The following is a 115,343-nucleotide window of genomic DNA, read 5'->3' as shown; positions in this document are numbered from 1 at the left end:
GGCGAGCATTGCTGCTAAAGTCCTATCCATTACTCACTCCATTAGCGATAGCTTGTTCAATTAGTTTATCAAAGTAGTTGGCAATATCTGCATTAAATTCTGCCAAGGCATTACGATTTAATACCCAAGCGGCAAAGTGTTCCGCATGCCATTCGGCTGAATTAGTACCGCCATAACGCGTTAAACCTTGTATTTGGGGCGCAGCTCCACCACCCGCCTTGTAATGTACTTGGTGGCCAAGTTCGTGTAACCAGGTCACCAACGCACCGCTGTGGTCTCTACTCTCACCGTAAGTTCTAACGATATGTGACATTGAAAACTCAGGCTTTCCGCGCTTGTAGAATTCATGGGCCAAGGCAACCAGTTGGCGTACTTCATTGATATCCACTTTAGTTAACTTAGTGCTGCTAGCCACTTTTACAACAACATGCTCAAAACGCTTTGAAGTAAATCCTCGGGTCTTTTTATACCCTCTTATGGCATAGAGGTACCTGGTACTGAACTCACTCGGTTTAAGATAACCGAGTACTGCTTGCTCAATATCTTTTGCCCCTTTGTTGTAGAGGCCCATTTCAGCCTGCTTAACAAAAACACTTCTAATATCGTGGCGTTTAAGGAACTCACCTAGTTTAGCGACTTGCGGGGCTGAGCTGGTTTTTGAAATAGCACTGAGCACTTGATTAAGACCATCGACATTGACCCCATTAACCGTGCTAAAGGCTGTCGGTACCAAGCGTTCTGGTGCTTGGTAAACCGGAGACTTTTGTGTAGCGAGTTGTTGTTGCTTAACCTGATTAGTCGAGCGCTTAGGGATGTAATCAAAGCCTGGATCAATACCCTTTGGGATTTGATGTACTTCACCCGTGGCCTTGTCTTCCCAGTCTCTCATTCCATCATTAGGCCGAGACGTAATCGATAGCCCTCTCCTCTCCAACTCTAATTGACCTATTCCATAGATACGGCACTTACAACCCCATCCATTCGAAGCAAAATGCGTTTGCCACCACGGATCACTCTTTGGCAAAATAGTGTCGTGCCACTTAAGATGCAGCTCGCGAGGATAGCGGCTATCACCATGGGCATAGCGCCAATACTCGAACTGCTGCAGCTGTTCATATCGTCCGGCATTATAGCTTTGACGCATGTTGGTATCGAAGATCACCTTCGAACGCCAGCTAGCCTTGCCTGTATGCGCCCAGCCATGTTTGTCGACGATAGTATTAAACTCTTTTTTAAACCAAGTAAGCGACTTTCCATCGGCTATGGCACCATCAACCGCACGCCTAAAGTCATTAAGCAGATCATCCTTCATCGCCCCTGCAACGCTAAAGCCCGAGTTATGACCATGACGCCACAAATCAGTCCAAGACTCTGTAGGCACATTGAGCTTGTTGCGAAAGAAGCTGATTTGCTCATTAAAGGGCAAAGAGCCGTAGCGGACATTTGAAGGCATTAGTTGCCCTCATTCACATCATGTTGGCCCGCTAAATCCGCAGCGACTATTGCTAGCTGGAGCACTTCAGTGGCTTCATCGATACTCAGATTTAACTCGCTCAAACTCTGTTGAAGATCTTCTAAAGAATTTGCACCTTCAACGAGTTGACGCACCTCATCGGTGAAACCTTCGAGAATGGGCGACATGTCCGCCTGTAGCGTTGCAGACATCAAATCAAGGGGATCGACTTCTTGTTGAGATTTAAGCGTCACTATCCGCTTAATGGCCATCCGTTTAAGCTTGGCCTGTTGCGCATCAGGTACTAATTCAGTGCTAACAGGCTTAGCCGTAGCCTGCTTGGCCAGTATCACTTCATTTTTCTGGGCTATTGGGATCTGTAATTTGTCCTGGGCCCACTGTTGAGGAATAGCAAAACCTATCTCCACCAACTTAGGCAGAGACTCCGCATACCCTTTGAGGTCTTCGGCTTCAACCACATTAAACACTAAGCGAGGACTTCGATTAGGCGTGCGATAACTTTTACCGTTAAGCGTGTACATCGGCAGCACTAAGTCACGGGTTAAGGTGTTACCTATCTGCTTAAGATCTGAATCTCGCAATTCTTGGCGCACTTCGTTATGCACATTGCCTAATGCATTGGTTGAACTTTTACCGTCGGCTTGGCTGGTTAATGTACCGCCCAAAATGGCCTTAGAGATGGTTTTTTCCATTAAAGAGATCATGTACTCAAACGGATCTTTATTGCCCTTGGCAGCTTCTTTAAAATCAATTTCCATGCCCTTGGGGATTATCCCCCCTGCATTGTGGCCAATGCTCATGACCGCTCGCAGCAGCGTCGCTTTCTCGCTTTTATCCGCACCAGTCGGGTATTTACCCAGGCGCAGCGGCAAACCGTAGATCTCCAGAAACTCGGCTAAATCACGCACGCCGTAGTTTTTAAACAAGAATGGCCAGGCAAGCACTCGCGCTAATCCGTTACGCCCCACATAACCCGACTTGGTTTTATGCACATGGCTTATCCAACCAAAGCGCTGCAAAGCTGCGCCATTGAGCGTGTTATCACGTAGACGCAATTCGTTACGGTCGACAGCCTCAATATCATTCGCATTAGTTTGACCCGTCATAAACCAACTGGGGTCTTTAAAGTTAAAGGCTTTGGGTAGCCAAAGCTGACTGTGTTGCTGCCAGACTATTTCGCTATTTGAAAAGCCTTTTAAGATAGCGTCACTCATATCAAAAATGAGATCGTCTAAGATCTGCATATCCTCAAGCTGCTCAGCTAACATTTCAGCATCTTTAGTCTCGGCGGCACTGGCATTACGAGGTGGCATTATCTGCCATTCGACATCCAATAAGGCACGGCGGCGCTTTTGTAGCTCAGAGAAGATATGGCCGTCTTTCTCCTCCATATCTTCTGCCAGCTCACACTGCGCAATGAGATCGCCTTGTTCGGCCTGAACTAATATTCGAGCAAGCTTAGCCGGTGTTAACCCTCTGCTCGGGTGCTGGGCATAATGACTATGCAAGTGACCCAACTTGGCATTATCTGTTTGCGGCTTGGCTAACGCCTTTGAGCTGTTTTGTTTTATCGTGAAACGAGTGCCGTTCTTATCGGTATGAGTATCGCTTTTAAGCGTGTTATCTGTATGAGTCGCCATGGTTAATAAGTTCCTCGATCAAAGCTGTAGTCGTCATCGGTGTCATCGTCTTCATCAGCACTGCCTTTGCCTGGAATAGCGGTAAACTCAATGACGCCGCCATCCATCCAACTGGCACGTACTGCCATCGCTAACCCCACCGCAAAGTCACCGTGGCGCTGTTGGCCTGTAGTCGCGCTCTTATCAGAGCCTTTATCAATCTTGGGTGTCCCGTTAGTGACTTTGATTTTGGCCATGTCATCGAGGATGTCTTGATGACGGGGAATACTGAGATTCAGATCTTCAAATTCAGCCTTAAGCTTGGGCATCCACTCGCGGTACCAGGCTTCACTTATCATTACTTGCTCGACCATCTCGGTGCCATAACGGAACATCGCCGCCTCAGCTAAGTAGCCACCGTTACCTGTTGCATCGAAAGACATCCCCTGCAGGCGTGGCAAGTTGTCACAGATATAAAACAAGATCTCCCTTTGAGCGTCGTAGGTCAGCTTTGCCAGCTCTACCACGAATGGGGTGCGTTTACTCAAATCAGGCTTGATTGTTAACGGTACAAATACTGACAAATCACCACGACGGGCAAAATCCTCACCAAAAGAATGATTCCAAAACGGGTTTAGCTTATCCAAGTGAGGCTTAATCTGTTCACACCACTCCTTAACCTGAATATGTCGATGAGCCTCCGACCAGGTCTCAAAGTCTTTAGGTGCGTTTAAGGTGATAATAGGAATAGAGTTATCTTTGACCATCGCCTCTTCGATAAGCACTCGTTTGATGTAGGTACCACCACCCTGCTTAGGCACGCAACCATACTCCTCAAGCGCATCTTCTTCACAAGCCGTGGCTCTAAGCAGTCCAGCTTTCCATTCATCCTCTAACGTCTGACTCCATTCAAGCTTACGGATTTGGCAAATCCGCTGATATAGGCCCTCAGCACAGGCATCGTCGAGGGTAATGCGGTGTACGCTGTAATCTTTTTTACCCGCCCTTGAATCATTAATCAGCTCATTAAACTGGTTATCGGTGCCGTTATGGGTACTGATAAGGCGAACCTTTGCGCCCCACATCGTCAAGGCCAATGCAGCCTTGAGCACTTCACCTAAACGGTCGTGAAATGCAGCTTCATCGATGGTGACGTTACCCTGCATACCACGTAAGTTGCTGGGGTTAGAGCTGAGCGCTTGGATTTTAAAACCGGAATCAAAATAGATAGCAAAAGTGAGAATGTCTTTGTCTTCGTTTTCATCACGAAATATCTCTTCCTTGATTTCTCCTGCAGCCTTGTTGAATGCTTTGGCCCACATGGCAGCGGCATCGATAAATTCTCGGGCCATCTCCTTATTCGAGCCTACATAGAAATGATTGGTACCACCTGCACTGCGAGCAGCTGCAGCAGTTAATACACCATCAGCGGCCTCTGCCCAGGTTAAACCGGTACGACGAGATTTTTCAGCAATCTTCAGTTGTGACTCATCGGCTATCCAACGCTTCTGATAAGCCAGTAACACTTCCGTTGAATCAAACTGTGCCATTTCGGCTTGGATAGTCTGGGCAACTTGTGACACTTTGGGGTGAGTTTCAATCTGCGCAGAGCTCACTAAGCTATCCCCAAGATTTCTTGCTTGAGTAGGCTAACCGCTTCCTTAGTTAATCCCGCTGATTTGGCAACCTTTTCGGCAGTGTTCGCCGCTTCTTCGGCAAAGGCCTTACGGATCTCTTTTTCTCGCTTATGGCTGGCCATAGCAGCAGATTCGAGACGCTGCACCGCGAGCATGGCATCTTTTATCATGCCGACATCTGCCGTTTCACCGTCTTCGTTTAATAGGGCTTTAAACAACTGTGAACGGGCCATTTCTAAAATAAGTTTGGTCACTTCCCCCGTGGGCTTATCGCCAAGTTCGGCTGTCCATACTTTGGTGATTTCACGCATTTCACGTAATGACTTACCTACCGCTTCCATCTTAGTGGCGTAACGATTTAAGCCAGCACGGGAGAGTTGCAGTTCTTCGGATAAACCTGCGGTTTTAATCAGAACGTTAATTTCGTCGAGCAGTTCAGTTTGAGTAATAGAGCCATCGCGCAAGCCACTGTCGAGTTTCTTGCGGATATCATCGGGCAACAAATCAACCTTGGAACGACGCCCACGAGTGGGGAGTTCTGGTTTAGATGCCGCAGGCTTCTTGTCGCTCATGGCTAATCCCCTGCCCGTGGTCGCTTTATGCCAGGCACAACTGCACGGCCAACAGAAACATCCTCACCCCTAGCGGTCAGTACAGCCTTTTGAGTTCCGCCGACTTTACTCAGGGTGAGCATTCCTTGTTCCGCCAACCAGGCCAGCTGAGTTAGCAAACCATCTCGGCTAATATCAAGGCCATAGGCATTGAGTCCATCTTGTAAGATGGACTCATTTAAATCGAAGCCTGGAACCTCACCCAGTAGGCGTAAAATAACCAGACGTTGATGTTCTGACATGATCTCTTTCAGTGCCATTAGTCGTTCCTTAATTCGTTTTCCAGTAGAAGATCGGTTTTACGCTCAAGGCGATTAATGCCTTCTTGAGTGGCATTGATAGTTTCACTCAGGCCACTTAACGTTTTATCCAAACGGTGTACCTCTTCTTTGGTTGGTAGATGCCTAATGTCAGCTTTTACCTGAGTGATTTCTTGATCCATGTGGGTCAGCTTAACGATTAATAATTCATGTTCTTTGCGGGTAGCAAAGCGCTGATTAAACCAAGCAAGTAAGCCTACAAAAGCTAAGTAAGACAAAGCAGATAACCATTTAAAGTTATTGTTGATAAAGTCAATTATTTCAGCCATGACGGTGTCCATATCGAGTGCGCTGGCGATGCTCTTCATCTTGCTCACAACTGATGCAGCGCAGTGAGCTCGAACGCTCAGGCTCTACGGCTTCTAAACAGTCAACACAAATGCCATTGCCTTGCTGTAGTGGTTTGCGGGCATGCTCAATACAGCTTTCTCGTTCGCGCATTTCAAGGTCCCTTGCCCATTCATCCGCTTTCATTTAGCTACCTGCTTTATCACGCTTAAACAGCTTATTTAGCCCACTCGATATCCCCATAAGAGCGCTAGAGCCCTGACGCCACTTACCCATTTCACGCAGACCCATATAGGCCAATAGTGGTGATATCAGCAACATCGACATATCAAACGAGGCTCCATTGCCATAATCAAATGCGGCAGCACCATCGAGGCCAATAACATAGACACCAGTGATATAGCCTGATATCCGCGCCATATACGGGCGAGTGTTGCTGACATAGGCGTTACTGCTGTTGTCACCATTTTGAATGGTCTGTTGAGTTTGCTGATGCAGCGTGGTCTCTTTGTTTGCTGCAATACGTGCAAGCTCAACTTCACACTCAGTGGCCAGTGACTTTAATTGTGCTAAACCTTGTGGTGATAAAGCGGAAAGCGCCTGATTGAGGGCTTGCTCAGGGTTGGGTTTCCCACTGGCGAAACTCACCAGGTTGGCCACTTTATTTGCGGTTTCCTGTTCCTCATCACCAAAAACACTGCCAATCGTTCGAATCAAATCTGGCCCTGTTTTTAAGAAGGTTGAGACAATGGCTGTCAGCGCTAAAGGGTTCATGCTTTATCCTCGATGCCAGAAATATTAAATGATGTTTGATAAGTCATATCGCCACCTTAAACGCCGTATCTAAACCATCCCGAAGACGGTTAAACCAACCTTCAATGAATGTCACCTGACTTGGTTTTTTGATTTGAATACGGTTATAAAGTCTTGCTCTGCGTAGGCAATAGCGCGCACTTAACCACAATGGATTTGCATTAAAAACGGCATGACGAGTCACAGGCCCGACTAGGCCATCGGCTTTAATGCCAACACACTCTTGAAGTAAACGAATCGCAGTAATTTGCCCATGCTGTACCGCCCCATCGAATACCAGTAAGGCAACCGGTGCGGGCCATTCTCGGCAATAAGTTGCTCGCCAGTAATCACGGTGATACAGAAACTGTGCACGCTCTTGGGTTAAGTTGAGAATGTCTTCTTTGGGGTACGCCTTTGAACTAATACCAAAATGGGTTTTACCGCCTAAATCTTTAGCATTTCGGTAATAACCACCCTCTTTGCTAAACACAAAGTTAACCGCACAAAGAAAGGCTTGGCTGTAAGCTGAGTGATAGGGTTGTCGAGTAGAGATGGAGCCCATAAAAAAACCGAGATAAGGAACGTAGGTTCATTATCTCGGTTTAGGATGTTTGGAAGGATTGGAAAGGTTTCGGGATTAAAATTTATAGCTTAAATAATTCACTTCACATACACAAGTTCAAAAAAGTAACATACTCTGCTTAGAAAGATAAATTTAGGAGACCAACGGTTTGCATTACGATTAAGCCTAGAAATATTAATGGTTGTACAGCAGTGGATGATAAGCTTAATTCTTGGGGTTACCTGATTATAAAGTAACTCTTCTAAGAGAAAAATTAATGTCTCCGTATCGAACAATAGCTTCTACTTTCGCTTTCATAGCATCATAAAATAGAACCTGCCCATTCAATACCATGGCTAAGTCATCCCCAGTTATCAATATAATTCTAGGCGCATCTCCTGAGAATTTTTGAATAGCATTTTCATCAAACCCATTAGCAGCCAAAAAAACACCTCTTGTGCTCTGAGCCTTACCTTTGATTTTACCGTCAAATATAGACAAATCCTTTTGTTTTATCGCACCTTTCTCCCACTTGCATTCAACTAAATAGTCAAACTTTTCAAATTTGAAGTGACCATCTATTTGTTCCCCATCTAAAGTTTTGTAAGATGGCGAATAATCAAGCTCATTGAACAGCAATAAATCACAAAACAATTTTTCTAGCTTGTAACCTCTCTCATGTGGCGTGACTTCATTCCCTGTAACTAGAGAGATAAATAACGAATTTAATTCTTCCAGTTTTTTCTTCTTTGACTTAGTTTCATCAATAGACGATTTATAGTTGCTACGCGACTGTTGCCTCTTTCTATTTTCAATTTCATCCTCAATTGGATCACTCCCAATGAGGGCTTTGAACTCAGAAAGTAATTGCTTTGCTTTCTTTTCATCTAGAGCATCGCGATCAACTGCATTTCCCAATTTAAAGAAATTGGAAATAATATTATTAATAACCGCGGTTTGGTTTGTATCTTCTAAATGATCAAGTACATTCCTCATCACATCATACTTATTGAATGATTCTCTGGGATATCTATTCTTTAACTCTTTAGGTACTCCACTACTATCCAAAAAACTATAAAAACTGTTCCAATACCAAAAACAGGCACCAGACAGAGAAACCATAGCCTCTTTGAGTGCAAAATTTATTCTTTTAGCCAATTTAACATCCCTCACCACTAACTATAAAAATGTAAACACCTCATTAATCAGAAAGTTCTACCCATACTATTGTCTGTTTTTGAGAGACTGGTAAATGAATTCCATGACCATACTTGTAGTCTTCAGTCCATGTCCTGAGCTCTACAGAATCACTTTCAAATACTGTAAACTTAACGGAGTCCTTAGCAAAAATGTTGTCTTCCTTATCCTTAACTAATATTTCAGCTACATATTCACCCTCAGTCCATTGAAAGTTGCCATCAAAAAAGCTGCAAAGATTTTGATATACATCGTCATCTATTTCATGCCTTTCACCTATCCCAAGGGGAGTTTCTCTGTGCTTATCAGTAATTGTATCCCTAATATTTGCATAAAGGCCCTTATACTCTTTTTGCTTTGTTCTATCCCATGGCTCGCTAAAACCAATGGTATGTGCCCATGTTTGATTTGGACCAATTTCTAAAGGAGTAAACATTGTGAAGTTATAGTCATGTGGGTTCAATGCATAACCACGCCCCTTAAGTAAAAATGGGGCAGAATTCTTACGGATTATCCTCATATCAATAGAGTGTATTCCTATGCTTGATCCACCAATATTCTTTAAAATAACAAATAGGTTAACATTCGGGCTACCAATAGAATGGCTGATACCTAAAGTCCCATATTTTTCTATGGTAAGACTCCCTTTCTTCAACAATAATTTTAATGGCGGTAGCTGAGATAATATTAACGCGACAAAAGCAGTCGCTGCAGACCAAAACTGCCAATTTAAATACAATGGAACATCTTTCATATACTGCCTATCTTAATGATGGTTTCTTCAATCACAATACAAAAAAGTACCGCGCAGCTAACTTAACCCTGCAAGGTACCACCACTAAGTAATTGTTGTAAATGGTAATTCATTAATGCTGTGATTTTCACCACAAAATATAGTACATAAGCTTTAATATCAAAATTTTGACTTAAGGCTCTTTTAATATGACGAGTCCAATACTGAAGAATTCACAAATATGATAGGAACTTTTTATTCGAACGTTTTCATACTAGAACAATCTTCTCTGCTTCCTCGCCACAAATGCCGCCCTTTGTTCAGCGATTATCTGACTCACGCGGCGTTCTGTCAGGTCGTAGTTCCGTGATAGTTGCTCTAGATTATTCCCTTTGAACTCGCGCCAAATCCGAATATCTCGCAGCGCATCTTTAAGCCGTTCACCATTGGGAATATAGATATCACGGCCACCGAGATACGTGCTCAAGGTTGTGGCTAACGCTTCGCTGATATGCACTGAGTTGCTAACGGCCTGCCTATCGAGGGTAACGCGCATGAGTTCACATAAGCTTTGCAGTGTTGATGGCCAGCGCTTGGTGAAGTCCTCACGCTCATCCGGTTTGAGGTTTTTCAAGGTTTCAAGCGCCTCCTCAAGCTCTCGGTGGCTCGCTTGAATTAATTCCAGTTGGTCATCATTAGTATGATTATTCATCTGTGGCCCCTCCGTAGGCTCCGTTTAAATACAAATCAACCACTTGGTTATAACCAAGCAGCCGATAACTTAACGTTGAAGTGTGAGCGCCGCTTCTTTGCCCTATACGTTCAAGTAATTCACGGCGATGCCAGTTCTTGAGACTCTCTAACACCTTTACTGCTTGTGACTCATTCAACCAACTGACGCTATCAACTTTCTGTGCTCTAGCTGTCATGCGACGGGCATAGTTATCTAACGCGGTTTCACTGTTATCTTGAACAATGTTGTGATTGCCCATGTTTATCCACACCGCACGAATCTTATCAATTTGAGCCACTTTCGCTTGTCCCGACTTAGGGCTTAAACGTTTATCTGAATTCACGGTTTTATTGGCGTTTACTCTTGATTTAGCGTGAGTGGGTTTAAACCCTTTTTGTTTAAACGCTTCTAATGCTTGTTCAAGCTCACTCAAATTCATCGCACGTAACGAGTCTTTAGTTGTGGCAGTTTTGAGCATGAGCCGATAGATATCCTCATCAAGTTGTAGCTGTGATTTGGCGATATTGATTAAGGTCGTTAAACGCTTTTTATGGGCTATGGCATTCGTGTGCATACTCGTATTCCTTATCACGCTTTTAGCGTGTCTATTAGGTCATTAGCTAGGCCTTATACTCTGTTTTAAAACCAAACAGAGTTGGGCCGCTTTAGAGCTAAAGAGAACTGATATCCATTGAGACTTGGATGTATTTGCCCGTGGGCAAACGTTCATACAAACGGAGGTATTCACTCGTTCCTGTGATTTGAATAGCATCAGCAATCGCGTCCATGGCTTGTTGCCACTTAGCATCATCGATATCAAGCTGGCGCAGGCTCAACACTTGATTGACGTTAATACGACCTTGCTGGTCGACTCGAAAGGCATGTTCCACCATGGCCATGAGCCGAGTATCTGCCCCACCCGACCAGGAATGAATACACTCATCAATGAGCGCCTTAGCGGTTTGAATGCGCTCATCAAACACACGGTGTTCACCCACGGCGCGGCGTATTTGGTATTGCCCATCGAAACTTGTCAGCGAAACATTGCCTTTACTGCCGCCAAATTTGACGCCGTATTCACTCGCAGACAAGTCGACAAAATCAATAATCTGTCCCATGGTAGCGAGCTTAAAATCCAACATCGCTTGGCGCAGGGCTTTGGCTTTGATGACAATATCGATAACGACATCATCACGGATTTTATCAATCGGCTTTATCTGCACGTCAGGGACTAAATGCCCTAAAGCATTTTTTCTAAAACCCGCGGGAATAGTATCTATGTCTGAATTAGTCATCTATTTGTCCTCGTTCCAGCGTACCGTGACGCCATGAAATTGCACCGCACTACAGCGACGGCGAATACCTTTAATGTTTTCGATAATGTCCACTGCCATCCGCTTAAAGTCAGCGGTGGGTTGGTCGATTTGGATCACTTTTTGATGCTGGCTTATCACCTTCATGCCACGCAGCCTTAAAGCACTAATCGCATCAAACTTGGGGTTAGGATGTTTCATCTGATTCACTCCTTGGGTACTGTGAAGTTTCAAGTAAACGGTTGTAGCGATGCCCTAAAGCAATCAACTCTTGTCTAAGCAATTCACACAATTGTTTATAACCGCCGTTATCGGACACCGATTGACGCTCAAGTCGGCTATACGTCCCCTCTGCACGATATTGTTTGATAGCAGTATCGAGCTGGGTCACTTGGATACGCTTAAACTGTGTTTTAACCTTTAGTGAAGAGTGTTCGCAGCCACTTCGGCAAGCACGATATAGACGCAAACGCACAGGGTTACTCGTTGATTTATTACTTTGATGTCTATCACATAGATGCATAGGAATAAGCCCAACAATGGGGCATTCAACCATGCGATGCATATATGCCCCTTCGACCAATCTTTTCATGCGTTCAAGATCGCCAAGATACTTTTGATTTATCAGTAAACTCACGACGGCTTTACTGATCCCTAGCTTTTTTGCGACACCTTCTTGCCCATGGGCTGAGGCTTGCTCTGCTAAAATAGCGACCCAATTACTCATGGCCTTTCTCCTTAAATTTGTAGAAGGTATTAGTGTTTTGATCCCACATACCATCCTTGCGCTCTGTGGGGTGTAACCGTCCTGAATCTCGCACTAAAAGATAATTGAGGCTTGTCCCTCTTGGGCTACCTTTGATGCTATTTAAAGGTCGGATATAACCAGCCTTTGAAAGGCAGCCTAAATATCGCGTCACCAGTGAGGGGGCTACGGTGCTCGTTGCTAATATCAATCCTTTATTAAAACGACGATTAATACGTATTGAGTTCCAGATTTGTTGCACTAGGGTGTTACGTTTAATTTGCTGCGGAGCCCTCATGGTTTGAGGTTTTCCTGTCCCTAAAATGACGTCATCTAGATTAATGAGCACTCGATACAAATTGCCTTTATTTCCCACTTGTATTTTTATCAATTCAATCGCGGCTTGCTTTTGTAGACGCTTTGTCAGCTCGGTGATTAAATTGGTTTTAACACCAAGCGCTAACGCAATTTCACGACGCGTAAACTGCTGTTTATCGCACATCAATTGCCACGCTTGGTTCGTGATAACATTTTGCTTAGACTGTTCACTCATAATGCCCCCCCGTGATGATTTATTAGCGCACGGCTGGCTTAACTATCGACGGCTATGATTTAGAAATAGTTGGCCATCTCCCCATAATGTTTTGTCGACAAAATCAAGTTCATTTGAGATAGCAAACCGTTCTATTTTTTCTAAAGCAATAAGGATCCGGCGCACTTCCCCACCGCTACGAACACGGATAAAATCCAACAGATCTTCTCCTACACTAATATCTCGTTCGAGCAACTCAGTGGCGAACATGGATACGTCTTCGTTATCAGCTGGCATAAACTCAACCCACTCACTAATGCGATTAAAAAGCTGCTTACGATGGCTAATTCGACGCGCGATCTCCTCCATGCCAATCAGCACGACGGGTAACTCAGTGGCATCGTATAAGTCACGAATAGTTTCCATTGTTTTCGCTTGCCCAATGATGTGATCAGCTTCATCGACAAAAAGCGCTATCTGTTGTTCGTTCATTGCGTTAGTAATAAAATCAACAGATTTACACAGTGGGTACATAGGCTCACTTCCAAGCTCTTTAATGATCCGCGCTAAAAATGAGCTTGGAGTGTCAGTGGCGTAACAGCGGATATAAACGGGTAAATTTCCCATGCTAGTGAGCTGATTAAACATGTAAGCAACGGTGGTCGTTTTACCGAATCCGCTAGCACCATGAATAAGCCCAATACCTGGCGTTATTTCACTGCGGCTTTGCAGATTGGCGAACATATCTTGAGTGCGGAGTACATTTTTTACTTCTACTGTCTTATGTTTCATAATGACCTTCCTTTGGTTATCTGATTTAGCTTTTAGTTAAACCAGATTAGCTATTGCTTAAATCTCTTTTAAGGTGGATTTAAGCGGTTGGGTTGCGAGCAGAGTCACTTGACTTGGCGGTTGTTTGACTCTGCTTGTTGTAAAATTTTGTCTAATCTATTTCGTTGCAATACATTGTTTAAACGATACCTTTTAAGCCACTCTTGTTCGTTGTCAGTTAAATCCCGAGTAACACTATCCGTGGTTAACATCACTGCTTTTTCATGATCGCTGCGCACTATGCGACTCTCTTGCTGAGCTAATCGCTCACGACGTTCAGCTATCGCTTCACGTTGTCTCTCTATGGCAGCGAGTTCGACTGAACTTAATGATCTCTGCTTGTCTGTTGCTGCTGAACTCAGCCCATCAATAGCACTGTTGTTATGGCTTGTAGTTCGCTCCAAGTGGGCAATATTGGCCCGTTGTAACTTCTTCTGTGCCAGCTCATCTGCATATAAGGCATCGATGCCAAATTCTTCTTGTAAACGGCGGGCATGTTTTCTAAATACTGCGAGTTCTTTTTGGGTTTCTTTACGACGTTCACGGTAGGCAACTGGAGAGATACCGCGATAAATGAGATCCATGTTGACCGCATCGACATAGGTGTCCCATCGTTCGATTGGGTAAAGGGTGGCGCGGCCAATATCGGCAGGATCAACAAATACCCTCACCTTCTGTCGCTGCCATGACACTTCCATCAATTCAGGGGCGGTATATTGCACACTGCCAGCTTTAACTGTTCCGCGCGTGACCGTAGCAGTACCAATGAAATTCAATAGCGTGTCGAGTACATGTGGATTATCAATCGAGCGCTTCTGGTAATCAGATCGCGCATAACGTTCAAACGGGGTAATGCCATCTCGGCTATGAGGGACATGGTTGTAATCAAATTCGAGGTAGTCATTGAGCACTTGCTGCAGTTGCTCTGGCGTCAACGCAATACTGAGTCGCTCCGCTTCAGCTTTTTTCTTTCCTTCCCCAATACGCTTGGCAAAGTTGTACATGGCTTCGATTTGCTGCCTATCACTGACACTGTGGCCAATATACCCAGGCATTTTCTCCATTAGAACGCGGCTCATGGTGCCAAAGAAACGCTCGATAAATGGTTTTTCCCAACCTGAGAAAGCATTTGCCTTAGAGATCGTTAAATCGAGTAGATTGAAGATGGTTGTTGTTCGATTAGATACGTAGTCGCTACCATTATCGGTGCGCATAATCGCGCCCTCTTCAGGCAATCCCCATTCGATTAAGGTTTTACGTAACAATAAGCAGATAGCTTCACTGTTTGAGGTTGGTGATACCACCAGCTGAACACGGCGAGTAAAGGCATCAATCACAGCAACAACACTGTGACGTTTAAGCTTACCGTTAACGTTTAATTCAATATCAGTTGGTGTTGAGTCAAACTCCCACACTTGATTTGGGCCATCGATATTAGGGTACGTATGGGCAAATAATGGGCGGTATTTATCGGTGTATTTCGTAGGGTTAGTCGTGTAAGCATGCTGCACTTCATGCTTGATGACATATTGGGTTAACCAGCGCTTGAATGAGCTAACAGAGGGAAGTTTCCAACCATATTCAGCAGCACGCACCTTAGCTAAACTATGCACTTTGGCCGCTTGCCCTAATAAGTGTGGCTTTTTGGTAACTAGAGCCATCAGGAATTCGTCAAGTCGCGGACAGCCATCTATTTTAGAGGTTGCCACACTCTTATATTGATCAACTAATCCAATAATACCTTGTTCGTGATATGCTTTTTGCCAGCGGTAAAGGGTTCTTTCACCAATCTGCCTGATACAACTATGTACATCGGTTTCACCTTGTAGCCTACCTGAGTTGAAACCGACTATAAAAGCATGTGTTCCGCCACTCTTATTGCCTGCATCTTTATATGGCTTAATAAATCGCTCATAGGAAACAATTACTTCTTCACGAGCTTTTGCTTTAGCTTGCTTAACTTCGCTTATACACATGAATTGCTTGAGTCCATCGGACTTGTTCATGATTTTTAGTGCTCTATCTTTGGCATCACAAACCGCATCTTGATTTAATGCTGACCTCGCCGATACAGCCAAAGTATCAGCACTTTTCTCAATAATGTTTAAATATAAAAAAGCTTTGGTTTCGATAGGTAAACAATCTATGTGGTATTCAAATCCTTTACCTTGAGCACACTTCCTTTTTAACCACCCTTCTCGATTAGCCAACTTACGGCAGCCTTGTACAGTCGTATGCATACCAGGCACTTTTATCAATTCCTGAAGCGTGAAGTATTCCCTCTTCATTTTTTATCACCCATCAAATCGAAATTAATTTCATTAGATAGATCACGCAGTATCTGCTTAGATATTTTCCCCCACATAGGCTTTAGACCCGTATCTGGCGCAAATAGTTGAATGCACTTTTGTACAGTACGTGGGTTATAACCATGGCTTAGTGCCCATGCTCTGCAGCTGAGCCCTCTACACATTAGTGCAGCATGGATCTGATTAGCATTCTCTATCTCCATGATTCCTCCCCATTTCGTATATTTGTGATAATATTTAATGTGTTCGCACTACGTACTGTGACTAGTGACCTCATTTACACTCATACGTACTGCGTATAAATATGAGGATACGATCACATTTATACGCGAGTCAAGCAGATTTGTGATGTTTCTTTTCTGCTTTCGGACAGCCTGCCAGCAGGTGACTACAAAGCTATATAAATTCAATAACATAATAAAAAAGAAACAAATCATGAATAATGGAAACAGTGTTTCCTTTTCTAAGGAAAGAAAAGAAACGTTCTCGGATAGATTAGAAGTGGTCATTGGAAGCACAAGTGTACGCAACTTTGCTAATTCAATTAACATATCGGAAGGTGCTTTAAGGAAGTACTTAAAGGGTGTGTCTTTGCCTCAGATAGATAAAGCTCTGCTAATTGCTAAGCAAGGCAATGTATCTTTGGGCTGGTTGATCTCAGGTGAGGGCTCTATGTCACCATGTGAAAATCAGGTTTCACCACCAGAAGTTACTTTTGATGCAGGTACTTTTTCTGAGGATTTCTCTATTATCCCTGGTTATCATATATCTGTGAGTACTGGTCATGGTGATCTCAATCAGAGCGAACAAGTCACCCGGCATCTAGCTTTTAGAACAAAATGGTTAAGGTATCGAGGGTTTGAAGCATCTAACCTTGCAGTTGTCTTTGCTCATGGTGATTCAATGGAGCCTACCATTCAAAACCACAATTCACTCTTAGTGAATATCGCTGATACTAAGCTTACTGACGGTTCTATTTTCGTATTGCGCTTTGGTGAGGAGCTCTACGCCAAACGCCTACAGAAGCGCTTTAATGGCGATATAGAGTTAATTAGTGATAATAAAGAATACAAAGACCAAGTAGTCCACATTGATGAAATCAATAAGCTACATATTATTGGTAAGGTTGTTTGGATAGGTAGGGATACCTATTAAGCTTACTGTAAACGGCTGTTAAACCGTAGTTTACAGCCAGTTTAATATTGCCAAACGAGCCGAACGATAAATCTGCTTTAACCTATTTTTGCCAAACCTCCTGATTGAGGCAACGAGAATATCAATAAAAGGTCAAATAGCTAGAACCCACTGCCTATCTCATATTCTCAGCAAATCTTATCTAATCCCGTCAGATCTCGATTGACAGCCCACTTGCCATACTTGGTGATGAGTTACAAAATTATGACAAATTTAGAGAATAACTAACAGTTTTGAAGATGTATTCTTGATCAGAAAAACGCATTGATTTTTTCACCTGATTATCAATTACAGATCTATCGAATTCGATATTCATAAATTTGTGTTCAGGATAAAGTTCCACGCATGCATTTCTAAGATTTTTAAAAGCTTCAATCAAACCTTTTTCTGTTATATATATATTACTTTTTAGAGCTGAGGCCGATGTAAAAGCGCCCTGAAAAATTCCTGCACTCAGTTTTTCTTTAATTTCTTCCAGTGTAGCCTTACGATCTAGCAAACCCTTTTCTAACATTTCAGGTTGTAACCTATTTAAGAAAAAATCACTTCTTACATTAAAAGACTCAACTGTTTTGTAAAATCCAACTTGTTCATTATCTAGCTGTTGAAGTATCGGCAACGAATCTGTCAAAATTAACGTTAACTCATCAATATCAATCGAAACGTTACTATCGAAGTTTTTTTCCACACTCATGTTAAAGGCTAAATCTATCTCTCTATCAAATTGATTAATTCTGATTTTCATGTTTCCAATAGAATTGATTTCCCTGCTCAAATTAAACAGAGATTTGTTCAATATTGCTACATCTTTTCCGATTCGTACAATTAGCTGTTTTGCAGATTTTTGGTCTTCTATCCTATTATTAAAAGAGAAAGCAAAATATGCACCAGTACCGGCACTGACCAGTGTGATTACGGCCCTCATGAAAAAGTCATATTGAATAGGTAAGGTTTGCTCCTCAACTGCTACTCCAGATAAATACCACAAGTTCAGAAGAGCCAGACCGATCAAAGTCCCTAATATTTCGGGTTGATAGTTTTTCAATTTGTACATCCAAGTAGTTATTCGCTTGCATATTTAGCTAAAAATACGCTTGTTGCAGTTCAGATTCATTATAACTATTTGTTTTTATTTAATTCAATTAGAAAAAGGGGAAATGTAGCTTCAACCAACATCACACGCAATCGATAGTAAAGTCAGTATTAATACGGTTTTATACTGCTATCAGTAACTAAATTGGCACTATAAAACTGAAAAACACTGAAATAAACTGCGATCCTTTCAGATCTCCGATCTTTGCAAAGCCCTTGTAGCGGCGCGGGCTGGAGATATGAACTGTAGTAAAAGAAAACTGAAAAAAAATGGCAACAAAAAGCCCGCAGGAGGGTGAGGAAGAGTGCGGATTCCGTGGCGTAAGTTCTCAGTAGTGCCAGATTCCGTGACAAAAACTGACTGTACTGCAGTCGTTAACGCGATGAGAGATAGCTTACTGCTGGCAATAAAAAGCCCCGCAGATTTGCAGGGCTGTTCGTGTGGGCCAGTTACTTAGTGATAGGGTCAAGTCTCCCCTTCTGACTGCTCGCTTGTGATGCTTGGCTGCTAAAATCACCGGCTTGAACTGGTGCTTCTGTTTTACCTAATCCCGATTTGATACCAGAGTGAGTATGGCTAGCGCAGGTGGTGGCTAATGCTTTGACGGTGGCCATGAGCTCAGATAAGAGTTTGAGCACGTTCTCACCTTCGCTGCCTAACCAGGTCTTAGGACTGCGATGGTCTTGCTCTGCACTAGCTGTCACCGTTCTCGTCTCACACTCCAGCTTTGCCAGTTTGCCAATGATCTCCTGCATGGATTCATCAGTCTTGTTCTCGAAGTTACCTTTGTCATCAATATGCTGATACACACCATCGCGCACTTGATTGCGGGTTTCGCCCTGCTTGATGGCTGGTAAGTCCCAGCCGAACGGCAGCACACAACGTATAAACGGTTTATCCGGTCGGCCATACGCAAAGCCAATTTCAACTATTGAACCGACTGCTGGCGGCTCTAATCTGCCCGCCCTATTTCCAGCACCTGGCAAGGGTAATGGAACAGCCTCTAATATACTTGATGTGGTTTCATTGCCATTTTCATCGAGCAGTTGCACGTCAACTGCATAGCGTGGGTAAAACGGATCGCTATGTCTTTCACCATCAAGTGTTGGTAGTTCTGGCAATGCCACCACTTTGGCCCAATGGGGGAGATGATAGCCGCCTGACAGCTCTGGGAATATATTAGTGATTTTACGTTTTTCGGTGCGTTCATCAGCTAGGCTCGCCGTCCAAGTTAATGTCATGGTATCGGATTCAAGTTCTACTTGTTTAACACGATGACCATTTACAATGGCACCAGGTCGCATGGCTGGCATGGCCATTAACTGCCAACTATTGCCATATCGGTTCTGGCTTAAACCTTGGTCGATATCCACAGGCTTGCTTGTCCAACGGCAATCTTGAAAACTGCCTACAAAAATTTGACCATCGGGTTGCTGGTACCAAACACAGTCGGCTATTCCAAATATGCCACCAAGGCTGGCTAATAACTGATAGCCTGTCCCTTGGCTGGTAAAGTTTGCCACTTTAACATCAAGATAATCTGCGCAGTCAGGGATAACAAAACTTAAACCGCTATCTTCGGCTAACTGAGTGATCACTTGCCTAAATGTGGCGTGACGAATATTTATTGGCAAGTTTTCCGCTAACACACTGGCTAATTCACGCACCACAATACGATTAATGCCTTTGTTGCTTGGGGTCACTTTTGTAATGTAGCCACTGAAATAACGCGTCAATTTGTTCTTGTAGCCAATATCTAACACCACTATTTGACCACGCTTAACCTCTCCTTTCACTTCAAAGAAACCACGGCCAGCGGATGACAATTCCAGCACTAGACGATAATCAGATAGTTCTAGCGCTTGTATGCCAACAGTTAAGCGTTTCGTTAGCTTCATGTTGGCTCACCAATAGCATTGTCGATGCCAGTTAATATCTTCTCCATTGATGATACTTCCACCGCTGGCGGTGCATCGGTTATCGCCGCCGTGGGGATCACACTGGCAGTCTGCTCGCTGCTTTGTTTTGTGTCGGCATCAGCTTGGGGTTGTCGCTGCTCTGCCACTTCTGGAATACTCAAATACTCACGGAGTTGAAAACTCACATTCCACGCCATCAGCGTGGGGTGCTCCGGTGCCGTAATTTGGCCGCAAAACTTTACTTGCCGAATCTTAACCGCCCGGGCCAAACCTGAGCCAATACGCCTCACAATACGATCACCCGCTTCATCTTTAGCAATCGCCAACTCAAACAGGCGTGATAGCTGGCCTTCATCAGTAAACGGAATTAAGCCGGTGACTTTCAGCTCTTTGGCCTTTTCGCCCTGCTCACAACTTGCCGTACTTGATGTTTGCCCCGACATATCTTGTTCAGCGAGTTGCATGCTCAACGCAAGCTTGCAGGATTTGAGGCGGATTAATTCACCATCTAGGGCAATTTGGCTCATGACAATTCCTCAGTAATGTAAATACTCCCCTTTCTAAAAGTAGAGCTTTATTTAGTTCGTTATTTACTCAGGCTTTACTGGCCAGACAATCTCATCCGGATTATCTGTTGATGCAGGCAAGTCACGCAACGCTTGGCGATATGTGGAAAACTCTTGAATCTTTTCCTCATTTAATGGGCTGTCCCGCACCTGTGTATAATCAGTGCCTACGATTAATTTGTCTCGTAGGCTTCTAACCGAAAACCATTTCATTTTTATCAACTCTTCTGCTGGTATTTCCATGATGATCCCTACTAATAGTTATTTAAAGTTTCGTTTGGAGATATCGTCAACTCGATACTGTCTTTATCAGGTAATCCACCAGTGATATGCATCGCATCAATATACAGCCCTGTGAAGTATAGATTTAAAGACTTGATTCTTAGGTAAACATCACCATTTGGCGCTCTGTAAACTACAGGTTCTAAATTACCGTCAGTATTAATGTTATGAATGGTGTTACTTGGTTCATAACTATACCCAACTAGCGTTTCGTCAATAATTGTCGATTGACCATAGGCGTAACCCCCAATTCGATAGTGAAACATACTGACATCGACTGCAGTGTTTAAACCCGTCTTGAAATGCAAGTACAGAGGGCCATTTGTTGGTACCCAGTTATCAGGCTTTTCACTCTCAGGGACATGATCCTTACCTTCATAGATCATTGTTCGAAAAACATTTAACCTTCGCGATCCAGCTGAACCATCACCAATCACTTCACTGTCGGCTATGTATCCATCAAGTTCTAGTTTGGCTTCTGCCACTTTGGCATCTATCGCCCCCATCTTACCCGCGACTTCCTGAGCAAGTGCTTGTGACGCTGTCGTTTGCTCTGTTGATGCACTCACCGCACTGGTGACTTCACCCAGCAGCTCATCGATTGCTTGTGTCATATTAACGTTCCTCTAATTGGCGAAGTTGTTCGCTTAATCTCATGTTCCAATGTGCGTTTTTCACACCACAGGTATTGGCCCCAATGACGCTGACTGCCGTGGTTACTGAGCTCATTTTTAACAGTGAAACTTCATCTGAATAGTCATACATCCAACTTTGTGCTGAGACCTGAACAGGCATAGCATTCGCAATGCCTAAGTGCTCAATAACAAAGTTACGGCTGATGGTATTGCCTTCAATACTGCCGAGTTGTTTAATTTTTTGAGTACTGGGCACGTAAGCAAAAGCAACCAGCTGGTTATTACCCACTAGGCCTATCCAGTTGAAATTAAAATCACCGATATCAGTATCGAGCATCTGACTAAACGTAACGCGATTGTCGTCAACAACACCGTGCCTAAACAATGACGAACGATGCACGATCTGCCCATCTGTTGGTATTGATTCATCGCCAGGCTCAGGACTTCTAAAATCCAGCCCTGGAATAAACGCAAATACGAACTCATCAATAATAAAGTCTTCGACATTGCCCACAGCAAGCGCAACGTATTGACTGCCAAAATCAGTTAATCTAGCCATGTAAGCCTCTTACTCTTAAATGTTGATAATCGTTGTCACACTCTGTTGCTAATGTCGCTGCAGTACTGCGGTACTGTTCATCACTATTTGATAACGTCTTAATTGTTAATGTTTGAATGTCCTGACTTGCCTCGCTTACGACCACATTGCACCCTATGAGTCTTGATGACAGGTGATCATATCGACGGCAGGTTCTGCCATAACTTTGAATAAGCTCAGCTAATAGGGCTTGATTTGGGGCTACTTCAGTATCATCGATTTCAATTGATACCCTGTCCCAATCAAGCCCGGCTTGGCGCTCTTTAATACTGACAACATTGAGCCCTAAGCGGCGCATGATGTGGATAAAACCCTGCGTACTTCCAGCATCTTTGGCATTAACAAAGGCATAGGCCACACGCTTACGATAGAGCCATAAAGGCTCATCTTTAAAGCGAGTGATATTACGCTCCCATGCCAATAAATTGAGCATGCTCAACGAGCAGGTCAGCGGGTCTTTTTGCGCTAACACCCAAATAAACCAGCTGCGCACACGCTGCCAGAATGATTGCATCCCGCTACTCAACATGGCCGGCTCTTGTGGCTCAGACGTTGTGTTCAGCGTTTCGCCATCCATCCACCACGGTAACGACAACTTGGGCAGCTTTGGGCTGCGGTTTGTCTTTGCATCATCAGGCATTAGCTCACCCCACGATTAGTGATAATTAGGCTATTTATACGCGGGAGTTCAAGGCCATTAACTAAGTCATCATTCCCCCAACGCACGCTATTAAGTTGTGGCAACATGGCGTGCAATTCACTGCTTAGGATTGAAAACACAAACACACTTTGTGGCTTAGTGCGGGTTAAGCTTGGATGTAGATCCGAACCTCGAAATGCCGCCCGTATGCGCGATTCAATATCACTCATCAAGGTAGCAATCTCATCGACTTCGAGGTTGGCAATATGCCAAATATCAAGGGTCAGATCTGTGGGCTTTGAGGCGATGACTTGAGCAAGGAGATCGTCGCCATGGCCATGGTTGCCTTGAACATTGATGTATTGATTAATGTCATCAATCAATACTTGAGGTGTTTCCCCCACCTCCATCATTACATGGCAATTTGCAGTACCAGGACCCCGTGGCGCTTCATGCTCAAAATAGAGTAAATCACTGCTAATTCCCGCAAACGTTGATATTGCTGCACGGTACACAGCATCAATGTGGTAATTCCCCACACTTGCAAATTGATCACGTATACGTAATGCCAAATCATCATCCGTTTCTTTGTCTGCACCTGCTTGGGTTATCCAATCCCCTATGTTACTGACGGATTCAATGCCTTCTACGGTTTCGGGTAGTTGATAGTAATAACCCGCGCCTAGGTTATGCCCCGCCCCTGCCATGTCAGCCTCACATAATATGGTTTTGGTCAAAGTGCCGGCTGGGATCACCGTATCGGTTAACACCAAAAGAGTATAAATAGCCCCTAATCGATTGTCGGTTTGTACGCGCGTTCCCGCTTTTATCAAGATGTCGGCATTAATGTCTATTTTATTAACGCTGATATACCCGCGTGTCTTAACGGCTAGCTTTCGTTCAAGCCCCACGTCCCACGCTTTCAACTCCAAATAGAACTCGCTCGCGGTAGCGGCAAACATGCCTGGCAATACGTGATTGGCTAATAATGTTTTTATCAACCACAAAACAGGCGTAACAACACAAGCCGAGAAGAGTTTCCAAAACGGACTCATTGCACTGTTATTGGAGATAATTGAATTAGCCGCAATAACATCAGCTTCTAGCAGGGCCGTGACACCTTCGGCTGTCAATGGTACGCCTTCCGACGCTAATACCTTTTCAAAATCAACCTGTGGCCGAGACATAATTAACCTCTGTTTTGATATTGCCAAACTCATAAGTTGTGGCCGTTATCGCGATAAGTTCAGCTGATTGAATGTCGACATCAATCGAACCAGGTACTAAGCGCATGTCGGTTTCAATGAGCAGCTCCATCTCTGTGTAAACATCATTTCGCATTGTTGGGCTACGCTGTGCGAGCAATTTAGTCACAAGGCCCGATGCCATCAGCATGTGCTTAACATCTTGGGCAATACTGGCACGGGTGTGTGTTAACTCTGGCTGCGCTCCCACATCGAGAGATAAACTCCCATCAACAATTAACAAATCACTGTAACGACTTAATTCGGCTATCATCCGGTCATTAACTCCTGTTGATCAGCAAGTTCAGCGAAACTGAAATTTTTAGGCGGATGCTTAATAATCACATCACCAAAGCTCAGAGTCTTACTGTTGGTTTGGCTTGCGGCTCTATTCGCCTGTGCACTCATTGCCGCCTGCTGATTCATACGAGGGGTAATAGCATTGCTGATTGACTCGTTCACCATGGGCTTAACATCAAGTTGTTGAGTCAATGCTTCAGGTTGATAAGGTGTAGGTAGATTGCGCTGCACATCGATTGACTGTTTAAGCCCATCAGGCACAAATGATTCAGGTTTGATTAACTGTAAATGCTGTTGCTGTGTCACTGACTCAGGCTGATAAGGCGCAGGTAGATTACGCTGCACATCGATTGACTGTTTAAGTCCATCAGGTACAAATGATGCAGGTTTGACTAGCTGCAAATGCTGTTGCTGTGTCACTGACTCAGGTTGAATAACGGTAGGCGTATTCATCCAAGGCCCGCTCATAGGTGCAGGGTTTGCGACTTGATTTGCGGCGGTTTGCTGCATCCACATAGGCACAGTTTGTTGATTGTAGCTCTGCATAAATTCGGGGATCTGATGCTGTTTATCCAAACCATCCATAACAGGTGTTACGTCGATATCGATACCTGGCAGCATGTTTAACTTGTCGACAATCCAACCCCATGTTTCTGCAAACGAGCCTTTAATACCATCCCACATAGCAGAAAAGTATTGGCCTATATTAGCCACTTTGCCGAATAAGTATTGCAGCCAAGCATCATTGGTAAACCAACTGACTAACTCATTCCAACCAGCACTTACAATGTCGAATGCCCAAGTAAAACCATCTGAAATGGCGGTTACTACCCAAGTAATACTATTAACAAGCCCACCTAATATATAGGCAACAGTACCAAACACCGCCGCCCATACACCGCCCATGATTTTGAGATTAAAAACCACCACATCAAGCAAGAAACTGGCGAACGGCTTTAGTACATTAAAAACAGTGCCTAGAATATTAAACCAAGTTCCAAATACACTAACCGCCACCCCACCGAGGATTTTAAGTAGATTAGCAATAGCATCAACAGCGAACAAAATGGGTTCGCCCCAAGCAGTACCAGCCATCATGGCGCGAAGATCATCAAAGTAATAAACCGCTAACCCCACCACACCAATCAATGCAGCTATACCAGCGACCACAAGCCCAACAGGATTGGCATACATGGCAAGATTTACCGCAAGCATCATGGTGCGAAGTGATGCCATACCAGATGTAAGCACAGTATTGATTCCTGCCCACGCCATTGCAGCGAGTCCATAAGTGGTCATCACCATCTTACTTACGCCCATCATTACCGTGAATGCGCCGCCTGCGGCAACGAGTCCCAAAATAGCAATCGCCCCATAGCCTAATACACGGGTTAAGTTGGGGAAGGTTTGCGTAAACCAAAGCACCTCTTTGCCCATGTCAGCTATCCAACCTACAAACTGATTAAAAGCAGGGAGTACAGCAGAGCCAAAAGCGGCACGGATGACATACCACGACTGACTTAGTCGCTCACTTTGGTCTGTCATGGCTGCAGCCATGAGCTCCGCCTGTCCCATGCCTTTAACTTGTCCGAGCTTATTAATGGAATTACTGAGTCCATCAACATCTTTTAACAATAATTGAATTAACGCGGTAGCCTCACCAGAGCCAAACGCACTCGTTACTTTGTCGATATCAGCCTGAACCGACAGTTCACCGAACTCACCTTGCAATTTCTTCAAGATACCAATCATCGGTATCATCTTCCCTTGGCTGTCGACAAAATCCATACCTAATGCTTTTTGTGCTTTACCTGCACCAGCTAGAAATGATTTATATTTAGTCGCAGATTCACCACCGGCCATGGTCGATTGCAAAGTGCCCATGATTGCCATTTGTTCTTGCAAAGGCGCAAGACCACCTGATGCTCCCAATGCCCCAAAGGCATCAGACATCTTTTTACCATCAGTTTTAAAAGCCTGCACAGCAGTAGCGGTCATGCCTGTCACTTGTTTGACCCAATCACTTTTCCCCATGGCATTAGCATCATTTTTAAAAATGCCGAACATGGTGCCCATATAATTGGTAATGGTTGCGGCATCGGCTTTGGTGGCGGTAGCAAGTACGTTTGATGCAAGCGTGAACTGTGACAAATCCGAGTCATTCAAACCCGCAATGGCCGACTGAATGTCATAACTCGAACTAACAAACTCAGTGGCTGATTTGCCATATTTCATGGCATATTCATAGGATGTATTGGCTAGTGTATCGAGTGCAGACTGACGAACGCCCAGTGATTTAACTTCACCAAGAACACGATCCATTTCAATGGCAGGCATTAGCGCACTTTGCAGTGCCAACCCCGCAGCAGCTATACCACCAATCCCCATTCCCATCTGCATGGTTCCGGCTTGGTAGTTAGATGCCAGTCCATTGAACTGCTGAGTAATTTTAGCGATTGGTTTGGTGATCTGATCAACTAAACCAACGGTAAACATCAAAGGTTTTGGTAGACTCATCGCGATCACTTCCCCCGTTATTGCAGTTAACTCGATTTACCTGAAAACGCTCGATTCACGCCATTGGCGGTAACGATTTCAAGACTCTCTAAATTGTTCTTATGCAGCCAGAGCGCACGGGCTATTGACTGCTCACTGTCATCTTCATGCGGCAACTGATGCCGCCTAATGGCCAACATCTGCTCAAACTGGTTGTGTTCAATTGCTTCAACCAGCGCCGTTATTTTTTTACTGCGATTTCCAGTGCGGGTGCGAACTCACCTTTTAACGCGCCTGCCACTTGCACCTCAGCACCAGGAGAGTTTTCAAGTAATTTTTTCAACTCCTCTTTTTGCGCCTTATCAATTGAGCGCATCGCAAAATTGTGTGATGCGCTGCAGATACTGCCGCCACGAGACACGCTATCGACAAAATCAGAGTGATCATTCACGGTCAGGTTAAAGTTAAATTCTGTGCTACCTATGGTCAGCGTAATGGTCTTTTTCATGCTGTATTCCTGTTGTTGATTAATTCTTTAATGTCAGTAATGCCGTCTTTTAGTTGGCGTTCCATACGATCACCGAGCTCTTTTACGTCGTTCTTCGTCGCATAGGTCTCGGCAACATGAGTTTGGTGGCTACTTAACTCTTTGGCTGTGACTTTGTGGGCGTTATACAGAGTGATAATCACCGGCACGAGCACGCCTAAAATCAAACTCATGAAGGCAATCACCACCATGACCCAATCTGCCATTTGATTCACTTGGCCACTCCCTTAATTTTTTCAACCGTGCGTAGACCTGCAAGGCCAAGCATCGCGAGCGTGAGTTCCATCATTACATCAAGGGGCAATTCTGGAGTGCCCACCTCGGGCCACAACCATTGCAATATCGGGTTGATCACAAATGCAAACAGAAAACCAAAGCCGCACACCCACATTAAAAAAGGTCTCGCACCCGCCACAAATACGCTGCGATGCTGCGCGGCCATGGTATTAGCCAGAGCTTGCATGAGCATGGGCTTTTGCTTAATTTCAGTCAGTTCATTATCGAGCTGTTGACGCTCTTCATCTGATGTAAATAGTGCATCGCCCGCCTTTCCAATTGCTTCGATGGGGTTAGTGCCTAAAATTGTTGAAAACCATCCCATGATCACAACTCCACTATTCGAGTGATCCAGCCAAACTGATATTTTTCTTGGCTTTCATCGTTAACAGCAATATTGATACAAAACGCAATCCGAAGACCACGAACTGATTCAGTCAGCACCTGTAAACCTTTGCGCTTTCGGTGAGCTAAAAACTGATCCAACGCCGTTAAAGTACGGCGACCAAATATCCCGTCAGCGTTGAGGTCTGCAAATAAGGTTTGGCGGTTATTCATCACGTTTAATGTGGTTTGCAATGCCTTTGCAGCACGGGTAACACCTGAGTTAATACCAAAGTCGAAAAGTTGCTCGGTGAGTGTTTCACTGTGTTGGCTCACTTCATCGAGCTTTAATGGCGCCCAATACATGGATTGATAAATATGAAAAGCCATCTCATAGGGCAACAACGCCATTTCACCTTGGTACCCGTGAGCACGAGCCGTTTTCAACGTAATGCCATACATGGTTTCACCACCACGATCGGTTGGGTCATTGACGTAACCGCCCTCGCGTTCAATTAACTCTTCAATGAGTCGGTTTTTTAATGCATTCATCGTTTCGCCCTTCTCTCTTCAAACGCCTTACACTCAGCACATAATTCAACACCAGCAACCGCATCTCGTCTTGCTTGAGAAATAACCTCATCGCACTCGACACAATTTGTCGCACTGGGCTTTGCAGGTTTAGCTAACATGCGTCGCGACCTTTCTCTAGCTTCTGCCCGTTCTTCATGTTTTACCGCTAAATCTGCATCATCCATTTTCGGTCCTTACTGAACGATGTCTTTAATCTCATCGGGGCGCAGATACGGCACACCATCGATATGAACAAAGTCAGGGCTAGTGACATCAAACGGAACTTTAAACACACTCGCACTGCCACCTTTACTATCAATATCGAGCAGATCACTCAATTTGATACGGCACCCAAAACACTCAACTTTGATTTCGTCTTGTGAGGTTTTGGCGTAGAACTGAATATCAAAGTTATCCATTGCCCGCCATGCTCCGGCTGATTTGGCCTGCTGACTGATTAAGGCAAAGTTAGATGCGTTAACGGTGAGTTCACCGTTTGCAGCCACATCACCATCAACAGCGCCATCAGGCACACCACCTGTTTGTGATACACCGCTGTTATCGGTGATCGTCACCGAAGCACTATCGATCTGCACTTGGGTATCACCCATGTGTGTTCTAAAATTCATTCCGGATAAACGCATGTCATTTGCTCCTCAGATACGTTTTGATAACAGCGTTTAAAGAACGCTAAGATCCAACATGATGTTAACGGTGATTGACTTAGGGCTGTTGTAGGGGCGCACGACCATCGCGATCGTCACTTTGGTTTTACTCATCCATACAATGGCAATATCCCCCTCACGTGGTGGCTCTATGTCACCAGGAAAAGGCACACCATTGACCTTAATCGTTTTACTCATTGCCCTTAATGGCTTCATAAAGTAAGCCTTGTTAAGCTCGATACTGGCAGGGGTTGAGTTAAGAATACGGTTAGCCACACGCAAGATGGCGCGCACGCGCACTTCACGACTGGCCTTGTGCACCACACGTAGGTTTTCAATCACCTGATAATCACCGCCCTCCACTTCGAGGGTTGAACCATCACCCCAATACACACCCGCAACATCGGGGTACCACTGAGGCACACTCAATCGCTTCTTGGCTAAGGTATTCAAGCTAGCCATTGATAGCGGTACTTCAGCTAAGTCAGTTGGCATAACACCCAATCCAGCAACTGAGCCGGTGGCCACTCGCATTGGTGAATCCGCAATGCTGACGCTGCGGTTACATAAACGGCCAGCGAGTACACCCACGTTATTACCGTTTAGCTGTGGTACTGGCACGACTAACGGCAGAGCTAAGCCAGCCACAAGCGCCACCATTTTGGCTTCATAAGCGGTCCACGTTTCGGTGGTGTTATCAATGCCTGGTAGTGCAACGATAGCTGAGCACCAGCGACCATGAGAGCCCTGCAAACCTAAAACCATATCTGAAATAGCACTGATATCTGCCGCTGAAGTTTGTACATCGCTGAACACGACAGACTCAAAACTTTGCACCTCATTTGCATGATCCACAGCGGTAGATAAGGTTTCATCTGCAGCCAGTGGGTACGCAGCTGCGGTCCAGTTCTGACCCGCATTAAGTTGTGCGGCAATCAATTGTTTGCGTAGATCACTGTTGGAAAACATGGCCTCAAGATCACTTTGAGCATTGAGCGAGAACAGCTGACTTTCTTCCTCTTCTCTCCCTGCTAAACCAACAAACAGGAAATGGTGCTCTATCGCTTGCACCTCACCCTGTCCTTGGTTTTGATTGTTTACGGTTACTTCACCTAATGGCATGGGGTTATCCTCTTAATTGGTTTAACAATGTGACTATTTCGGCCTGAACATTGGCAGGGGTATCACCTAGAAATGGACGTGGTGACACTTGAATATTCCAGCTTGGTTTATCTTTAATGTCTCTCATGAGCCTTAGTACTTTCCCTGCTTGGCCAAGTGTCATCCTTTCCATTATTTCGGTAATACTTGCGCGTCTATATCGCTTCCCTTTCCCTTTACGGACTTTGTACCCCTCTCTCGCTAAAGCCTTGGCTTGCCTTCTTGTGCATGGAGATTGATAGTCTGGCGTTCCGTTTAACTTTTTTGCTTTGTCAGCTGTAAATTTCTCGGTCCCACCCTCTTGCTGAAATCCAGCAACCCGCCCAGCTTGGCTAGACTGATGCTTAAGCTCTAATCGATTAGTACTTTTCACATAGGGTTCTAATCTACGAGTGACACGTTTAAGCATTTTGTTATTTTTGCCATGTGCTCTTGGCGTGAATTTCTGACCCGTGATGGTTTTCTGTTCACGTATACGTTGACGAGCTTTGGCGCGCTGACTGCGGCCTAACTTCTTCAGCAGTGCCACACGTTTGTTAGCAGGCAATGCCAACATGGCAAGTTGCTGCTTTACCGTGAGAGCATTTTTTGAATTTGGGGTAATGGCTAAACTCATGCATCACCGCCTATATTCACCAATGTATCGATGGTATCGGCCACATTAACCGGTGCGATATCTAAGCTGTATTTCTGACCATTGAACACAATGCCGCCATTCACATCAGGAATGATCTCAAGGTCATCGAGCAGCTCTAGCTCAATCAACACCGTGGTGTGGTCATCACTTTCAGCGTCGATATCAATATCAGGATCTGCTAAGTCGTAGGTGTCTCTATCCCAGCCACTGTCGATTAGATACGCCGCAATTAACGCAAGCAGGTTGTATGGGTTCATTTTTAGGTGAGGAAAATTCTGTATATGGATAACCGCCGTGTGCTTCCATTTACCGATACAGTAGCCTTCAAGCCCTAAATCTTGATTGCAGATCACGATGGTGCCGTGTTCCTGCCAAGCATCAATGCTATTGGCTTGAATATGTGGCTTTAAGCTGGCCAGTAAAAACTCAGTGATTAACTGCAGTTGTGTTTTGCGGCTCATAAGCTGTGTACTCCAGCGCGGCCACGACCAAGCAACAAGCGAACGCTACGGTTGCTTTGGGCTAAAATCGCTTCTTGCTGTTCGGGCTCACTGGCTTTATTGGCTCCCGATTCCTTCTGATCTACAGCAGAAAAATAGCCCAGCAGGTCAGCATGAGAACGCGCATAAACGGCTCCTCGATAAATGCTTTTCTGCTTCTGCGTAAAGTCAGGGCTTGTGCTCTGGCCAGAGGAAACATTCAGGGTAAAAGGAGCGTCCGCGCCCAGTTCATGACTGGAGACAATTGTTATTAGCACTTGCTGAATTTCGGCACTGCTGCGATTGAGTGAGTCGGCGATCACTGCTTCTTCGAAAAACTCAGGGATACGGCGATGCTGACGAAACTCGCCAGTCGACAGCTCTGGCCAACCACTATCGTTGTCGATAGCAATGCTTGCCTGTTCACCTGAATTAAAGCCAAATCCGCTCATATTGCTCTCATTAACAGCAGTCCAATACTGTACTAAATTACTAAAAGGGTTCAGTGCGGTTAGCGTCGACGTGGTTATTAACAGTCACCTGTTAAACACTCGGCTAGCGCACTGGAGGGTTGGGAGTCGGTCCCTGTTTACGTTTTCTCTTGACCAGTCTCTTGTGAGCCATAAGCCTCAAGGGCACGTAAACGCATATCAATCTGGTTTCTAACGGTCTTTACTCCGACGTTCTTATGCAGACTTGCTGCCTTTTCAAGAAAGCCGTCTGCCTGTTGAAGTAGCTCCACATCGCCGACAGTGCTGGGTTTAACATCACCTGTTGTGCTGCGCAGTAAGCTGAGCCCCTTGAACTTATAAAACTTAGCGGTAATGGGCTCCGCCAACTTCCAATGGTGTACAACCTGGTTAAACACTTGGGTAAAGTAAGGCTCAACACTGCGGCCATGCTCACCCTGAGTTTCGCTCCAATCGAATACCGTATCGGAGATAAAACTCGGCCACTCGCGGCGAATACCTGGCGCCATAGGTTGGCCCAGTTCGATGGCTTTGAACCCCCACTCAAGTGCTCGGCCAAGGTCATCAATGTCGAACAGCCAAATAATGCAGCGAGCAAATAAAGGGTTGTCATAAGGTTTACCTCCACTGTCCACCTGCGCTAAATATTCATCGACTATGGGTTGCCACTTAGGCAGTAACACGTCGCGCTTATGGATTATCTTGTCTTGTCGTCTGGCGAAGCTCTTGAGCTTTTTCAGATCGGCATCGAGTTCAATCAACTGCAAATGCAAACTAGGGGCATATGAGGCACACCCGGTTTGCGCTACTTTTTCGAGCTTCCTTTTGGCGTCTTTCTTTTCTTTGAAGGCGAGGATTGATGCCCCGCCGACGGCTTTTTTAGTTCTGCCGTCGCTTGCTTAAGCTCCGCTGTTGCACCGGCAATATCATCAGCGTTAGAGGCTAATTCACTTGACGCTGTTTCAACTGAATCAGCGGCTTGATTCACGCTGCTGGCACTGTCTTCTAAGTCAGTTTTGATATCAGTGATATTGCCGTTATCGTCTGTGGTTACTTCTGCGATAACTGTTTTGTCATTGCCTGCAGCAGGATCGATACGGATATCCATTTCAACAAATCGCGCCCTTCGCTCTACTAGCTCAGTCGCGTTGGCAATCGCGTCTTGTTCATCACACCCCAAAAGCGCAGCCAATAGTGCTAGTGCTTCATTGTCAGGTTTAGGGTTATCTTCCAGCTTCTGGCTTTCAGATTTTTTGGCCTTAACGGCATCACGACGCTTTTTAAAATTGGAGATTGCACTCATAGCGATATCCTTGGTTTACCTATTTTTATTCGGCAGTGGTTGAAGCAATAAGGCACTCAAGGAGTGCCTTATTTTTGCTTAGCTTGGTTCCATCGCAGGAGCTGCACCAATGTTCATATTGGCTTCATCGATAGATGCATAACCTTCAAACTCTTCGATGGCGTAGCCTTCTTGGCGCCAATACTTATCTTCATGCTGCTTACGATCTTCAACGTTTTCAGACTTGCGGTGACGGGTGCCTCTTTGGGTATAGATGTGCAGATTAGAAAGCAACGTAACCGTGATACGCTTACCAGGGAAAAAGGGCGGCGTGTAAGCAGGTAAACCACCGATGTTCTGATCCATCTTTTGCGCGGCGACCCTTTCAGTGGGTTTATCTGCAAGATTCATCATTTTGGTTTGAGCCGTTGCAGTGAGATCACTCCCAACTAACACAACCAAACGGGGGTCATTGCGAAGGGATGTATGAATGAGTGAATTTTTAAGCTCAGTAACAATGGCATCAAGCGTCTTATATTCACCCTCCTTCAACACACCTTCGGCATCTGGATTGAAGTAAATCTCATCAGTTACAATTTGGTCGGGGGCTTTTTCCTTAACAATTTGATGCCAGCCCTTGTTAACATCCTCTCCCATAGGGTTAGCAACAGGATCTGAATCAATCGCAATCGAGGTACCGTTGAAGCCGATACGTAATAAGTCGAGTGCAAAACGCACGGTCGCGTTATTGCTCATCAACTGCATAAACTGATTCGCGGTACCAGAGTTTGCCCACACCGCTAAAGTTGCCCAGGTCACCACGGCACATGAGTCTGTTTCAACTAGCTCATAGCTATGACCATCAACGCCTTGATCACTAAAAAAGCGGCCATTTTTCTTTCGACCGGTAGCGATGCCGTAGTTACCGACCTTCACAACCTCCCCTTTTATCTGGTCCACATCCATCGTGGTGATCAAAGCCAAAAATCGCACTGACTCTAACAGGGCTGCTTTTAACTGACGTTCCATCGGTTCGGTTACGCTAAATTGCTGGCTTACATCGTCAACGCCGTAACTCTTGGCCATGTTGGCGCAATACGCGATTAACTGTGTCTTGGCTAATGGGGTTAAATTCATGGTGCTCTCTCTTTGTTAGAATGACGACAAGGCTCAATGCAGCGCTTAGACCACGATGAAACTTTCACCTTGGCCCGCAGGATCTGGCTCTTGCTCAGGTGTTTCTTGTTTCAACGCGGCAAAGTCGTTAGTTAACTTGTCTGTCTTGTCTGCAATGCCTGATACTTTTTCCAGTAGTGTTGCGAACTGCTCACCTGTGATACCTGTTGCTTCTTCTGGCTCAGGTTTACCTTCTGGTTTTACTTCGGCAGGCTTTGTGCTAAATGTCTCCACCTTGCCTTCGAGGTCGGTAACCTTATTCCCTAGGCCATCAAGCTTGTCTGAAATTTGCTTAAACTGTTCTGCGTTCATTGGGTCTTCCTCTAAGGGGGCGGATGCCAGTTCTGGCGAGTTAGATTTAAAGAAGTTTTTCAAAATACGGTAGAGGTGCTTTTCTTGCTTGGGCTCCTCTTCACTTTCAATAGTGGGGTAACTGATGACCAGCTGTTCAGGCGCACCATATTGATGAGTATCAAAGCGTTCTTTGGTTGAGAACTTAAGGCGCTCGGTACCTAAACTGGCTGGTTCATCAGTGACGCCCAAACCGGTGAGGTAAGCTTTACCCGATTGGGCAAAATTGGGGTCTACTTCGATAGAGGTAAATACTTTTTGGTCTTGCTCGTTAGCAAAGATAAGTTGGGTATTGGGTTTCAATTTGGCGAATAGACGCAGCTTACCGTCTTGCTCTTCGGTTTTAACGCCAAGAACATCGCCCCACGCACCATACCAACGACGATGATCCGGCCAGATACGCGCACCGTATGTTTCAACTTCATAGGTTTCAGCAATGTCGACTAACCATTGACGCTCAATAGGGACATTTCTAAATGTCTGCCCTTCGGTGGCGATACGCACCCAATCTGTTGTCAATTGATTCATATTTGGCTCAACTACACTGGTTAATCGATGGTTTAATCTGATTTAGGTGGCCAGCATAGCCAGATGAAATGCCCTTAGCACTGGGTTTAGTTCGGCTCAATTCGGATAAAGGCCATTATCCGAATTGACCCGAAAATTAGTCCGTTATAGTCGATATGTAAGTGAATACACTGAGGCCAGTTTTCATTTATATGGGCACACATCCCTGCAATATGGCCTACTCTCCCGAAATTCGTGAAGCCGCAAAAAGGTTATATCTGCGTCGCTGGACGCCCGATGAGATCCGCGACGAACTCGGCTTGCCCAATAACCGCATCATCTATTACTGGGCTGATAAAAGTGGCTGGCGAGATATGTTGCGGGAGGAGGAAGTCGACGAGGCGATAGCTCGTCGTATTGTGCTGCTCACTGACATTGCCGACAAAACCGGCATGCAGATAAAAGAGCTGGATATGCTGATTAATCAGCATGTGAAGTTGAAGAAGCAACGGGTAACATTCGAACGCGCCGCCGCTGGTGAACAAGATAGCCAACACAGCACAGATAAAGGCTCAAACGAGAAAACGCAGTCAAAAGGGCAGCGCAAAGCCCGTAAACGTAAAAATGATGTGAGTCATCTCAGCGCCGATGATTTTGCCCCATGGTTCTCCACCCTGTTCGAATACCAAAAAACCATGCATGAGAATTTGCATCAGCGTATTCGTAATATTCTTAAATCGCGTCAAATCGGTGCGACTTATTACTTTGCAGGTGAAGCCTTCGAGCAGGCAGTATTAACCGGCGACCCGCAAATATTCCTGTCGGCGTCCCGTGCTCAGGCTGAAGTCTTCCGCACCTATATTGTCGCCATCGCCCATGAATTCTTTGAGATTGAGTTAACCGGCAACCCGATTGTATTGCATACCGCCTTTGGTGATGCAGAGCTGCGATTCTTAAGTACCAACAGCAAAACGGCGCAGAGTTACCACGGCCATGTGTATGTCGACGAATACTTCTGGATCGGCAGGTTTGACGAACTCAATAAACTGGCCTCGGCCATGGCCACACACAAGAACTGGCGCAAAACCTACTTTTCCACCCCATCGACCAAGGCACACCCCGCTTACACTTTTTGGACGGGGGATCACTGGCGCAGAGGTAAGGCCGATCGTGAGTATGTGGAATTCCCTACCTTCGATGAATTTCGCGACAATGGCCGCTTGTGCCCAGATAAGCAGTGGCGCTATGTGGTCACCATCGAAGATGCGCTGCGCGGCGGTTGTCAGCTATTTGATATCGAGGAGCTGCGCGACGAATACAACGACGATGATTTTAGCAATCTGTTCATGTGTATCTTTGTTGATGATGCCGACTCGGTATTTAAGTTTAGCGACTTAGATAAATGCACCACCGATGCCGATCACTGGAGCGACTTTAAACCCAAGAACCCAAGGCCATTTGCTAGCCGAGAGGTGTGGCTTGGCTACGATCCGTCACGAACCCGAGACAATGCCACCCTAGTGGTGATAGCGCCGCCCATTAAAGAGGGGGAAAAATTTCGGGTGCTTGAAAAACATGCCTGGCGCGGGCTGAACTTTCAGTATCACGTGGCCGAGATACAAAAAATTTATGCTAGGTACCACGTGACCTATATCGGAGTCGATACCACCGGCATTGGCGCGGGTGTATTCGACCTAATACAAACTCTATATCCACGTGAATCCATGGCGATTCATTACAGCGTCAGCAGTAAAACCCGCTTGGTACTCAAGATGATTGATGTGGTGCAGGCGCGGCGGATCAGCTGGGATGCCGAACACAAAGACATAGCCATGTCTTTTTTAGCCATACGTAAAACCAACACCGCCAGCGGTGACAACATGACATTTAAAGCAGGCCGAGATCAAACCACTGGCCACGCAGACGTATTTTTTGCAATTGCCCACGCGGTAATTAATGAACCCCTTAACCACGCACAAAAAGGTAAATCCACATGGTCCCTGTCGAGATAGCTGCCAATGATGCAGCCAATAATGCAGAAGGTAATGAGTCTACTGAGCAGACTCATGCCCCTGTGGTTTTCAGCCTGCCCGAAACCGTCATGCCTAACATGTGGCTCACTGATTATGATTCACTGTATTACAACCAAATGGATGATTACTGGGAACCACCAGTTGATCGGCATCTACTCGCCAACCTTACTCGCCGCAATGCCCAACATGGCGGCATAGTGCAAAGCCGCGCCAACATGGCCGCGAGCCGTTTTACCTCTGGTGGTATGTCAGCACAGGAAGTTGAAGCTACCTTTTTAAACCTGGTGCAATTTGGTGATGTGGCCTTGCTTAAAGTCCGCAACGGCTTTCGCCAGGTGCTGCGTTTATTCCCGTTACCCAGCTATCGCACCCGTGTAGGCAAAGACGGTGGCGCCGTCGTGCTCGAGCGCAATCAGCAGGTCAAACGCTATAAAGCCAAAGATATTATTTGGGTACGCCAGTATGACCCAGTGCAGCAAATTTACGGTTGCCCCGATTACCTTGGCGGGTTGCAAGCGGCATTACTTAACGAAGATGCCACCCTGTTCAGACGCAAATACTACATCAACGGCGCGCATATGGGTTTCATCATGTATGCCACTGATCCGAACCTGGACCCCGAAGTTGAAGAGGACATTAAAAACAAGATTCAAGATAGCAAAGGCGTGGGGAATTTTAAGAGTCTGTTCGTGAATATTCCCAACGGTAAAGAGAAAGGACTACAGATCATCCCCGTGGGTAATTTTGAAAGCAAAGATGAGTTTATGAACGTGAAAAACGTCAGCGCCCAAGACGTACTCAACGCCCACCGCTTTCCACCAGGGTTAGCCGGTATCATTCCGGCCAACACAGCAGGCCTTGGCGACCCAGCTAAATATGATGAGGTTTACTTTAAGAATGAGACTAAGCCGCTCATTCGAAAGATGGTGAATGCGGTAGAACAAGATCTAGAAGTCGGCGGCAAGTTGAGGCTGGAGTTTGACTTATAAGTATGAGAGTTAGAGGGTTTAAAGCGAGAGAGTTGAGCCAAACGCCACTAAAATAAGTGGCGTTATCTTTTAAGCCACAAGGAAGTATTACGAAACTAAGATTAACGCCGCAATAAGCGGACTAAAGCAGTGGGTTATAATGTGGAACGAAGCGAAACGTAACCCACTGTTTCAGTTCAGTTTAAATGCCTTGCCATATGCTTTCTACGGTTGATGATTTTGAAGACTTATTTCTAAATAATTTATGAATTTATCTACTTCATCAATTGCATTTTTTAAATCAAATGGATTTAAATTAACTCGCACACCTTCATTGTTTTTACCATTACGATGTACTAAATCATGTCTGACTGTTGTAATTTCGATCAAATACTTCAAATCATATGTATAGCTAAAGCCTAAGGTTGCTTTATATATTTTCATGACTTTTGACACATCGTGATATAGATATTTTCCAAGTTGTTCTAAAACAATTTTTTCAACGTCACCTTCATATGAAAGTATTTCACTTAATTTAAAGTTCTTTTTAGAAAGTTCTTCAAGGTTTCTTGCTGCATTTGCAATATATATTTTATTACCAATAACTGCGGACTTGAGGGAATCGCCTAAATAAGTTTCCATAGCAGTTACTGCATGAATATGTATCATTTTATAGATAGTATTCATAACTGTCTGATCGATAGTAGAGCTTAGTATTCTTCTAATTTCATCAATCGTACGATTGAATTCTATGATGAAATTTGAATGGTCTTGGCTACTATGCCATTCATATTCAGCTTCGAGATAATCAGAGTAGTTATTTGCTTCTTCGTCATACCTTTCTGACAAATCGAACCATCCTTCTGTGTTCTCATCAGCTTCTGGGTCATTCAATGCATTTTGAATCCAGTCACTTTTTGCTTCATTATAATTTTCTTCTGCAACTTCTACAGCCCAGTTAGAACCAGTACCCATAAATACCTCTCAGTTTACAAATTAGCCATACAGTAACACTGGCATATAACGTCTTATTATACGGCCCTTGCAAGCTATCTTACCTTGCAAGGTTAAGCCTATGATAGTCAATAAAATATCACATAATATTGATCCATATAGGATTTATAAAATAATAAATAATTTGTATAAAAATCATTACGCCTCCCGGCTCATAACACTGTTCAAAAACACAGTACTATCGAGTAAACTAAGCAGATTGAAACAATTGGGAGATTGTGATGCGAATTCATTGTACTGCTTGTGGTAAAAAGGCGATTATCGGCAAGACTAATCGCTTAAGTTTGGCTTACGCCGATCTGTATTGCTCATGCACTGATCCTAAATGCGGTCATACGTTTGTAGCGAACCTAAGTTTTAGCCACACCTTAAGCCCCAGTGCTAAATCGACAACAGCTATTGTTTCTGAGCTGTTTCGTGCCCTATCCCCTGTTCAACGTCAGCAGATTCAACAAGAGTTGAACCTTCTTTAACATTATGAAAGTCCGACTCCCTATACATGGCTAGCACATCGGCCAGAATAGCATTGCATACATCCTTTTTTGCTTCAGTATCTAGCTCTATAAATAGTCCATTCAGCAAGTCTACTTTAAGAAACAGCATTGATTTTTCTCTCATAGCTCAATTTTCCATAATTGACACACCAACAGCAGTGCCTCACCAATTACTCATACATTTCAAAACGCGCAACCCCTTCGCAAAACTTAAGGTAAACCAGTAAAAAGCAGCGAGTATGTTTTCACAAACTCAGATTGGCAATGTAAAAGACTGCGAAACACACAATAAACAGAGTAATAAAAAGCAATTAAACGCTGTGATATTAGGCCACCTTTTCGACTTGAACAGGCTGACAGTAATTAGACATAACTAAGGCCTTGGCTAATAAAGGCGGTACCGAGTTACCACACCTGGCCACCTGTTTAGCTTTTGAATACTTCTTACCAGTGTGATCAACCTCGATGATGTAATCACTTGGGAATGACTGTGCGGCGAACAGCTCATGGGGCTCAAGCATACGCATGCCGATATCGACTATCTGGTAGGCTTCACCTTTCACCATGATTAAACCAAAACAGTCACCCGTTCTAATGGTGTGCAGAGGTTCGCTAAGGGTTTGGCCTATCCCTGTTCCGTAATACTTCATTAAAAAAGCGCGGACTTCACCAATATGGTTACCACCGGCAGTAATGGTATGCACTGGCTCATCGGTAGGGAAACCGATATTCGTACCGCGCATTTTTACCATACTACTCGTCACTAACTGGGACTTACCGCCACCACCCGCAGTGATGGTACCCAACGGCGCATCGATAGAGTGACCAACACTGTTACCGAATTGACGGCAGATAATGGGTGAAACTAAAGCAAAATGGCCACCTTTCACCTGGGCACAAATAGTTCTTAACGGTTGATCAACTGGCATGTTTCGTTGGCTGCTGGCGTTAGCGAACTCTGTAATGAAAGGAACGATTCTGGCCTCAGAAGGTGCAATAAAAGGCTCATTAGCATCGATAACAAACTTCTGGATCCCTTTAGCAATACGCTGCATGGTTTTGTCAGCCAATGGTCTATCACGATTGAATATCGATTTGCAGGCTATCGACCAGTCGATAATCTCCGAGGCAGTTTTCCATGGTTTGAGCTTTCTGCCGTTAACCGGCTGCTTTTTAGGATTGCCATATGTTGGTAATGGAAAATTGATTGACTGGCCGTCACACCGAGCAACAAGAAAGAAACGTTTACGAATGGTTGGGCATCCATGGTCGCTAGCCACTAATGAACGCCACTCAACTTTATAACCATGCTTGCATAGCTGATGAACAAAACTATTAAATGTCTGCCCTTTTCTTTTTTGGCATGGCCTACCATCCGCAATTGGTCCCCAAGTGACAAACTCTTCAACATTTTCGAGCATGATAATTCGTGGGCAAACCGTAGCAGCCCATCGCAATGCCACCCAAGCAAGACCACGGATTTTCTTTTCAACTGGTTTACCCCCTGCAGCTTTTGAAAAATGTTTACAGTCCGGGCTAAACCAGGCCAAACCAACATGACGACCTTCACACACTTTGACAGGATCAACATCCCACACTGATTCACAGAAATGTTTCGTCAAGGGATGATTGGTTTTATGCATCGCAATGGCATCAGGATCATGATTAATGGCAATATCAACCGGTCTACCAAGCGCAAGCTCAATACCCGTTGAGGCACCACCACCGCCCGCAAAGTTGTCGATAACGAGTTCGTGGTCTTCAATATTGAATGAAAATTGATTATCACCTCTAAACATAACTTGCTCCTCACTTGCATTAAATTATTGTCTTCTACTCACATGTGCTTTTTAGAAATAATCAAACTCACTCACTTCTTCATCAAACAGTCGCTCAAACTGCAACTGGCCATTACTTACCCACCAAATTCGGCCAGCATCAGTAAAGATCCTTAAGCCACTGCGGAGCTGATCAAGCGTATATTTATCGACAACACCGTGAGAGGCGAGATATCGCAATACCTCTTCAGAGAATTCAGCTTTATTGCATCCGAAATGGTCTCCCAAAACGGCATCTGTACAGTTATTCCCACAAGTCCGAGTATCGCCGCTGTCGCGACTCTTCAAGCCAGAGCCAAGCGATTGCTTCCACTTGGGTATGGGTTTCTTATCTTCTTTGTTCTCGATAGCGTCATTTTCACTAAAGATAAGCGCACGCTCGGCTTTGAGCTTTTTATAGTTAACTTTCTCATCGTCATTCATGGCTCTAATGGTCCACTTCTCACCACGAGTGATTAACGATCTGAGCTTGGTTTCACCATCCGCTTTCGTGGCCATGGCACACAACCCAAGTACACGCTTGGTCATTTCACCGAACTCGTTACCGCATTCAGTCTCTTCATATTCCAGCTTGATTGGGTTAACAGCTAAAGCCTGCTCAAAGGCTTTCCAGTTTGAGCAATCTGCCGCCGCTCTGGCCTGTTCGATACCTACGGGCTGCGGGCACTCTTTCAGCCTTCTGAGTTCGCGCCATACCTGCACAGAAGAAGACCCAAAGAATTGAAACTGACGCAGGCGGTGACGGCTGGCCCAGGCTGCGGCATTATCTGCAGCATCGTTAGCAGCTAAGCCAGATTCAAAATCTAACTCACCTTGCATGTGTTCACCTTTAATGTTTTTCGACAGGTACTTGATGATGTACCCCACGGCTGAGCCCTTGGTTTTATCAGCATCTTTAATATCGAGTCGATGTTCCTCTGCCCCCTCTTCGTCGCCGTCGATCTCGAATGCGTACTTTTCCAATAAGGCTTTCAGCACATCGACTTTATCTGGGTGAACGAAGATCAGCATATGCCAATGAGGCGTCCCGTCTTTGTGAGGTTCACTAACTCTCAGCCCCTGAATTTTGATTTTGCGATATGACAATGCAGAGCGGATTTTTCGCCATTGACCAGACAGATAGGCCTGAGTAAAACGAGGACTTTCACAGTTCCATTTATTTGAGTTGAAGTGGTATTTACTTGGAGCGGTAAGAGTAACCATCAACCCAATCTGACCTTGCTCCTCGGCAACTTCTTCAAGGCCGCGAGCTCTGACGATCAGTTCAACAAAACGATTTGATGGGTTGGCGTTGCCAGCCATCGCCGCATCAATCAGCGGTATGATCACCCCCGATTCTGATTCAATCATGGTGCTCTCTAACCACTCACGACCACTCTTTTGCTGTTCACACCACTCGTTGAAACTGTCTCGGCTCAGAAAGGGGCTGTTTTCCCCCACTAAACCTGCAGCAATATTAAGATGTTCACAGCACTGGTCGCGCAATGTTCGCAATTGGTTGAGCCACCACTTAGGGCTTGTCATACGCAAAATGGCGCACTCTGCCGCTTCGATAAGATAATCTCTTTTAACCGCTGAATAGTAAGGTGGGGAAACTTGCCACTGCCGACACACTGCAGCTGCTGCGTCATAGGCTTTTAAAAAAGCGATATCGCCATGGTTCTGGCTAGCCGCGTCTTTCACTTCATCAAGAACGGTTAAGGCCAAACGGTTCGCCACATCTTTGAGCCGTTTACTTTTACGATATTTGATTAACTCGAACCCACCGTAGTGAGTGGTTCGCTTGTCGTTACTTTCGTTAATGTGCTTTGAGGTTAATTTATCGAAACTGCCAATATTGTGAAACGGGTATTTGAGCCAAACTTTATTGATAAAATCGGTGGTCTTTCTCAGATAGATATTGGCACTACGAATGTTGGACGAGCCGTCTTTTCTAGTGAGTCGGCGCTGATACTCTTCGCTAATCTTGATACTGATTTTATTAGGCAGATGGCTCAGACGGGCAATGGCAAAACTGCGGTTGCTGTTAAGTACCGCGTGGTTGGGTGAAACATCATCGAGTAATTCATTAACTTCTTTGAGTGCCTGGCGCGCATTCGCTCCCTTTGGCAGTTCAGTTGATTTATAACCATCAAGAAAGTATCGCTCTTGGTACTGCTCCGCTGATAACAGCTGTATTTTTTGAGTATGCTGATAGTCAGCAACAAACACACACTTGCGCCCTTTAGGCGGTACTTTTACAAATCCAGAAAAAAGAGCCGAGGGCAAAGCCTCGGACTGAGGTGATAATGTAGGGGAAGGCATTACACCCCCTCAAAGCCGTGATGAGTTTTGGCTTTCTCTAAAGTGCGACGGATCCCTTTGGCAAAGTTGGTCAGATCATTGCCCAAAGCTTGCCAATACAAACAATCAAGCGCACCGGAGTACTTGGCAATCTTCATCATATTGGTACTATCTCTCAGGCTCCCGTTATCAATAAAGACTTGTATCTCTGCGGCAAGAGATTGCTTGTTGGTACGAAAATGCCTAAGTAAATGTTCGAAAGCAGCTGATTTCATTTATTCTGCTCCGCTTCGTTTTCCTGCACCTCTTTAATACATTTAGGGCAAGCAGTAGAACAAACCTCCCCCTCAGTTTCGTAGCCATACCAACCCGCTTTAGCGGCTTCATCAACGGCATCCCCAACAGTGCTGACTCTCGAAACATAATGCGTATCGGCACACATAAAACAGTTGATAGCAAAAACGGTCAGAGCTTCAACTTCAATGGGCTCAACATTGAGTAACTTCATCTAAATCACCACTTGGTTAACGTGTATGTTATTGCGGATAGCAATCAATCGAACGTGAAGCGTTTTTGCTATTGATAGCTCAAGCGCTTCGGCAACGGTCTGCAATGACTCGATCACCGATTCGGCAACGATGGGTTCTATCGGGTAGGAGGAATGATTTAAAGCGTTAATAACCCTATTCGCTTCATTGCGAATGACGATATCCGTTGTTAAACTCAGTGTTGTCGGTTTCATAATGTATATCCTTGAAGATCTATTGATTGATGCGACACGGCCACATCCGCTGTAACGGAAGTGGCTTTTTTATGCATGAGATTTACGAGTGGGTTTTACATTGAATTCATCGCGGCTTAGCAAGCTCTCACCAAACGACTTACCTAGATTTCTTAGGGCGATAATGGATAAACGGATCTGATTCCGTTCTTTGAAATTCATCGCTTCTAGGGGGATATTGATGTGAGTACTCGGCCTGAGTCGGGCACCATATAACACTATCGCTTTTTGCTGTTCAGTGAGTTTGCTGTATTGACTCGCCGCAGCACTTCTACCGATCATGGTTCTAATATTGCTGAATCTATCTTTCGTGGTCAGTGTGTAGAGATCGTTCGCGGCATCGGCTGTTGCCGTTTTCGGTGTTGTTAGCGCTTGTTCTGTTTCACCCTCTATTTTTAAAGTATTCATATTGATCCTTTTAAAATTGATTGTTCTACATTAAACCCGGCATAGGCATGGCTTGCAGTGCATCGCTCGCGACGGTTAATACCGGAATAGCTTGAAACTTTTGCTCAACGTCATGGACGAAAATAGCCAGTTCAGCCATCACATATGTGGCGCGCCTTACCGTTTCGTGACGCATCCGCTCTGTAACTCGCTTTGTTGCTTTTACATCAAGTGCGAGTGCACCCAGTTGCGCTGCATTGGCGGTAATATCTAGCGCTCGGTCTGTCAGTGCTACTCGGTCTGCATGGTCTAAATCTTCCAGACAAACAGAAGCAACGCAGTTAAGGTCCATCAGCACCCCATCGACAATGCAACGGTTGCCGCTTACCTTGGTGATCTTGATTAACTCATGTACCGTGAGCTGATGTGGCTGGTCAAGTAACAGCTTATTGCGCAGCATCTGGCTGCGGATTTTCGCCGATTCGGCAACCTCTTTTAATACTTCCATTTCAGCAAACTGACGTAACGCCCCCGCAATATTCGGTTGGTCGCTTGCTTTGTGTGTACGGTCAGATTGGTTATACATAGACGCAAAACTCCTTTTTGCTAATCTTCAATTGAGAACAAAAACATTCAGATGACAACTTTAAGAATTTAAGGCTTTAACTGACTAAGCACAGCTCAGAGGCTTCTTTCATCAGAGCCAACATGTTGATATACGGGCGCTCTTGCGGCTTAAACTTAGGTCGAATGGGTAGGCGTCCTTCACGGACTAGGTATCGAACATTGTCAACGGTAGTGCCCGTACGGCGGGCATACTCTTCAAATGACAAGAATGGTGCATCAATGTGTAGTGATAGATTATTCATTTGATGATATCCTCAAATTTATATGTCTTTCTGTAATGTGGCGTTACAGAACGTTAAAATCATTTCGAACCGGATTATTGATCACAATGACAGGATATAGCAAGGTAAAAAACACAAAGTTTGTCACGCCGATTGGAACACCTACTCAAGTTGACGGAGGCAGAGTACTAATCGAAAGACTGATTCATCTGTTTAAATTGCGTAATCGTATTGAATTAGCAGATTTAATTGGTGTTACGGCAGGAACCCTTTCAACTTGGACCACAAGACAGACCGTTCCGCATGAGCTACTGATCAGGTTGCACTTGGCTACAGGTGTTTCGATGGAATTTTTATGTTTTGGTGAGGGTGATCAGAATCAAGATGTATTTGCTAAAAGCTATGGCAGCACCGTACCTGTTTATAAAGATGGTGAAGCTTATATACCAGCAGAAGTCGCTGAGAAAGAGGCAATGTTTAAATTACCAGAGCTCGAAGCGTTTTCAATAGAGAATGGCCAATTGGTGGCAGAAGCTAAATATGTAATTAGTGACAACTTAGCCGCTGTAATTGGTATCGACGTTATCGCGGCTGATAAAGCTATCCATGATGATAGCAACATAGTTTTTATCAATTCGAAAGAAACTACTCCAACATATGGACGATACCTTTTCAGCATTGCTGATATCTACCAGCTTGGCGAGCTCCGCATGCTACCCGATGGACATGTGTACTTATTTCATGACGGCGAAAAATACCCCATCAACCCAGCCACCACCAAGATCCACGGCAAGGTAGTATCAGTTTTAGAAAGTATGTAGTTATTCAAATAACAAGGATGTTGTTATGAGTGAGTTTCCTATCACCTTTAATTCACAAATAAACAGGTAAAACGGATGTCCATTCGCAATCTAAAAGACGCTAGTGACAAACCTTGGATTTGCGAGTGTTACCCCAATGGTCGCGAAGGTAAACGAATTCGTAAAAAGTTTGCCACTCGTGGTGAAGCGACTGCGTTTGAATTGTTCACCATGAAAAAGGTGGATGATAAGCCTTGGCTTGGGGAAAAGGTCGACAATCGTCGCTTATCAGAGTTAATAAAACGCTGGCATGATCTACATGGCCAGCAACTGACTAAGCCAGAGTTACGTTTACGAAAACTCGATTTGATATGCAGTGGCATGGGGGATCCAATTGCCAGCAAGATCACTGTTAATGATTTTGCCAACTATCGTCAGATGCGCCTCGATGGTGAGATTGAAGACGCGCAAGGTAAGATGAACAAGGTTAAGCCTAACACCATTAACCATGAGCATGCCTATCTCAATGCCGTGTTCTCTGAGTTAAAGAAGCTAGGTGAATGGACTTTACCGAATCCACTGGAGGGTATATCTCAATTTAAAATTGAAGACACCGAACTGGCGTTCCTCTATGTAGAAGAAATCCCCATAGTTTTAACCGAATGCGGTAACGCCGAATATGAACACCTCACCACTATCGTGCTGATCTGTTTGGCCACCGGTTGCCGCTGGTCAGAGGCCGAAGGTTTGCGCGGCAGTCAAATAGCCCACAATCGCATCACCTTTGTTAAAACCAAGGGAAAGAAGAACCGAACCGTTCCAATAGCTCAAGAATTAGCAGATAAGATACCGCGTGCTAGAGGTCCACTATTCAGGCCATGCCGCAGGTCATTTGAACGTGCCATCAAGCGCACCAAGCTGACTTTCCCAGACAGGCAGATGACCCATATTTTACGCCATACCTTCGCCAGCCACTTTATGATGAACGGCGGGAATATCCTGGTACTAAAACAGATACTCGGCCACTCAGATATCAAGGACACCATGCGTTATGCCCACTTCGCACCCGATCACCTGGACGACGCAATCACCAAAAACCCAATAGCAGAGCTATTGCGTAAAAGTGAGATTGCTAATTAGGACTTGTATTTAGCATGAATAGTAAGTAATGCAACAGCTAATGAATCCAGAAAAAATCATCAAACGACACGCGCCAAATCTAGTTCACTGTCTTCATTTTTTTCTATAAAGGTAATTTCTATATTTTTATTTGGAACAAAAACTTGCCTAGAAACATATTCAGTAACATCATCTAACGAAGTAAACTCTATTTCATTAGATATATTAAGAGCAGGTTTCCCAAAAGTATCGTCAAATTCAATTCCATTCGAATACACATCAACATTATAAATACGAAATATACTAGGTATACTGTCATCAATTATAACCGTTGCGTTTCTAAGTGAAATAAGATCAAACAAGAACTTAATCCTAGATAAGCATTCTACCGCCAGATTTATGTTTCTCTGAACGTCGGAGTCAGAAAACAGCTCCTCACCATGCATTAAAACATTCCTAAATTGTTGTAAAGTAGATATTTTATCAAATAGTTCATCTGATAATAAATTTTTCTTTTTCATATCTTTAAACATAATAAAGAATGGTACTTTACCTTGTCTAATACCATGCGCGCCTGACACTTGCCTTACATTAAGATAATATAACCCAGCCAAGCTATTTATTTGAGAATCAAGCTTTTTCCACAATATAATAAAATCACCATATAGCTGATTAATATTAGACATAACACTTTCTGCAACAGTTTCTTTATCGTCTATTGGTACAGATATCAGATCAATATTCTTAATTGCCTTTTCAAGATAGTTCTCTATCTCTCCAACTAACTTAACAATCTCGTCATGATCATGCTTCACTACAATTGAGTTATGTGCCACTTTACACCTCAACTCATATAACTGACTCCATCGCTTAGATAAAAATGTGTCATCACAATCAACAATATCAGAAAAATATTTTAACCAATTAGATTTAGGTATATATTCCTTAATCAAGAGTAAATCTAATTCCTCCAAGTTTTTTGCTTTTTCAATAATTCCATAAAGTTCCTTAACATCTTTTACAGAGTATGGTTTGAATAAAAAATCTGCTAAGTGGATAAAATCAACTTGATATATTGTATTAACTTGAGCCGAATCTTTTCTCTTGCTTTTATCTACAGCATTTTTAAAATCATCAGGAGAGGATTCTTTTAACCAGCTTTTACCGATCTTTCTTAGCATGAAGTTCGTGATTAATTTCCTCATTAAATTTTCTATTCGATGTATCATTGGGTATGATAAATTTGAATAGTAAGTAGAAATATCATCCCTCAACACTTCTGGTCTTCCACCAAAATTACTAACGATTCTTTTAATATCTTTTAGCAACAAAACAAAAGTATCCAAATCATTCGACTTTGATTTTAATGATACTTGAAAAAAACGTTGAGATTTATTTCCAACATCTCCAGCACTTAATAAATACTCAACTTCAAATGTATTCTTATATTTTAACTTATTACTATTTATTTTCACATCTGAATTAACTTGCATAAGGTTATTAAATGTTTTTTTATTATCACAAAATGCATTTTCAGCATCCATTAATATTAAATATTCAACTACAAACTCATTCACTTACTCAACCCTTTAATTATTATAGGGAGTGATATTCTCCCATACTAAGCTTATAAATAATCCTACCTTAAAAGATAAAAATTTACCATGTAAAAAGAGAAAGACCCACACCTAAAAAGCACTATAAAGCAATACCTTAAATAGATAACAACTACATTCACCTACCAAAACTACGAATACTAGCTGATAATATGGCCTCGTAACATAGAATCGATATAATGAGTTCGTTTAGGTTTTTATAGCACATATATTAATAGTGAAAGTAACGAGCTTCATCAGCCACGTTATGATGAACGGCGGCAATATCCTTCCTTTCTTCAAAGAGAAGAAACAGGTACTCGGGCACTCCGATGTATTTCAAGATAGTTGACACCATGCGCTACCCCCACTTCGCACCCGATCACCTGGACGACGCAATCACCAAAAACCCAATAGCCGAACTATTGGGTAAAAATGAGATGACTAACGCCTCAAATTGTTGGCTAAAATTAGTGATGAGGGAGCAAAAGCCAACTGTTTTTTGTCCTTTTAAACGGTTAGTTAAGTTTTTATTATTAGACTACTTAGCTGGTTGAACCCCCAAATTTCATCCCAAACTTCGGAGTTTGACCTCCGACTTAATCTTGAAGGATGAGGTGCTTTGATAAATTTATTGTTTTCTATCGAAGACGGTAACAGCACACTTGAAACCTCCTTACCACATAAAATTATTCGCTGAGATTTTAAAAGAATTGGATCGTTAATTTCATGTGCATCATCCAAGCAGTTCTTATGTTTAATTTTTGACAACTTCTCTTTTTTCAAATAATGATAAGAACAATTTAGAAATACTATTCCTTGAGAAAGTAAATGATAAGCATAATCTTTAGGCGATTTATATTTTTCATGACTTGGCAACCCACCAAAAATAGAATTAAAAATATGAAAACCTGAAGAGTTTCCATCCATTTCACTCCAAGTACCTTTCATGAAAGGGATCCTTATAGGATCTGTAGGATATGGGTCTTTCCCTAGTACAACAAGATTAACAGACTCTAATTCATTAATTTTTAGTAGATATTCACTACTGATAGATACTTTGTCATACATTATATTTTTAAACTCTAATACTGAAAATCAACTCAAAAACTCAACACTTGCATAACATCTTTACTGCTTTTCTGATTAAGCCTAGTTTTACCACTTAATACGGTAAACCCAAAGAAACCTAGAATGCCTAATGTAGCAAATCGTGTTGATACATTTGTTAGCTACAGTCCATTACACAAATTTTATATAGTAAAATACTTATGAGCATAAATTGAATTTGCAAACCATAAAACATCAGTGTAGCATGCTGTCTATTATATCAAGTAAATTTTAATGATTTATAAATCGCATGGCAATCCTAGAACTATATTTGGTGACGAACATATGGAACAATTAAAACTACTTATTATAATTTTAATACCATTTGTTCCTTTTTTATTATGGGTACTTAAAACACTAAGTAACAATTCTGAAAAACAAACAAATAAAAAAAAGGTTATTCTAAAATCACTTTCACTTAACCCTAATACTGGTTTACACGAACAACCCTTATTCTGGTTTTCACTAGTCATTCCGTTTGTAGGGTTCTTATCAACAGGATTTTTTGCATGGCACGATTATACCCTTTCTGTTAACTCTGATGGATTCAATATATTTTTGAATATAAGTAAACTCCCTTTGGCGGTTTGGGGGCTCTGCCTTCCACTTGCTGTTTTAATTGCTAGGTTACACGGAACAATACAGACAGCAGCGCAAATTGAAATTTCAACAGAAACAGCAAAAAGAGACAAATTAAAACTGAATCAAGAGCAGTTTAAGAACGCAAAAGCCTTGTTCGTTGAACTGATGACTAAGCACTGGGAGAAAACAATAGCTACAATGGCTCCTGAATTTAGAGAACTAAAATTTAATCCTGACAGTTACTTTCATTCCGTGTTCAGTACTTCAAGTGCAAATAAAGGGCTAAAACCATGCTCTGAAATTTTTAACAAAAACCTAGAAGAGATTGCAGAGCAATTCATCTCCTTCATGAATGAGTCAGGTTGGGAAAAGAACGCTGGTTTCGTAAAGCTACATCTCGCTCGTTTAGACATATATGTTGGCGATAAACTTAAAGATGATGACTTAACTACTAAAGATAAAATGTTCCACAACTATATAGCTATCTATACAAAAGCAATCCCAAATATAGTAGAACGAGTAGAAAGTGAGTTTGTCGAGAGCAGCTAACCAGCCTGTAGAATTTCTCTTTTAGAAAAAACAGCCTCAAAAATCATTAAAAATTAACCCTCAAAACGCGTTGCTACGTGAAATCTGAGACCATATCCGACGAAACAATTGCTTTTACGGGCTCTCGAAACATAGATATCATCCGTAATTTTCCACTTTGGAGAAATTATACAGCCTCAACGCCGCATTAAGCGAACTAAAACAGTGGATTAAAATGTGTAGAAACACAAAGGTAACTAACTGTTTAAAAAGGTTTAATTACCTTTTGACATTTATGATATAGTCACTATATGCAACTAGAAATTTACTCGTGAAATTCTTACAATCAAAATAAATCCGGAATAGTAGATATGGCATTAGTTACTTTAAGTATGCGTTACAAGAAACAGGCAAATAATGGTTCAGGGTTCAAAAAAGACCTTGATGAGTCTTTGAAAACTTTAAAAGCCTATGGATACATACTAAGCCCACAACAACAAACTCATATCATAACCCATGCTACATGCCGTGTAGCAATTAGCGATCCTGTAAAAAAACGCCGCGCAACTGGAGTGATATCTAACATAATACCCACAAAAAAAACTAAAAGAGGACTACAACGATACACGATAGAATTTTCTAGTTTAATGGAAGTAACCTTCTCTATTGAAGACTTTTCTAAACATCGAAAAGGCGTCAAGGTACACAATAATAGTGGCAATGAAATCAAGTAAATATAACGCCGCAAATAATGGCGCATAAGTTGGTACTTTTGGAGTTTTGCCAAAAAACGTGACAACTGTTTAGCGTCCATTGGTTTGCCTTGTAGAGATGATTAATCTTTAAGCCATTTATATAAGCCATACGCTGCTGCACCAACTGCAAGAGGGGCCGCGGCTGTAATAACTAACCCTGTAGCCATACCACCTCCCACAACGGTTCCAATTGCAGCAAGACCAGAAGTTATTCCTGTTGCTCCCAAACCAGCCACTGTTCCAGAGGCTGCTACCGCACCAATCGATCCTGCAGTTCCTGCTGCTGCACCTGCAGCACCTGCAATTGCAGCTTCTTTATCTGAAGTACTCATTTTATTTCTCCTTTCCCCATGATGAATAAAAGATAGTCCAGAGGATACAAACCTCTAACGTCTTAGTTTTTATACGTTACGATGTATGACACAAACCGCTTGTTGGACTTGGCATATACCTAGTCCAGATTAATTGGTATGTTTTATTTTATAGGGATTTCACTTTTTCATGCTGGCTCTTGGCTGTAGAGCAGTCTTGAATAAATATTTAAATCCCTTTGCCATCGTTGTGTTCCTTCACATTTTTCTAAGTCTAACGGCTTAATTCAACTGTTTTTTATATAGCCCTTAAAAAGTAAGGGCTACTATATACAAGCACACAATTAACATCAACATAGGTTGCCTAACTCATTATTTTAAATAAAAAAACAACATTTCCATCTTTAAATCTACGTTGCTAAAGCATCTCATGCTACACAATGGTTAAAGCAACTTTAATTTAAGTCTGCAGCAGACTGTGACCATCCGTAAATAATGGCGGCAGAATGGCGGCAACCAATTAGAAAGGCTAGCACCCTCTTACGCATGTGCAAACTTAACTACTTGAAAGTAAGTACATTAGCTACCGCTAAGGGTGCTTAGGTAGGATGTAGGCTTTTGGGACGCGGGCTTAAGCCCCATATCAACTCTCCACCAATTCTAAGAAAGCCCTGATACGAAAGTATCGGGGCTTTTTTTATGTCTACACTCGACTGAAACAACCCGCCTGATACAAATAAACAACAACTGCATCAGTTGCTTATACATAAATTAATTGTCATTAATGTGATTGACTCGCTTGCTTTACATGCACTAACTTGGTAGTCGCCCAAGCAACTTCTGTAGCACAGTACTCGATGGCCCTTTCGCCTAACTGTTGATTTCCATGACTATCCATTTAGTCATCAATTTAGCCATCAGTAACGACATAGAAGTGTAGATCTCACGACAGATCTATACCTAACCTTCGCAGTTTAAGGAATCACATGAATGAGAAATTTAGCACTTTTCAGCACAGCCTCTGTTGATCATCTACTTTGGTCAACCAACAGTGAGATAACTCAACTTAACTCTCCAGCCTTATCGATATTCACTGATTTCGATCACTCCCAACCTATGGTGGTAGATTCGAATACAGGTGCAGTTAACACCTTAGAGATAATGGAGAAGACTCATTCGTTTATGCGATTAGTTGTCGACAAGAATAATAAATTTCTAGGTGTGATCACTAAACATCAATTGTCTGATAGTAAAATGCTTAAAATGACCAACAAGTTTGATAGTAACTTAGATGAGCTACTGGTCACTGATATGATGATTCCAAGAGAGGAGTTAATGTCATTGGACTATGAGCAGCTTACGTCTGCTAGTGTGAGTGATGTGGTTCGTTCACTACAAGAAAATGGTTTGCATCATATTTTGGTTATTGATCATCAGCAGCATCATATCAGAGGCTTAATCGCGGCCAATGATGTTGCACGTAAACTGAAAGTGCCAATTAATATCGAGCAGCCCCCTTCATTCATGCATATCTTCAAGACCAACTTAGCTAAGAACGCACGTTTATTTTAAATTGAGCAAACAAAAAAACCACTTAACAGTGGTTTTTGTTTTAGCGTCACAACCTTAAATGTTTACCCTTTTCTGTCTAACTCCATTCTTGCGTGTCCTGCTAACACAAGTAACCCGGCTAAGATGCCCAGATTTTTCACAAAGTTTTGCATCTCGTGAGCCCCTTCAACTCCTGTGTAGTTCCAGAAATCATGCAAGTTAACATTAATAGTGAGTACTAACACTGCAAGTAACAATGAAACGACATAGGTATATCGATTTAAAATAAGAGCAATAGCGGCACCTATCTGAAATACACCCGCAGTGGCAAGTAAAACAGGGACCATCAACATTTGATGCTTTTCCATTAAGGTATACCCAAACCACTTCAAGATACAGGATTCAGCATGTCGAGAAGTGACAGAGTTCAAGGCATGAAATAGTTGGACTAGTTATTCTAATTCACTTTTTCATAACGCAGAAACATGTTGCTTCTCGCCTTGCCCTTCGGGAGTTCCCGTAGAATATCTGCACTGTGTTAGTGATATCAATAAGGAAGTAACCATTAACCTCAATCACAGCCTTGTTCAGCTATCCTACGGGAGCTCTGAAACGATCATCTTGAAGTAGCTTGGGTATATATGCATATCCCAACTAACAAACTTCATGATACCTGGCAGGAGGAAATAGAGTGCCAGTAACACTCTTCCACTCGTCAACAATACGGTATTCATGGTTATTTCATTTCGCATTTAACCATCCCTACTTATGAGTTTAAATGGCTTGGCCATTCACGGTTAATGCAACATCGATATTATTTCTAACAGCGTTAGAATACGGACAAACCTGGTGGGCCAGTATCACCAAGTTGACAGCTTCCTCTTGTGGTAAATCCAGTGAGACTGATAGCGCAGCTGTTAACGCAAAACCGCCCTCTTCTCTTACCCCAATAGCAACACTTGCGGTTACTGGTGCTTCTTTTAATGTCAATTTAGCTTCACGAGCCACATGCAATATCGCATTGGAGAAACACGCACTGTAACCAGCAGCAAATAACTGTTCAGGATTTGTTGCCTCACCCGTTCCGCCCATCTCTTTTGGGTAACTCAATGAGAGTGAGAGTAGACCATCATCACTTGATACCTTGCCATTTCGTCCAGCACTCGCTGTTGCACTTGTTTTATATAATTGCTTCATCGTTTATCTCCGGCGTTTACTAAATAGGGTAATCGCACACATTAATTGCGCGCAATTTAATTTACCAACAGAGTACACGGGAATTACATTGCGCGCAATGTAATTTACGTAAAACATGAATAACACATGGATGCGAGTGTGATCATGGCTTGCTTTCAATCGATAGCTAAGCCTCTTGGGTACAAAACGACACATTAATCTGCTTGTTACTCTGTGAGTCTTTTAGATAAGCTAATTCAAACAAGGCATTTATATTTGAACTCAGGAGGTTATCTTTGAAACATAAGCTTGTCTTAGGATACCTTTTGGGAGTGTGTTCGCTGCTATTTTCATCCTTGGCCAACTCAGGACAATGGCACTTACAGCAGGATAATGACATTATTTTTGGAGACGATGGCAATTACACCAATGGCATGATATTGAGCTGGGAAAGCACACCAAGCCGCTCCGCCATAGAACTTCCCCCGCCGTTAAAGTGGCAAAGTAATTTTACTTTTCATCAGGACGATGCCGAACTTGCTTGGGGACTAAAGCTGATTCAACAGATGTGGACGCCTGGGGAGATTGAAATTGAAACACCTCAGAGCACCGACCGCCCCTACGCTGGATACTTAGCCCTTGAGAGCCACACAGCTCATTACGGTAGCCAATGGGCACAAAAAAACTGGTTTTCACTGGGTGTCGTTGGGCCCGCCTCTGGTGCTCAGCAAGTACAAGAATTTGTTCATAAAATAACGGGTTCCTCACCGCCTTTAGGCTGGCATCAACAGGTTGAGAATCAAGTGACTCTTCAACTCGCCTATGAGGTAGATGGCCTGTTAATCAGAGGAGATCTCGTTAATCCTGTGACTTCTGGGGATAGTCAGTGGGAACTAAGTGGCTTTAGTCATAGCCAAGTTGGGAATTTTCGAACTGAAACGAATTTGGGACTCACTTTTCGCTGGGGTAATGATTTAGAAAACTCTTTTGGGCGGTTAAGTCATCATAGCGGGCACATGGGAAATGTTGCTTCAATTTCTCAAGCAAGTAGCATTATTTTTTATAGCAGAGCTTCGATAGGGTATCGGTTAAATGATTTAACCTTAGATGGCTCTCTGCCCTATGACTCTCAACCTCAATTGGAAAACATGCAGGCAGGACTAGTAACCGGTATTCTATGGTCTCATCCAACTTGGTCTGTCGGCTGGAGCTTTAATACTTATAGTCGTGAATACCGGACTGATGAAGCTAAGTGGCATGGCTATGGCTCGCTTTTGTTTAGTTGGCACTTATAAAAGCTTATTGTCTTCACTCATGCGAAGTAGTGACTGATTACTTGCCTTTAACGTCTGACTCAAGATCTTTGTTGGCCTTTACGATACAATTTCTGCCTTTCTCTTTTGCTGAATAAACCGCTGCATCAGCTCTTGCAAGAAGATGCTCAAATCCTTCATTTTCTGATTCAAGTTCAGCAATACCAAAGCTCGCGGTAACATGGATCTTACCTGGATTAAGCTGTTCGATTTTCGACCGTAGCTGTTCCGCTTTGTCTTGCGTATCGTCCAGTGAACAATGATCGAGTAAGATGACAAACTCTTCGCCTCCAAATCTGGCGACCACATCCTCTTTACGATTACAGTCAGCTAGCACATCGGCTACTGCCTGCAGGACGATATCGCCATTTTGATGCCCAAACTGATCGTTAACCAACTTAAAATGGTCAATATCAATCATCATAATTGACAGTTTTCCGCCATGCCTAGATAAGCGAGATATCTTATTTGTTGCAGCTTCAATAAGAAAGTGACGGTTAAATAAACTGGTCAACTGATCATGTAGAGCCATGCTTCTAAGGGCGTCACTTTGTTGTTTCAAGATAACTTGTGTACCGACTCTCGCCGTTACGATCGCAGGACGTATGGGTTTAGTAATGTAATCAACTGCCCCTAGCTGTAAACCATACTCCTCATCTTCATCGCTATCTTTGCCTGTGACAAAAATAACTGGGATATCTTTAGTCACGGAGCTCTCTTTTAACTTTCTACATACTTCATACCCGTCCATATCAGGCATGACCACATCGAGTAATATCAAATCTGGGATCGGTGTTTTCTCTGCGAGCTCCAAACATCGGATACCTGTCATGGCGACTTTTAACTGATAGTTATGCTGAAGACATGCCGCCAATATCTCAATATTGCTACGAGTATCGTCTACTAAAAGAATTGTCGCTTTACCTGTCATAATCAAGAGGCCCCTGCAGTACTGGAAACGGAATTACGGTATCTTTCCATCACGATATTTAGCGTTGCTGTCGCCTCAAGGTAATCAAAATCATTGAGCTGAGTAAGAAGCTGATCGAAAGTGTTCTGCACATTTTTATCATCCGATGCTCTATTCAAAGCACTAAACTCTTCCATATTGATGTAACTCCCATCGGCAAGCAGTTTAGATAGCTGGCTCAAATTTTTTTCCACATCCTTGCGCGACATAAATGTTTCTGTATTTCGATCTATTTTTGGCAATTTTTGATGTTCAACGATCTTAGTGCTCAACTCTTCATAAGCGGTACACAGTGCTGACAGATGACTTTGTGCCTTAACAACATCTTCCTCTTTGGCGGCAAGCTCGATTAACGCTGCTTGCTCTCGGAGTAGCTCACCACTAACGTTAGCTGCAACCCCTTTAATGGTATGTGAGACTTCTATGATTTCTTTGATGTTAGATTCGCTTAATGCCAGCTTAAGTTCTTTCAATTTCGATGGCATATCTTCTAAAAACAAGTGAATAATAGAGTTAAACAGTGCCTCTTTACCCATAGCACGCTTCATCAAACTCACTTTATCCCACAACATTTTATCATCCATCATGTTATTACCAATTATAGAAGCTGGTTGAATATTAGGAATAAAACTCGAATCTTGCTGTTTCGAGGTCTCTAACGTATTCACTTCGTTTGTCACTAATTGGAGTGGTGCATTCCCCTTTACTTGCAGATTGACCTCTTCAACAACTAACCATTGATTCAATTTTAGATGCAGCTTGTTGGGATCGATAGGCTTAGCCAGGTAATCATCCATACCAGCATCGAAACACTTCTCTTTATCGCCCATCATGGCATTCGCTGTCATAGCAATAATAGGGATCCGTTTACACTCCTCACCTGCTACTCCCGCGCGAATTTGACGAGTCGCTTCATACCCGTCCATCTCAGGCATTTGACAATCCATTAAGATTAGAGAATAAGAAGTTTCAGTCTCCTCCTGTAACATCTTAAGTGCCTGTAGCCCATTATCAGCCACATTTACGCTGACATTAAGATCCTCCAAAATACCTGTGGCGACCAGTTGATTAACGTAGTTATCTTCCACCAGTAAAATAGTTACAGACTCAGGTAATTGTGATGTTTGATGATCGTTGATGTGAGCTAATGTCTGTAGATAATGGTGAGTCACTAAGGGTTGAGCCCCTTGCATAGCTTTACCGTCATCGAAGATGATAGAGAGCGCATCAAAAAGATCGCTTGTTGTCGTCGGTTTAGGGAAATAGCCGCTAAAGCCTAAATCAGCAAAAAATTTAGCATCACCAATTTGAGACATTGAGGTCATCATGACCAGTTTAATCGCTTCAAACCTTATGTCGCTTTTTAATCGTCGACCTAATTCGGCACCATCGATGTCAGCCATTTGCATGTCTAAAAAAGCGACATCAAACTGAGGTACTGACGGATCCTGTTCTCTTGCAGCACAAAGCTCGAGTGCTTCAACAGCACTTTGTGCTCCAACAACACTCGCCCCCCAAAGCGCCAGCTGCTCAATAATCACCTCTCTATTTGTATGATTATCATCGACAACCAGCAAGGTTAATTGTTCAATGTTAACCGTAGGTACCACCAGTTGAGAATGATCACTCCTCACCAAATCAATCTCAAATTCGAAACAGCTCCCCTTACCAACCTCACTCTTAACCGAAATATCTCCTCCCATAAGGCAGCATATCTTCTTCACTATGGCCAGTCCGAGCCCTGTCCCGCCAAATTTTCGTGTTGTCGAGCTATCGACTTGACTAAAAAAGTCAAAGAGACTGACCAGTTTTTCCTTGGGAATGCCAATGCCAGTATCAGTCACTGAACAGGTGAATCGCCATAAGCCATCATCTTGCGACGGGAGTAATTTAGCTCGAATAGTGATTTCACCTTCATGCGTAAACTTAATCGCATTACTCACTAAGTTAGTCAAAGCCTGACGAAGACGACTAGGATCTCCCCTGACATAAGCTTGTTCTATGCCTTTAAGATCTAAGATTAGTTCGATGTTTTTATGCTGCGCTTGATGCGCCATCCCTTCGGCAAACTCACCTAACAAACCTCTTAAATTAAATTCCAGTTCTTCTAGATCTAACTTACCCGCGTCAATTTTTGAGTAATCCAAAATGTCATTGATAAGCGTTAACAAAGATTGCGCACTTGATTGAGCAATACCCACTCTTCGTTGCTGGAAGTCTGTTAATTTCGAATTGTAAAGTAGTCCTAGCATCCCCAAGACACCGTTCATTGGTGTTCTGATCTCATGACTCATGCTGGCCAGAAATTCGCTCTTCGCTTTTACTGCAGATTCAGCTGCTTCTTTTGCTATTTGAAGTTCATGCTGAGTTTTCATTCTTTGGCTGATGTCATGGAAACTCCACACTCGTCCCAAAAACTCCTTACCGCTATTCATCGGTAATGAGACTTGCTCAAACACCCTGCCATCTTTAAAGAAAAGGGTATCGAAACCTTCCTGTTCAGGTTCTTGATAAAGGCGTTCGATAGAGCCTACAAAACTATCTCCATCGAGAAGTTGTAATTTATCCATATAGGCAAATTCGCCATGTTCTAGATTTTTTAGAGTCTCTGGTGTTATTGCCCAAATATCACAAAAACGGTGATTAAACTGCAACACTTCACCATCAGGATCGGTCACTAAAATACCGTTATCAGTTGACTCCATCACCGACAACATTAAAGATAAGCCTTTCTTAACGAGCAGGTCTGACTCTTTTCTCTCAGTTATATCGGCACGAATCGCAATATAACTTTCAAGCTCACCAGCGGGGTTATTAAAAGGAACAACGGTTGTATCAACCCAATAATAACTGCCGTCTTTAGCACGGTTACAAATCTCAGCATTCCACACCTCTCCTTTAGATATCACGCTGTACATCTGCGCAAAAAATGCCTTAGGGTGATGGCCTGAATTCAATAAGCGATGATTTTTCCCTATCAGTTCCTGTTCACTATAACCACTGATTTCAGTAAAAAGTCGGTTCACATAGGTAATCGTCCCATTCACATCTGTAATAACAACAATGGCATGCTGATCCAAAGCGAACTTTTGATTCTCTAAACGATTAAGAGCCTCAACAGCCTGTAAATTAGCGACTCTAAGTGAATCTTCATATGTACTTCTTGTCACTAACAGCTCATTGAAAGCATCTGCTAACAAAGATATCTCATTGTTACTGTTAATTTGTACCAGCTCGACTTTCTCTCCCTTGGCAACATCGAGATTGGCTTTGACTAGCTTCTGTACTGGTCGAGTTATCTTTCTTGCGACAAATATGGATGTGAGTATGACCACGAATATGGTTATCACAACTAATATTAAGGTCATTCTCGCAAGCCAATTAATCTCTCCCATCGCCTCATCACGATCAACTTCACTGATCAACAACCAATCGACACCTGCCAATGACACGGATTGATGTAACCCAATGACATTTTTACCGTTTGGTCCCATATACTCCAATGTTGTCGAATCTATTCCTGTAATCTTAACTACTTCAACACTCTCTACTCGATCGCTTTTAGCCCGAGTCTTCAACCACGCTCTAAACTGATCGGTATCTATCGACTTCACGGTCACTTCATCCCAATTATCTTGAATGGGCGACAACAAAAGACCATTTTCATCAACTAAGTAATGAGTTAATGAACTCTTTTTACCTACAGCTAAATTCATTGACCTGAAAATCGGCTCAAACCGTAACTGAATGGCCATTGCACCAATCGCTTGGGCATTCTCATCAAACATGGCTGAAACGATAAAACTTGAAATAGGTGCAGAAGATAATGGGTAACGATCAATTCCAGAGAAGCTTACTTTTCCGGTGTTTAACGCATTTTGTACACTGGCTGAAAAATACGAATATCTTAGTACAGGGCTATAGATGTTCTCTCCCAAATCCTCCTCTTTAGCCACCGAATAAAGAATATTGCCACTGGGGTCTATCAGATAAATATCGCTAATGTAGTCATACTCATCCACTAATGTGGTCACATGACTTTGCTCAGTCTCCATTCTTTTATACCAATCAGGGCCTTTCACATACTCAGTGGGAGTTTGCTGACTTGAAACCAATCCCTGACTTAACGATGATAACATTTCAGACATATGACCAGATTCAGCTTCGACTCTTAAATCGAGTAAACGATATTCAAACCAAGACTCGATAGCCTGTGTTGTCAGCACGGAAGATTGGGTGAGTTCATCTTCAGCCGAATTGACTAAACTCAACTTTGCTTGTTCATAGCTAAACCAAGAAACACCAATGAGTGGGAGTAGCGAAAGCGCAAGGAACCATAAAGTGAGACTCAAACTGAGTGAATGGTATTTTTTATAACTGCGATTGACTTGTTTAGTCGAGATCTCGTCCATATAGATTCATCACCTAATGTTGTTAATACCAAAACCGCTTACTCTCATGACGATTTCAATTTTTGCCAAGCAAGGCAAAGGAAAATTGATCACTATGAGCTTAGTAGAGGAGTTGATATTTTTCACCTTCAGGCAGCTGAGTTATTGTTTAATCAATCTAAAATGGCTAGACGAGGTGATCGAAGGAATTCAATACCGATAAACCTCTGTCAGGTGCGTTTTAAATTAAATGAAAGGATTAATATTCAAAATAGATAATAGGCATGATGAACACTAAACATCAGACCTGATGACATATCGAGGAACCCACGGCACTGATTGTACTAATCCACTCGTCAAGTTTTGATCTCATTTCTAATCGAATACCGCATTACTGTCTGCAACTTGAATTGCAGTTTGCAAAACACACAACCCCACCAACAAAATAGAAACCATAGATCTTTGTATTTTAAGAAAATAATTATTGGCACAAACTCTGCATTCTGAATTATTAGCTAAATACAACAAGGAAATCCTAATGAAAAAAACCTACTCATTAATGATTTGTAGCAGCATTCTACTCACTCAAGGGACGAGCTGGGCTGATGAATTTGAAGCTTGTCCTTCAGAAGCTTTTATCATTCAAACACCTTCATCGGTGCCTAAAACATATGGCGTTGAGTTGGCTACAGGTAGCTACACCGTATTAGAGAATGATATGGGCATTACTAAATCTTATAACGGTGTTGGATTTAATTATCATGATAACTACATCTATGGCTGGGACTATCAAAACGGGACGCTAGGAAAAACAGGGAATGACTATCAGATAATACCGCTTACTATTACCAAAGACAGTGCCTCTGTAAGTGCCGGTAATCTATTTGTTGGTGATGTATCTATCACTGAAAATACTTGGTATGGGTATCGAAAAGGTAAAGGACTTTTCACTATTCCCCTTGATGATCCCAATAACTACAACATGACAAGAATCTCAGGTAGTAATACCAATGCCACCTATACCATTACAGATTTTGCCTTTCATCCTACAGATGGTTTTATCTATGCAATCACGAATGGCAGTACAGGTAAGTTAATTAAAATCGACCCTGCAAATGGCTTATCAACAGAATTAGGCACAGTCGTGACTTCGACTTCAGGAAATTTTATTTTTGGCGCTCAGTTTTTTGACCCTGACGGTAATCTTTACACCAGTAATAATGCGAACGGAAATATCTATCGCGTCAATGTCGATGTCGCATCACCAGCAGCAGAACTCTTTGCCTACGGTCCATCATCATCAAGTAATGACGGTGCTCGTTGTGCTTTAGCTGTTGTCTCCGTCGGCGATAGTGTCGACTTTGGTGATGCACCGGACAGTTATGGAACATCACTTGATAATAATGGCGCGAGACACTCAATAGTCCCTGGATTACACCTTGGTAGCAGTGTTGACAATGAGTCTGACGGTTATGTCTATCCCTTAAGCGATGATGCTAGCGATAACAGTGATGATGAAGATGGCGTGAGTATGCCAACAGGGTTTGAAATTGGAGAGCAGGCAATATTACTCGTCGATGCCACTGGCGACAACGGCTACCTTAACGGATGGATAGACCTAAATAGAAATGGTGAATTTGAATTAGAGGAACAAGTCATCCTTGGAGAGCCCCTTGATGAAGGCACAAATACCATCATTATTGATATCCCAACGTGGGCTAACACTGGAGAAACTTGGGCTCGTTTTCGCTTAAGCACTCAGCAAGATATCTCCTCGACGGGTGGTGTCGGTGACGGTGAAGTAGAAGATTATCCTATTACATTAACCGAAACAGGCGTGTCGGTGAACTACTATCCTTCCTCTTCAACTTTTACCTCTATAGCCTATGAAGATCTTTATCCTGATCAAGGAGACTTTGATATGAATGACGTAGTGGTACAGCTACGCATTGCAGAATATGTCAAAGACAACAAGGTACGTCGTATTTCACTGACCATGGAACTAGCAGCAATGGGAGCCGCCTACCACAACGGTTTTGGTGTCCAACTTCCTGGTGTCGCACGCAGTAAAATCAAAGAAAGTTTAATAAGTTGGAATGTTGATGGCATTTCACAGTCTGAATCAACGTTAGAAACGGAGCAGAGCAATGCCGTATTTATCTTTACACAAGACTTGTCAGATCATGTCACCATCGCACAAGGCTGTACTTACCTCAGAACTGAAAGTGGCTGCGGAAGTGCATATCGTACAACGTGGGAAATGAGCATCCCTTTCGATACCCCTGTTGACAAAACATCCATGCCTGAATTCCCTTATGACCCCTTTATCTTTGCCACACCTAATACCGATCATGGTGAAATAGCAAAATATTATACCGGGGGTAATAACCCAGGCAGAAAATGGGAAGTTCATTTAAAGAATCGCGCTCCTACCGATAAGTTTGAATCAGCCTATCTAGGTGCCAGATCTGACGCGGCCGATGCCAGCACAAGACAGTACTTCCTTACCGACACAGGTATGGCGTGGGCATTAGAAGTGCCATCGGATTGGAAACATCCTTTGGAGAACCAGCGACTCGACAGTGCCTATACCGAATTTGTTGATTTTGCCGCTGATGGTTCAGGCGATACCAATGAAACTTGGTATACCAACCCAACCAATTCATTGATTTTTACTGAGCAGTAGATAAGGAACTCACTATGACTAAGCAAACAGTAGTAACTTCCATGCAATCAAATAAAGCACTTAGCGAGAGGTCAATGACTGAGCAATCGTCACGATTTGGTTTAATCATTGCTTTTACGCTTGCAGGTTTACTCGTAGGGTGTGGCGGTGGTGGTGATGACGGTGGAGACACCGTCGCAGCCCCCGTAACCACACCGACAACACCAACCACTCCGACGACACCGGATCCAGATCCAGTACCAACTCCGACCTCACTTGATGATCTGGTTATCGCAGCAGATAACATTATCGAATCATCCTATATGTTGGATATTAATGTGGCGATGAATGACCAACAGCGAGCCTACTTTTCACTGTGCGGTGACTACCAAACCTCTGGGAGTAGTTATAAAGTTAATTACAACTCCTGCTTATTTAGGGGGCCACTAGATGAAGGAAATCTGTCGGCAAACATAAAAGTCGCGAACCATCAAAGTGAGCTGATGGTGGTTATCTGGCATTATGATGGCAGTGCCCCGAGTTACCAAATCTGGCAATACGATGCAGCGCTTGACCAGCAGTCGCTCAGTGTCAATTAACCCTTAGTTCAATCTTATAAAGCGCGGCGTTAAGTCGTGCTTTATCTATTAGGCCTAAACATAAAACACCACTATTTTCTTTGAGATCCATAAGCTTTCATTTCGCTTTATAACTCCCCTCGTTACCTCTCCTCAATACTCGATACTAACACCGCTATATTAACAATAATTGCGATGAATACAGTCACTGCAATAACTAAACCTATTGTAATCTCGAGTTAAAAGACCAAATCAATACAAAAAACCAAATGTGAGCGTACACGTGTAAGCTAATGAAAAAAGAGTGAATATTGTTCATCTTAAAATCAAAATTCAAACAATTGTTTAAAATACTTGTTTTGAGTAATTGATCTACTGTTCGTTTTATGTCGTAATGGAGTTATATTTCTGGTCCTCTGAGAAAAAATAATGAGCATAAGAACAAGATTTAAAAAAGTATTGCCAACTATTTCCACCACAGAACAAGAAGCACTGGATGCGGGTGACGTCTGGTTAGAAGGATCTATCTACCAGGGTCTTCCTGACTTTAATGCCTTACGAGAAATTCCCGTAGCGGCTCTATCAGTTGATGAACAAGCGTTTCTCGATGGCCCTGTGACACAACTTATCGAGATGGTGGATGATTTTGCTATTCAGAGCGCCAAGCATATCCCTGAAAATGTTCTGACCTTCTTAAAAGAGAACAAGTTTTTCTCACTTATTATTCCAAAAGCCTACGGCGGGCTTGAGTTCAGCCCTTACGCTAACTCAACCATTGTTGCCACTATTGCAGCTAAAAGCTCCGCAGTTGCTGTCACCGTAATGGTGCCAAACTCTCTCGGCCCTGGAGAGTTATTGATGCACTATGGTACCGATGAACAGCGAGATTTCTGGCTGCCTCGTTTAGCCAAAGGTTTAGAGATCCCCTGTTTTGCCCTAACCAGCCCAGAAGCTGGCTCAGATGCTGGCGGTATTCCTGATATAGGAACAGTCACAATAGGCGAATATGAAGGTAAACAGGTGCTTGGACTGTCTGTTACCTGGGATAAACGTTATATCACTTTGGCTCCAATCGCTTCGGTGCTTGGGCTTGCTTTTAAAGTGCAAGATCCCAAAGGTTTACTTGGTGGTGAAGAAGATTTAGGCATCACCTGTGCGCTTATTCCAAAAGCACACCCTGGCGTTCAGTTAGGTAACCGTCACGACCCAATGGGCGTTAACTTCTATAACGGCACCACTCGTGGAGAAAATGTCTTTATTCCAATGGAGTTCATCATTGGTGGTCAAACCAATATTGGCCGTGGATGGGCGATGTTAGTTGCATGTCTCGGCGCAGGACGCGGAATATCTCTACCCGCTTTAGGGGCTTCAGTTAGCCAATGCTCATTTAAATCATCTGCCGAATATGCAGCGGTTCGTGAGCAGTTTGGATTGTCTATAGGAAAATTTGAGGGAATTCAGGAAAAGCTGGCCGATATTGCGGGTAAAACTTACCTACAAGAATCGATGCGTGTACTCACAACAGAAGGGTTGGGCATTGGCCTTAAGCCTTCTGTTGTCACTGCTATTGCAAAGTACCACATGACAGAGTTAGGTCGTGACATACTCAACTCAGCCATGGATATTCAAGCTGGTAAAGCGATTCAACGTGGACCACAAAACACGTTAGCCTCAGGCTATGTAGCACAACCCATTGCAATTACGGTAGAAGGCGCAAACATTCTTACCCGTAATCTCATGATCTTCGGTCAAGGTGTCATGCGTTGTCACCCGTACTTACAAAGTATGGTTGAGTCAATCCACAGTGATAGCAGTACTGCTGACAAAGAGTTCAACAGCATACTCACTAAGACTATAGGTTACAGCGTTAATAACTCGCTACGTGCCTTCCGTTTGGGGTTACTGCCTTTTACTGCATCGGCAACCTCAACTTTGTCAGAGGTGATTCCTTACGAAAAATCCGTGAACAAGCTTGCCTCTAAACTCGCCGTTTACGCTGACTTCTCACTGTTAGTACTTGGCGGTAAGTTGAAACAAGCTGAGATGCTTTCTGCTCGATTGGGCGATGTAATGAGTTACCTGTACGCTGCCATGGCGTCGATTCGTTACTATGAACATAAGCTACCTAGTGAGCAACGAGAGCAAGCTGCCCCGTATTTCCATTACGCGACTCGCTGGTCTCTTTGTAAAGCCGAAGAGGCGCTACTGGCCTTCCTTGAAAACTTCCCGTCATCTGCCACACGTAAGCTGATGCGCCTGTTAACCGTCACTTACTCCCCTAAGATGCAAAAAGTAAATGATGACTTAGTGAGAGAACTTGCCGAGCAGGCACAGTTAAACACTGAGTTTAAGCGTAATTTAACGCATTTAATTAAACCGGTTCCGGGAGATGGTAACGACATCAACGAGCAAGCTTATCTTGCTAAGATGAACTGTTTACCACTGCTTGCCAAAGTGAAGAAAGCATTGCGTAAACGCCAATTCAAAGCCGGCACACGTTTCTCAATCACCTTAGATGCCGCATTGGAAGCCAAGGTGATCGAACCGTCAGAGCATAAGCAATTACAAGATTACAATCTCAAACGTGAACGTGCGATTCGTGTGGATGAATTTGATTTCGATATGAATTTAATCACTGAAAAAGCAGAGTTAAAAATCGCCAACTGAATATGTTCAGCAAGTAATTAAACAAAACGCAGCCTACTGGCTGCGTTTTTCATGTTCAACACACATAAGCAAGATATCCTCACTCGACAATGGCTCTTTAGTCAGACCACAAAAGTAGCTGCCATCCCCCCGCTTCTGATTATGATCACATGTTTGACACTGGCCGAAACTTTTAAAGCCGTTAGCATCTTGAACTTGCCTTAACGTCGTACGAAGAAGACCGACCATTTGTTCCAGCTCAACCTCAGAGGAGCTTTGACAAGCAAGCTGCAACATTTTGGCTGGCATCAAACTCTCAACCAGCTCCCTTCCCTGCTCACTTACCGCTAAATGCGTCACTCGCTTATCAAGCGTATCCGTTTTTTTTAACACTAAGCCTTTCGACTCTAAAATCTTTATCGATTGGGACACTGTCCCTTTAGTCAGTCCCAAAAACTCAGTAACCGCCTTTGGTGTATCTGAGTAGCGGTTACAGCTAGCGAGATAACACAAAGCATCAAACTGTACTGGCTGTAAGCCAAATTCAGCTAATTGGTGACGGGACTCACTGCGCAGTAAACTGCTAAGCCGCTCTAAGAGCTGCTGGATTATTAATGTATTCATACCGTCATAGTATCGAATCGAAACATTGTTGACAAGTGAATTTATCTATGTAAACCTAATTGTAGTTTCGAATCGACACCAACTGAAATTTGGTAATTATAATTTATATTAAACAGACAGACTCTAAGGAATACAGATGAAACGCTTACCCATTATCTCTGCGCTTATACTAACGGGCTTATCGACAGCATGTGCTTCGGCTCATCAGGCACATACAGGCGGCATTAAGGCTGAACAGCAAGCTAATGTTCTAGCCCCATTCGACATCATTCACACAAAAATCTCCACCGAAGGAAATACCGCTATTTTCCATATTGCGGTCTCCGAGAAAGCGGGTTCAAGTAAACCCACCAAAATAGGCAAGTTGGCAGGAAGTGAAGCCTTTGCTTATGTATGGCCGACCAATATCGACAGTTATGAAGTAGGTTTCGAACATAAAGCTGGCATCCTTGCCTTAGCGGTTGCCACTCATCCCGATTTCGATGACACACCGCTTTTTGATGAAAACAGAGACGGTAAAACGGGAAATGATGGCAATATTTGGCATACACATTGGGTGGTATTACAACCTAACGAGAGATGTGGAAAAGGGGCGCTTGGAGTTGTAGACATCCCCGAAGGCAGTAATCCCAGATTGCCGAAGACTTGGCCAGGACTGCCTATTCTACTTGATAGCCCTGGCTGGCAACCCACGATTAACGATAAAACAGTCGAAGTTCGTGTGCCCTTCGATGACATTGGCATCGTCAACAAAGCTCAATTCGACGGCGTCACTGCAGGGTTACGTATCAATGTAGATGTACACGCACCACTTTTTTGTGTGGTTGATGTATTTGATATCGCTTCAGGTGATCTAAGCCTGCCCGGTAAAGTGAACCTGTAAACAATCCAACCCAAGTTGAATAACACATCGCTAAAACACATTCATCGACAAGGACGTCAACCCATTTCAGCCTATAAAATGAGGTTCATATGACCTATTTCCAACAAGCACCTGAGCTCGATGTTTCAGGCTGGCTTAATACCACGACCCCGATAACCCTGGAGCAATTAAAAGGCCAAGTCGTCTTAATACACGCTTTTCAGATGCTCTGTCCTGCTTGTGTGAGTCACGGACTACCTCAAACCCAAGCAGTGCATAAACTGTTTGAAAATGAGAAAGTCTCAGTCATCGGTTTGCACACTGTTTTTGAGCACCACCAGGTCATGAATAAAGCAGCCCTTGAAGCATTTGTGAGTGAATATAGACTCAGCTTTCCTATTGCTATCGACACGGCTTCCACTCAAGGTGTTATTCCAAAGACGATGCACTCCTATATGTTACGCGGGACTCCCTCCATCATTGTGATCGATAAACAGGGGAATATTAGATTGAACCATTTTGGCCGAATTTCAGATCTTGAACTTGGCAATTTGATTGGCCAACTATTGACTGAACCCGAGAATATCAGCTCAGCAACAAGTCAAGATTTACCCTCTAAATCAAAATACCCACAGAAATCACAACCAAACTGTGACGCAGAAGGCTGTGCTATCTAAGTTATTTTCTCTTTGGCTTCAGCACTGCAGCACTCAGCTTGTAAGAAATTAATAACGTCTTGGAGCACATTATATTGAGGCATACAGAACAGCACCCGCCCTTCACGGTGCTGTTTCACCAAACCAGCAGAGATAAGGCTAGAGATGTGATGAGAAAGTGTCGAACCCGGTATGCCTAACTCTTCTTGTACTTCACCAACAGGTATTCCCTGATATCCCGCCATCACTAGTCGCTTAAATATTGCCAGTCTGGTTGGGTGCCCCAGCTCTTTTAATGCCTTAGCGGCAAACTCTAATTCCATTCTAGCTCCGGTATATCTATCAAAAACGATTCTATATTTCGAGATTAACAGAAATATATTGACAGGAGCAAGCTCTGTCAATAATATCCACACATCAATTCGAATATTCTAGAAATATAGTTTAATCAAATATTCACAACCTTGGTTGATCCAAAGTGATCATCCTGCAGTTAGGTAAGAGATTAAATCTCGTCACGAGGCACAATATATGTTCACACAAAGTACTGTAAATATGATCCAAGAAACCTTACACATGTTTATGTTTCTTGCAGTAGAGCTCACCATTCTCTTCTTGGCCATCAGTTATCTGGTTGGCGTATTGCAGGAGTATATTCCTCCGAGCAAAATCCAAAGTATTTTAAGCTCAAAAAATGGCAAAGGTTACCTTGTAGCTGGCTTTCTTGGAGCGATAACTCCCTTCTGTTCCTGTTCGACTATCCCTTTTTTAAAAGGGTTACTCAGAGCAAAAGCAGGGTTTGGCACCATGATGGTATTTCTTTTTGCCAGCCCGCTGCTTAACCCTATCATCATCGGTCTGTTTGCCGTCACGTTCGGGCTGCAAGTGACACTCTTTTATTTCATTGTAGCCATGGGCGTATCGGTGCTGGCTGGTTATAGCCTAGAAAAGATGGGCTTTGAAAAATATATCAAGGCCGAGGCTTATGAAGATCCAAAGCCAATTTGTTGCGGTAGTACATGTGGTGCTAAAGCGGAGCCTGTCAGCAAGTGGAAGCGTATTTGGGATACGACTTGGAAAGACTTTAAGAAAGTGCTGCCCTACCTAATCGGTGGTATTGCTGTTGGCTCAATGATCTATGGTTTTATGCCGACTGAGTTTGTCGCTAAAATGGCTAGTGACAGTAACCCTTTTGCGGTGCCAATTGCAGCTATTATTGGTATTCCTTTGTATATCCGTGCTGAAGCGGTTATCCCCCTAAGTGCAGCACTTGCAGCTAAAGGAATGGGATTGGGTGCGGTAATGGCACTGATCATCGGCAGTGCTGGGGCGAGTTTAACCGAAGTGATCTTACTAAAATCCTTGTTCAAGAATCAAATGATCATCGCTTTCTTGACCGTCATCATCGGCATGGCTATCACTGCGGGTTATCTCTACGGTATCATTTTCAGTTAAAAAAAGTTTCAGCTAAAAAGAGTTTCAGTCAAAAAACTTGGCTAATCAAATCCTCAATCAGAGTAATCAGGTCTGATTGAGGCTTAACTCTCCTTTGCGTACTGCTTTAAAATAGTGGTCAATACCTTGGCCGGTTTGGCTATTTTGCTTTGTTTGAGATACACCAGATGCCAGTAAATTTTTAACCCTTCCTCCCCTAATGGCACCGTTTTTATCATGCCATTTTCTAGATAAGGCGTGACCAGATGTTTAGACATAATCGTCACCCCAAGATTGACTTTTGTTAGCTCCAAAATCGCCTCATTAAACCCCACTTGTAACACTTTTCTAGGGAGGACATTTTCAGGCTGAAAAAAGAGTTCATACTCTCTGTCTTTCTCCGGAATGGTCGAGTTAGTAATGTAGGTTTCATCACTGAAGTCTTCCGCCACCAGATAGTGACTGTTGGCTTTTTTATGCTCTTTTGACAGGCAAGCCATCAATTCATCTTGCAACAGAAAACTGGACTCATACAGGTTTTCATCCAGCAACAGTTTTTGTTGAGAACTTGAAATCATCGCAATATCAACATCGCCATTAAACAAAGCATTGAGCGGCCTAGTTGCTGCTGTAGCCGTGATCTCCAATTCAATATTGGGCAACTCTTTGGCAAAATAACTGGTCACCGATGGCAGCCACTTAAAAGAAGCATAGTGAGGTAAACCGATACGCAATACCTGCTCTACGCCATCGGATAAGCGGGCGATATCATACTCAGCTCTTCCTAACTCCTTCAAAATTATCGTCGCCGAATGCAGTAAACGTTTACCTGCATTGGAGATGATTAACTTGCGGCCACGTCGAACAAAAAGACTGGTATTCAAACGACGCTCAGCTTCACGAATACGATTGGTGAGCGCTGGCTGCGTGATAAACAGAGACTCAGCCGCTTCCTTAACCGTCTCAGATTTAGCGATGGTGCATATCATTTTCAAATGATTGATATTAAGTTGCGTTTTAGTGGTATCCATAATTTTTCGCCATCTTTCAAACTAATAGCCCATAAATCGACAGTTAACCCATCACATATTAAACATAGTATTCATTCAAAAAATGAATTAGTTGAAGAATATTATTCAATTATTGTTATAGAACATAATCAAGTAGAGTGGGTTTATCAAGGGTAAATTTATTAGCTCAACCTCCATTAAAGGAAAGATTTGATGAAGTCAGCAGAACTAGAGCAACTCGGATTGGCGTTGTATAAAGCGTTACGAAATCAACAAGTGTTGCCTCCCCTAACCGAACGAGAATCGCCACTCATTCTCGAAGATGCTTATCAGGTGTCACAACATTTCTTACAGCACAGACTCAATGATGGTGAACGTGTCATTGGCAAGAAAATTGGCCTAACCAGCAAGGTGGTGCAAGAGATGCTTGGGGTACATCAACCTGACTTTGGCTTTCTAACTGACGCCATGATGTTTGAGTCTGGCAGCCACATCCCCTTTGCTAGCCCGTTGATACAAGCCAAGTCTGAAGGTGAAATCGCCTTTATCTTAAAACATGATCTGCAAGGACCCAATGTCACACCACAAGATGTGATTGATGCAACAGAGAGTGTCGCGGCCTGTTTTGAAATCGTCGATTCACGCGTCAAAGATTGGAAGATAAAGATAGAAGATACCGTGGCCGACAACGCCTCTTGCGGCATGTTTGTGATGGGCAATGAACGCGTGTCTCCCCATGATGTTGATTTTGAAAACTGCCAGATGGTGATTAAAAATAAAGGTGAAGTAGTGGCAAAGGGTCAAGGCTCTGCCGCACTTGGGTCACCCCTAAATTGTGTCGCTTGGCTTGCCAATACCTTAGGCGACTACGGGATAAGCCTTAACGCCGGTGACATTATTCTTTCAGGCTCTCTAGCAGCGATGATCCCCTGCCAGCAAGGTGATGACATGAGTGTAGAAATAGAGGGAATTGGAAGTGCGAGTTACCGCTTTATTTAGCCTGATAGAACTGACTGAACTAACCTTGTTTCAACAAGATGAGAAATTACAAAATGGTAGATAAAAAAATCAATATCGCCCTCATTGGCTCTGGCAATATAGGCACAGATTTAATGATAAAAGCGCTACGAAGTAGCACACTTAACCCCGTATGGATGGTGGGCATCGATGAATGCTCAGATGGCCTTAAACGAGCTAAATCCCTTGGGTTAAAAGCCACACACTTAGGTATCGATGAACTGCTAAACCATATTGAAGCCGACAATATCCAAATTGCCTTTGATGCCACCTCTGCTTATGTACATGGTGAGAACAATCGAAAGCTGCAAAGCAAAGGCGTTAAAGTCATCGATCTTACTCCTGCGGCTATTGGTCCTTACTGCATCCCCTCCGTTAACCTCGAAAGCTTAATGGCGCAAACAGAGCATGTATCAGAGACAAACAACTTAAACATGGTCACCTGTGGTGGACAAGCGACCATCCCTATTATTGCCGCCATCAGTCAAATACAAGATGTCGATTACGGTGAAATAGTCGCGACCATAGCCTCTAAATCAGCAGGGCCTGGTACACGGAAAAATATTGATGAATTCACCCGTACCACAGCAGATGCCATTGAGAAGATAGGCGGGGCCACCCAAGGTAAAGCCATTATAGTGATGAATCCTGCAGAGCCGCCTCTGATGATGCGCGACACTGTACACTGCCTCACTCGAGATGAGCCTGACCAAAAGGCGATCACTGCGTCGGTACTCACCATGATAGAACAGGTGCAGCAATACGTGCCGGGCTATCAGTTAAAGAATGGCCCCGTGTTTGACGGCAAACGCGTATCAGTATTTTTAGAAGTAGCAGGACTTGGTGACTATCTACCAGAGTACGCCGGAAACCTGGATATTATGACCTCCGCCGCCCTGCGCACTGGTGAGATGCTTGCCCAAAGTTTAACAACAAAACCCACAGAGTCTGACGTAACCCGCACCTAAGCAGATATCGAATATTAAGGATATGACATGAATATCAGTAACAAAAAGATCATCCTACACGATATGTGTTTGCGTGACGGTATGCATGCAAAACGACACCAGATTAGCCTGACAGAGATGACCCAAGTCGCCACAGCACTTGATGACGCTGGCGTGCCATTAATCGAAGTCACCCATGGTGATGGCTTAGGCGGTAACTCCGTCAACTACGGTTTTGCAGCCCACAGCGATGAGGAATACCTCTCCACTGTGATCCCTTTAATGAAACAGGCCAAGATCTCCGCATTGCTTTTACCCGGCATCGGTACCATCGATCACCTGCGAATGGCACATGAACTTGGCGTCAGTACCATACGTGTTGCAGCTCAATGCACAGAAGCTGATGTCACAGAGCAGCATATCGCGCTTTCTCGCACACTCGGCTTAGACACGGTAGGTTTTCTAATGATGGCTCATATGCTTGAACCTAAAGCGTTATTAGAACAAGCAAAGCTCATGGAAAGTTACGGTGCAAACTGCATCTACTGCACTGACTCTGCTGGCTATATGCTCCAAGATGATGTGTTCCAACGTATTACCGCACTGAGACAGGGATTAAAACCTGAAACTCAAATCGGCTTTCACGGACATCATAATCTGGCTTTAGGCGTTGCGAACTCACTGACAGCTGTCGAAGCAGGTGCAGATCGCATCGATGGATCTGCCGCTGGATTGGGCGCAGGGGCGGGGAATACACCACTTGAGGTTTTCAATGCCGTTGCCACGCGTATGGGCGCAACCACTGACGTTGATATCTTTAAACTCATGGCAGTTGCCGAGGAGATAGTTGTCCCCATGATGGAGCAACCGATCAGAGTCGACCGAGATTCACTTGTGCTAGGCTACGCCGGTGTTTACTCCTCTTTTTTACTGCATGCAAAAAGAGCCGCAAAAAAGTACGGTGTTCGATCTGAAGAGATCTTATTAAAACTGGGGCAAATGAAAACGGTTGGGGGTCAAGAAGATATGATTGAAGATGTCGCTTTAAACCTAGCAAATAATCAGAAATGATAATAATGAGTAACAGCTAAAAGGAGGATATTCTTTTAGCTGTTACTCAAATATAGGTAATCACAGCATATTATGTGTCTTCAGGCATTTCAAACAGCTGTGGTTGCTTCTTCTGTTTGTCATCCATTTCAACGGCAAATCGTCTTAGATAAAAACTCGCTAACGCCAACATCACACCGGTCACAGCAGCAATCAAGGCTAATGAACCAAACCAAAACAAGGCAACGACTCCGACCATATGACGATCGACTTCACTTGCATCATTTTTACCGTAAGCATACATGGCTAAACGGTAGACTTGGTTTTGACTGATAAGGTGGCTTATTTGTGTGTTTAACAAACGCTGCTCATTACGCAATTCAAAAATCTGCTCGTCGTATTTAAACACTCGTTGTGAAATGTCTTCTAACTCTACGCGTTTGGTTTCTTCATATTGAGCGACTTCACCGTTAGCTTGCTCATTGATGTTGAAGAAATTGCTCTTATCTTTTTTAGCACGGTTGATAATGGCATTTCTAGCGCGAGAGTTTTTAGAATAACGCTCACCTATCTCTTTCTTCTTATTATCAATACGCTCGTTAACGTCGTTTACTCTACGCTGGTATTTGCTATTCACAAACTCTATCTGTTGGCGCAGTTGGTTCTCCATCAAAGACTGTTTCTCTAATGCATCCCCGCCTAAATAACCAGTTGTAATAGCGCCCAGCTGGCTCTCTTTCTCACTGATAAGTGCGCGATATTTTTTATCGACCCCACTTCGAGTAAGAAAATTAGAGTCATCAAGTTCAGCTTTCATTTCAGCTTTTAATGCATTCAGCTCAGCTAACAAGCGACCACGCTCATCTTTACTGCCGGTAACATTACCAACAATGGTGGCGGTAAAGCGGTCTTCAATAACGCTTTTTTCGCGACTCCAATCTCGATAGTAACCGTCACGGATCGCCATTAAACGATCAATGTCATCTCGAATTCCCTTTTCAAAACTGGTATTAATCGACGCCAACTGCTTATTCTTAGCCTGTTCAATTTGCAGTAGATTAGCTGAAAGCTGTTCATCAAGCAGTGCTGTCTGAGCGGCCAATTCCTGATTTAGCTCCTCTTCGGTAAACTTCTGCACGTGATCTCTGCGTTTCTCTATTAGCTCGATTTGGGTGTCAACATTCACAATCTCATTTTTTCGATTATCAATGGCTCTACTGAGATTAGAGAAGTTTCGCTCAAAACCATTCAGCATGGTTTCGAATGTAATTAAGCTGAGAAAAAATACAAAGAAAAGAAAGATAGAGCGCCAAAGCACACTTCTTACGTTCATAAAGGTAAACACTAAAGGGATTTTACACAGCTCAACGACGGCCACCAGCAAGAAAGGTAATCCTGCAACGACAATGGATGAAGTGCTATCAATCACATCTGTATTTTCAAAATTAGAAATGGATTTAAAGGCTGAAACAGCCATTAAAATTGAAATAGTAAAGCCAATTAGCACAGCAATGACTTCCACAGCCCAAGCTAAACGGATCAAGAATCGGGAGTAAAAATGTACATTTTCTCTGTCGTAATACATCATATAACCATTATTATTTATTGTTATTTTCACATTCTGTGTTTCACAGATGCGGACTGTTTGCATGATAAGAATAATCTATTTTTTATACCTCTCGGCATGAAACACAAACCATTTATACCCAAATTATTTCAAAGCACAGGATTAAGCCTAGCGAAATATATAAAGGTAAATCCGGAAAAGTGGGGGATCAACTCGCTATGCTTTGTTAACACCACCGCCGAATAAACATACAAGATAATTTTTAAAACCTATCAAAGTAAGCGTCTAAAATTCATCACCTTTTATTGGTTAGAGTATAAAACCACAAAACAACAATCAAACAGTTGAATCGACTATTCAGGAGATTTTAACATAACTGCAAAAAAAGTGAACAATTGAAACAAATTGTGTACAGCACCAGTTCAGGTTCAAATTGACGAAAAGAAAATGAGCAACAACGAGAGTGTGAATGTGACCACAGAGAGTCATACAACTGGAGGGGGAATTAACGGTATTTCTTGTGTGGGTTGTTATAAACCGGGCCCGTTTAGGGCCCAAAGAGGTAAGCTTAACGCTTGCTAGCATTAGCCATTATGCAAAGTAATAAGCAAGACCTTGAAGGCAAGCTAAAGAAAATAAACCAGCAAGCACATCATCAATCATGATGCCAAAGCCACCTTTTACTTTAGCGTCGAGCCAACGGATCGGCCACGGCTTTAAGATGTCGAAAAATCGAAACAACGTAAAACCGATAACAATCCAAACCCAACCTGCTGGCGCGGCGATCATGGTGATCAATAGACCAGCCAATTCATCCCAAACAATGGCGCCATGATCATGTACACCCATATCCTTAGCAGCTACATGACAGATATAAAAACCGAGAATTACGCTTAACAGCGTCAAGCCTAGATACCATTCAATACTCAAAGGTGCCATCAGCAAGTAAATAGGAATAGCAGCAAGCGTGCCAAAGGTACCTGGTGCCTTCGCCATCATGCCAGAACCGAAACCCAAGGCTAAGAAATGAATCGGATTAGAAAGGGACAAGCGAGCAAGCGCTTTATCTTTAGAAAATATTTTCATTAGGAAAAATGCTCAAATCCAATATTAGTGGGCGTGTAAGGTTGGCCATTACGGATCAGTCTCAATTTATCACCAGTACTCACCTGCCCTATTTGAGCAAATGACACTCCAGTGTTAGCAAGTGCAATCTCCAGCGCCCCTTTTTGGGCTTCTGGAACACTAAAGAGCAACTCGTAATCTTCGCCTCCAGTCAGTGCATAACTTAACGCTTCCTCGTCATTCACTGAACTTTTTAACGCATCTGACAAAGGTAAAAGATCGACATCGATAACAGCACTCATGCCAGACAACTTCAGTACATGCTGGATATCACTCAAGAGCCCGTCAGACAGGTCAATAGCGCTTGAAGCAAGGTTACGCAATGCTTGTCCAGCGAGCAGTCTAGGGCTTGGATAGTAATGGCGATTGACCAAGTAATCCTGATGCTCAGGTGCGACTTGCCTGCTGCCACGAATAACATCTAACCCTAGGGCTGAATCACCTAATGTCCCTGTCACATAGATCCAGTCGCCATTTCTGGCACCATTTCGAGTCAGGGCTTTACCTGTAGGCACTTGGCCGTTGACGGTAATGGTGATAGATCTCGGTCCACGGGTTGTATCACCGCCAACAAGCGCAATATTATAGTACTCTGCGGCTTCAAACAGGCCTTCACTGTAGCTTGTTAACCATTCCTCATCCACATCAGGCAAGGTCAATGCTAACGTCATCCATGCAGGCTCTGCGCCCATAGAAGCAAGGTCTGAAAGATTAACAGCAAGTGATTTGTAACCCAAAGCTTTAGGGGGGATATCGGGGTAGAAGTGGACATTCTCTACTAAGGTGTCACAGGAGATAGCGATGGATTTATTAACCGCAGGAATAACTAAAGCGCAATCATCACCAATACCTAGCTCTACATCACGACGTGAAGAGGCTTGCTTGGTAAAAAACTTTTCGATTAATTGAAATTCTTTCACAGGAATAAGTACTCGTTAACTGGGTGAAATGAGCAACTATCAGATTAAATCCGGAATAACGATGACGAGTAAAAATTAACGCTCATCTCTTTAAAATCTGAGCTGTAGGATGAATAGAAAATAAAGACAAAAAAACGGCACCCTAAGATGCCGTATGTTGTATTACTTACGACCTACAATCTTGTCGAGAATACCGTTTACAAATTTATGACCATCTTCAGCACCGAACGCTTTCGCTAATTCAATTGCTTCATTAATCGCCACTTTATAAGGGACATCTTTACGGAATGTAAGCTCATAAGTCGCCAGTCTTAACACGGCTTTCTCAATAGGAGAGACCTCATTAAAAGGACGCTCAATATGAGGGATAATTAGCTCGTCAATTTGAGCCTGTTTTGTCGCTGTTCCCGATAATAGCTCACGGAAGTAAGCAACATCGATACCCTCAATCTTTTGTTCAGTCAGAAATTCATGCTCAACATCAGCAACGTTATTTCCACTTAACTGCCAAGAGTATATGGCTTGAACGGCTAAACGGCGGGCCTTGCGGCGCTCAGAAGGCTTCATCTTTATTCCTAATCTTGCAACTGCTGTTCTAGTTCTTGCAGCACGTTGACCATTTCAAGCAGACCAAGTGCAGCTTCGCCGCCCTTGTTACCCGCTTTAGTACCTGAGCGCTCAATGGCTTGCTCAATAGTATCTGTAGTCAAAACGCCAAATGAAACAGGAAGATCAAACTCAAGTGCGACCTGAGCTAAACCTTTGTTACACTCACCTGCAACAAAATCAAAGTGTGGCGTACCGCCACGGATAACTGCACCTAATGCAATTATGCCATCAAATTTACCGCTAGCAGCAACACGACGTGCAGCCAATGGTAATTCAACCGCTCCAGGTACTCGTACTACTGTGATGTTCTCATCAGCAACTTGACCAAAGCGTTTCAGTGTGTCGACCGCACCCTCAAGTAAACTCTCAACTAGAAAGCTGTTGAAGCGTGATACAACGATAGCAACCTTTGCATTTTTCGACTCGATATTACCTTGAACTACGTTCATTTATCTTACCTAAATTAGCTAATTTTACCGGCATGGGCACGGAAGAGGCGGTATGATAGCACAGCCTGTCTCCTGTTCCCCATGCAATTATTTATAAATTTATAAATTCTATTCAGAAATGTATTCTGTCACTTCTAGGCCGAAACCCGATAGCGAATGATAACGCTTTGGTGAACTCAATAAACGCATCTTAGTCACACCAATGCTTGCTAAAATTTGAGAGCCTACACCAACAAGACTAGAGGTACCATTCCATTTAGGCGATGCCACAGCTTGTCCATTATCTTCAAGCTCAAATGCCTTCACTTTCGCGAGAATATCACTGCTGTGTTCTTGGTTACCCAGTAACACCAGTACGCCACCTTCATCGGCAATGCGCTTCATCGCCTTCTCAAGTGGCCAACTACGTTGCTGATCACGCTCAGAGTGAAGCAAGTCATTAAAGGTATTTTGCAGATGCACACGAACCAGAACATCCTCTTTCACCTCGCCTTTAACGAGCACATGGTGTAGCTGGTTATCGATAGTGTCTCTAAAAGTCATCATGTCGAATTCACCAAAGCGAGTCGGAAGCTTGCATTTGGCTTCGCACACGACGTTCGTTTCTTTGGTATTACGGTATTCAATCAGATCTGCAATCGTTCCCATCTTAAGACCGTGCTCTTTCGCAAAAATCTCAAGATCCGGACGACGAGCCATAGTGCCGTCATCATTAAGAATTTCGACAATCACAGAAGACGCTTCAAAACCAGCCAAACGCGCTAAATCACAGCCCGCTTCAGTGTGACCAGCACGGATTAGTACGCCGCCCTCTTTCGCCATTAAAGGAAAGATATGGCCAGGCTGGACGATATCCGTAGGCTTAGCATCTTTACCGACTGCAGCAAGTATTGTCACTGCACGGTCTTGGGCTGAAATACCGGTTGTCACACCTTCAGCAGCTTCGATAGAAACCGTAAAGTTAGTCGAAAACTGGGCGTTATTGTCAGTAACCATAAGAGGCAAGTTTAACTGCTGACAGCGCGCTTTCGTTAATGTCTGACAGATTAAACCACGACCAAACTTAGCCATAAAGTTTACCGCTTCAGCGGTAACCATGTCGGCAGCCATGATCAGATCACCTTCATTTTCTCTATCTTCATCGTCCATCAAGATAACCATTTTACCGAGGCGAATATCTTCGATGATCTCTTCTATACTGTGTAACGACATTGTGAGCCCCTAATTTTTAGTTCTAATTAATACAAATAGTTAATCTGTTATTGCTGGTGTTTACCAGCCTTTAACGTAAAAAACCTGAGCGAGCTAACAGATCCATAGTCACATTCGACTCGGGAGTCTCAGACTTGCTGCTGCCATAAGTCATTAAGCGTTCTAAATGACGCGCAATGAGGTCAACTTCGATATTCACCGAATCACCCGCCTTCAGCTCGACTAAGGTTGTTTCACCCGCGGTGTGAGGCACAATGGTTAATCTGAAGCGATTATCATTCACTTCATTAACCGTCAGGCTGACACCATCGATGGTAATTGACCCTTTATGGGCAATGTAACGCGCTAGACTAGCTGGGGCAGTAAGCCAAAACTCAATCGCTTTGCCGCGATACTGCCTGTCATCGACACTGGCGACACCATCAACATGGCCACTGACCATATGCCCGCCTAAACGAGTCGTAGGGGTGACCGCTTTTTCTAAGTTAACCTTACGTCCCACCTGATAATGAGCAAAACCAGTTAAACTAACGGTTTCGGCAGAGATATCGGCAACATAGCCATCACTCATGCACTCAACAACCGTCAGACACACACCGTTAGTCGCGATACTATCACCCAGACGTATATCACTTAGATCGAGTTTTCCACTGGCAACGGTAAGGCGAATATCATCACCACGGCGTTCTATTTTACGCAATGAACCTACTGATTCAATGATCCCAGTAAACATGACTTTATGACCTTATATCTAATATTAAGCGGGTATCTGCCCCGATTTTACGTTCATCGATGAGCTTAATTATCGGCACTGCTGACATCACATCATAATCTGGAAGTGTGATTAAGTTACGTCCGCTCGAACCTAAAATTTTCATCGCCTGGTAGAGCACCAGCTCATCACCATGGCCTTGTGCGATAACGCTACCAGCTAAGGTCGCGCCAGCTTCAATAAGCACTGAGTTACAGCACTTGCCAAGGTATTTGAAAAGTTCGCTTAAACTCACTCGCCCTGTCTCATCAGCAGACAATGTAATGTGGCTGACATAAGCGGGCCACTTGGCTTTTTCACCATCAGGATAATCCACGCAAGAAACGAGCAGAATGGGACTCTCGATAGAGAAAAGCATTAAGTTTGTCGTCAAACGAGCGCGGCTATCGAGCACAACCCGCAAAGGCTGATGCAGTTCGGTGACACTCAGTTTATCTGCCACATAACCCAACTCACTATGACGAACATTCAGTGATGGATTATCGGCTAATACGGTTTCAACACCCGTTACTAACGCACAATGTCGAGCGCGTAATCGTTGTACATCGCGGCGAGCATCGGGGCCGGTTATCCATTTGGAAACGCCATTGGATAGCGCTGTTTTACCATCAAGGCTCGAGGCTAATTTAACCGTCACCCAAGGTAGGCCAGTCTCCATTCGCTTCATAAAGCCTGGATTGATCTGTTTAGCTTCATCTTTTAACAGACCGACATCAACCTGAATGCCCGCTTCTCTGAGCATGGCAATCCCACGTCCCGATACTTGCGGATTTGGATCTTCTACAGCCACCACGACTCGCGCCACTTGATTTTTAATTAACGCTTCGGCGCACGGTGGTGTGCGGCCATAATGGCTACAAGGTTCTAAGGTGACGTAAGCGGTGCCGCCTTTGGCGCCCAAATCGGCATCAATATTGGCCATAGCCAATGCATGCACCTCGGCATGAGGACCTCCCGCTTTGATGTGGAAGCCTTCACCAATAAGTTGACCATCTTTGGTTATCACACAGCCCACACACGGATTTGGGCGAGTGGTGTATACACCTTCACGTGCCAGCTTGATGGCACGACTCATCATTTCAATATCTTCTATAGACCACATAATGCTCTCAACCTTGAGATGATTCACACAGGTTCAATTGATGCAATTATCTTTCTACTTGCCAGCTTAGCAATGTCGTTCATCGCCAAGCTCGCAACTTATTCAGTTATCTTACTATTTTTGCAAGTTAGCGATGGCGTCGCCAAACTCAGAAACATCTTCAAATGCGCGATACACAGAGGCAAAACGGATATAAGCCACCTTATCGAGGTTGACTAATTGATCCATCATCAGATTGCCTATCATCTCTGATTTAATCTCACGCTCACCGGTACCACGAAGTGTGGACTTGATTTTGGTCAAAGCCAGCTCGATTTGCTCCATAGAAACCGGGCGCTTTTCGACTGCTCTAAGCATGCCACCACGGAGTTTTTCTTCATCGAAAGGCTGACGGCTACCGTCTTGCTTGACGACCCGAGGCATGACTAACTCTGCGCCTTCAAAGGTCGTAAATCGTTCATGACACTCAGCGCATTCACGACGACGCCTGACTTGATGACCATCAGCCACTAAACGGGAATCGATCACCTTAGTATCAGTTGCGCTGCAAAATGGACAATGCATTGAGCCTCCAGCGGGAAAATATAATAAAAAAAGATGAGTTAAAGTCACAACTCTAAATCAGAGTTCACATTTACTCAATGACAATCGTCAGATACAAAAATGGCCGCTAAAAAGCGGCCATCGAAGTTTACCTGATTTAACCCTTAAGGTTAACCGTAAACAGGGAACTTAGCGCACAATTCAAGAACCTGGTTCTTAACACGCTCAATTGTACCTTCATTAGTAATGTCATCCAACACATCACACATCCAGTTAGTTAGCTCAACCGCTTCAGCTTCTTTAAAGCCGCGACGAGTAATCGCTGGTGAGCCAATACGAAGACCAGAAGTCACAAATGGTGAACGTGGATCATTCGGTACTGAGTTCTTGTTAACAGTGATGTTAGCAAGACCCAACGCCGCATCGGCATCTTTACCTGTGATATCTTTAGCAATCAAATCAAGCAAGAATAGATGATTGTCAGTTCCGCCAGAAACAACATCATAGCCACGCTCGATGAATGTCTTAGCCATCGCTTGAGCATTAACAACAACTTGCTCTTGGTAAGCTGTAAACTCAGGCTCTAGTGCTTCTTTAAATGCAACCGCTTTAGCAGCGATAACGTGCATCAAAGGACCGCCTTGGCCACCTGGGAATACGGCAGAGTTCAGCTTCTTGTAGATAGCTTCATCATTGATTGCAGATAGAATCAGTCCGCCACGAGGGCCAGCTAATGTCTTATGAGTTGTTGTAGTAACAACGTGTGCATGTGGAAGTGGATTCGGATAGATACCCGCAGCCACAAGACCCGCTACGTGAGCCATATCAACAAACAGGTAAGCACCTACTTTGTCAGCAATTTCGCGGAACTTGCCCCAATCGATAATGCCAGAATATGCACTAAAACCAGCAATAACCATCTTTGGCTTGTGCTCAAGAGCAAGACGTTCAACTTCGGCGTAATCGATCTTACCCGTTGTTTCGTCGATTCCGTACTGAACTGCATTGTATAACTTACCAGAGAAGCTAACGTGAGAACCGTGAGTTAGATGACCACCGTGAGCCAAGCTCATACCCAATACTGTGTCACCACCTTCAAGTAGTGCCATGAATACAGCAGCGTTTGCCTGTGAACCAGAGTGAGGCTGAACGTTTGCGTAGGTAGCACCAAATAATTCTTTAGCGCGAGAAATAGCTAACTCTTCAGCAATATCAACGTGCTCACAACCGCCATAGTAACGCTTACCAGGGTAACCTTCGGCGTACTTGTTAGTTAACTGAGAACCTTGAGCTTCGAGAACACGTGGACTGGTGTAATTTTCTGAAGCGATAAGTTCGATGTGCTCTTCTTGACGACGAGTTTCATCTTGAATCGCTTGAAACAGTTGTGGATCAAAGTCCGCGATATTCATATCTTTTTTCAGCATTTCTTACTCCAGCTGTAAATTCTTATAGTAGGGTTGCGCGGTATTCTACAGCGCATTTGATCACAATCACAGTATTTGGAACATGAAATTCCTTGCGGTTGAAACTGAGCCCAGCTCACAGTTACAACAAATGCAGACTAAATCGCGATTCCAGCATGTTTTACTTCGAAAAAACCTTAAGCCGTTACTTTGATAGCGATTATAGAAAACACTTTTTCTTATTTAGGCTTCCCACTGTTTTGCTTCCCCTTTTAATGAAGTAGAATCGTGCCATTGTTTTGAAACAGAAGATGAAATCATGGCTCAGTTTGTATATAGCATGCTTAGGGTTGGTAAGATTGTTCCGCCTAAAAAGCAGATCCTTAAAGATATCTCTTTAAGCTTTTTCCCCGGTGCAAAAATTGGTGTCCTAGGCCTTAACGGTTCAGGTAAATCTACCCTACTTCGCATTATGGCTGGTATCGACACAGAGATTGAGGGTGAAGCACGCCCAATGCAAGATCTCAAAATAGGTTACCTGCCTCAAGAACCTAAACTCGATGAAAATCAAACGGTTCGTGAAGCGGTTGAAGAGGCAGTCTCTGAAGCTAAAAATGCGCTCACTCGCTTAGATGAAGTCTATGCACTCTACGCTGAACCTGATGCAGATTTTGATGCCCTTGCCAAAGAACAAGGCCAACTCGAAGCTATTATCCAGTCTCAAGACGCACATAATTTAGATAACGTCTTAGAGCGTGCCGCCAACGCACTGCGCCTTCCGGATTGGGATGAGAAAATTGCCGTTCTTTCTGGTGGTGAACGTCGTCGTGTGGCTATCTGTCGTCTGCTACTCGAAAAGCCGGACATGCTATTGCTTGATGAGCCCACCAACCACTTGGATGCCGAATCTGTCGCTTGGCTTGAGCGCTTTCTACAAGATTACACAGGCACCGTTGTGGCCATTACCCACGATAGATATTTCTTGGATAATGCCGCAGGTTGGATCTTAGAACTCGACCGTGGTGAAGGTATTCCATGGGAAGGTAACTACTCCTCTTGGCTTGAACAGAAAGATGCTCGTCTGACCCAAGAGTCTGCCACTCAAAGCGCACGTCAAAAAACCATTCAAAAAGAACTTGATTGGGTGCGTCAAGGTGCTAAAGGTCGTCAGTCTAAAGGCAAAGCGCGTATGGCTCGTTTTGAAGAGCTAAACACCAACGATTACCAAAAGCGTAATGAAACTAACGAACTCTTTATTCCACCAGGACCTCGTCTTGGCGATAAGGTTATCGAGATCAATAATCTGACTAAGTCTTATGGTGATCGCGTCCTTATCGACAACCTTAGCTTCAAAGTGCCAAAAGGCGCGATTGTCGGAATTATTGGCGCAAACGGTGCAGGTAAATCAACCCTGTTTAAGATGATCTCAGGCGAAGAGCAACCAGACAGTGGTAGCGTCGACTTAGGTGAGTCGGTACAAATTGCTTCAGTTGATCAATTCCGTGATTCAATGAACGACAAGAATACGGTTTGGCAGGAGATCTCTGGTGGTCTTGATATCATGCGTATCAACAACACCGAAGTCCCGAGTCGCGCTTATGTGGGCCGCTTTAACTTCCGTGGTGGCGATCAACAAAAAATCATCGGCACTTTATCGGGCGGTGAGCGTAACCGAGTCCATTTAGCTAAACTACTGCAAGCTGGCGGTAACGTACTGCTTCTCGATGAGCCAACCAACGACTTAGACGTTGAAACACTACGTGCACTTGAAGAAGCGCTACTTGAGTTCCCAGGTTGTGCCATGGTTATTTCTCACGACCGTTGGTTCCTAGATAGAATCGCGACTCACATCCTTGATTACCGTGATGAGGGTAAAGTGAACTTCTATGAAGGCAACTACACCGAGTACTCAACTTGGTTAAAAGAAACCATGGGGACTGATGTGGTAGAGCCACATCGTCTCAAGTACAAGCGCATGAGCTAGTTTTAGCCTTGTAGCTGCCTAGCGCGGTGCCAACAAATCGACTAGCCACCCTCTTTAGGGTGGCTTTTTATTTTTACCAATGGGGTTTTACAAATGTCACTATCACCACTCATCGGGGAAAGCTAATCATACTTAAATAGAATTAACTAAGATGAGTTTTATCGCAATAAGCATCAATACAAATCCTGCCACTTGATCAACTTTCTGTTTATGCCGATTGAATCGAGGCAGTATATTTGGGTGTGATAACAGTAAAACGACTCCGATGTACCAAATAAAATGTGCCAACATAATGATCAAGCCATAACCTACCTGCATTATTAGTGGAGTATCGAGTGAAACCATTTGCGTAAAAATACTTAAGAAAAAAATAGATGTTTTAGGATTCAATATATTGCAGGTAAAACCTAAACGTATCGCTGCGAAGGGGGAAATCTGAACCGTTTGATTGTTTTGTTCTGTATTTAAAAGCGCGCGTGTTGTTAACAACTGCCATGCAATATAAATAAGGTAAGTAGCTCCTAAGTATTTAATTAAGTTGAATAACCATGCCGACTTTGCAATCACGACGGCTAATCCCGCAATTGAATAACTAGCATGAATACAAACAGATAAACACATACCTAAACTAGTATAGAAACCTGCTAAACGGCCATTGTAAATACTCGTACGGGTTACCATCACAAAATCAGCCCCGGGTAGCACCGCCATAAAAACAGCAATGGTACTTACCGCCATAATTTCTGCCATATAAGTATTTATTAATAGCTCCATATTTACCTCTCATTATTTAAAATATGCTTACAGCAATGTGTTTATTACGCTGCAGCCATGTTAATTTATGAGTGATTTAAAACAATACTCCCATCTGTAAAAGGACTTGTGCCTCTTGAACACAAATAAATTAATCCATTTGTTGCCCGACATGGCAATTTTGGTCACGGTGGTTGAGCAGGGAAACTTTAGTAAAGCAGCCAGAAAATTGGGGGTAACCCCCTCTGCGGTGAGCCGCCAAATTAGCCGCTTAGAAGATTCCTTAGGCATCAAACTATTACAGCGTACGACGCGACAACTGGCGTTAACAGAGTCAGGGAAAATCACCTTTGATTATTGTAAACAGATGGTTGAGTCTGCAGAACAAGCGGTTAATGCCAGCACTTCAACAACATCGACGGTGAGTGGATTATTGAGAGTAGCAGCGCCAAAATCCTTAGCAAGTAGAGTATTACGACCACTCTTTGTTGAATTTTTAAAATGCTATCCAGATATTCAGTTGCATTTAAAAGTGACTGACCGTGTTTTAGATCCCATTAATGATGGTGTCGATTTTTTGATTCATATTAATGACAATCCCATTGAAGCATTGGTCAACGTTAAAATTGGTCGCGTTGAACAGGTATTATGTGCAAGCCCTGATTTCCTCGCCAACCATGATTTGCCAACACACCCCGATGATTTAAAATATCTACCATGCCTTTGTTTAGGTGAAAACCCGACCGACAACCGCTGGCGATTTAGCAATAAAAATCAACAAGCGACTGTACATGTAACTGGAGCGTACTTGATCAATCACAGTGAAATGCGTTGTGATGCCATTGAACAGGGGTTTGGTGTTGGAGGTTTACCGGATTATATCGCACAACAGGGTATTGCAGCGGGAACACTCATTCCGCTATTAGAAGATTGGCAGTTACAGGGTAATTACCACGGTGATATTTGTTTGCAATATGTGCAAAGTAAATACATGCCAAATAAAAACCGCGTTTTTATTGATTTTATGAAACAGAATTTACTTGTCATCAATTCGAATTAAGTGTGTTAATTCAAAATTTATCATTCACAACATAGATGTCACTAAACGGCCATGTCCTCGAAGCTCACGGCCGCGTTCACACCTGAGTGTCACATCTTCGATTTAACTTCGAGTTATCAAACACTGCTTTAGGAATCTAAGATCGACACCATCAAGTCAGGCTGTTTTACTTCTTATTTAACGCAAGCGGGAATGATCTCAGTAATACAATCTAACCCTGTTTTAAATAAGACTTATTAGTGATTGATTGCAGATAGAAGATTCAAAAAAGGTGGTAATGATCTTAAAGTCGATGCTAAAAGATAGCATTCTGGTGAATAAGTATGGGAAGCGCCAAAGTCTTAAATTTAGCGATTGACTCCATAGTCTCTTGTTAGTTTTGCGTTGATGCGATAGATCTAGTTTCACCTACTTTCATTATCCAAAGATCTTCGTCGGAAAACCCACCATCACGTCCAGCCTTCTTAAATCTTACCGGTGGTTCAAACATGGGCTCATCCGACAAACTGCTAATTGTCCCCCAGTGAGAAGAAATAAGTATCTTGGCGCGAACATCTGATCCTATCGAGACAGCTTCCTCCGGAGTGACATGAGACATCCACAATAACTCTCTTGGTTCATATGCACCTATAGGCAAAATAGCAAAGTCAAAGGAGTCATATTTACCACCAATATAATTGAATATAGTGTCTGAGTAACCTGTATCGCCAATATAAAGAATTCGTTTTTGGAAGCTTTCAATAACCCAAGAAGCCCATAGCGTTTTATTATGATCTGAGGTGCTTCGTGCAGAATCATGAACTGAAGGTTCCGCTGAAATCTTTATTCCTTCAACACTGACTGATTGCCCCCAATCTAACTCTGTCACCTTGCTATACCCTCGGTCGGTAAAAAAGGACTTGAGCCCTAAAGGAACAACCACATGAATTTCATGTTTGTTTTTTAATTCCCTAACCGTTTTATCATCTAAGTGGTCATAATGATTATGTGAAACAATCACTATATCAATAGCAGGTAATTTATTGATAGGTATTGGTAAATTAACAATTCTTTTTGGGCCAGCCCATGAAACAGGGCTCGCGCGTTTTGACAAAAAGGGATCGGTCAGAATTGTCATTTCAGAGGTTGTAATCAAAAAGCTTGCATGCCCTAACCAGGTAACGCGATCGCTGGAAATTGAGTTTAAAAGCTGAATAGACTCTAACTCAGTTAATTCATGCCCATCAGGAACATCAGGAACAAACAACGACCCCCATGCTCTTCGCATATAGAAAAAAAAACCTTTAGGTGCGGCAGTTTCTACAAATGGGTGGTTCTGATATCCCTTATCCGTATGATGTTGGTGCTTATTATCAGATGATATTTTCATCGAGTATTCTGACGAGTTTGATGAGCATGCAACTAATATAACTAATACAAGAGTTATACCGATACAAAATTTTATGTTGCTCATCATTTCCCCTAAAATTAACGCCCTCGTTAATGGGCAAAATATTGTTGGCTATAATTGTTGAGGTACGAAACACAGCCAACTTTATTTTGTCCTTATTTAACAGCTTCTTATGTGTACTTCACTCGATATTTTCTGTTTTCTCTTTTGCAACTTTAACCCTTAAAGAATGAAATAGAGAAGCAAAAACGAAAGTCGTGAATAATAAAAGTAAGCAAAGTAACTTTATACCGATACTCTCATTTTCTATGAATGCATTTAAAATTGCAGATAAGAGTATGAACCCAACTAAATAGTAATTATGTATGCTACCCATGAAAACTCCTTGTACACATAACAGTATATTAGCCTGAATTCCGAATAAGAACGGTCTTAATAAGAACAGGTCGCCAGTACTTTAATCACTCAAGACTAACAGCAAACCAGTGTCTCAACAATGAGTTGTAACATAGAAAGAGCTCAATCCTAGTGTCTCTGCCTGAGTGAAACAAAGAACCTCCATTATTGCATAAAGTGCAATGTTCACGGAGGAAGAAAAGTCACTTGGCTCCGGCACATGATAATTAGGGTGCAGGTCTTGTTTGTTGCACTTCACATTAGCTTAGTTATTGCAAAAGTTGATAAATAGGATGTAAACAAACTTCTTCGCTAACTAATTTTGGGGCAGAAATGTGTTACGAAGGTTAGCAATAAAGCCAAATCGAAAAGATAAATAAACGGGTGTAGATACAGCTGCGAGTTTCGGTTTCAGGGCGAAGTTTCACCCTGTGAAACTCTTTGAGCGAGAGGTAAGGATACCGAACTGGCCGTTTAACAGGGAAGTTATTGGAAATCGTAGAGCGCCCAGGGATGACCCTTATAAAATCAAGAGCCAGCATACCGAGAGATGATTTGCACATAAGCCTGCGGCAGGCAATAGATGGTAATGAAGGTACGACCTTCAAATACACCACCAAATATCAAACCAATAGAAAGCTATACAAGAAAATGTAATCAATCTTCATTCAAAGGCTAACAAGCTTTCACCACGGAGGACACAGAGAACACGGAGAAGTGCAAAAACAAAGTACAACATCACAAGCCAAATCGAAGAGAAAAATGACCAAGTGTAGATGCGGCAGCGAACGTTGATGGCATGGAGGCCATCGTTGAGCCTCCACGGATGGATTCACGGCGATTCGCTGAAGTATTTGCACATACGCCCACTGCAAGTGATAGATAACAATACAGATAAGGATTCCAAATACTCAGCTTAATACCAAATCAGAAAATGTAACCAACCTTCATTTCAAGGTAAGTAAACAAAGAGTGTCAACAACCTTGGAAAAACACCGCACCCGGCTAATGGGCAATATAACCCGCCTTTATTCCCTCTTTTAAAGAGAACTCATCGCCGACGGACCCCACCACCATGTGCTGTCTGTCAGAGTTTAGTAATCCACGTAAGGTATACAGTGCATCGATACCAGTACAATGAGCGCCTATCATCTTATTCAGTCCGAAAGATTGCAGCTTAGTTGCCGTCCACGCTAAGTGTTCATCAGATGCAAACACCAAATGAAAGCCACCAATGGCAGTAGTAATTTTCCCAGGGTGGATATGTGCTGTAATATGTTCCATCGTATTGATAATCCCCGCATGACCACAGCCCGAAATCAGTACAAAACCATCAATGCTATCTATGACGAGAGAAAGGTCTTCAGGAATATTGTCTTCGATTAATCCCTTTTCAGTAACTATTTTCCCTTTGCCTCCCCAGTTTTTCTCAGGGTGAACTCTCGGCACTTTGCCTGTTAACCAAACGCCAGGGAAAACCTCAGTAGGCTGTTCATAGACAATAAATTCACTGCCCAATGCCATGAGTTCATCTCGCGTTTTCAAAATAGAATTACTGCTATTAGCTCGCTGACTGAATATTCCTTTACCTACATGAATTCGACTCAATGCGTTGGGATTTTGTTTACGCAGTGCCTTAGTCAGCGATATGAGACCACCGGTATGATCGCCATGGTTATGACTTAAGATCACATCTTCGACATCAGACAGATCAATGCCTAACTCCCGCGCATTTTGCAACACTGTTTCGGGGCGGTTACCTGTATCAAACAGAATTTTATGACCATCAACCTCGATAAGGGCAGAGTAACCCCATTCGCCAATACCGCTACTGGCAAGCATGGTCGATAAAGTGGTGACTTTCAGTGACGAGACCTGAGTAAACTCCTTGGCGCTAACCTTATTAAACTGACTAATCAGGCCAACTAACAACAGCAGCACTAATGCGAATTTATTCATATATCATCCTTAATCATCTAAATTAACGAGCAATTATCCATATTTAACTTGTCCATAAAGTACGCGAAACAGAGTCAATAGTTAAGTAAAGCCGCTTATTTAAGTTAGAACCTTCAGTGTCAGCTTGTACCTCCACGACAGTACAAACAGCCTAGTTAAATGAAAATAAGCCGTTAACTCTACCTCGTTTTTACATCGTTTCTATATCTATCAACGGCTTTCGCCTAGAAGCCAGATTGCAGAAAATGCTAGTATTCTGTCCAATAGAAAATAACAGCACGGAAGCTAAATGGCACTTCTACAAGGGAGGGAACTTGCGAGCAATCATCACTTCTCGCAGTGACATCACCTTTAATGAGGGATAACAGAAAAGCATTTTAGCTGGCATCAATAATAAACATAACGACGAGCCAAGACATTGAAAAAAATAATAACATTAAGCTTGATTAGTTTACTTTTAGTATTCGCATCAGTCCAAGATTCAAATACCATCTTTGGCAATACAGCATCTCCCTATGACGGCCCCTATTTGTTCTATAAAGGAGTCGCTGAGCAAAACCAGCAAAGTGAACAAGATGCCTATTGGATCTGTGATGATAAATTGCTCTCGACCTCAGTGATAAACAATCAACTCAAACGTCCACTTAATTGCGGTGAGCTGCCAGAGCCAACACTCAGTATTGATGCCAAAATCATTCATCCTGATAGCTATAGTGGTATAAAAAAGATTGTGGCATTAAGTGATGTTCATGGTCAGTACGATGTGTTGATTCAACTGTTAAAGAATCAAAAAATCATCGACCAACACAGTGATTGGGCTTTCGGTGACGGCCATATGGTCATGACGGGTGATATGTTTGACCGTGGCCATCAAATCAATGAAGTGCTGTGGTTTATGTACAAACTAGATAAACAAGCCAGTGAAGCTGGCGGTAAATTGCACCTGTTGATGGGCAATCATGAACAGATGGTGATGCGCGGTGACTTACGTTATGTCAACGAGCGTTATCAAGTGGCGGAAAAGCTGCTAAATCGCCCCTATGATGAGCTGTATGACAACAGCAGTGAGATAGGTCAATGGCTTCGCAGTAAAAACACCGTAGTGAAAATCAATGACTCTTTATTTCTCCATGGCGGGATCAGTGGTGAATGGATTGAACGTGAGCTGACGCTCGATAAAGCTAACACTTTATATCGCGCCAATATCGACAAATCAAAAGAAGAGTTGAAACAAGATCCTCTACTTAATTTTCTCTTTCTGAGCAATGGCCCCACTTGGTTTAGAGGCTATTTCAAGCCAGATTTTGACGAGACTGAACTCGATAAAATACTGAACTACTTTGAGGTGAGTCGTGTGGTTGTAGGGCACACCTCCCAGGAGCAAGTATTGGGACTGTTTAACAACAAAGTGCTCGCAGTCGATTCCAGCATTAAAAATGGCAACTCTGGTGAAATACTCTTGATACAGGACAATGCCTTAATACGTGGATTATATAATGGCGAACGTGTCGTACTATAATCAAAACAGCAGTAAGATGAGTCAACCTTGTCTTACTGCCAGCCTTGGCGCCAAAATGCCACGTTTTTAAGATCTCTCCAGTTAATCGAATACTCTTTTTGATTCATAATCGCCTGGATAATGCACTCCACCACTTTATGGTTCTCATCCTGTTCAACTTGAATAATCACAAAGTGTTTCTCTTTGTTTTCAATTTGAACCTTGGTCCACTTACTGTGAAGTAATGATTTCGGGTTAACTCTATTCAATTGACGTTACTCTAGTTAAATTGTGATAATTTTTTTTCAAATGCGGCTAATGAGTCCTTTGATGGTGAGTCGATATGATACTTGCCATGAAAGAGTAAGGTTAAGGTCACTTCATTGAAGCCTAGGTAGCAGGTATACCCGTCAAAATCATACCAAGCTGTCATTCCTTCTAAAATACAGCGCCCATTGTCACACTCACCTTTGCTTATAATTTTGTTAAAAATTAATAAACTGCGCTTTATATCTAAATTGTTTTTCAATTTAACACCCCCTATGTCATACCAATCGTCTCTGTTAAACATACGCGCTTTTGCCGATGAACGATCACTTCTTTCATTGCTTTGATCTAAATGTCACTCACCCACGTATAGATTTCTGTGCCCAGGGGAAGCTGCCAATCCGGATGCATGGCAAAGCCTTTAGCAAGTTCCCCCAATAGAGGCTATTCATTGACATTAGGAGCGCTCATGAAAACTTGGAAAACACTCGGTTATATGGGGCTAATTCCGTTTGTCCTGTGCCTATATTTAAGTGGCCATGAGATGTTTTGGGGAATCGATCCCAAACAAGCCTTTATTGCTTACAGTGCGGTGATACTCAGCTTTATTGCTGGCACGATATGGCAAGTTAACGGGTCTCGACAGAATGATAAGCTAAAGAGTAAACAGCAAATCATTAGTAATCTTTTCAGTTTAATCGCCTTTGTATCCTTGCTGATTAATCCCTATGTAGCTTTAGCCATTCTGACAACAAGCTATTTACTGCACTTTTTATATGAAGTGAGATTTGTACTACAAGATGAATTAAATCCTGAATATATAACAATGCGCTTTCGGCTAACGCTCACAGTGGTTTTACTGCACATCACGGCGTTTATTGTATGGTCGAATTAATGGCTGCTAACTTTTGGATATACGAGTCATGTTAACGATATTTTATGATGCTAAATGCCCGCTGTGCTTAACGGAAATGGAGCACTTAAAACTGTTCGATAAAGACAACCTAATTACCTTGGTCGACTTGCATCAACAAGATTTTAAGATCCGTTATCCTGAAATAGAATTTGCCAAAGCGATGGCAATATTGCACGGCACTTATGAGGGAAAACAATTACTAGGACTCGCAGTCACCCACCGAGCCTGGACGCTAGTGGGCAAAGGTTTTTGGGTCGCACCATTAAACTGGCCCATTATCAAAACATTAAGCCATTGGCTTTATTTAGGGTTAGCTAAATACCGGCATCAAATTTCAGCTTTTATCGCCAAATTTTTTGGCATAAAAACCAAGCACTGCAATTCGGGGACTTGTTATGATAACTCAACAGACACTGATCATCGGCGCAAATAGCGGTATTGCTATCGCCATTGCGAAGCGCATGGAAAGCACGAATAACACAGGCTTGATTCTCATAAGCCGAGATTTGAGTGCCTATACAGATAGGGTTGATGAGGATATCAACAAAATATTAGTTGAAAATTACCAACTCCAATCGATTGAGATGGCGATAAATCAATTATCGCAATGTCACCAAGCACCGATTACTCAAGTTTATATTTGCCACGGCGTACTGCATGATCAACACATTCAACCTGAAAAACGATTAGAAGACTTCAATGCAGAGTCATTTCAAGAGGTGATGACAATAAACGCATTAACCCCCATGCTTTGGCTGCAAAAATTAACACCCTATCTGACTAGCCCTACCCCTTGCAAAATCGTTGTTTTTAGCGCTCGAGTCGGCAGTATTAGTGATAATCATCTGGGAGGCTGGTATAGCTATCGAGCATCGAAAGCAGCGCTCAACATGATGCTCAGAACAGCGACCATCGAATTAGCACGACGAGCCAAAAACATTAAAATTATTGCCTTTCATCCAGGCACCACAGATACACCACTTTCCAAGCCATTTCAAAAAAACGTACCTGCAAACAAACTTTTTACCAGTGATTTTGTTGCGCAGCAATTATTGCAGATTGTTGAAGAGTCTGTGATCGACGGCGAGTTAAGTTATCTTGATTGGCAGGGGGAGGCGATAAACTGGTGAGCTGCAGTTTAATGCAACACCTAACAATTTGAATTTAAATAAATTGAACAAACCAGCCAAGCGTATTTATAGATGAATCAATATCGATGCCTGATCTTTTTTGGTCATCTTATTCACCACCAGCTGAAATGAGTTATCTATCATGCGCTCAATCTCACCTTGTGGAATTGTGCCATCAAGGATAACGGTATTCCACAACGCTTTATTCATGTGATAACCAGGGATCACTGAAGGAAATATATCGCGCAATATCGCCGCTTCATCCGGATCGCATTTGAGGTTCATCCACCAATCTTGACTTGTCTCATCTTGGTTTTTACCCATTTTCCCTAAAGATAAAGTGGCGAACATTTTCCCCTTTACCTTAAACACGGACACCTCTTTGCCAAAAGGAAAGTCCAATGCAGTTAAAGGTTTAGATAACAAATAATGTTTTGCAGCTTCAACATCCATAATTACAACTTGCACCATTCAGTTTGTTAGAGTAGAAAAAAGTTTAACTTAGTGTCATCTTCTCCATCGCTTGCGCCTCTGCCTTCTCAAATGTTTGCTCTGATTTAACGCACTCAACCATGGTTTTTATATACAAAGGAAGCGGACTCCCTTCCCCAGCCTTAGATAAGCGCTGACCGACAAACTTAGCCATATAGAGCTTTGTTTTACTCGGCAGCCAAGAAAATCTCACAACCTTGTCTCCCTGGTTCGTTTCTACATAGCACTTAAAATCCTCTCTCTTCTCAGCTGAAGCGCCGAAAGAAAGAAATAGAATCGATAAACTAACAGCAAAAAATACATTTCTCATCTTAACTCTCTCGATATTACGCGTACTAATCGGATGTATAGTAATAAATTCTATTGGTATTTAGTCCACCGCCAACACATCTCAAATCATTAGGATCACAACCTGCTGGCGGGTTCCCAGGCAGAGCAGCACCTATGCCGATGAGATACATATTAGCTGGCTCAGTTTTCCCCTGATTATTGGTCTCAGGTGGTGGAACAATGAGCTGAGGAGTATCCGGTACAAAATCCCCAGTTCTAACATACTCATAAGTTCGTGCGCCTTTATGCAGATTAAAGTTATATAAAAACCCAGCTCCAGCACTGATACACTGCTCACTGTTAGAGTTGTCACCAGGTGGCACAAAGGTGGTAAAGAACACGCGTCCGTTCACGATTGTTGCTGGCGATAAGTTCTTCTCACCTGTTCGGGAGAATCGGTAATACCAGCCTCGCTTCTTGCTAAAATTGACCTGTTCAGATTCATTTGACTCAGAAGGCGCAGCAGAGGTGACATCATAGAGATTCGCCAACGTTAAGGGCTCTGGAATCGTAACGCTTGTTCCTTTAAAAGATCGCGTTAAAACATTCCTATCTTGCAGCGTAAAAAACATATCCGAGCGTGACAAATCCGAAGGCACGGCTCGGTGGCCACTACCAACAACAACAGCATCATAAGGAATGTTTAATTTGCTCTTGGTTGTGGTTGTTGTTCCATTATGCTCCTGAGTCACCTCAGTGATATTGGTGATCACCGTTTGTGCCACCGCAGGTCCGGAATAAAAACGTCTATCAGAAGATAGAACTCCGCCACCGAGGCTGGCGAATTTAAACCCAGACCATTTACTGCTATCCGTCGATGACATGTCCATACGCCATACATTGCCCCCTGTATCGGTAGCATAGATGCGATCGGTAGCACCATCGGCATTTGAATCCAAAATCGCGACACCACTTGGAATACTGTCTGAGATCCCTGGTAACTGCGTACCACCGGAACTTGCAGAGCCAAATTGGTGAACTAAAGCCCCTGTTTCGGCATCGAGAATAAATACACCACGGCCTTTAATATCATCGATCCCAACACTGGCACCGTCTTTACCCGTTGGTGAGTATCCAGCCCCAATAATAAGCACAGGACTGTCATCACCTCGACCGGGAATATTTGTCACCACGGGGGTTGACCAAGATTGGCCTAATTCAGACATACCAGGCGAACTTGAATTGATTTTCCACATTAAACTCGGTGAATCAGGATCGGTGATATCAATAGCGTAATAGCTACTGCCTCCTCGACGCATGCCGAAGAATAACCACGCTTTCTCAATACCTGAGCTATTACTTTTAGTGTAAGCAACTGGGGTTCCATCAACACCGTATATGGAGTGAACGCCTGTCGGCACATTCGCTCTGAGTGTTTTTAGGTTAGGCAACAGTTCATAGGGAATAAATGCCCAGTTTTCAGTGACACTATTATTGCTGCTTTTATCTTCAAACATGTGTAAAAAACCATGGTTGGTGCCCAGTACAATGCGTACATCTGGACTCGACTCTGTGCCAAAGTTTAGTGCTAATGGTTTAGAGTGAAGTGCATCGCCCATAATATCGGTACGCCAATTTGTGCTGGGATTAGTAATGGTTGCTTGGTCCTTATTATTATCAACATCTAATCCTTTCGCCCAACCAAGCAAAGCGCCAAGCTCACTTTCTTCAACGCCTAAGTAATCAACTAAACTACTGGTGCCTCCAGCTGTAATTGTTGCATTAGATAGGGTTAATTCAGTCAAACCTGAGCTTAAATTACTGTAGATGGTTCTTGATGAAGCCGATGTCATTGCAGATAGAACACCTCCTTTTTCAACATCATTACCATCACCACCGGCATTACAAATGACATCAGGCGTCCAAAAAGAGCATGCGTTCGATTTGATATTGCCATCATGACCGATCGCAGCATTACCATTTTTATCAACAACGACTCCCTTCCCCGTCACCCTGTATTTTTTTAGATTCCCCAGCCAGGTAGGGCCTTCATTTGGCAAAAATATTGAGTAATAGGCATATTCAAACGATTGAGTTCTATTGAAGTTGTTGCTCGCGACCGCCGGAGAGGTAAAACTCGAGTTGGTATCTAATGCTTCACTCACCACTTGCTGTAATGAACCCTGTAATAAGTTGGCATTGCTGGCATCGAAATAACTCCCACCACCCACATTTGCAGTGAGCTCTAGCAGATCCTCAGCACTTGCGGCCCCTTCACTAAAACCGATCGTATAAGTGCTGACCGTTTGATCGCCAGGTTCGCTGGAATTAAGATCATGTTTATTCATCCAGCTGGACATCGCACTTAGGTAACTAATATTTCCACCATGATGGTCACTATATTTATCAACACCACCCGTTAGGTTTTCAATAAATAGGTTAGCGGCAGCATCGACAGTAGGCACTCCATCGGTAATGATCACGACACTTGCGTTATTCTGGCACTTCTTGAATGGTGACCTGTATGTTCCACCACTGGATACAGTGGAGTCGACTTGAGGTTGAGAGTTGACGTAATAGCCTGCACTAGAGAGGTCACTGTCGTTATCCGCAAAGTCCACAGTACTTCCTGAAAAATATCGGTAGGCTTCGTATAAAGTTTCACATAAAGGGGTGTTGGTACTGGCACTGATCCCATCGATCGAATTAATCAATCCGGCTTTAACAGTAGAAGTATTCTCCTTTAACCCCGCTATAACTCTTCCTCCGTCACGTTCAAATTCATTCCATGCATTGACATTAAATACCGCTAAACCAAAATCCACACTCGGCGTCGTTAAAATAATGCTCTTAATCGCATTCTTAGCAATATCTAAGCGGCTCATATTCACTTTAACTTTTGTACCATGTTGCCAAGTAAGGTAATCCTGAGTGTAAATAGTCAAGGCTCGACCAGTACCAAATCCTGTCAGTTCAGCTCGTTCCCTCGCTCGTTCTTTCACATTTTCATTCGAACTTGCATCTGCAAAGGTGTAGTGCTTCAGATTCGATTCAGCCCCCCGACTATCAACAGGCAAACCACTTCGCACACCTGTTGCATTGGTCCACTTTTCATCTTCTATATCTTCAAAACAATCAACAGCGATCACATCATTAGTGCCTGTATCATCTAGCTCTTTCCATGTTCCTTCAGAACCAGTAAATGAGTAACCTCTGAAATATCCGGTATAGAAACCATATTGGTGAAGTGAATTCCAAGAGCTTTCACAACTGTTAATCACACCGGAAAAGTGACGTTTTTCTGTTGAATCAGATGGATTAGGCTGATCTTCCGCAGCTGTCGCACCTCGGGTGAAATAAAGGTTATTCTGTCGACCTAATTGACCACCACTGATGCCGCCGTCATTTGAAGAATATGGCCTATCAGCACCAACAACGGTTGTTCTCATGCTGCCGGAATTATCAAAAATAATAAGCATTTGCGGTCGAGCACCGCTACGTGCTGATGCTTCATAAACATAAAGTTCAGTATCATCAGCCAATAAAGAGAATGGGAAAATAATCAAAGCGGTTAGTGACGCCAAAAATACATCTGCAAGTTTACATAGGCGAGGACAAGGTACCAATCGAACTTTAACGGCTAATCCGTTAAAAGCCCGGCCACTAATAGCAGCCAATTTAGAAGTCAAAATGCTCATGGTAGTATTTTCTTAGTTTTATATGCGCACAATAATGATTCCTTTCAAAACAGATGTTTTAACAACTCCCTGTTACATCTCTTATTTGGAATATGGTTTGGCACAATACTAAACGCAGATTAAATACTAAAATCATCATTTAACACTAAATAAACCACCTTCAAGGCGATATTAAACTAGTAACGCACAAAATAGCAACGTTTTACACCTGATTAGCGAGAGGGCTGAGTGTACAGATAAATATCGAATTGAATGTTAAAAGGGGAATGAACGCGTTGAAGGTTTGCCCTCGCTCACGAATGAGATAACGATAATAAGTGGAGGGGGAGGATATTAATAAGATGGAAGTCAGCGTAGCTCATAAAAAGATAAACAGGCAAACGGAGCATTTACCTGCTTATCTTAATTTGATTCAGTACACGTAATACTGACTGGTGTTATTTCGCATCTGCTAGTTTTTGGGCTTCTATCGCTTTGTTAAGCTTAGCTTCCACAAAACCAGGAGAGTGAGTCGCACCTGAAATTAAGCGATACATCGCAGGAATCACCAGTAGAGTCACAAAAGTCGCAAACGCCATGCCGAAGAAGACCACGGTACCCACTGCAATACGACTTTCAGAACCCGCTCCCGTTGACATAATTAAGGGCACAGCCCCCACTAGAGTAGTGAATGCCGTCATTAGAATAGGACGCAGACGACGCGCTGATGCATCGATAATCGCCTGTTCTAGTTCAATGCCTCTATCCCTTAACTGATTGGCAAATTCAACAATTAATATGCCATTTTTAGTCACCATGCCGATCAACATAATCATGCCAATCTGGCTGTAAATGTTAAGCCCTTGCCCCATGATAAACAGCCCGAGGAATCCGCCGAAAACCCCCATAGGAACAGTAAACATCACCACCATAGGGTTAATGAAGCTTTCAAACTGTGCTGCAAGCACCAAATAAGCGACCAGCAGTGCCAAACCAAAGACCACCAAAATACTCGATTGGTTTTCTTTAAAGTCTTTTGATTCTCCTGTGTAACTCACTGACACATCGCTGGGTAAGATATCAATTGCAGTTTCATCAAGAAAATCGAGCGCCTCGCCTAAGGTGTAACCTTCGCCTAAATTGGCTTTCAAAGTTATCGATTTCTGTTTATTGGTGTGACTCAATTTATTTGCTGACGCTATCTCCTCGATATAGGTGATAGAATCCAAAGTCACGAGCTCACCCTTAGCCGTACGCATATAGATCAGGCTAAGATCGGCCATGCTGCTGAAACTGTTTTCGTCACCTCTGAGGTATACATCATACTCTTCGCCGCGATCAACAAACGTTGTCTCGCTTCGACCACCTAACATCACCTCTAAGGTTTCAGACACTTCAGCAACACTGATCCCAAGCTCTGCTGCACGCTCACGATCGACACTCACCACTAGCTCAGGAGTTGTTTCTGCATAATCAAGATCGGCCCCCTCAAGCATTGGGCTATCAATGGCCGCTTCTTTTAATATCTGTGCCCATTTAAATAGCTCATTGTAATCTGAACCACCAATGACAAACTGCACTGGCTCACTCGATTGCCCTCTAAAACCAGGCAGCATAGGGCGAACCATCACATCAGGAATACCTTTTAATGCTTTCGCTACCAAGCCTAATGCTTGTTGGGCATTCACATCTCTGTCTTCCCAATTTTCAAGCTGCATGATAACAAAGCCCGTTTGGTCACCAGCTCGGCCGCCGAAAGCAGGAGCTTGCACACTAAAAGACTTAATCACCCCTTTGCCAAGCAACGGCATCAATCTCTCTTCGACAATGTCCATATTCGCCGTCATTCGGTTATAACTGGTTCCTTCCGCTCCCTTAACAAAAGCAAATATCACCCCGCGATCTTCTTGAGGTGCTAGTTGAGCTGGCACATTCTGCATCAATAGACCACTGCCTACGATACACAGGATGATCACCACAGGCGCAGCTAATCTAAACCGCACAGCTTGAGCAACGGTTTTGCGGTAGCCACGTTCCAGCTTATTGAAAATGCTATCGACCCAAAGATTGAATCGATTCGGTTTTACATTCGCTTTTAATATTTTACTACCAAGCACCGGCGTTAAGGTCAATGCAACGATTGAGGAGAATATCACTGCCATGGCAAGCATTACCGAGAACTCAGTAAACAAGCGGCCCACCATTCCCTCCATAAATGAGATTGGCAGAAACACCATCACCAACACAGCTGTAGTGGCAACGACGGCAAAACCCACTTCACGGGTTCCTTTGTAAGCAGCAAGTAGAGGCTCCTCTCCTTTCTCAAGATGGTGGAATATATTTTCCACCACCACAATGGCATCATCAACCACCAAACCAATTGAAAGAATCAACGCCATTAGCGTCAACAGGTTAATTGAAAAGCCAAAGAAGTTTGCAGCTATACAGGCTGAAATAAGAGAAACAGGCACCGTCACAGCGGGGATCAATGTCGCCCTCGCCTGACCGATAAAGATATACAGCACCAAAACCACTAAACCACCAGTAATAAAGAGTGTGTTGTAAACCTCTGTAATTGAGCGTTCAATAAACACGGTCGAGTCAAAATCAACGACTAACTCAGTACCTTCTGGCAAAAATTGCTGGATACGCTCCACTTCTTTGTGGGCTGCCTCTGCCACCAAAAGCGGGTTAGCATCTGACTGTGCAATGATGCCTAAACTTAAGTTAGGCACACCGTCACTCTTATAAGTGGAGTTTTCGTTCTCTGCACCGATAAATACCGAGGCCACATCTTTAAGGTAAACAGGCGTTCCATCACTTGCCGTACTCACCACAAGATAATCAAAATCTTGTGGCTGATTATATAAGCGTGCAGTTCTAACCGTCATGACCGTGGTGTCGTTACGTACTTCACCACCGGGGCTCTCTATGTTCTCCTGCTTTAAGCTGGCGATGATATCAGCGGTAGTCACATTGCGGCCAGCCATCAGTTCAGGCTTTAGCTGAACATACATCACCTTATATAGACCGCCAGAAATACTGACTGAACTGACTCCAGTGATCAGGCTAAATCGGTCCTCAAGCACACGTTGGGCATAATCAGTGAGCTGAGTTCTGTCCATCACAGATGAGCGTAAATTAATATAGATGGAGGGCTCACCTGAGCCATTATCTTTGGATACAATGGGATCATTGGCTTCATCAGGAAGTCGACGCTGGGCACGTGATACTGCATCACGAACATCACTTACCCCCTCAGTAAGATTCCAATCAAGATCAAAGGTAATTGTGATACGCGACATGCCATTACGAGTCACAGAGGTTATCTCGTCAATACCACTTATTCCGGTCAACTCATCCTCTAATGCCGTGGTGATCTGACTTTCCATGATTGATGCTGAGGCACCTTCATAGGTTGTCATCACCGTCACCACCGGACTTTCAACATCTGGCATTTCGCGTATCGCGAGTTTAGAAAATGAGACTGCACCAAACACACAAAGCAGTAAACTCAGCACAATAGCAACGACAGGGCGTTTAACTGAGATATCAGAAATTAACATTAACTTCTGTCTCCTTTCTTCTCATCCTGTACATCTTGGTTTGCTTCAGCAGTGATTTGATGTGGCTTGGCAGATAGGTCATCAACCTTAAGACCATCACGCATATTCACCAGCCCTTGAACCACAATACTCTGACCTACATCCACTCCGTCAGTTATCACTACTTCATCTTTAATTCGCGCGCCTAGCGTCACTTGAGTACGTTTAGCTAATCCATCTTCGTCGATCACATACACAAATCGTTTAGTGCCTGAATATTCAATCGCCTGAACCGGAATAACGGCTTCTGATATTGCAGGGAAAACCATCTTTGCCGACATCAGCATGCCAGGCTTCAGCTTATTGTTCTGGTTATCAAAGCTAACACGTACTTTTAAATTCAACGTTTCTGGATTGATACGTGGATCGACCCCGATCACTCGGCCGGTAAACACCTCTGATGGCCAAGCACGGTTTGTGGCGCTCACCGTCATGCCGACACTGAGTAGAGAGAGAAAATGCTCCGATACCTGCAGATCCAGTCGCATGGATGATAGATCATCGAATGAAAAAAGCGCCATGCCAGATGTCACCATGGTGCCAAGGCTGAAATCCAATAAACCCGCCGTGCCTGAAAACGGGGCTTTAATGTAATGAAAATCGAGTTCTGCTACCGCCGCAGCTAATCGTGCAGCAGCGATATCGACACTGGCTTTTTGGGCATCGATTTCTGTTTGAGTGATTGCATTCTTATCGATTAGCTTTTGAAACTCTTTAAGCTTGCGCTTCTCATCATTAAGGTAAGCATTCGCTTCTGTGACACTTGCCTGAGAACGGGCATCTTCTAGCTGAACAAGGATCTCACCAGCTTGGATCTCTTGATTTGCCGTCACCTTAATCGCTTTGATTTTTCCTTGGACTTCAGGTGCGATAAATACAGATTTATCCGCCGCTAATTTGCCAATCAATGAGATAGTCTGAGAGAGTAATTGTTGGTTTACCTCTCCTGTCACCACTGGAACAACACGTGGTGTTTTCGACCTTTTCTCTTCAGGTTTTTTCGCTTGTGACAGGCTGCTGAATGAGGCTATGGCCACAATCAATATAGCAAGAGGAATGACAATCAGGCTTTTTTTCATGTAGGGAGTTCTTTATCTTTTCAGACTTTATAAGTGGGCACTATTTTAATGAAAAATCATCCGTTGTAGAGTAAACCAGTGTAAAGCTAAGCAAAAGAAATCAGATATTTATTTGGTATTTTGTAACAAATCATGGCGTGAAACCAAACCAAAACACGACCGCAACAACTTGGCTTCAAGGTATCAAAAAGACAACATAAAATGCAGCCATGATACAGGTGATAGACAGTGTGATTTTTGCTAAAATCCTCCTATTCCCATGACAATGAGAACCACTGTGCAACTTCACTGGCTTAACATCGATAATCGCGCCCACGCATACACGTTTTACAAACAACATATGCCCTATGCTCAACTCACTAAAAAGGAGAAACTGGCTGTCTTTTTTCCAGAAATAACATCGACAGATGAGAGTCATAAAACTGAAGTTATTGCTGCAATTCGACTCCGCCCAATTGGTGTTTACACGTTAGTGACAGGTATGTTGATCCACCCGAATTATCGCGGCCAAGGTTTAGGTCATCAATTGATGAAAATGGTAAGTCATGAGCTAATCGATGAGAGGAGTTTTTTGTTTGCACTGCCCCATTTAGCCAATTTTTATCAGCAACATGGATTTCATCAGTGTCAAAACGTTCCCAATGATATTCGGCAGTTATTTAACAAGTACGACCGTGAGGACAAACCTTTATGTTTGATGGTCTTTAGAGGGTAAGTCATTGCTGTTCTAAGGCTTATGCCACAACAGGAATGTTAGGACACTCAAGCATGCCACTTTAGCCATCAAGACTAATTGGCTGACAGATTAGGTATATGATAACTTCGCTGGACTTGATTAAAAAAGAAAATAGATCATGTTGAGCCCACGAACAAAAAAAGCCTCTAATGGCTCAAATACCATGGTCAGTAACCCACACACACTGACGGCCCCAGCTATCACGCCAGTTTTTATACAAGAAACAGTCTTATTCGTTGCAGCTAATAATGACGACATTGACAACATCTACTTCTACTTCCTAACTATTTCTGATCCATCTTCACTGTGAATAGCATCGTTATTGAAACATTTTCAACGTGCTAATTAACAGTACAGCACTAAAATTAAACAGTTTATTTCAGCGGCTAGATAATAACAGCAGAACAAGAATCGACCAATAATTTTTCTACGTTAGATATACTCAAATCATATACTGCAACATTTCATTCAAGTGAAAGCCAGTAAGCCTACTTCGTTGTTAAGCAGTAAAGCTTCACTCCCAAAGCTGTCTCATGTATGGTTCTGTTAATATTATATTTACCAAGGATTTAATGTGAAGAAAATCGCCATTTTTGTTGATGTTCAAAACATCTATTACACTTGCCGTCAGGCCTATGGACGACAGTTTAATTACCGCAAACTCTGGCAACACATCAGTCATGAAGGGGACATTGTCTCAGCAACCGCTTATGCGATTCATAAAGGGGATGACGGCCAATTAAAATTTCAGGATGCACTCAAACACATAGGTTTCGACGTTAAACTCAAACCCTTTATTCAACGTGCGGATGGCAGTGCTAAAGGAGATTGGGACGTAGGAATAACCATAGATGTAATGGAAGCTGCGAGTGAAGTTGACACAGTTATTTTACTTTCAGGCGACGGTGATTTCGATCTATTAATGCTAAACATTTATCAAAAACACGGCGTTGAAAGTCAGGTTTATGGTGTTCCCGGTCTTACGGCAAAATCCTTGATAGATTCAGCAGCACAATATCATGAGATTGATGAAGCACTGCTTCTCTAGCATTCGCTAAATATACAAAGTTAGCCCACTTTATGAAGCGCGCAGATTTTATTTCCTGATGGGTCTCGTAAATAAGCCAGATAAAGCTCACCTATCGCGCCACTACGAATACCCGGGACGTCTTCACAGGCAGTTCCGCCGTTAGCCAATCCGGCAGCATACCAAGTATCAGCAGACTCAGCATTTTTGGCCTGAAAACCAATAGTACTTCCATTTCCATGGCAGGCTGCCTCACCATCAATGGGCTTACTCAATGCAAAAACACCTGTGTTGGTAAAATAGAAACAACGCCCTTTCTCATCTATAACCCCAGGTTCATAGCCTAAAGCACCTAAAATTGCGTCGTAAAAAACTTTCGATTCTTGAACGTCATTAGCACCAAGCATTATGTGACTAAACATGCTTTTCTCCTTGTTTACTTACAAAATGAAAGAGATCAGAAAGTACGCTAATTTCTCAAACCAAACAAGTTAGCTCATTAAGCTTGCCATCGACATAACCAAAAAAGCGAACCGTTAAGGTTCGCTTTTTAGTGACAAGGTAAATCAGACTAAACCCTAGTTTAGTGTCACCTTAAGCGTCACATCTTCACTACTTGGAGTACTTTGAACTGAAATATAATACCAGCCCGATGTGGGCTGCTGAACCACCACTTTCTCCATCGTACCGGGATTAGCCGACTTCCCCGTATTTTGGGTGGCGTCAGGCCAGCTTTCGCCAGTATACAACTCTAACTCCCCCATACCGTGGCCAGTTTCAGCCGTCAGACTCACGGTTCCTACAGGCACATTAATATAGAAAGATGCACGACCGTTTTTAACACAAACGGGAGCAGCGTTACCTATGCTGCCGTAATCTTGTGGTGACTCAGTCGCACACATATCCGCTAACGTACTCGGGACTTCAGGTTCAACTGGAGGCTCTACAGGAGTCGTGCTAGGGTCGATTAAACTCACCTTCACCGTCACACCGCTATAGTCACTAGAGGTATCGGCACTGATATAACGCCAGCCACGATTAGCGACCACATGCAGACTTTCGCTGTTACCACTTAACTCTGATTTAGCCTGAGCGTTTGTCGAAGATGCCCACGTATCAGCGTTAAAGTAGATATTAGCATCACCTTCACCGCCAGCAGTGGTGATATAGAGATCTGTATTATCAGCTTCAACCCACACATAGTAGCTCCCTTTCCCGCCAGCAATACACTCCTCTTTCTCAAGCGTTAACTTACCTGAGCTTATGGTTGCAGCACCACAATGTGGCACCACACCATTATCAGGATCCGTCGGGTAAGCATCAGAGTTATCACCTATGCCGTCACCATCGGTATCTAGCGTCTCTGTTGCATCATTAGGGAAAGCATCGGCATTATTACCTACGCCATCACCATCAGTATCTAGCGTCTCTGTTGCATCATTAGGGAAAGCATCAGCATTATTACCTACGCCATCACCATCACTATCTAGCGTCTCTGTTGCATCATTGGGGAAAGCATCAGCGTTATCACCTACACCATCTCCATCGGTATCGACAGTTTCTGTTGGGTCATTTGGGAAAGCATCCTCGCTATCAATGACACCATCTCCATCAGTATCGACAACTGGCGTTGTTCCACCGTCAACGAGTTCATTGGTTATTTGATACTCGTTCACAATTCCTTCTTGCGACATTACAGCCACACCTAAGCATTGACCACTGGTATTGGTGATAGCCGCACGGCGGTTACCAAACCACTTCCAGGTCGTTGCACTGTCATAGGTTTCACCATTGGCTAAAGCGGTAAATCCAAAGCTTTCACTTAATCCGCCAGTTTCATTATCGACACGATAAATACGAACAGGGGTACTGCTGTTATTGGTGAATGAGAAATCAGCCTCAAAAGGTCCAGTCAGATGTTTCTGCATGAGATCGCAGCTGCCAATGGTATTAGCTGCAGGAATCAGTTCAGGTTCTGCCGCATTCGCAACGACGTTTGCATCAATGGTGAAGTTCGCTGTCGTATTATTAAGTACTCCAACGCTTAAACAGTTAAGACGCACATCAGCTAGCATAAAGCGACGATCGCCATACCAAATATCAGCAGTGTAACTCTCACCTTGATTAAGTGTGCCATAACCAAAATCAAAACCTGTTGCAGCACTCGCATACTTAGGTTTTCCTGTCAGATTATCGACTCTGAACAGACGCACTGGATAATCAGTGGTATTAGTAATGGTAAATTGATGAGACTCACCTTTAATCAGGTGCGGCCTCGCTAGCTCACAACTGCCGAGCATATCTTGTGCAGGGATCACTTCCGGCACAACATCTTTAACCAGATCAGCATCAATAGTGAAATCATTCGCTACAGGCTGCATCACAGCAACACCTAAACAATTCATATTGTTGTCGCTTAGCATTAAGCGATCACCTTCGCTCCATGTCGTTGCGTTATAACTGTCACCTAAATTGAGTGTCTTATAATTCTTAGCAAAGTTGGTCTTGCCCTTAGTACTATCAATCCAAAATAGCGACACCGGAGTGTCCGTTGTATTCGTCACTGTATATTCTGTTTTAGCCGCATCAATATGACGAGCATATTGTTGAGTCAAGGCACAAGCACCTATGGTATTAGCAGCAGGGATAGCAGCGAAGGGTGGTGCAATCGCCTCTGATTGCGCTAACACAAATGCTTCAAAACCCGTTTCAGTTCGAGAAACAACGTCTTTAAGCACCTCGATATACGCTGCATTATCGCCAGATTGCAATGCCGTTGTAATGCTAGCGACTTCTGTAGGGTGCTCTTCTGACAGATATCTCATGGCGTAATAACTCCATGGATACAGTTCATCATAGCCATAAGCCATAAACACCAAGTTATACAGTGGTGGGATTGTTTTACCTTTAACTGATTTAACCGTACGAGGATGATCTGCACCATTGGCCATATACTCAGCCATGCCCTCAGCCCAAGAGACGTTGTAATCAAATGAACCGAAAGAGCCCTTCTTGATATAACGGCCATCTAAGTAATGAACAAACTCATGTCTTAGGTTATAGATCTGATCTTGATACTGACACGAGCTTCCCACCCAAGAGTCTGGACACTGCATGGCAATAAAACGCGCTTGATTGCCAACATTTTCAGGTGTTCCTTCAAGATACATCCCACCGTTATCAGTGCTGATCCCAAAAAACTCAGGCGCATACTTTTCATAATCTTCCGGTGAAGCAAAAGCCACGACTTCAATCGTGTCATTTTGATCGCCGCTAACCGGTACACCGCCAGTGTTAAAAAAGGCATGAAACTCTGACTCTTGCAATGCCATATCAGCACAAGACTGGGCTAACGTCGACTGACTGATACTGGCTTGAGCTCGAATGATAATGTTGTCAGTACATTGATGATTGACGGTTAGAATATCTTCCTCTTTTGGCGGCACCACACAAGAGCCAAATAACGGGTCACTGGCTTCACACTGACGACCAGCCGATTCTAAGTAGTTCTTAGTCACGATAGTTTCAGTGGTTTCAACTGAAATATCAGCGATCACCTTGCCGCGCACCTCTAAGACGGTACTATCAAATCGCGCTTTCGCTTCATCAGTTGCGATACTCGATATTTTTCCTAACGCGATAAAACTATGGGGTAAAATCCACTTTCTATCTGCCTCACTAGACCAGCGCATGTCCAGAGAAGTTTCACCTAAGAAGGTAAATGAGCGCATCACTGAGAGCACATCTAACATACGATCGTTAAAAGCTGATTTAGTCGTTGCGTCACCATAATAAGCAGCAGAACCAATAGAACCCATCAACGCCATAATGGCGTCACCAGCATTGCTGGCTGAAAATGGATTAGTCTCAAGCGAGTGATATTGAATAATAGCCAGCAGGTGCGGTAATAGGTCTTTGTAGTAAACGCTACCACTGTTGCGCTCAAAGTTATTTAGTGCCCTAGCAAATCCTTCTTGAATAACCCCACCAGTCGGGCTGATAAAATCAGTCATCTTAGCGACAGCTTGCAGTGCATGACTTAACTTTAACGCTTCAGCATCTGTCATTGCTGGCGCATAGTATTTGTAAGAACCAAGAAAATACAGCAACTGGTTTAGATCAGGGTCAGTCAGTGAGTCAACACTCGCCAAATAGTGAACCGCATCAGCCACATCAGAGATAGGATCATTGGCCGCACTAGCTATCCCTTCAAAGTCGCTGTAAGTCGCCGCTAAAATAGTTGCGATAACAGAGCCATATTGAGATTTAGATGAGATTGCCGAGGTGGGTAAATCAACAAGAATATTAGTATCAAAGACAATGTAATCACCCATTGGTGGTGGAATATCACCACCCGATACAGTAACTAGCAGACTGGTTTGCGCGATGTTACCGTTGATTTTAAAGTAACGATCTCCTGCACGTGACACAAAAGAGAGGCTCTCATTATTCGTCCCAGCTGTTGTACTCACCAGCTCTTGGTTACCGCTCCAGTCACTACCGTCATATAAAATGAGGTCAGCATCTGTTCCAGTGAAACTTCCTCCTGAGGTTGTGATCGTTACATCACTGTTTTCATAAGGGATATTGATATAGAAATAGTGACCGTAATCAGTAATGCAATGGGTTTGGTTAGCCGGCACTAAACCTTGACGGGGTAGGGTTTTCTCTCCGCACATCTCAGCAGCTTGAACAGCCCCGACGTGCATGGATAATAATATAGCACTTGCAAACGCAGTTCTGTTCCGAGTTAAAAGGGGTAAAGAGATGTTTTTAATTGTTCTTATCATATTTTTATTTTCCTTTTTACAAATTCAGGACACCAGTAATTAGGTTGCGACCACCTAATTATTTCCCCCGATAACTCGCTGTATTCCATTGCAGCTTGAGAGTGTCAAACATTTCCCACTGAATTTGTTAATGTTTTGTTACTATGCAACAACAGTTGTACCGCATATTGGATACAATAGTCAATATTCACTTAAGCCTATTGCCGTAACAAGGTGAAAATTAAACAAAGCGACTATAATTGTTAGGTCATACTGTCTCTATGAGGTTAACCCCATGACCATTTCTGTACGTTTAAATGAGTACCTAAACCAAAATAAGGTGAACTTTGATCTTATCTCCCACACACATAGCTCTAGCTCAATAAGCTCGGCAGTTGCTGCAAAAATTTCTCCAGCACAAATAGCCAAAGCTGTGATTTTGGAAGATCATGAAGGACGAAAGATGATGGCTGTATTATTGGCAAATCATAAGATCAGCCTAGGAGCATTAGGCGAGAAACTAAATCGAGAACTTCACCTGATGAATGAACAGACTGTCTATCAGATATTCGAAGATTGCGATAAAGGAGCAATTCCGCCTTTAGGAAACGCTTATAATATGGAAGCTGTATATGATGATCTATTAATTCAATCTGAAGAGCTTTATTTGGAGGCTGGCGATCACCACAGTCTGATCCGCATCACCAGAGACGACTTTATTCGACTAATAAAGGACTCAAAGCACTTAAGATTCAGTCATCAAACCGTGCATTAACACTCGTTGTAAATTACCTAGTCGAAAACGGATTCACGACTAGGCCCTTCACAGACACTAAACACCACTCCCCTTCTGAAAATCAGTGCATTCTCCAAACAGTGGTTAAATTTCGTTTCATTGTCATAAAAAGACTCATTTAGTAGCACAGATCTAACTTCAGGATAATCCCTCTCCTCTTACCGTGATTTTTCAGAGATAGATCACACCTTTAGCCAATCAGGATTGGTACTTTAGTTACTAGAAAACATAACAACTTTAAACATTTGAGCATAAAAGGTGAATTTATGGCTGCTAAATTTTTTATCCCATCAGTGAACGTCTTAGGACAAAATGCGGTAGATGAAGCTATTGGAGATATTAAAACGTTGGGCTTTCAACGTGCATTGATCGTAACCGACAAACCTTTGGTTGAGATTGGACTCGTTGGACAAGTCACCGAAAAACTCGGTGCGGCTGGGATTATCTCAACAGTATTCGATGGCGTTCAACCTAACCCAACGATGGGTAACGTTGAAGCCGGCTTGGCACTACTTAATGCTAATGATTGTGACTTTGTTGTCTCCCTAGGTGGCGGCTCTCCACATGACTGCGCGAAAGGTATCGCTCTGGTTGCCACTAATGGCGGTAGCATCAAAGACTATGAAGGACTTGATGTCTCAACTAAGCCTCAACTACCACTCGTAGCGATCAACACCACCGCGGGCACGGCAAGTGAAATGACCCGTTTTTGTATTATCACAGATGAAACTCGTCACATTAAAATGGCTATTGTCGATAAGCACACCACCCCGATTTTATCAGTCAATGATCCTGAACTTATGTTGGCAAAACCAGCCGGTCTGACTGCAGCTACCGGTATGGATGCACTTACCCACGCAATCGAAGCGTATGTGTCAATTGCAGCCAATCCCATTACTGATGCCTGCGCCATTAAAGCCATTGAACTAATTAAAGGTAACTTGGTTGAAGCTGTCGATAATGGTCAAAATATCGATGCCCGTGAACAGATGGCTTACGCACAATTTCTAGCTGGGATGGCATTTAACAATGCAAGCCTTGGATATGTTCATGCAATGGCCCATCAGCTTGGTGGCTTCTATGACTTGCCACACGGAGTGTGTAACGCCTTATTGCTGCCACATGTCCAGCAATATAATGCACAAGTCTCTGCGGCTCGACTCAAAGATGTGGCAAACGCAATGGGCGTTGATGTCACCGATATGAATGATGATCAAGGCGCAACCGCTGCGATAACAGCAATTAAAGCTCTATCTGTAGCAGTAAAAATCCCTGAGAACCTAACTTTGTTAGGTGTGAAAGCTGAAGATATTCCCACTCTAGCTGAGAATGCCCTTAAAGATGCTTGTGGTTTTACCAACCCTAAACAAGCCACTCATGAAGAGATCTGCCAGATATTTACTAACGCATTATAAACTGTGGTCACGATGATGAACTCAGGTTTACATCAAGCTGAATGACTAATCACTAATTTAGCAGTAACTTCAGCTTAATATGTGACTTGATTGAGGAATTCGTACTATAAAAGAGGTAAAGAACAGATAAATCACTAGCACACTCTGATACATCTGTTGTAAGCTGGCGCAGTTCGCTTTTTCCCTGCAAAGAATTAGCAAGCTAAAAAGCCCAAGACTAGTTAATAGTCTTGGGCTTTTTTATCTTTAATACCAACCGAAATAGTACGACGACAGTTGATAAATTTTAGGCAAAAAAAAGACCACCCTTAGGCAGTCTTAATTTTTATAATCTAGAAAAATCTAGATTACATAGGTACTACGTTAGCAGCTTGAAGGCCTTTTTGACCTTGCTCAACTTCAAAAGAAACTTTCTGACCTTCAGCAAGAGTCTTGAAACCATCTGAGTTGATAGCACGGAAATGAACGAAAACGTCAGCGCCGCCATTCTCTTGAGAAATAAATCCGAAACCTTTCTCTTCGTTAAACCATTTTACAGTACCAGTAGTTGAATTAGACATTTTGTGTCCCTTATATAAATTCATTAAAAAGTATCGCTGAAATGCGATGTGCTAAGAAGCTGAATTATTAAGTATTACGATGAAGCTAAGGGAAACACACTACCGAGACAAACTTGCGAAGATCTGACTGAGGGTTCTACTTTTACTTAATTCTTATCTTTAATAACTCTTACAACAGAGCGAGGAGTATAGTATCACGGTTTATTTATTTGTAAACATCAAGAGAGCGGATTAATTGATATTTAATCATTTAAAGACTTACATGGTTAAATATTATACGCCCCTGCTTTTATACCAATCAGTATAAGAAGTTGATCTACTCAGAGTCTGACGAATCCCCACAAAAAGAGATGAATAAATAATGAGATAGGTGAAATAGTGAGGAACATTCATGGCATTTGGTGATCAA

At 43.2% G+C, this 115,343-nt stretch carries 118 protein-coding genes and 1 pseudogene (1 of these 119 running past the window's edge); 29 read left to right on the top strand and 90 right to left on the bottom strand.

What is annotated here, in order from left to right; all coding sequences use genetic code 11:
• The 21 genes from FN961_RS15260 to FN961_RS15160 all read right to left on the bottom strand — a co-directional run.
• On the bottom strand, positions 1 to 30 hold the beginning of the coding sequence (locus FN961_RS15260; protein WP_144041037.1) for a hypothetical protein. It extends 243 nt beyond the left edge of the window; 30 of the gene's 273 nt are visible here — the first part of the coding sequence; it begins with the start codon at positions 28 to 30; the stop codon falls past the left edge of the window.
• Positions 23 to 1,453: a phage minor head protein gene (locus FN961_RS15255; RefSeq protein ID WP_144041036.1), complete on the bottom strand. Its 1,431-nt coding sequence runs from the start codon at positions 1,451 to 1,453 to the stop codon at positions 23 to 25. Before FN961_RS15255 ends, FN961_RS15260 begins: the two co-directional genes overlap by 8 nt.
• Positions 1,453 to 3,114, bottom strand: a complete 1,662-nt coding sequence (locus FN961_RS15250) for a DUF935 domain-containing protein (RefSeq protein ID WP_144041035.1) — start codon at positions 3,112 to 3,114, stop codon at positions 1,453 to 1,455. Before FN961_RS15250 ends, FN961_RS15255 begins: the two co-directional genes overlap by 1 nt.
• 2 nt (positions 3,115 to 3,116) lie before the next feature.
• Positions 3,117 to 4,643, bottom strand: coding sequence for a terminase large subunit domain-containing protein (locus tag FN961_RS15245; protein WP_144041048.1), 1,527 nt, complete (start codon positions 4,641 to 4,643; stop codon positions 3,117 to 3,119).
• A 65-nt stretch (positions 4,644 to 4,708) separates the two neighbouring features.
• A complete protein-coding gene (locus tag FN961_RS15240) occupies positions 4,709 to 5,302 on the bottom strand; it encodes a DUF3486 family protein (RefSeq protein WP_144041034.1) in 594 nt (197 codons plus the stop codon).
• Between the two features lie 2 nt (positions 5,303 to 5,304).
• Positions 5,305 to 5,601: a VpaChn25_0724 family phage protein gene (locus FN961_RS15235; RefSeq protein ID WP_144041033.1), complete on the bottom strand. Its 297-nt coding sequence runs from the start codon at positions 5,599 to 5,601 to the stop codon at positions 5,305 to 5,307.
• Positions 5,601 to 5,930, bottom strand: a complete 330-nt coding sequence (locus tag FN961_RS15230; protein WP_185972800.1) for a DUF2730 family protein — start codon at positions 5,928 to 5,930, stop codon at positions 5,601 to 5,603. Before FN961_RS15230 ends, FN961_RS15235 begins: the two co-directional genes overlap by 1 nt.
• Positions 5,923 to 6,135: a hypothetical protein gene (locus tag FN961_RS15225; protein WP_144041031.1), complete on the bottom strand. Its 213-nt coding sequence runs from the start codon at positions 6,133 to 6,135 to the stop codon at positions 5,923 to 5,925. The genes FN961_RS15230 and FN961_RS15225 overlap by 8 nt, the downstream gene beginning before the upstream one ends.
• Positions 6,136 to 6,723, bottom strand: coding sequence for a hypothetical protein (locus FN961_RS15220; protein ID WP_144041030.1), 588 nt, complete (start codon positions 6,721 to 6,723; stop codon positions 6,136 to 6,138). It lies immediately after the preceding gene.
• A 43-nt stretch (positions 6,724 to 6,766) separates the two neighbouring features.
• Positions 6,767 to 7,306 (bottom strand): glycoside hydrolase family 108 protein, encoded by a 540-nt coding sequence (locus tag FN961_RS15215; RefSeq protein ID WP_144041029.1) that lies wholly within the window; start codon positions 7,304 to 7,306, stop codon positions 6,767 to 6,769.
• A 246-nt stretch (positions 7,307 to 7,552) separates the two neighbouring features.
• Complete coding sequence (locus FN961_RS15210) at positions 7,553 to 8,464, bottom strand: restriction endonuclease (RefSeq protein ID WP_144041028.1); 912 nt, start codon at positions 8,462 to 8,464, stop codon at positions 7,553 to 7,555.
• A gap of 43 nt (positions 8,465 to 8,507) precedes the next feature.
• Entirely contained in the window at positions 8,508 to 9,257 is a 750-nt protein-coding gene (locus FN961_RS15205; RefSeq protein ID WP_144041027.1) for a hypothetical protein, read from the bottom strand.
• A gap of 253 nt (positions 9,258 to 9,510) precedes the next feature.
• Positions 9,511 to 9,948, bottom strand: coding sequence for a Mor transcription activator family protein (locus tag FN961_RS15200; protein WP_144041026.1), 438 nt, complete (start codon positions 9,946 to 9,948; stop codon positions 9,511 to 9,513).
• On the bottom strand, positions 9,941 to 10,543 hold the full coding sequence (locus tag FN961_RS15195) for a gp16 family protein (RefSeq protein WP_144041025.1): 603 nt from the start codon (positions 10,541 to 10,543) through the stop codon (positions 9,941 to 9,943). The genes FN961_RS15200 and FN961_RS15195 overlap by 8 nt, the downstream gene beginning before the upstream one ends.
• A gap of 97 nt (positions 10,544 to 10,640) precedes the next feature.
• Positions 10,641 to 11,264 carry a DUF3164 family protein gene (locus tag FN961_RS15190; protein ID WP_144041024.1) on the bottom strand — a complete coding sequence of 208 codons (624 nt, stop codon included), beginning with the start codon at positions 11,262 to 11,264 and terminating at the stop codon, positions 10,641 to 10,643.
• On the bottom strand, positions 11,265 to 11,483 hold the full coding sequence (locus FN961_RS15185; RefSeq protein ID WP_144041023.1) for a hypothetical protein: 219 nt from the start codon (positions 11,481 to 11,483) through the stop codon (positions 11,265 to 11,267).
• Positions 11,470 to 12,009, bottom strand: coding sequence for a transcriptional regulator (locus FN961_RS15180; RefSeq protein WP_144041022.1), 540 nt, complete (start codon positions 12,007 to 12,009; stop codon positions 11,470 to 11,472). Before FN961_RS15180 ends, FN961_RS15185 begins: the two co-directional genes overlap by 14 nt.
• Positions 12,002 to 12,580, bottom strand: coding sequence for a hypothetical protein (locus FN961_RS15175; RefSeq protein ID WP_144041021.1), 579 nt, complete (start codon positions 12,578 to 12,580; stop codon positions 12,002 to 12,004). The genes FN961_RS15180 and FN961_RS15175 overlap by 8 nt, the downstream gene beginning before the upstream one ends.
• Positions 12,581 to 12,622: 42 nt before the next feature.
• Positions 12,623 to 13,351: an AAA family ATPase gene (locus FN961_RS15170; RefSeq protein WP_144041020.1), complete on the bottom strand. Its 729-nt coding sequence runs from the start codon at positions 13,349 to 13,351 to the stop codon at positions 12,623 to 12,625.
• Between the two features lie 104 nt (positions 13,352 to 13,455).
• Positions 13,456 to 15,678, bottom strand: coding sequence for a DNA-binding protein (locus FN961_RS15165; RefSeq protein WP_144041019.1), 2,223 nt, complete (start codon positions 15,676 to 15,678; stop codon positions 13,456 to 13,458).
• A complete protein-coding gene (locus tag FN961_RS15160) occupies positions 15,675 to 15,902 on the bottom strand; it encodes a helix-turn-helix domain-containing protein (protein WP_144041018.1) in 228 nt (75 codons plus the stop codon). The genes FN961_RS15165 and FN961_RS15160 overlap by 4 nt, the downstream gene beginning before the upstream one ends.
• Positions 15,903 to 16,134: 232 nt before the next feature.
• On the opposite strand from FN961_RS15160, the gene FN961_RS15155 reads away from it, so the two are divergent.
• The gene (locus tag FN961_RS15155) at positions 16,135 to 16,854 is read left to right on the top strand and encodes an XRE family transcriptional regulator (protein WP_144041017.1); all 720 of its coding nucleotides are present in this window, start codon (positions 16,135 to 16,137) and stop codon (positions 16,852 to 16,854) included.
• Between the two features lie 241 nt (positions 16,855 to 17,095).
• Here FN961_RS15155 and FN961_RS15150 read toward each other — a convergent pair whose 3' ends face one another.
• The 25 genes from FN961_RS15150 to FN961_RS15035 form a co-directional block, all read right to left on the bottom strand.
• The gene (locus FN961_RS15150) at positions 17,096 to 17,938 is read right to left on the bottom strand and encodes a hypothetical protein (protein WP_144041016.1); all 843 of its coding nucleotides are present in this window, start codon (positions 17,936 to 17,938) and stop codon (positions 17,096 to 17,098) included.
• A 497-nt stretch (positions 17,939 to 18,435) separates the two neighbouring features.
• Positions 18,436 to 19,884: a type VI secretion system Vgr family protein gene (locus tag FN961_RS26070; protein WP_229814676.1), complete on the bottom strand. Its 1,449-nt coding sequence runs from the start codon at positions 19,882 to 19,884 to the stop codon at positions 18,436 to 18,438.
• Positions 19,881 to 20,432 (bottom strand): baseplate complex protein, encoded by a 552-nt coding sequence (locus FN961_RS15140; protein ID WP_144041015.1) that lies wholly within the window; start codon positions 20,430 to 20,432, stop codon positions 19,881 to 19,883. The genes FN961_RS26070 and FN961_RS15140 overlap by 4 nt, the downstream gene beginning before the upstream one ends.
• A 63-nt stretch (positions 20,433 to 20,495) precedes the next feature.
• Positions 20,496 to 20,714, bottom strand: a complete 219-nt coding sequence (locus FN961_RS15135) for a tail fiber assembly protein (RefSeq protein ID WP_144041014.1) — start codon at positions 20,712 to 20,714, stop codon at positions 20,496 to 20,498.
• Between the two features lie 11 nt (positions 20,715 to 20,725).
• Positions 20,726 to 21,367 (bottom strand): hypothetical protein, encoded by a 642-nt coding sequence (locus FN961_RS15130; RefSeq protein ID WP_144041013.1) that lies wholly within the window; start codon positions 21,365 to 21,367, stop codon positions 20,726 to 20,728.
• A gap of 1 nt (position 21,368) precedes the next feature.
• Positions 21,369 to 21,947 carry a phage tail-collar fiber domain-containing protein gene (locus tag FN961_RS15125; protein ID WP_144041012.1) on the bottom strand — a complete coding sequence of 193 codons (579 nt, stop codon included), beginning with the start codon at positions 21,945 to 21,947 and terminating at the stop codon, positions 21,369 to 21,371.
• Positions 21,940 to 22,626 carry a phage tail protein gene (locus FN961_RS15120; RefSeq protein ID WP_144041011.1) on the bottom strand — a complete coding sequence of 229 codons (687 nt, stop codon included), beginning with the start codon at positions 22,624 to 22,626 and terminating at the stop codon, positions 21,940 to 21,942. Before FN961_RS15120 ends, FN961_RS15125 begins: the two co-directional genes overlap by 8 nt.
• The gene (locus FN961_RS15115; protein WP_221936125.1) at positions 22,626 to 23,813 is read right to left on the bottom strand and encodes a baseplate J/gp47 family protein; all 1,188 of its coding nucleotides are present in this window, start codon (positions 23,811 to 23,813) and stop codon (positions 22,626 to 22,628) included. Before FN961_RS15115 ends, FN961_RS15120 begins: the two co-directional genes overlap by 1 nt.
• Entirely contained in the window at positions 23,794 to 24,144 is a 351-nt protein-coding gene (locus tag FN961_RS15110; RefSeq protein WP_144041010.1) for a DUF2590 family protein, read from the bottom strand. The genes FN961_RS15115 and FN961_RS15110 overlap by 20 nt, the downstream gene beginning before the upstream one ends.
• The gene (locus FN961_RS15105) at positions 24,141 to 26,687 is read right to left on the bottom strand and encodes a phage tail tape measure protein (protein WP_144041009.1); all 2,547 of its coding nucleotides are present in this window, start codon (positions 26,685 to 26,687) and stop codon (positions 24,141 to 24,143) included. Before FN961_RS15105 ends, FN961_RS15110 begins: the two co-directional genes overlap by 4 nt.
• Before the next feature lie 26 nt (positions 26,688 to 26,713).
• Positions 26,714 to 26,842: a DUF6890 family protein gene (locus FN961_RS26200; RefSeq protein WP_268241155.1), complete on the bottom strand. Its 129-nt coding sequence runs from the start codon at positions 26,840 to 26,842 to the stop codon at positions 26,714 to 26,716.
• 65 nt (positions 26,843 to 26,907) lie between these two features.
• On the bottom strand, positions 26,908 to 27,174 hold the full coding sequence (locus FN961_RS15100) for a putative phage tail assembly chaperone (protein ID WP_144041008.1): 267 nt from the start codon (positions 27,172 to 27,174) through the stop codon (positions 26,908 to 26,910).
• Positions 27,171 to 27,419 carry a hypothetical protein gene (locus tag FN961_RS15095; RefSeq protein WP_144041045.1) on the bottom strand — a complete coding sequence of 83 codons (249 nt, stop codon included), beginning with the start codon at positions 27,417 to 27,419 and terminating at the stop codon, positions 27,171 to 27,173. The genes FN961_RS15100 and FN961_RS15095 overlap by 4 nt, the downstream gene beginning before the upstream one ends.
• 5 nt (positions 27,420 to 27,424) lie before the next feature.
• Complete coding sequence (locus FN961_RS15090) at positions 27,425 to 27,814, bottom strand: 3TM-type holin (RefSeq protein WP_144041007.1); 390 nt, start codon at positions 27,812 to 27,814, stop codon at positions 27,425 to 27,427.
• A 2-nt stretch (positions 27,815 to 27,816) separates the two neighbouring features.
• The gene (locus FN961_RS15085; protein ID WP_144041006.1) at positions 27,817 to 28,365 is read right to left on the bottom strand and encodes a glycoside hydrolase family 108 protein; all 549 of its coding nucleotides are present in this window, start codon (positions 28,363 to 28,365) and stop codon (positions 27,817 to 27,819) included.
• On the bottom strand, positions 28,362 to 28,571 hold the full coding sequence (locus FN961_RS15080; RefSeq protein WP_144041005.1) for a TraR/DksA C4-type zinc finger protein: 210 nt from the start codon (positions 28,569 to 28,571) through the stop codon (positions 28,362 to 28,364). The genes FN961_RS15085 and FN961_RS15080 overlap by 4 nt, the downstream gene beginning before the upstream one ends.
• A 9-nt stretch (positions 28,572 to 28,580) precedes the next feature.
• Entirely contained in the window at positions 28,581 to 29,030 is a 450-nt protein-coding gene (locus FN961_RS15075; protein ID WP_144041004.1) for a phage protein, read from the bottom strand.
• A 36-nt stretch (positions 29,031 to 29,066) separates the two neighbouring features.
• Entirely contained in the window at positions 29,067 to 30,173 is a 1,107-nt protein-coding gene (locus tag FN961_RS15070) for a DUF2586 domain-containing protein (RefSeq protein WP_144041003.1), read from the bottom strand.
• 4 nt (positions 30,174 to 30,177) lie between these two features.
• Positions 30,178 to 30,828 carry a hypothetical protein gene (locus FN961_RS15065; protein ID WP_144041002.1) on the bottom strand — a complete coding sequence of 217 codons (651 nt, stop codon included), beginning with the start codon at positions 30,826 to 30,828 and terminating at the stop codon, positions 30,178 to 30,180.
• A complete protein-coding gene (locus tag FN961_RS15060; RefSeq protein WP_144041001.1) occupies positions 30,825 to 31,310 on the bottom strand; it encodes a phage tail protein in 486 nt (161 codons plus the stop codon). The genes FN961_RS15065 and FN961_RS15060 overlap by 4 nt, the downstream gene beginning before the upstream one ends.
• Positions 31,307 to 31,780 (bottom strand): head completion/stabilization protein, encoded by a 474-nt coding sequence (locus tag FN961_RS15055; RefSeq protein ID WP_144041000.1) that lies wholly within the window; start codon positions 31,778 to 31,780, stop codon positions 31,307 to 31,309. The genes FN961_RS15060 and FN961_RS15055 overlap by 4 nt, the downstream gene beginning before the upstream one ends.
• A 137-nt stretch (positions 31,781 to 31,917) precedes the next feature.
• Complete coding sequence (gene gpM, locus FN961_RS15050) at positions 31,918 to 32,565, bottom strand: phage terminase small subunit (RefSeq protein ID WP_229814677.1); 648 nt, start codon at positions 32,563 to 32,565, stop codon at positions 31,918 to 31,920.
• 38 nt (positions 32,566 to 32,603) lie between these two features.
• Positions 32,604 to 33,101 carry a hypothetical protein gene (locus tag FN961_RS15045; RefSeq protein WP_144040999.1) on the bottom strand — a complete coding sequence of 166 codons (498 nt, stop codon included), beginning with the start codon at positions 33,099 to 33,101 and terminating at the stop codon, positions 32,604 to 32,606.
• Between the two features lie 78 nt (positions 33,102 to 33,179).
• Entirely contained in the window at positions 33,180 to 34,217 is a 1,038-nt protein-coding gene (locus FN961_RS15040; RefSeq protein WP_144040998.1) for a phage major capsid protein, P2 family, read from the bottom strand.
• A 45-nt stretch (positions 34,218 to 34,262) separates the two neighbouring features.
• Positions 34,263 to 35,135: a GPO family capsid scaffolding protein gene (locus tag FN961_RS15035; protein WP_144040997.1), complete on the bottom strand. Its 873-nt coding sequence runs from the start codon at positions 35,133 to 35,135 to the stop codon at positions 34,263 to 34,265.
• Positions 35,136 to 35,347: 212 nt separating this feature from the next.
• Here FN961_RS15035 and FN961_RS15030 point away from each other — a divergent pair, with 212 nt between their 5' ends.
• Both FN961_RS15030 and FN961_RS15025 read left to right on the top strand, forming a co-directional pair.
• Positions 35,348 to 37,126: a terminase large subunit domain-containing protein gene (locus tag FN961_RS15030; RefSeq protein WP_144040996.1), complete on the top strand. Its 1,779-nt coding sequence runs from the start codon at positions 35,348 to 35,350 to the stop codon at positions 37,124 to 37,126.
• On the top strand, positions 37,108 to 38,136 hold the full coding sequence (locus tag FN961_RS15025; protein WP_229814678.1) for a phage portal protein: 1,029 nt from the start codon (positions 37,108 to 37,110) through the stop codon (positions 38,134 to 38,136). The genes FN961_RS15030 and FN961_RS15025 overlap by 19 nt, the downstream gene beginning before the upstream one ends.
• A 204-nt stretch (positions 38,137 to 38,340) precedes the next feature.
• Here the strand turns inward: FN961_RS15025 and FN961_RS15020 are convergent, their stop codons facing one another.
• Positions 38,341 to 39,090, bottom strand: a complete 750-nt coding sequence (locus FN961_RS15020) for a hypothetical protein (protein WP_144040995.1) — start codon at positions 39,088 to 39,090, stop codon at positions 38,341 to 38,343.
• A 260-nt stretch (positions 39,091 to 39,350) separates the two neighbouring features.
• Between FN961_RS15020 and FN961_RS15015 the strand changes: the two genes are divergently transcribed.
• Positions 39,351 to 39,602 (top strand): Ogr/Delta-like zinc finger protein, encoded by a 252-nt coding sequence (locus FN961_RS15015; protein WP_144040994.1) that lies wholly within the window; start codon positions 39,351 to 39,353, stop codon positions 39,600 to 39,602.
• A gap of 347 nt (positions 39,603 to 39,949) precedes the next feature.
• Here FN961_RS15015 and FN961_RS15010 read toward each other — a convergent pair whose 3' ends face one another.
• The 8 genes from FN961_RS15010 to FN961_RS14975 form a co-directional block, all read right to left on the bottom strand.
• Positions 39,950 to 41,422, bottom strand: a complete 1,473-nt coding sequence (locus tag FN961_RS15010) for a DNA cytosine methyltransferase (protein ID WP_144040993.1) — start codon at positions 41,420 to 41,422, stop codon at positions 39,950 to 39,952.
• 51 nt (positions 41,423 to 41,473) lie between these two features.
• On the bottom strand, positions 41,474 to 43,765 hold the full coding sequence (locus FN961_RS15005; RefSeq protein ID WP_144040992.1) for a replication endonuclease: 2,292 nt from the start codon (positions 43,763 to 43,765) through the stop codon (positions 41,474 to 41,476).
• A complete protein-coding gene (locus FN961_RS15000; RefSeq protein WP_144040991.1) occupies positions 43,765 to 44,019 on the bottom strand; it encodes a hypothetical protein in 255 nt (84 codons plus the stop codon). Before FN961_RS15000 ends, FN961_RS15005 begins: the two co-directional genes overlap by 1 nt.
• Positions 44,016 to 44,252 carry a hypothetical protein gene (locus tag FN961_RS14995; RefSeq protein ID WP_144040990.1) on the bottom strand — a complete coding sequence of 79 codons (237 nt, stop codon included), beginning with the start codon at positions 44,250 to 44,252 and terminating at the stop codon, positions 44,016 to 44,018. The genes FN961_RS15000 and FN961_RS14995 overlap by 4 nt, the downstream gene beginning before the upstream one ends.
• Positions 44,253 to 44,486: a hypothetical protein gene (locus tag FN961_RS14990; RefSeq protein ID WP_144040989.1), complete on the bottom strand. Its 234-nt coding sequence runs from the start codon at positions 44,484 to 44,486 to the stop codon at positions 44,253 to 44,255.
• A gap of 69 nt (positions 44,487 to 44,555) precedes the next feature.
• Positions 44,556 to 44,933 carry a hypothetical protein gene (locus FN961_RS14985; protein ID WP_144040988.1) on the bottom strand — a complete coding sequence of 126 codons (378 nt, stop codon included), beginning with the start codon at positions 44,931 to 44,933 and terminating at the stop codon, positions 44,556 to 44,558.
• A gap of 25 nt (positions 44,934 to 44,958) precedes the next feature.
• Positions 44,959 to 45,498, bottom strand: a complete 540-nt coding sequence (locus FN961_RS14980; RefSeq protein ID WP_144040987.1) for a phage regulatory CII family protein — start codon at positions 45,496 to 45,498, stop codon at positions 44,959 to 44,961.
• A 76-nt stretch (positions 45,499 to 45,574) separates the two neighbouring features.
• A complete protein-coding gene (locus FN961_RS14975) occupies positions 45,575 to 45,781 on the bottom strand; it encodes a DNA-binding protein (protein ID WP_144040986.1) in 207 nt (68 codons plus the stop codon).
• A gap of 86 nt (positions 45,782 to 45,867) precedes the next feature.
• Between FN961_RS14975 and FN961_RS14970 the strand changes: the two genes are divergently transcribed.
• Positions 45,868 to 46,581: a helix-turn-helix transcriptional regulator gene (locus FN961_RS14970; RefSeq protein ID WP_144040985.1), complete on the top strand. Its 714-nt coding sequence runs from the start codon at positions 45,868 to 45,870 to the stop codon at positions 46,579 to 46,581.
• Positions 46,582 to 46,656: 75 nt separating this feature from the next.
• Positions 46,657 to 47,700: a phage integrase gene (locus tag FN961_RS14965; RefSeq protein WP_144040984.1), complete on the top strand. Its 1,044-nt coding sequence runs from the start codon at positions 46,657 to 46,659 to the stop codon at positions 47,698 to 47,700.
• A 59-nt stretch (positions 47,701 to 47,759) separates the two neighbouring features.
• On the opposite strand, the gene FN961_RS14960 is transcribed toward FN961_RS14965, so the two are convergent.
• Together FN961_RS14960 and FN961_RS14950 are read right to left on the bottom strand one after the other, a co-directional pair.
• Entirely contained in the window at positions 47,760 to 49,256 is a 1,497-nt protein-coding gene (locus FN961_RS14960; RefSeq protein ID WP_144040983.1) for a HEPN domain-containing protein, read from the bottom strand.
• Positions 49,257 to 49,796: 540 nt separating this feature from the next.
• Entirely contained in the window at positions 49,797 to 50,225 is a 429-nt protein-coding gene (locus tag FN961_RS14950; RefSeq protein ID WP_144040982.1) for a hypothetical protein, read from the bottom strand.
• 444 nt (positions 50,226 to 50,669) lie between these two features.
• Here FN961_RS14950 and FN961_RS14945 point away from each other — a divergent pair, with 444 nt between their 5' ends.
• Entirely contained in the window at positions 50,670 to 51,515 is an 846-nt protein-coding gene (locus FN961_RS14945) for a hypothetical protein (protein ID WP_144040981.1), read from the top strand.
• A gap of 350 nt (positions 51,516 to 51,865) precedes the next feature.
• Positions 51,866 to 52,228 carry a hypothetical protein gene (locus FN961_RS14940; RefSeq protein WP_144040980.1) on the top strand — a complete coding sequence of 121 codons (363 nt, stop codon included), beginning with the start codon at positions 51,866 to 51,868 and terminating at the stop codon, positions 52,226 to 52,228.
• 101 nt (positions 52,229 to 52,329) lie between these two features.
• On the opposite strand, the gene FN961_RS14935 is transcribed toward FN961_RS14940, so the two are convergent.
• On the bottom strand, positions 52,330 to 52,581 hold the full coding sequence (locus tag FN961_RS14935; RefSeq protein WP_144040979.1) for a hypothetical protein: 252 nt from the start codon (positions 52,579 to 52,581) through the stop codon (positions 52,330 to 52,332).
• A 969-nt stretch (positions 52,582 to 53,550) separates the two neighbouring features.
• Here FN961_RS14935 and FN961_RS14930 point away from each other — a divergent pair.
• Positions 53,551 to 54,132 (top strand): CBS domain-containing protein, encoded by a 582-nt coding sequence (locus FN961_RS14930; RefSeq protein ID WP_144040978.1) that lies wholly within the window; start codon positions 53,551 to 53,553, stop codon positions 54,130 to 54,132.
• Positions 54,133 to 54,194: 62 nt separating this feature from the next.
• Here FN961_RS14930 and FN961_RS14925 read toward each other — a convergent pair.
• From FN961_RS14925 to ohr, 3 genes and pseudogenes are all read right to left on the bottom strand, one after another.
• Positions 54,195 to 54,482: pseudogene (locus tag FN961_RS14925) on the bottom strand (hypothetical protein); the annotation flags it as partial.
• A 225-nt stretch (positions 54,483 to 54,707) separates the two neighbouring features.
• Positions 54,708 to 54,863, bottom strand: a complete 156-nt coding sequence (locus FN961_RS25835) for a hypothetical protein (RefSeq protein ID WP_185972804.1) — start codon at positions 54,861 to 54,863, stop codon at positions 54,708 to 54,710.
• Between the two features lie 22 nt (positions 54,864 to 54,885).
• The gene (ohr, locus tag FN961_RS14920) at positions 54,886 to 55,308 is read right to left on the bottom strand and encodes an organic hydroperoxide reductase Ohr (RefSeq protein WP_144040976.1); all 423 of its coding nucleotides are present in this window, start codon (positions 55,306 to 55,308) and stop codon (positions 54,886 to 54,888) included.
• 275 nt (positions 55,309 to 55,583) lie between these two features.
• Between ohr and FN961_RS14915 the strand changes: the two genes are divergently transcribed.
• The gene (locus FN961_RS14915) at positions 55,584 to 56,582 is read left to right on the top strand and encodes a lipid A deacylase LpxR family protein (protein WP_144040975.1); all 999 of its coding nucleotides are present in this window, start codon (positions 55,584 to 55,586) and stop codon (positions 56,580 to 56,582) included.
• 37 nt (positions 56,583 to 56,619) lie between these two features.
• On the opposite strand, the gene FN961_RS14910 is transcribed toward FN961_RS14915, so the two are convergent.
• Positions 56,620 to 57,531: a diguanylate cyclase gene (locus tag FN961_RS14910; RefSeq protein ID WP_144040974.1), complete on the bottom strand. Its 912-nt coding sequence runs from the start codon at positions 57,529 to 57,531 to the stop codon at positions 56,620 to 56,622.
• Positions 57,532 to 57,533: 2 nt separating this feature from the next.
• The gene (locus FN961_RS14905) at positions 57,534 to 61,982 is read right to left on the bottom strand and encodes a response regulator (protein ID WP_144040973.1); all 4,449 of its coding nucleotides are present in this window, start codon (positions 61,980 to 61,982) and stop codon (positions 57,534 to 57,536) included.
• 517 nt (positions 61,983 to 62,499) lie between these two features.
• On the opposite strand from FN961_RS14905, the gene FN961_RS14900 reads away from it, so the two are divergent.
• The 3 genes from FN961_RS14900 to FN961_RS14890 all read left to right on the top strand — a co-directional run bounded on the left by FN961_RS14900 (position 62,500) and on the right by FN961_RS14890 (position 67,871).
• The gene (locus tag FN961_RS14900) at positions 62,500 to 64,647 is read left to right on the top strand and encodes an LruC domain-containing protein (protein WP_144040972.1); all 2,148 of its coding nucleotides are present in this window, start codon (positions 62,500 to 62,502) and stop codon (positions 64,645 to 64,647) included.
• Positions 64,648 to 64,661: 14 nt separating this feature from the next.
• Entirely contained in the window at positions 64,662 to 65,225 is a 564-nt protein-coding gene (locus FN961_RS14895; protein WP_229814679.1) for a hypothetical protein, read from the top strand.
• 408 nt (positions 65,226 to 65,633) lie between these two features.
• The gene (locus tag FN961_RS14890; protein WP_144040971.1) at positions 65,634 to 67,871 is read left to right on the top strand and encodes an acyl-CoA dehydrogenase; all 2,238 of its coding nucleotides are present in this window, start codon (positions 65,634 to 65,636) and stop codon (positions 67,869 to 67,871) included.
• Between the two features lie 33 nt (positions 67,872 to 67,904).
• Here the strand turns inward: FN961_RS14890 and FN961_RS14885 are convergent, their stop codons facing one another.
• Positions 67,905 to 68,474 carry a MarR family winged helix-turn-helix transcriptional regulator gene (locus FN961_RS14885; RefSeq protein ID WP_144040970.1) on the bottom strand — a complete coding sequence of 190 codons (570 nt, stop codon included), beginning with the start codon at positions 68,472 to 68,474 and terminating at the stop codon, positions 67,905 to 67,907.
• A 136-nt stretch (positions 68,475 to 68,610) separates the two neighbouring features.
• On the opposite strand from FN961_RS14885, the gene FN961_RS14880 reads away from it, so the two are divergent.
• Positions 68,611 to 69,357, top strand: coding sequence for a hypothetical protein (locus FN961_RS14880; RefSeq protein ID WP_144040969.1), 747 nt, complete (start codon positions 68,611 to 68,613; stop codon positions 69,355 to 69,357).
• 89 nt (positions 69,358 to 69,446) lie between these two features.
• A complete protein-coding gene (locus FN961_RS14875) occupies positions 69,447 to 70,013 on the top strand; it encodes a redoxin domain-containing protein (protein WP_144040968.1) in 567 nt (188 codons plus the stop codon).
• Here FN961_RS14875 and FN961_RS14870 read toward each other — a convergent pair.
• The gene (locus FN961_RS14870; RefSeq protein ID WP_144040967.1) at positions 70,010 to 70,315 is read right to left on the bottom strand and encodes an ArsR/SmtB family transcription factor; all 306 of its coding nucleotides are present in this window, start codon (positions 70,313 to 70,315) and stop codon (positions 70,010 to 70,012) included. The genes FN961_RS14875 and FN961_RS14870 overlap by 4 nt on opposite strands.
• 208 nt (positions 70,316 to 70,523) lie before the next feature.
• Here FN961_RS14870 and FN961_RS14865 point away from each other — a divergent pair, with 208 nt between their 5' ends.
• Positions 70,524 to 71,447, top strand: a complete 924-nt coding sequence (locus FN961_RS14865; RefSeq protein WP_144040966.1) for a permease — start codon at positions 70,524 to 70,526, stop codon at positions 71,445 to 71,447.
• An 83-nt stretch (positions 71,448 to 71,530) separates the two neighbouring features.
• On the opposite strand, the gene FN961_RS14860 is transcribed toward FN961_RS14865, so the two are convergent.
• Positions 71,531 to 72,457: a LysR family transcriptional regulator gene (locus tag FN961_RS14860; RefSeq protein ID WP_144040965.1), complete on the bottom strand. Its 927-nt coding sequence runs from the start codon at positions 72,455 to 72,457 to the stop codon at positions 71,531 to 71,533.
• Between the two features lie 192 nt (positions 72,458 to 72,649).
• On the opposite strand from FN961_RS14860, the gene FN961_RS14855 reads away from it, so the two are divergent.
• From FN961_RS14855 to dmpG, 3 genes are read left to right on the top strand one after another with little or no spacing between them, the layout of a single operon-like run.
• On the top strand, positions 72,650 to 73,435 hold the full coding sequence (locus tag FN961_RS14855) for a fumarylacetoacetate hydrolase family protein (RefSeq protein ID WP_144040964.1): 786 nt from the start codon (positions 72,650 to 72,652) through the stop codon (positions 73,433 to 73,435).
• A 53-nt stretch (positions 73,436 to 73,488) separates the two neighbouring features.
• Entirely contained in the window at positions 73,489 to 74,421 is a 933-nt protein-coding gene (locus FN961_RS14850) for an acetaldehyde dehydrogenase (acetylating) (RefSeq protein ID WP_144040963.1), read from the top strand.
• Positions 74,422 to 74,448: 27 nt separating this feature from the next.
• The gene (dmpG, locus tag FN961_RS14845) at positions 74,449 to 75,471 is read left to right on the top strand and encodes a 4-hydroxy-2-oxovalerate aldolase (RefSeq protein WP_144040962.1); all 1,023 of its coding nucleotides are present in this window, start codon (positions 74,449 to 74,451) and stop codon (positions 75,469 to 75,471) included.
• A 70-nt stretch (positions 75,472 to 75,541) separates the two neighbouring features.
• Here the strand turns inward: dmpG and FN961_RS14840 are convergent, their stop codons facing one another.
• From FN961_RS14840 to glyA, 10 genes are all read right to left on the bottom strand, one after another.
• Positions 75,542 to 77,068 (bottom strand): hypothetical protein, encoded by a 1,527-nt coding sequence (locus FN961_RS14840; protein ID WP_229814680.1) that lies wholly within the window; start codon positions 77,066 to 77,068, stop codon positions 75,542 to 75,544.
• Positions 77,069 to 77,608: 540 nt separating this feature from the next.
• A complete protein-coding gene (locus FN961_RS14835) occupies positions 77,609 to 78,103 on the bottom strand; it encodes a phosphatidylglycerophosphatase A family protein (protein WP_144040961.1) in 495 nt (164 codons plus the stop codon).
• Positions 78,103 to 79,062, bottom strand: coding sequence for a thiamine-phosphate kinase (thiL, locus tag FN961_RS14830; RefSeq protein WP_144040960.1), 960 nt, complete (start codon positions 79,060 to 79,062; stop codon positions 78,103 to 78,105). Before thiL ends, FN961_RS14835 begins: the two co-directional genes overlap by 1 nt.
• 162 nt (positions 79,063 to 79,224) lie before the next feature.
• Positions 79,225 to 79,629, bottom strand: coding sequence for a transcription antitermination factor NusB (nusB, locus tag FN961_RS14825; protein WP_144040959.1), 405 nt, complete (start codon positions 79,627 to 79,629; stop codon positions 79,225 to 79,227).
• An 8-nt stretch (positions 79,630 to 79,637) separates the two neighbouring features.
• The gene (ribH, locus tag FN961_RS14820; protein WP_144040958.1) at positions 79,638 to 80,120 is read right to left on the bottom strand and encodes a 6,7-dimethyl-8-ribityllumazine synthase; all 483 of its coding nucleotides are present in this window, start codon (positions 80,118 to 80,120) and stop codon (positions 79,638 to 79,640) included.
• 108 nt (positions 80,121 to 80,228) lie between these two features.
• Entirely contained in the window at positions 80,229 to 81,332 is a 1,104-nt protein-coding gene (gene ribBA / locus FN961_RS14815) for a bifunctional 3,4-dihydroxy-2-butanone-4-phosphate synthase/GTP cyclohydrolase II (RefSeq protein ID WP_144040957.1), read from the bottom strand.
• Positions 81,333 to 81,402: 70 nt separating this feature from the next.
• On the bottom strand, positions 81,403 to 82,065 hold the full coding sequence (locus tag FN961_RS14810) for a riboflavin synthase (RefSeq protein WP_144040956.1): 663 nt from the start codon (positions 82,063 to 82,065) through the stop codon (positions 81,403 to 81,405).
• Between the two features lie 4 nt (positions 82,066 to 82,069).
• On the bottom strand, positions 82,070 to 83,206 hold the full coding sequence (gene ribD / locus FN961_RS14805) for a bifunctional diaminohydroxyphosphoribosylaminopyrimidine deaminase/5-amino-6-(5-phosphoribosylamino)uracil reductase RibD (protein ID WP_144040955.1): 1,137 nt from the start codon (positions 83,204 to 83,206) through the stop codon (positions 82,070 to 82,072).
• A 114-nt stretch (positions 83,207 to 83,320) separates the two neighbouring features.
• The gene (gene nrdR / locus FN961_RS14800) at positions 83,321 to 83,770 is read right to left on the bottom strand and encodes a transcriptional regulator NrdR (RefSeq protein ID WP_144040954.1); all 450 of its coding nucleotides are present in this window, start codon (positions 83,768 to 83,770) and stop codon (positions 83,321 to 83,323) included.
• A 149-nt stretch (positions 83,771 to 83,919) separates the two neighbouring features.
• Positions 83,920 to 85,176, bottom strand: a complete 1,257-nt coding sequence (glyA, locus tag FN961_RS14795) for a serine hydroxymethyltransferase (protein WP_144040953.1) — start codon at positions 85,174 to 85,176, stop codon at positions 83,920 to 83,922.
• A gap of 298 nt (positions 85,177 to 85,474) precedes the next feature.
• Between glyA and ettA the strand changes: the two genes are divergently transcribed.
• Complete coding sequence (ettA, locus tag FN961_RS14790; RefSeq protein ID WP_144040952.1) at positions 85,475 to 87,139, top strand: energy-dependent translational throttle protein EttA; 1,665 nt, start codon at positions 85,475 to 85,477, stop codon at positions 87,137 to 87,139.
• Between the two features lie 132 nt (positions 87,140 to 87,271).
• On the opposite strand, the gene FN961_RS14785 is transcribed toward ettA, so the two are convergent.
• On the bottom strand, positions 87,272 to 87,913 hold the full coding sequence (locus tag FN961_RS14785; protein WP_144040951.1) for a LysE family translocator: 642 nt from the start codon (positions 87,911 to 87,913) through the stop codon (positions 87,272 to 87,274).
• A 115-nt stretch (positions 87,914 to 88,028) separates the two neighbouring features.
• Here FN961_RS14785 and FN961_RS14780 point away from each other — a divergent pair, with 115 nt between their 5' ends.
• A complete protein-coding gene (locus FN961_RS14780; protein ID WP_144040950.1) occupies positions 88,029 to 88,952 on the top strand; it encodes a LysR family transcriptional regulator in 924 nt (307 codons plus the stop codon).
• A gap of 373 nt (positions 88,953 to 89,325) precedes the next feature.
• Here the strand turns inward: FN961_RS14780 and FN961_RS14775 are convergent, their stop codons facing one another.
• Positions 89,326 to 90,321, bottom strand: a complete 996-nt coding sequence (locus FN961_RS14775; RefSeq protein WP_244950670.1) for an MBL fold metallo-hydrolase — start codon at positions 90,319 to 90,321, stop codon at positions 89,326 to 89,328.
• A gap of 1,422 nt (positions 90,322 to 91,743) precedes the next feature.
• Positions 91,744 to 92,697, bottom strand: a complete 954-nt coding sequence (locus FN961_RS14765) for an MBL fold metallo-hydrolase (protein ID WP_144040947.1) — start codon at positions 92,695 to 92,697, stop codon at positions 91,744 to 91,746.
• 418 nt (positions 92,698 to 93,115) lie between these two features.
• On the opposite strand from FN961_RS14765, the gene FN961_RS14760 reads away from it, so the two are divergent.
• Complete coding sequence (locus tag FN961_RS14760; RefSeq protein WP_144040946.1) at positions 93,116 to 94,216, top strand: metallophosphoesterase; 1,101 nt, start codon at positions 93,116 to 93,118, stop codon at positions 94,214 to 94,216.
• A gap of 32 nt (positions 94,217 to 94,248) precedes the next feature.
• Here FN961_RS14760 and FN961_RS14755 read toward each other — a convergent pair whose 3' ends face one another.
• Together FN961_RS14755 and FN961_RS14750 are read right to left on the bottom strand one after the other, a co-directional pair.
• The gene (locus FN961_RS14755; RefSeq protein WP_144040945.1) at positions 94,249 to 94,464 is read right to left on the bottom strand and encodes a TIGR02450 family Trp-rich protein; all 216 of its coding nucleotides are present in this window, start codon (positions 94,462 to 94,464) and stop codon (positions 94,249 to 94,251) included.
• Between the two features lie 11 nt (positions 94,465 to 94,475).
• Positions 94,476 to 94,724 (bottom strand): DUF3081 family protein, encoded by a 249-nt coding sequence (locus FN961_RS14750; RefSeq protein ID WP_185972798.1) that lies wholly within the window; start codon positions 94,722 to 94,724, stop codon positions 94,476 to 94,478.
• Between the two features lie 207 nt (positions 94,725 to 94,931).
• Between FN961_RS14750 and FN961_RS14745 the strand changes: the two genes are divergently transcribed.
• The 3 genes from FN961_RS14745 to FN961_RS14735 are packed head-to-tail and all read left to right on the top strand — an operon-like array spanning position 94,932 to position 96,508.
• Complete coding sequence (locus tag FN961_RS14745) at positions 94,932 to 95,357, top strand: DUF3429 domain-containing protein (protein ID WP_144040943.1); 426 nt, start codon at positions 94,932 to 94,934, stop codon at positions 95,355 to 95,357.
• Positions 95,358 to 95,385: 28 nt separating this feature from the next.
• Positions 95,386 to 95,811: a thiol-disulfide oxidoreductase DCC family protein gene (locus tag FN961_RS14740; protein WP_144040942.1), complete on the top strand. Its 426-nt coding sequence runs from the start codon at positions 95,386 to 95,388 to the stop codon at positions 95,809 to 95,811.
• Entirely contained in the window at positions 95,774 to 96,508 is a 735-nt protein-coding gene (locus FN961_RS14735; protein ID WP_144040941.1) for an SDR family NAD(P)-dependent oxidoreductase, read from the top strand. The genes FN961_RS14740 and FN961_RS14735 overlap by 38 nt, the downstream gene beginning before the upstream one ends.
• Positions 96,509 to 96,574: 66 nt before the next feature.
• Here FN961_RS14735 and FN961_RS14730 read toward each other — a convergent pair whose 3' ends face one another.
• The 5 genes from FN961_RS14730 to FN961_RS14710 all read right to left on the bottom strand — a co-directional run bounded on the left by FN961_RS14730 (position 96,575) and on the right by FN961_RS14710 (position 105,631).
• Complete coding sequence (locus FN961_RS14730; RefSeq protein WP_144041040.1) at positions 96,575 to 96,961, bottom strand: MmcQ/YjbR family DNA-binding protein; 387 nt, start codon at positions 96,959 to 96,961, stop codon at positions 96,575 to 96,577.
• Between the two features lie 43 nt (positions 96,962 to 97,004).
• Positions 97,005 to 97,310 carry a TapY2 family type IVa secretion system protein gene (locus tag FN961_RS14725; RefSeq protein ID WP_144040940.1) on the bottom strand — a complete coding sequence of 102 codons (306 nt, stop codon included), beginning with the start codon at positions 97,308 to 97,310 and terminating at the stop codon, positions 97,005 to 97,007.
• A gap of 25 nt (positions 97,311 to 97,335) precedes the next feature.
• Positions 97,336 to 100,968, bottom strand: coding sequence for a pilus assembly protein (locus tag FN961_RS14720; RefSeq protein WP_144040939.1), 3,633 nt, complete (start codon positions 100,966 to 100,968; stop codon positions 97,336 to 97,338).
• Positions 100,969 to 101,405: 437 nt separating this feature from the next.
• Complete coding sequence (locus FN961_RS14715) at positions 101,406 to 104,513, bottom strand: multidrug efflux RND transporter permease subunit (RefSeq protein WP_144040938.1); 3,108 nt, start codon at positions 104,511 to 104,513, stop codon at positions 101,406 to 101,408.
• Entirely contained in the window at positions 104,513 to 105,631 is a 1,119-nt protein-coding gene (locus FN961_RS14710; protein ID WP_144040937.1) for an efflux RND transporter periplasmic adaptor subunit, read from the bottom strand. The genes FN961_RS14715 and FN961_RS14710 overlap by 1 nt, the downstream gene beginning before the upstream one ends.
• 277 nt (positions 105,632 to 105,908) lie before the next feature.
• Here FN961_RS14710 and FN961_RS14705 point away from each other — a divergent pair, with 277 nt between their 5' ends.
• On the top strand, positions 105,909 to 106,346 hold the full coding sequence (locus tag FN961_RS14705) for a GNAT family N-acetyltransferase (RefSeq protein WP_229814681.1): 438 nt from the start codon (positions 105,909 to 105,911) through the stop codon (positions 106,344 to 106,346).
• A 120-nt stretch (positions 106,347 to 106,466) separates the two neighbouring features.
• Here the strand turns inward: FN961_RS14705 and FN961_RS25830 are convergent, their stop codons facing one another.
• Positions 106,467 to 106,625, bottom strand: a complete 159-nt coding sequence (locus tag FN961_RS25830) for a hypothetical protein (RefSeq protein WP_185972803.1) — start codon at positions 106,623 to 106,625, stop codon at positions 106,467 to 106,469.
• A 316-nt stretch (positions 106,626 to 106,941) separates the two neighbouring features.
• Here FN961_RS25830 and FN961_RS14700 point away from each other — a divergent pair, with 316 nt between their 5' ends.
• Positions 106,942 to 107,415 carry a LabA-like NYN domain-containing protein gene (locus FN961_RS14700; RefSeq protein WP_144040936.1) on the top strand — a complete coding sequence of 158 codons (474 nt, stop codon included), beginning with the start codon at positions 106,942 to 106,944 and terminating at the stop codon, positions 107,413 to 107,415.
• 20 nt (positions 107,416 to 107,435) lie between these two features.
• On the opposite strand, the gene FN961_RS14695 is transcribed toward FN961_RS14700, so the two are convergent.
• Together FN961_RS14695 and FN961_RS14690 are read right to left on the bottom strand one after the other, a co-directional pair.
• A complete protein-coding gene (locus tag FN961_RS14695) occupies positions 107,436 to 107,816 on the bottom strand; it encodes a VOC family protein (protein ID WP_144040935.1) in 381 nt (126 codons plus the stop codon).
• 156 nt (positions 107,817 to 107,972) lie between these two features.
• Positions 107,973 to 112,184 carry a collagenase gene (locus FN961_RS14690; protein ID WP_144040934.1) on the bottom strand — a complete coding sequence of 1,404 codons (4,212 nt, stop codon included), beginning with the start codon at positions 112,182 to 112,184 and terminating at the stop codon, positions 107,973 to 107,975.
• Positions 112,185 to 112,458: 274 nt separating this feature from the next.
• Here FN961_RS14690 and FN961_RS14685 point away from each other — a divergent pair, with 274 nt between their 5' ends.
• The gene (locus tag FN961_RS14685) at positions 112,459 to 112,938 is read left to right on the top strand and encodes a YbaK/EbsC family protein (protein WP_144040933.1); all 480 of its coding nucleotides are present in this window, start codon (positions 112,459 to 112,461) and stop codon (positions 112,936 to 112,938) included.
• Between the two features lie 287 nt (positions 112,939 to 113,225).
• Entirely contained in the window at positions 113,226 to 114,374 is a 1,149-nt protein-coding gene (gene yiaY, locus FN961_RS14680) for an L-threonine dehydrogenase (protein ID WP_144040932.1), read from the top strand.
• Between the two features lie 347 nt (positions 114,375 to 114,721).
• Here yiaY and cspE read toward each other — a convergent pair whose 3' ends face one another.
• Positions 114,722 to 114,934, bottom strand: a complete 213-nt coding sequence (gene cspE / locus FN961_RS14675; protein ID WP_144040931.1) for a transcription antiterminator/RNA stability regulator CspE — start codon at positions 114,932 to 114,934, stop codon at positions 114,722 to 114,724.
• Positions 114,935 to 115,343: the final 409 nt, after the last annotated feature.

This window comes from Shewanella hanedai (assembly GCF_007197645.1).
In the GTDB taxonomy this organism is placed as follows: domain Bacteria; phylum Pseudomonadota; class Gammaproteobacteria; order Enterobacterales; family Shewanellaceae; genus Shewanella; species Shewanella hanedai.
Note: the sequence above shows the minus strand (reverse complement) of the source record. Positions and strands in the feature narration are given on the sequence as shown.

Bases quoted from the DNA above. Each gene is read 5' to 3' on its own strand.
- FN961_RS14710 (WP_144040937.1), bottom strand. From the start codon at position 105,631: ATGAAAAAAAGCCTGATTGTCATTCCTCTTGCTATATTGATTGTGGCC.
- FN961_RS15215 (WP_144041029.1), bottom strand. From the start codon at position 7,306: ATGGGCTCCATCTCTACTCGACAACCCTATCACTCAGCTTACAGCCAA.
- glyA (WP_144040953.1), bottom strand. From the start codon at position 85,176: ATGCTGAAAAAAGATATGAATATCGCGGACTTTGATCCACAACTGTTT.
- FN961_RS15115 (WP_221936125.1), bottom strand. From the start codon at position 23,813: ATGTCTCGGCCACAGGTTGATTTTGAAAAGGTATTAGCGTCGGAAGGC.
- FN961_RS14725 (WP_144040940.1), bottom strand. From the start codon at position 97,310: ATGAGAAATGTATTTTTTGCTGTTAGTTTATCGATTCTATTTCTTTCT.
- FN961_RS15030 (WP_144040996.1), top strand. From the start codon at position 35,348: ATGGCCTACTCTCCCGAAATTCGTGAAGCCGCAAAAAGGTTATATCTG.
- ribH (WP_144040958.1), bottom strand. From the start codon at position 80,120: ATGAACGTAGTTCAAGGTAATATCGAGTCGAAAAATGCAAAGGTTGCT.
- FN961_RS15055 (WP_144041000.1), bottom strand. From the start codon at position 31,780: ATGAGCGGATTTGGCTTTAATTCAGGTGAACAGGCAAGCATTGCTATC.
- ohr (WP_144040976.1), bottom strand. From the start codon at position 55,308: ATGAAGCAATTATATAAAACAAGTGCAACAGCGAGTGCTGGACGAAAT.
- FN961_RS15175 (WP_144041021.1), bottom strand. From the start codon at position 12,580: ATGAGTGAACAGTCTAAGCAAAATGTTATCACGAACCAAGCGTGGCAA.
- FN961_RS15160 (WP_144041018.1), bottom strand. From the start codon at position 15,902: ATGGAGATAGAGAATGCTAATCAGATCCATGCTGCACTAATGTGTAGA.
- FN961_RS14900 (WP_144040972.1), top strand. From the start codon at position 62,500: ATGAAAAAAACCTACTCATTAATGATTTGTAGCAGCATTCTACTCACT.
- FN961_RS15085 (WP_144041006.1), bottom strand. From the start codon at position 28,365: ATGAATGCATTAAAAAACCGACTCATTGAAGAGTTAATTGAACGCGAG.
- nusB (WP_144040959.1), bottom strand. From the start codon at position 79,629: ATGAAGCCTTCTGAGCGCCGCAAGGCCCGCCGTTTAGCCGTTCAAGCC.
- FN961_RS15040 (WP_144040998.1), bottom strand. From the start codon at position 34,217: ATGAATTTAACCCCATTAGCCAAGACACAGTTAATCGCGTATTGCGCC.
- FN961_RS15090 (WP_144041007.1), bottom strand. From the start codon at position 27,814: ATGGGATGGTTTTCAACAATTTTAGGCACTAACCCCATCGAAGCAATT.
- FN961_RS14785 (WP_144040951.1), bottom strand. From the start codon at position 87,913: ATGGAGCTATTAATAAATACTTATATGGCAGAAATTATGGCGGTAAGT.
- FN961_RS15000 (WP_144040991.1), bottom strand. From the start codon at position 44,019: ATGAAATCAGCTGCTTTCGAACATTTACTTAGGCATTTTCGTACCAAC.
- FN961_RS25835 (WP_185972804.1), bottom strand. From the start codon at position 54,863: ATGCGAAATGAAATAACCATGAATACCGTATTGTTGACGAGTGGAAGA.
- FN961_RS14715 (WP_144040938.1), bottom strand. From the start codon at position 104,513: ATGTTAATTTCTGATATCTCAGTTAAACGCCCTGTCGTTGCTATTGTG.
- FN961_RS14905 (WP_144040973.1), bottom strand. From the start codon at position 61,982: ATGGACGAGATCTCGACTAAACAAGTCAATCGCAGTTATAAAAAATAC.
- FN961_RS15140 (WP_144041015.1), bottom strand. From the start codon at position 20,432: ATGAGCCAAATTGCCCTAGATGGTGAATTAATCCGCCTCAAATCCTGC.
- FN961_RS15015 (WP_144040994.1), top strand. From the start codon at position 39,351: ATGCGAATTCATTGTACTGCTTGTGGTAAAAAGGCGATTATCGGCAAG.
- FN961_RS14965 (WP_144040984.1), top strand. From the start codon at position 46,657: ATGTCCATTCGCAATCTAAAAGACGCTAGTGACAAACCTTGGATTTGC.
- FN961_RS14745 (WP_144040943.1), top strand. From the start codon at position 94,932: ATGAAAACTTGGAAAACACTCGGTTATATGGGGCTAATTCCGTTTGTC.
- ribD (WP_144040955.1), bottom strand. From the start codon at position 83,206: ATGTGGTCTATAGAAGATATTGAAATGATGAGTCGTGCCATCAAGCTG.
- FN961_RS15110 (WP_144041010.1), bottom strand. From the start codon at position 24,144: ATGATAGCCGAATTAAGTCGTTACAGTGATTTGTTAATTGTTGATGGG.
- FN961_RS15240 (WP_144041034.1), bottom strand. From the start codon at position 5,302: ATGAGCGACAAGAAGCCTGCGGCATCTAAACCAGAACTCCCCACTCGT.
- cspE (WP_144040931.1), bottom strand. From the start codon at position 114,934: ATGTCTAATTCAACTACTGGTACTGTAAAATGGTTTAACGAAGAGAAA.
- FN961_RS14855 (WP_144040964.1), top strand. From the start codon at position 72,650: ATGAAGTCAGCAGAACTAGAGCAACTCGGATTGGCGTTGTATAAAGCG.
- FN961_RS14995 (WP_144040990.1), bottom strand. From the start codon at position 44,252: ATGAAGTTACTCAATGTTGAGCCCATTGAAGTTGAAGCTCTGACCGTT.
- FN961_RS15065 (WP_144041002.1), bottom strand. From the start codon at position 30,828: ATGAGTTTAGCCATTACCCCAAATTCAAAAAATGCTCTCACGGTAAAG.
- FN961_RS15185 (WP_144041023.1), bottom strand. From the start codon at position 11,483: ATGAAACATCCTAACCCCAAGTTTGATGCGATTAGTGCTTTAAGGCTG.
- FN961_RS14735 (WP_144040941.1), top strand. From the start codon at position 95,774: ATGATAACTCAACAGACACTGATCATCGGCGCAAATAGCGGTATTGCT.
- dmpG (WP_144040962.1), top strand. From the start codon at position 74,449: ATGAATATCAGTAACAAAAAGATCATCCTACACGATATGTGTTTGCGT.
- FN961_RS14940 (WP_144040980.1), top strand. From the start codon at position 51,866: ATGGCATTAGTTACTTTAAGTATGCGTTACAAGAAACAGGCAAATAAT.
- FN961_RS14810 (WP_144040956.1), bottom strand. From the start codon at position 82,065: ATGTTTACTGGGATCATTGAATCAGTAGGTTCATTGCGTAAAATAGAA.
- FN961_RS15230 (WP_185972800.1), bottom strand. From the start codon at position 5,930: ATGGCTGAAATAATTGACTTTATCAACAATAACTTTAAATGGTTATCT.
- FN961_RS14690 (WP_144040934.1), bottom strand. From the start codon at position 112,184: ATGATAAGAACAATTAAAAACATCTCTTTACCCCTTTTAACTCGGAAC.
- FN961_RS15225 (WP_144041031.1), bottom strand. From the start codon at position 6,135: ATGAAAGCGGATGAATGGGCAAGGGACCTTGAAATGCGCGAACGAGAA.
- FN961_RS15010 (WP_144040993.1), bottom strand. From the start codon at position 41,422: ATGTTTAGAGGTGATAATCAATTTTCATTCAATATTGAAGACCACGAA.
- FN961_RS14950 (WP_144040982.1), bottom strand. From the start codon at position 50,225: ATGAAAGGTACTTGGAGTGAAATGGATGGAAACTCTTCAGGTTTTCAT.
- FN961_RS15200 (WP_144041026.1), bottom strand. From the start codon at position 9,948: ATGAATAATCATACTAATGATGACCAACTGGAATTAATTCAAGCGAGC.
- FN961_RS14935 (WP_144040979.1), bottom strand. From the start codon at position 52,581: ATGAGTACTTCAGATAAAGAAGCTGCAATTGCAGGTGCTGCAGGTGCA.
- FN961_RS14720 (WP_144040939.1), bottom strand. From the start codon at position 100,968: ATGAGCATTTTGACTTCTAAATTGGCTGCTATTAGTGGCCGGGCTTTT.
- FN961_RS15155 (WP_144041017.1), top strand. From the start codon at position 16,135: ATGAATAATGGAAACAGTGTTTCCTTTTCTAAGGAAAGAAAAGAAACG.
- FN961_RS15020 (WP_144040995.1), bottom strand. From the start codon at position 39,090: ATGGGTACTGGTTCTAACTGGGCTGTAGAAGTTGCAGAAGAAAATTAT.
- FN961_RS26070 (WP_229814676.1), bottom strand. From the start codon at position 19,884: ATGAAGCTAACGAAACGCTTAACTGTTGGCATACAAGCGCTAGAACTA.
- FN961_RS14775 (WP_244950670.1), bottom strand. From the start codon at position 90,321: ATGAAAATATCATCTGATAATAAGCACCAACATCATACGGATAAGGGA.
- FN961_RS15045 (WP_144040999.1), bottom strand. From the start codon at position 33,101: ATGAGTGCAATCTCCAATTTTAAAAAGCGTCGTGATGCCGTTAAGGCC.
- FN961_RS14685 (WP_144040933.1), top strand. From the start codon at position 112,459: ATGACCATTTCTGTACGTTTAAATGAGTACCTAAACCAAAATAAGGTG.
- FN961_RS15180 (WP_144041022.1), bottom strand. From the start codon at position 12,009: ATGAGTAATTGGGTCGCTATTTTAGCAGAGCAAGCCTCAGCCCATGGG.
- FN961_RS14990 (WP_144040989.1), bottom strand. From the start codon at position 44,486: ATGAAACCGACAACACTGAGTTTAACAACGGATATCGTCATTCGCAAT.
- FN961_RS14870 (WP_144040967.1), bottom strand. From the start codon at position 70,315: ATGGAATTAGAGTTTGCCGCTAAGGCATTAAAAGAGCTGGGGCACCCA.
- FN961_RS15095 (WP_144041045.1), bottom strand. From the start codon at position 27,419: ATGGCAGATTGGGTCATGGTGGTGATTGCCTTCATGAGTTTGATTTTA.
- FN961_RS14695 (WP_144040935.1), bottom strand. From the start codon at position 107,816: ATGTTTAGTCACATAATGCTTGGTGCTAATGACGTTCAAGAATCGAAA.
- FN961_RS15105 (WP_144041009.1), bottom strand. From the start codon at position 26,687: ATGAGTCTACCAAAACCTTTGATGTTTACCGTTGGTTTAGTTGATCAG.
- FN961_RS14880 (WP_144040969.1), top strand. From the start codon at position 68,611: ATGAAACGCTTACCCATTATCTCTGCGCTTATACTAACGGGCTTATCG.
- FN961_RS15120 (WP_144041011.1), bottom strand. From the start codon at position 22,626: ATGCCTGATGATGCAAAGACAAACCGCAGCCCAAAGCTGCCCAAGTTG.
- FN961_RS14730 (WP_144041040.1), bottom strand. From the start codon at position 96,961: ATGGATGTTGAAGCTGCAAAACATTATTTGTTATCTAAACCTTTAACT.
- FN961_RS15100 (WP_144041008.1), bottom strand. From the start codon at position 27,174: ATGAAAAAGACCATTACGCTGACCATAGGTAGCACAGAATTTAACTTT.
- FN961_RS15075 (WP_144041004.1), bottom strand. From the start codon at position 29,030: ATGCGTTTATCCGGAATGAATTTTAGAACACACATGGGTGATACCCAA.
- FN961_RS15130 (WP_144041013.1), bottom strand. From the start codon at position 21,367: ATGACACAAGCAATCGATGAGCTGCTGGGTGAAGTCACCAGTGCGGTG.
- FN961_RS15080 (WP_144041005.1), bottom strand. From the start codon at position 28,571: ATGGATGATGCAGATTTAGCGGTAAAACATGAAGAACGGGCAGAAGCT.
- FN961_RS14740 (WP_144040942.1), top strand. From the start codon at position 95,386: ATGTTAACGATATTTTATGATGCTAAATGCCCGCTGTGCTTAACGGAA.
- FN961_RS14860 (WP_144040965.1), bottom strand. From the start codon at position 72,457: ATGGATACCACTAAAACGCAACTTAATATCAATCATTTGAAAATGATA.
- FN961_RS15255 (WP_144041036.1), bottom strand. From the start codon at position 1,453: ATGCCTTCAAATGTCCGCTACGGCTCTTTGCCCTTTAATGAGCAAATC.
- FN961_RS14930 (WP_144040978.1), top strand. From the start codon at position 53,551: ATGAGAAATTTAGCACTTTTCAGCACAGCCTCTGTTGATCATCTACTT.
- FN961_RS14980 (WP_144040987.1), bottom strand. From the start codon at position 45,498: ATGTATAACCAATCTGACCGTACACACAAAGCAAGCGACCAACCGAAT.
- FN961_RS14975 (WP_144040986.1), bottom strand. From the start codon at position 45,781: ATGAATAATCTATCACTACACATTGATGCACCATTCTTGTCATTTGAA.
- FN961_RS14865 (WP_144040966.1), top strand. From the start codon at position 70,524: ATGTTCACACAAAGTACTGTAAATATGATCCAAGAAACCTTACACATG.
- FN961_RS15025 (WP_229814678.1), top strand. From the start codon at position 37,108: ATGGTCCCTGTCGAGATAGCTGCCAATGATGCAGCCAATAATGCAGAA.
- ettA (WP_144040952.1), top strand. From the start codon at position 85,475: ATGGCTCAGTTTGTATATAGCATGCTTAGGGTTGGTAAGATTGTTCCG.
- FN961_RS14970 (WP_144040985.1), top strand. From the start codon at position 45,868: ATGACAGGATATAGCAAGGTAAAAAACACAAAGTTTGTCACGCCGATT.
- FN961_RS15170 (WP_144041020.1), bottom strand. From the start codon at position 13,351: ATGAAACATAAGACAGTAGAAGTAAAAAATGTACTCCGCACTCAAGAT.
- nrdR (WP_144040954.1), bottom strand. From the start codon at position 83,770: ATGCATTGTCCATTTTGCAGCGCAACTGATACTAAGGTGATCGATTCC.
- FN961_RS15135 (WP_144041014.1), bottom strand. From the start codon at position 20,714: ATGGAAATACCAGCAGAAGAGTTGATAAAAATGAAATGGTTTTCGGTT.
- FN961_RS15195 (WP_144041025.1), bottom strand. From the start codon at position 10,543: ATGCACACGAATGCCATAGCCCATAAAAAGCGTTTAACGACCTTAATC.
- ribBA (WP_144040957.1), bottom strand. From the start codon at position 81,332: ATGTCGTTACACAGTATAGAAGAGATCATCGAAGATATTCGCCTCGGT.
- FN961_RS15250 (WP_144041035.1), bottom strand. From the start codon at position 3,114: ATGGCGACTCATACAGATAACACGCTTAAAAGCGATACTCATACCGAT.
- FN961_RS15220 (WP_144041030.1), bottom strand. From the start codon at position 6,723: ATGAACCCTTTAGCGCTGACAGCCATTGTCTCAACCTTCTTAAAAACA.
- FN961_RS14895 (WP_229814679.1), top strand. From the start codon at position 64,662: ATGACTAAGCAAACAGTAGTAACTTCCATGCAATCAAATAAAGCACTT.
- FN961_RS14850 (WP_144040963.1), top strand. From the start codon at position 73,489: ATGGTAGATAAAAAAATCAATATCGCCCTCATTGGCTCTGGCAATATA.
- FN961_RS15205 (WP_144041027.1), bottom strand. From the start codon at position 9,257: ATGAAAGATGTTCCATTGTATTTAAATTGGCAGTTTTGGTCTGCAGCG.
- FN961_RS25830 (WP_185972803.1), bottom strand. From the start codon at position 106,625: ATGTCGTCATTATTAGCTGCAACGAATAAGACTGTTTCTTGTATAAAA.
- FN961_RS14910 (WP_144040974.1), bottom strand. From the start codon at position 57,531: ATGACAGGTAAAGCGACAATTCTTTTAGTAGACGATACTCGTAGCAAT.
- FN961_RS15005 (WP_144040992.1), bottom strand. From the start codon at position 43,765: ATGCCTTCCCCTACATTATCACCTCAGTCCGAGGCTTTGCCCTCGGCT.
- FN961_RS14875 (WP_144040968.1), top strand. From the start codon at position 69,447: ATGACCTATTTCCAACAAGCACCTGAGCTCGATGTTTCAGGCTGGCTT.
- yiaY (WP_144040932.1), top strand. From the start codon at position 113,226: ATGGCTGCTAAATTTTTTATCCCATCAGTGAACGTCTTAGGACAAAAT.
- FN961_RS15190 (WP_144041024.1), bottom strand. From the start codon at position 11,264: ATGACTAATTCAGACATAGATACTATTCCCGCGGGTTTTAGAAAAAAT.
- FN961_RS15165 (WP_144041019.1), bottom strand. From the start codon at position 15,678: ATGAAGAGGGAATACTTCACGCTTCAGGAATTGATAAAAGTGCCTGGT.
- FN961_RS14890 (WP_144040971.1), top strand. From the start codon at position 65,634: ATGAGCATAAGAACAAGATTTAAAAAAGTATTGCCAACTATTTCCACC.
- FN961_RS15070 (WP_144041003.1), bottom strand. From the start codon at position 30,173: ATGCCATTAGGTGAAGTAACCGTAAACAATCAAAACCAAGGACAGGGT.
- FN961_RS15235 (WP_144041033.1), bottom strand. From the start codon at position 5,601: ATGGCACTGAAAGAGATCATGTCAGAACATCAACGTCTGGTTATTTTA.
- FN961_RS14885 (WP_144040970.1), bottom strand. From the start codon at position 68,474: ATGAATACATTAATAATCCAGCAGCTCTTAGAGCGGCTTAGCAGTTTA.
- FN961_RS15245 (WP_144041048.1), bottom strand. From the start codon at position 4,643: ATGGCACAGTTTGATTCAACGGAAGTGTTACTGGCTTATCAGAAGCGT.
- FN961_RS14835 (WP_144040961.1), bottom strand. From the start codon at position 78,103: ATGAAAATATTTTCTAAAGATAAAGCGCTTGCTCGCTTGTCCCTTTCT.
- FN961_RS15125 (WP_144041012.1), bottom strand. From the start codon at position 21,947: ATGGCTAGATTAACTGATTTTGGCAGTCAATACGTTGCGCTTGCTGTG.
- FN961_RS15060 (WP_144041001.1), bottom strand. From the start codon at position 31,310: ATGAGCCGCAAAACACAACTGCAGTTAATCACTGAGTTTTTACTGGCC.
- FN961_RS15035 (WP_144040997.1), bottom strand. From the start codon at position 35,135: ATGAATCAATTGACAACAGATTGGGTGCGTATCGCCACCGAAGGGCAG.
- FN961_RS14765 (WP_144040947.1), bottom strand. From the start codon at position 92,697: ATGAATAAATTCGCATTAGTGCTGCTGTTGTTAGTTGGCCTGATTAGT.
- FN961_RS14985 (WP_144040988.1), bottom strand. From the start codon at position 44,933: ATGAATACTTTAAAAATAGAGGGTGAAACAGAACAAGCGCTAACAACA.
- FN961_RS14945 (WP_144040981.1), top strand. From the start codon at position 50,670: ATGGAACAATTAAAACTACTTATTATAATTTTAATACCATTTGTTCCT.